Annotated in this window: 106 protein-coding genes, 1 tRNA gene and 2 pseudogenes (2 of these 109 only partly in view); 54 read left to right on the top strand and 55 right to left on the bottom strand. The window is 58.9% G+C overall.

Features of this window, described 5'->3' with window-relative positions:
* On the top strand, window positions 1–377 hold the final stretch of the coding sequence (lepA, locus tag Q0792_RS09995; RefSeq protein ID WP_298839700.1) for a translation elongation factor 4. 1423 nt of this gene lie to the left of the window's left edge; the window shows 377 of its 1800 coding nt (coding positions 1424–1800); the start codon falls outside the window, past its left edge; it ends in the stop codon at window positions 375–377.
* On the opposite strand, the gene Q0792_RS09990 is transcribed toward lepA, so the two are convergent.
* Entirely contained in the window at window positions 374–1672 is a 1299-nt protein-coding gene (locus Q0792_RS09990; RefSeq protein WP_298839697.1) for a hypothetical protein, read from the bottom strand. The genes lepA and Q0792_RS09990 overlap by 4 nt on opposite strands.
* Window positions 1673–2932: 1260 nt before the next feature.
* On the opposite strand from Q0792_RS09990, the gene Q0792_RS09985 reads away from it, so the two are divergent.
* Complete coding sequence (locus tag Q0792_RS09985; protein WP_298839695.1) at window positions 2933–3256, top strand: TraR/DksA family transcriptional regulator; 324 nt, start codon at window positions 2933–2935, stop codon at window positions 3254–3256.
* A gap of 21 nt (window positions 3257–3277) precedes the next feature.
* On the opposite strand, the gene Q0792_RS09980 is transcribed toward Q0792_RS09985, so the two are convergent.
* The 8 genes from Q0792_RS09980 to Q0792_RS09945 all read right to left on the bottom strand — a co-directional run bounded on the left by Q0792_RS09980 (window position 3278) and on the right by Q0792_RS09945 (window position 9899).
* Window positions 3278–3394 carry an entericidin A/B family lipoprotein gene (locus tag Q0792_RS09980; RefSeq protein WP_298839692.1) on the bottom strand — a complete coding sequence of 39 codons (117 nt, stop codon included), beginning with the start codon at window positions 3392–3394 and terminating at the stop codon, window positions 3278–3280.
* Window positions 3395–3490: 96 nt separating this feature from the next.
* Window positions 3491–3970, bottom strand: coding sequence for a class I SAM-dependent methyltransferase (locus Q0792_RS09975; RefSeq protein ID WP_298839689.1), 480 nt, complete (start codon window positions 3968–3970; stop codon window positions 3491–3493).
* Entirely contained in the window at window positions 3957–4724 is a 768-nt protein-coding gene (locus Q0792_RS09970) for a polysaccharide deacetylase family protein (RefSeq protein WP_298839686.1), read from the bottom strand. The genes Q0792_RS09975 and Q0792_RS09970 overlap by 14 nt, the downstream gene beginning before the upstream one ends.
* Complete coding sequence (locus tag Q0792_RS09965) at window positions 4714–5856, bottom strand: glycosyltransferase (RefSeq protein ID WP_298839680.1); 1143 nt, start codon at window positions 5854–5856, stop codon at window positions 4714–4716. Before Q0792_RS09965 ends, Q0792_RS09970 begins: the two co-directional genes overlap by 11 nt.
* The gene (locus Q0792_RS09960) at window positions 5853–6437 is read right to left on the bottom strand and encodes a histidine phosphatase family protein (protein ID WP_298839677.1); all 585 of its coding nucleotides are present in this window, start codon (window positions 6435–6437) and stop codon (window positions 5853–5855) included. The genes Q0792_RS09965 and Q0792_RS09960 overlap by 4 nt, the downstream gene beginning before the upstream one ends.
* Entirely contained in the window at window positions 6434–7507 is a 1074-nt protein-coding gene (locus tag Q0792_RS09955; RefSeq protein ID WP_298839674.1) for a glycosyltransferase family 4 protein, read from the bottom strand. Before Q0792_RS09955 ends, Q0792_RS09960 begins: the two co-directional genes overlap by 4 nt.
* Entirely contained in the window at window positions 7504–8754 is a 1251-nt protein-coding gene (locus Q0792_RS09950) for a glycosyltransferase (protein ID WP_298839672.1), read from the bottom strand. Before Q0792_RS09950 ends, Q0792_RS09955 begins: the two co-directional genes overlap by 4 nt.
* A complete protein-coding gene (locus Q0792_RS09945; RefSeq protein ID WP_298841824.1) occupies window positions 8751–9899 on the bottom strand; it encodes a hypothetical protein in 1149 nt (382 codons plus the stop codon). The genes Q0792_RS09950 and Q0792_RS09945 overlap by 4 nt, the downstream gene beginning before the upstream one ends.
* Before the next feature lie 316 nt (window positions 9900–10215).
* On the opposite strand from Q0792_RS09945, the gene Q0792_RS09940 reads away from it, so the two are divergent.
* Window positions 10216–12588, top strand: coding sequence for a mechanosensitive ion channel family protein (locus tag Q0792_RS09940; RefSeq protein WP_298839670.1), 2373 nt, complete (start codon window positions 10216–10218; stop codon window positions 12586–12588).
* A 133-nt stretch (window positions 12589–12721) separates the two neighbouring features.
* Here Q0792_RS09940 and Q0792_RS09935 read toward each other — a convergent pair whose 3' ends face one another.
* From Q0792_RS09935 to Q0792_RS09910, 6 genes are all read right to left on the bottom strand, one after another.
* Window positions 12722–13189, bottom strand: a complete 468-nt coding sequence (locus Q0792_RS09935; RefSeq protein ID WP_298839668.1) for a GNAT family N-acetyltransferase — start codon at window positions 13187–13189, stop codon at window positions 12722–12724.
* Window positions 13190–13199: 10 nt separating this feature from the next.
* Window positions 13200–13457 (bottom strand): YjhX family toxin, encoded by a 258-nt coding sequence (locus tag Q0792_RS09930; protein WP_298839666.1) that lies wholly within the window; start codon window positions 13455–13457, stop codon window positions 13200–13202.
* A gap of 202 nt (window positions 13458–13659) precedes the next feature.
* Entirely contained in the window at window positions 13660–14814 is a 1155-nt protein-coding gene (locus Q0792_RS09925; RefSeq protein ID WP_298839663.1) for an ABC transporter permease, read from the bottom strand.
* Entirely contained in the window at window positions 14811–15839 is a 1029-nt protein-coding gene (locus tag Q0792_RS09920) for an ABC transporter permease (RefSeq protein WP_298839660.1), read from the bottom strand. Before Q0792_RS09920 ends, Q0792_RS09925 begins: the two co-directional genes overlap by 4 nt.
* A complete protein-coding gene (locus Q0792_RS09915; protein WP_298839658.1) occupies window positions 15836–17800 on the bottom strand; it encodes an ABC transporter substrate-binding protein in 1965 nt (654 codons plus the stop codon). Before Q0792_RS09915 ends, Q0792_RS09920 begins: the two co-directional genes overlap by 4 nt.
* A complete protein-coding gene (locus Q0792_RS09910) occupies window positions 17793–19565 on the bottom strand; it encodes an ABC transporter ATP-binding protein (protein WP_298839655.1) in 1773 nt (590 codons plus the stop codon). Before Q0792_RS09910 ends, Q0792_RS09915 begins: the two co-directional genes overlap by 8 nt.
* A gap of 175 nt (window positions 19566–19740) precedes the next feature.
* Here Q0792_RS09910 and Q0792_RS09905 point away from each other — a divergent pair, with 175 nt between their 5' ends.
* The 3 genes from Q0792_RS09905 to Q0792_RS09895 all read left to right on the top strand — a co-directional run bounded on the left by Q0792_RS09905 (window position 19741) and on the right by Q0792_RS09895 (window position 23219).
* On the top strand, window positions 19741–20226 hold the full coding sequence (locus Q0792_RS09905) for a class I SAM-dependent methyltransferase (RefSeq protein ID WP_298839653.1): 486 nt from the start codon (window positions 19741–19743) through the stop codon (window positions 20224–20226).
* A 115-nt stretch (window positions 20227–20341) separates the two neighbouring features.
* Window positions 20342–21145: a helix-turn-helix domain-containing protein gene (locus Q0792_RS09900; RefSeq protein ID WP_298839650.1), complete on the top strand. Its 804-nt coding sequence runs from the start codon at window positions 20342–20344 to the stop codon at window positions 21143–21145.
* Window positions 21135–23219, top strand: coding sequence for a 3-hydroxyacyl-CoA dehydrogenase NAD-binding domain-containing protein (locus Q0792_RS09895; protein WP_298839647.1), 2085 nt, complete (start codon window positions 21135–21137; stop codon window positions 23217–23219). Before Q0792_RS09900 ends, Q0792_RS09895 begins: the two co-directional genes overlap by 11 nt.
* 30 nt (window positions 23220–23249) lie before the next feature.
* On the opposite strand, the gene rpe is transcribed toward Q0792_RS09895, so the two are convergent.
* Together rpe and Q0792_RS09885 are read right to left on the bottom strand one after the other, a co-directional pair.
* A complete protein-coding gene (gene rpe, locus Q0792_RS09890; protein WP_298839645.1) occupies window positions 23250–23942 on the bottom strand; it encodes a ribulose-phosphate 3-epimerase in 693 nt (230 codons plus the stop codon).
* Window positions 23943–24063: 121 nt separating this feature from the next.
* Window positions 24064–25416, bottom strand: coding sequence for an MmgE/PrpD family protein (locus Q0792_RS09885; protein WP_298839642.1), 1353 nt, complete (start codon window positions 25414–25416; stop codon window positions 24064–24066).
* Between the two features lie 180 nt (window positions 25417–25596).
* On the opposite strand from Q0792_RS09885, the gene Q0792_RS09880 reads away from it, so the two are divergent.
* Window positions 25597–26133: a peroxiredoxin-like family protein gene (locus tag Q0792_RS09880; RefSeq protein WP_298839640.1), complete on the top strand. Its 537-nt coding sequence runs from the start codon at window positions 25597–25599 to the stop codon at window positions 26131–26133.
* A gap of 96 nt (window positions 26134–26229) precedes the next feature.
* Here Q0792_RS09880 and Q0792_RS09875 read toward each other — a convergent pair whose 3' ends face one another.
* The 4 genes from Q0792_RS09875 to Q0792_RS09860 form a co-directional block, all read right to left on the bottom strand.
* On the bottom strand, window positions 26230–27927 hold the full coding sequence (locus Q0792_RS09875) for an AMP-binding protein (RefSeq protein ID WP_298839637.1): 1698 nt from the start codon (window positions 27925–27927) through the stop codon (window positions 26230–26232).
* Between the two features lie 105 nt (window positions 27928–28032).
* Entirely contained in the window at window positions 28033–28758 is a 726-nt protein-coding gene (locus tag Q0792_RS09870) for a sulfite exporter TauE/SafE family protein (RefSeq protein WP_298839635.1), read from the bottom strand.
* A 36-nt stretch (window positions 28759–28794) separates the two neighbouring features.
* On the bottom strand, window positions 28795–30195 hold the full coding sequence (gene gndA / locus Q0792_RS09865) for an NADP-dependent phosphogluconate dehydrogenase (protein WP_298839633.1): 1401 nt from the start codon (window positions 30193–30195) through the stop codon (window positions 28795–28797).
* A gap of 116 nt (window positions 30196–30311) precedes the next feature.
* Window positions 30312–31343: an L-idonate 5-dehydrogenase gene (locus tag Q0792_RS09860; protein ID WP_298839631.1), complete on the bottom strand. Its 1032-nt coding sequence runs from the start codon at window positions 31341–31343 to the stop codon at window positions 30312–30314.
* A gap of 107 nt (window positions 31344–31450) precedes the next feature.
* Between Q0792_RS09860 and Q0792_RS09855 the strand changes: the two genes are divergently transcribed.
* Window positions 31451–32209: an SDR family oxidoreductase gene (locus Q0792_RS09855; protein WP_298839629.1), complete on the top strand. Its 759-nt coding sequence runs from the start codon at window positions 31451–31453 to the stop codon at window positions 32207–32209.
* Entirely contained in the window at window positions 32206–32706 is a 501-nt protein-coding gene (locus Q0792_RS09850) for a gluconokinase (protein WP_298839626.1), read from the top strand. The genes Q0792_RS09855 and Q0792_RS09850 overlap by 4 nt, the downstream gene beginning before the upstream one ends.
* Before the next feature lie 20 nt (window positions 32707–32726).
* On the opposite strand, the gene Q0792_RS09845 is transcribed toward Q0792_RS09850, so the two are convergent.
* Window positions 32727–33491: an SDR family oxidoreductase gene (locus Q0792_RS09845; protein WP_298839623.1), complete on the bottom strand. Its 765-nt coding sequence runs from the start codon at window positions 33489–33491 to the stop codon at window positions 32727–32729.
* A gap of 96 nt (window positions 33492–33587) precedes the next feature.
* Here Q0792_RS09845 and Q0792_RS09840 point away from each other — a divergent pair, with 96 nt between their 5' ends.
* Complete coding sequence (locus Q0792_RS09840) at window positions 33588–34493, top strand: LysR family transcriptional regulator (protein WP_298839620.1); 906 nt, start codon at window positions 33588–33590, stop codon at window positions 34491–34493.
* A 73-nt stretch (window positions 34494–34566) separates the two neighbouring features.
* Here Q0792_RS09840 and Q0792_RS09835 read toward each other — a convergent pair whose 3' ends face one another.
* Entirely contained in the window at window positions 34567–36036 is a 1470-nt protein-coding gene (locus Q0792_RS09835; RefSeq protein ID WP_298839617.1) for a mannitol dehydrogenase family protein, read from the bottom strand.
* A gap of 179 nt (window positions 36037–36215) precedes the next feature.
* Between Q0792_RS09835 and Q0792_RS09830 the strand changes: the two genes are divergently transcribed.
* Window positions 36216–37088, top strand: coding sequence for an isocitrate lyase/PEP mutase family protein (locus tag Q0792_RS09830; RefSeq protein ID WP_298839614.1), 873 nt, complete (start codon window positions 36216–36218; stop codon window positions 37086–37088).
* On the opposite strand, the gene Q0792_RS09825 is transcribed toward Q0792_RS09830, so the two are convergent.
* Window positions 37076–38107, bottom strand: coding sequence for a LacI family DNA-binding transcriptional regulator (locus Q0792_RS09825; RefSeq protein ID WP_298839611.1), 1032 nt, complete (start codon window positions 38105–38107; stop codon window positions 37076–37078). The genes Q0792_RS09830 and Q0792_RS09825 overlap by 13 nt on opposite strands.
* Window positions 38108–38252: 145 nt before the next feature.
* On the opposite strand from Q0792_RS09825, the gene Q0792_RS09820 reads away from it, so the two are divergent.
* The 10 genes from Q0792_RS09820 (at window position 38253) to Q0792_RS09775 (ending at window position 48449) form a co-directional block, all read left to right on the top strand.
* A complete protein-coding gene (locus tag Q0792_RS09820; RefSeq protein WP_298839608.1) occupies window positions 38253–39782 on the top strand; it encodes a sugar ABC transporter ATP-binding protein in 1530 nt (509 codons plus the stop codon).
* Window positions 39769–40791 (top strand): ABC transporter permease, encoded by a 1023-nt coding sequence (locus Q0792_RS09815; protein ID WP_298839605.1) that lies wholly within the window; start codon window positions 39769–39771, stop codon window positions 40789–40791. Before Q0792_RS09820 ends, Q0792_RS09815 begins: the two co-directional genes overlap by 14 nt.
* 26 nt (window positions 40792–40817) lie before the next feature.
* On the top strand, window positions 40818–41867 hold the full coding sequence (locus Q0792_RS09810; protein WP_298839600.1) for a substrate-binding domain-containing protein: 1050 nt from the start codon (window positions 40818–40820) through the stop codon (window positions 41865–41867).
* A gap of 74 nt (window positions 41868–41941) precedes the next feature.
* Window positions 41942–42700, top strand: a complete 759-nt coding sequence (locus Q0792_RS09805; RefSeq protein WP_298839598.1) for an ATP-binding cassette domain-containing protein — start codon at window positions 41942–41944, stop codon at window positions 42698–42700.
* A complete protein-coding gene (locus Q0792_RS09800) occupies window positions 42700–43830 on the top strand; it encodes an ABC transporter permease (protein ID WP_298839595.1) in 1131 nt (376 codons plus the stop codon). The genes Q0792_RS09805 and Q0792_RS09800 overlap by 1 nt, the downstream gene beginning before the upstream one ends.
* A gap of 84 nt (window positions 43831–43914) precedes the next feature.
* Window positions 43915–45060 (top strand): substrate-binding domain-containing protein, encoded by a 1146-nt coding sequence (locus tag Q0792_RS09795; RefSeq protein ID WP_298839592.1) that lies wholly within the window; start codon window positions 43915–43917, stop codon window positions 45058–45060.
* Between the two features lie 95 nt (window positions 45061–45155).
* Window positions 45156–46076 (top strand): SMP-30/gluconolactonase/LRE family protein, encoded by a 921-nt coding sequence (locus tag Q0792_RS09790; protein ID WP_298839589.1) that lies wholly within the window; start codon window positions 45156–45158, stop codon window positions 46074–46076.
* Window positions 46076–46492, top strand: coding sequence for a heme-binding protein (locus tag Q0792_RS09785; protein ID WP_298839586.1), 417 nt, complete (start codon window positions 46076–46078; stop codon window positions 46490–46492). Before Q0792_RS09790 ends, Q0792_RS09785 begins: the two co-directional genes overlap by 1 nt.
* 30 nt (window positions 46493–46522) lie before the next feature.
* Window positions 46523–47410 (top strand): NAD(P)-dependent oxidoreductase, encoded by an 888-nt coding sequence (locus Q0792_RS09780; protein WP_298839584.1) that lies wholly within the window; start codon window positions 46523–46525, stop codon window positions 47408–47410.
* Window positions 47411–47441: 31 nt separating this feature from the next.
* A complete protein-coding gene (locus tag Q0792_RS09775) occupies window positions 47442–48449 on the top strand; it encodes a LacI family DNA-binding transcriptional regulator (protein WP_298839581.1) in 1008 nt (335 codons plus the stop codon).
* A 76-nt stretch (window positions 48450–48525) separates the two neighbouring features.
* Here the strand turns inward: Q0792_RS09775 and Q0792_RS09770 are convergent, their stop codons facing one another.
* Window positions 48526–50199: a BCCT family transporter gene (locus Q0792_RS09770; RefSeq protein WP_298839578.1), complete on the bottom strand. Its 1674-nt coding sequence runs from the start codon at window positions 50197–50199 to the stop codon at window positions 48526–48528.
* Window positions 50200–50381: 182 nt separating this feature from the next.
* On the opposite strand from Q0792_RS09770, the gene Q0792_RS09765 reads away from it, so the two are divergent.
* The 4 genes and pseudogenes from Q0792_RS09765 to Q0792_RS09750 all read left to right on the top strand — a co-directional run bounded on the left by Q0792_RS09765 (window position 50382) and on the right by Q0792_RS09750 (window position 55341).
* Window positions 50382–51311 carry a LysR family transcriptional regulator gene (locus tag Q0792_RS09765; RefSeq protein WP_298839575.1) on the top strand — a complete coding sequence of 310 codons (930 nt, stop codon included), beginning with the start codon at window positions 50382–50384 and terminating at the stop codon, window positions 51309–51311.
* Window positions 51312–51417: 106 nt separating this feature from the next.
* A pseudogene (gene dcm / locus Q0792_RS09760) lies at window positions 51418–52440 on the top strand (DNA (cytosine-5-)-methyltransferase); the annotation flags it as partial.
* Between the two features lie 5 nt (window positions 52441–52445).
* Window positions 52446–52901 carry a very short patch repair endonuclease gene (locus Q0792_RS09755; RefSeq protein ID WP_298839568.1) on the top strand — a complete coding sequence of 152 codons (456 nt, stop codon included), beginning with the start codon at window positions 52446–52448 and terminating at the stop codon, window positions 52899–52901.
* A 118-nt stretch (window positions 52902–53019) separates the two neighbouring features.
* Entirely contained in the window at window positions 53020–55341 is a 2322-nt protein-coding gene (locus Q0792_RS09750) for a DUF1989 domain-containing protein (protein WP_298839566.1), read from the top strand.
* A 50-nt stretch (window positions 55342–55391) separates the two neighbouring features.
* On the opposite strand, the gene Q0792_RS09745 is transcribed toward Q0792_RS09750, so the two are convergent.
* Genes Q0792_RS09745 through Q0792_RS09735 form a run of 3 tightly spaced genes read right to left on the bottom strand, consistent with a single transcriptional unit; the run spans window position 55392 to window position 58023 of the window.
* Complete coding sequence (locus tag Q0792_RS09745; protein WP_298839563.1) at window positions 55392–55994, bottom strand: TadE/TadG family type IV pilus assembly protein; 603 nt, start codon at window positions 55992–55994, stop codon at window positions 55392–55394.
* Entirely contained in the window at window positions 55991–56539 is a 549-nt protein-coding gene (locus tag Q0792_RS09740; RefSeq protein ID WP_298839560.1) for a TadE/TadG family type IV pilus assembly protein, read from the bottom strand. Before Q0792_RS09740 ends, Q0792_RS09745 begins: the two co-directional genes overlap by 4 nt.
* Window positions 56536–58023, bottom strand: coding sequence for a TadE/TadG family type IV pilus assembly protein (locus Q0792_RS09735; protein WP_298839557.1), 1488 nt, complete (start codon window positions 58021–58023; stop codon window positions 56536–56538). The genes Q0792_RS09740 and Q0792_RS09735 overlap by 4 nt, the downstream gene beginning before the upstream one ends.
* Window positions 58024–58479: 456 nt before the next feature.
* Between Q0792_RS09735 and Q0792_RS09730 the strand changes: the two genes are divergently transcribed.
* Together Q0792_RS09730 and Q0792_RS09725 are read left to right on the top strand one after the other, a co-directional pair.
* Window positions 58480–59115 (top strand): TetR/AcrR family transcriptional regulator, encoded by a 636-nt coding sequence (locus Q0792_RS09730; protein ID WP_298839554.1) that lies wholly within the window; start codon window positions 58480–58482, stop codon window positions 59113–59115.
* 274 nt (window positions 59116–59389) lie between these two features.
* A complete protein-coding gene (locus Q0792_RS09725; protein ID WP_298839551.1) occupies window positions 59390–60571 on the top strand; it encodes a phytanoyl-CoA dioxygenase family protein in 1182 nt (393 codons plus the stop codon).
* Between the two features lie 16 nt (window positions 60572–60587).
* Here Q0792_RS09725 and Q0792_RS09720 read toward each other — a convergent pair whose 3' ends face one another.
* From Q0792_RS09720 to Q0792_RS09710, 3 genes are all read right to left on the bottom strand, one after another.
* A complete protein-coding gene (locus Q0792_RS09720; protein WP_298839547.1) occupies window positions 60588–61367 on the bottom strand; it encodes an ATP-binding cassette domain-containing protein in 780 nt (259 codons plus the stop codon).
* Between the two features lies 1 nt (window position 61368).
* Window positions 61369–62481 (bottom strand): ABC transporter permease, encoded by a 1113-nt coding sequence (locus Q0792_RS09715; protein ID WP_298839545.1) that lies wholly within the window; start codon window positions 62479–62481, stop codon window positions 61369–61371.
* A gap of 78 nt (window positions 62482–62559) precedes the next feature.
* On the bottom strand, window positions 62560–63510 hold the full coding sequence (locus Q0792_RS09710; RefSeq protein WP_298839542.1) for a sugar ABC transporter substrate-binding protein: 951 nt from the start codon (window positions 63508–63510) through the stop codon (window positions 62560–62562).
* A 177-nt stretch (window positions 63511–63687) separates the two neighbouring features.
* Here Q0792_RS09710 and Q0792_RS09705 point away from each other — a divergent pair, with 177 nt between their 5' ends.
* Window positions 63688–64686 carry a LacI family DNA-binding transcriptional regulator gene (locus tag Q0792_RS09705; RefSeq protein ID WP_298839539.1) on the top strand — a complete coding sequence of 333 codons (999 nt, stop codon included), beginning with the start codon at window positions 63688–63690 and terminating at the stop codon, window positions 64684–64686.
* A 5-nt stretch (window positions 64687–64691) separates the two neighbouring features.
* Here the strand turns inward: Q0792_RS09705 and Q0792_RS09700 are convergent, their stop codons facing one another.
* Genes Q0792_RS09700 through Q0792_RS09690 form a run of 3 tightly spaced genes read right to left on the bottom strand, consistent with a single transcriptional unit; the run spans window position 64692 to window position 67867 of the window.
* The gene (locus Q0792_RS09700) at window positions 64692–65825 is read right to left on the bottom strand and encodes a Gfo/Idh/MocA family oxidoreductase (protein ID WP_298839533.1); all 1134 of its coding nucleotides are present in this window, start codon (window positions 65823–65825) and stop codon (window positions 64692–64694) included.
* Between the two features lie 12 nt (window positions 65826–65837).
* Window positions 65838–66731, bottom strand: a complete 894-nt coding sequence (locus Q0792_RS09695; protein WP_298839530.1) for a TIM barrel protein — start codon at window positions 66729–66731, stop codon at window positions 65838–65840.
* Window positions 66732–66763: 32 nt separating this feature from the next.
* Window positions 66764–67867, bottom strand: a complete 1104-nt coding sequence (locus Q0792_RS09690; protein WP_298839527.1) for a Gfo/Idh/MocA family oxidoreductase — start codon at window positions 67865–67867, stop codon at window positions 66764–66766.
* A gap of 120 nt (window positions 67868–67987) precedes the next feature.
* Here Q0792_RS09690 and iolD point away from each other — a divergent pair, with 120 nt between their 5' ends.
* From iolD to iolG, 5 genes are read left to right on the top strand one after another with little or no spacing between them, the layout of a single operon-like run.
* Window positions 67988–69859, top strand: coding sequence for a 3D-(3,5/4)-trihydroxycyclohexane-1,2-dione acylhydrolase (decyclizing) (gene iolD, locus Q0792_RS09685; protein WP_298839524.1), 1872 nt, complete (start codon window positions 67988–67990; stop codon window positions 69857–69859).
* Window positions 69856–70836: a 5-dehydro-2-deoxygluconokinase gene (gene iolC / locus Q0792_RS09680; RefSeq protein WP_298839521.1), complete on the top strand. Its 981-nt coding sequence runs from the start codon at window positions 69856–69858 to the stop codon at window positions 70834–70836. The genes iolD and iolC overlap by 4 nt, the downstream gene beginning before the upstream one ends.
* A 13-nt stretch (window positions 70837–70849) precedes the next feature.
* On the top strand, window positions 70850–71692 hold the full coding sequence (locus Q0792_RS09675) for a 5-deoxy-glucuronate isomerase (RefSeq protein WP_298839518.1): 843 nt from the start codon (window positions 70850–70852) through the stop codon (window positions 71690–71692).
* Window positions 71689–72528 carry a class II fructose-bisphosphate aldolase gene (locus Q0792_RS09670; protein WP_298839515.1) on the top strand — a complete coding sequence of 280 codons (840 nt, stop codon included), beginning with the start codon at window positions 71689–71691 and terminating at the stop codon, window positions 72526–72528. The genes Q0792_RS09675 and Q0792_RS09670 overlap by 4 nt, the downstream gene beginning before the upstream one ends.
* On the top strand, window positions 72522–73511 hold the full coding sequence (iolG, locus tag Q0792_RS09665; RefSeq protein WP_298839512.1) for an inositol 2-dehydrogenase: 990 nt from the start codon (window positions 72522–72524) through the stop codon (window positions 73509–73511). The genes Q0792_RS09670 and iolG overlap by 7 nt, the downstream gene beginning before the upstream one ends.
* A gap of 77 nt (window positions 73512–73588) precedes the next feature.
* On the opposite strand, the gene Q0792_RS09660 is transcribed toward iolG, so the two are convergent.
* From Q0792_RS09660 to Q0792_RS09630, 7 genes are all read right to left on the bottom strand, one after another.
* Window positions 73589–75739 carry an esterase-like activity of phytase family protein gene (locus Q0792_RS09660; protein ID WP_298839509.1) on the bottom strand — a complete coding sequence of 717 codons (2151 nt, stop codon included), beginning with the start codon at window positions 75737–75739 and terminating at the stop codon, window positions 73589–73591.
* Between the two features lie 109 nt (window positions 75740–75848).
* Complete coding sequence (locus Q0792_RS09655; RefSeq protein ID WP_298839506.1) at window positions 75849–76703, bottom strand: metal ABC transporter permease; 855 nt, start codon at window positions 76701–76703, stop codon at window positions 75849–75851.
* Window positions 76700–77581: a metal ABC transporter permease gene (locus tag Q0792_RS09650; protein WP_298841822.1), complete on the bottom strand. Its 882-nt coding sequence runs from the start codon at window positions 77579–77581 to the stop codon at window positions 76700–76702. The genes Q0792_RS09655 and Q0792_RS09650 overlap by 4 nt, the downstream gene beginning before the upstream one ends.
* Entirely contained in the window at window positions 77581–78480 is a 900-nt protein-coding gene (locus Q0792_RS09645) for a manganese/iron ABC transporter ATP-binding protein (RefSeq protein WP_298839503.1), read from the bottom strand. The genes Q0792_RS09650 and Q0792_RS09645 overlap by 1 nt, the downstream gene beginning before the upstream one ends.
* Window positions 78481–78577: 97 nt before the next feature.
* The gene (locus Q0792_RS09640) at window positions 78578–79480 is read right to left on the bottom strand and encodes a metal ABC transporter substrate-binding protein (RefSeq protein WP_298839500.1); all 903 of its coding nucleotides are present in this window, start codon (window positions 79478–79480) and stop codon (window positions 78578–78580) included.
* Window positions 79481–79601: 121 nt separating this feature from the next.
* Window positions 79602–80966 carry a sensor histidine kinase gene (locus Q0792_RS09635; protein WP_298839498.1) on the bottom strand — a complete coding sequence of 455 codons (1365 nt, stop codon included), beginning with the start codon at window positions 80964–80966 and terminating at the stop codon, window positions 79602–79604.
* Window positions 80963–81631, bottom strand: a complete 669-nt coding sequence (locus Q0792_RS09630) for a response regulator transcription factor (protein ID WP_298839496.1) — start codon at window positions 81629–81631, stop codon at window positions 80963–80965. Before Q0792_RS09630 ends, Q0792_RS09635 begins: the two co-directional genes overlap by 4 nt.
* A 130-nt stretch (window positions 81632–81761) precedes the next feature.
* Between Q0792_RS09630 and Q0792_RS09625 the strand changes: the two genes are divergently transcribed.
* The 5 genes from Q0792_RS09625 to Q0792_RS09605 all read left to right on the top strand — a co-directional run bounded on the left by Q0792_RS09625 (window position 81762) and on the right by Q0792_RS09605 (window position 87318).
* Window positions 81762–82874, top strand: coding sequence for a tricarboxylate transporter (locus Q0792_RS09625; protein ID WP_298839491.1), 1113 nt, complete (start codon window positions 81762–81764; stop codon window positions 82872–82874).
* Window positions 82875–82937: 63 nt separating this feature from the next.
* Window positions 82938–84959 carry a tripartite tricarboxylate transporter permease gene (locus tag Q0792_RS09620; protein WP_298839488.1) on the top strand — a complete coding sequence of 674 codons (2022 nt, stop codon included), beginning with the start codon at window positions 82938–82940 and terminating at the stop codon, window positions 84957–84959.
* Between the two features lie 19 nt (window positions 84960–84978).
* Window positions 84979–86061: a 4-oxalomesaconate tautomerase gene (locus Q0792_RS09615; protein ID WP_298839484.1), complete on the top strand. Its 1083-nt coding sequence runs from the start codon at window positions 84979–84981 to the stop codon at window positions 86059–86061.
* Between the two features lie 58 nt (window positions 86062–86119).
* Window positions 86120–86353 carry a hypothetical protein gene (locus Q0792_RS09610; protein ID WP_298839482.1) on the top strand — a complete coding sequence of 78 codons (234 nt, stop codon included), beginning with the start codon at window positions 86120–86122 and terminating at the stop codon, window positions 86351–86353.
* Window positions 86350–87318, top strand: a complete 969-nt coding sequence (locus Q0792_RS09605; RefSeq protein WP_298839479.1) for a D-2-hydroxyacid dehydrogenase family protein — start codon at window positions 86350–86352, stop codon at window positions 87316–87318. Before Q0792_RS09610 ends, Q0792_RS09605 begins: the two co-directional genes overlap by 4 nt.
* Here the strand turns inward: Q0792_RS09605 and Q0792_RS09600 are convergent.
* Complete coding sequence (locus Q0792_RS09600) at window positions 87296–88324, bottom strand: AbrB family transcriptional regulator (RefSeq protein WP_298839476.1); 1029 nt, start codon at window positions 88322–88324, stop codon at window positions 87296–87298. The genes Q0792_RS09605 and Q0792_RS09600 overlap by 23 nt on opposite strands.
* Entirely contained in the window at window positions 88321–88962 is a 642-nt protein-coding gene (locus tag Q0792_RS09595) for a GntR family transcriptional regulator (protein WP_298839473.1), read from the bottom strand. The genes Q0792_RS09600 and Q0792_RS09595 overlap by 4 nt, the downstream gene beginning before the upstream one ends.
* Window positions 88963–89019: 57 nt before the next feature.
* Here Q0792_RS09595 and tcuA point away from each other — a divergent pair, with 57 nt between their 5' ends.
* A complete protein-coding gene (tcuA, locus tag Q0792_RS09590; protein ID WP_298839469.1) occupies window positions 89020–90420 on the top strand; it encodes an FAD-dependent tricarballylate dehydrogenase TcuA in 1401 nt (466 codons plus the stop codon).
* Entirely contained in the window at window positions 90410–91471 is a 1062-nt protein-coding gene (gene tcuB, locus Q0792_RS09585; RefSeq protein ID WP_298839467.1) for a tricarballylate utilization 4Fe-4S protein TcuB, read from the top strand. The genes tcuA and tcuB overlap by 11 nt, the downstream gene beginning before the upstream one ends.
* Before the next feature lie 24 nt (window positions 91472–91495).
* Here tcuB and Q0792_RS09580 read toward each other — a convergent pair whose 3' ends face one another.
* Window positions 91496–93115: a zinc dependent phospholipase C family protein gene (locus Q0792_RS09580; protein WP_298839464.1), complete on the bottom strand. Its 1620-nt coding sequence runs from the start codon at window positions 93113–93115 to the stop codon at window positions 91496–91498.
* 463 nt (window positions 93116–93578) lie between these two features.
* Complete coding sequence (locus Q0792_RS09575; RefSeq protein ID WP_298839461.1) at window positions 93579–94121, bottom strand: hypothetical protein; 543 nt, start codon at window positions 94119–94121, stop codon at window positions 93579–93581.
* A gap of 194 nt (window positions 94122–94315) precedes the next feature.
* Between Q0792_RS09575 and Q0792_RS09570 the strand changes: the two genes are divergently transcribed.
* Window positions 94316–94774 carry a GAF domain-containing protein gene (locus tag Q0792_RS09570; RefSeq protein WP_298839459.1) on the top strand — a complete coding sequence of 153 codons (459 nt, stop codon included), beginning with the start codon at window positions 94316–94318 and terminating at the stop codon, window positions 94772–94774.
* Window positions 94775–94955: 181 nt separating this feature from the next.
* Here Q0792_RS09570 and Q0792_RS09565 read toward each other — a convergent pair whose 3' ends face one another.
* From Q0792_RS09565 to Q0792_RS09555, 3 genes are all read right to left on the bottom strand, one after another.
* Complete coding sequence (locus Q0792_RS09565; RefSeq protein ID WP_298839456.1) at window positions 94956–95936, bottom strand: haloalkane dehalogenase; 981 nt, start codon at window positions 95934–95936, stop codon at window positions 94956–94958.
* 32 nt (window positions 95937–95968) lie between these two features.
* Complete coding sequence (locus Q0792_RS09560; protein ID WP_298839453.1) at window positions 95969–96913, bottom strand: alpha/beta fold hydrolase; 945 nt, start codon at window positions 96911–96913, stop codon at window positions 95969–95971.
* A gap of 105 nt (window positions 96914–97018) precedes the next feature.
* Window positions 97019–97885, bottom strand: a complete 867-nt coding sequence (locus tag Q0792_RS09555; protein ID WP_298839450.1) for a LysR family transcriptional regulator — start codon at window positions 97883–97885, stop codon at window positions 97019–97021.
* 103 nt (window positions 97886–97988) lie between these two features.
* Here Q0792_RS09555 and Q0792_RS09550 point away from each other — a divergent pair, with 103 nt between their 5' ends.
* Window positions 97989–98312, top strand: coding sequence for an alcohol dehydrogenase catalytic domain-containing protein (locus Q0792_RS09550; RefSeq protein ID WP_298839448.1), 324 nt, complete (start codon window positions 97989–97991; stop codon window positions 98310–98312).
* Window positions 98313–98415: 103 nt separating this feature from the next.
* On the opposite strand, the gene Q0792_RS09545 is transcribed toward Q0792_RS09550, so the two are convergent.
* Genes Q0792_RS09545 through Q0792_RS09535 form a run of 3 tightly spaced genes read right to left on the bottom strand, consistent with a single transcriptional unit; the run spans window position 98416 to window position 99932 of the window.
* Entirely contained in the window at window positions 98416–98823 is a 408-nt protein-coding gene (locus Q0792_RS09545; RefSeq protein WP_298839445.1) for a hypothetical protein, read from the bottom strand.
* 49 nt (window positions 98824–98872) lie between these two features.
* Window positions 98873–99340: a nuclear transport factor 2 family protein gene (locus Q0792_RS09540; RefSeq protein ID WP_298839442.1), complete on the bottom strand. Its 468-nt coding sequence runs from the start codon at window positions 99338–99340 to the stop codon at window positions 98873–98875.
* Between the two features lie 49 nt (window positions 99341–99389).
* Window positions 99390–99932: a redoxin domain-containing protein gene (locus Q0792_RS09535; RefSeq protein WP_298839440.1), complete on the bottom strand. Its 543-nt coding sequence runs from the start codon at window positions 99930–99932 to the stop codon at window positions 99390–99392.
* Between the two features lie 70 nt (window positions 99933–100002).
* Here Q0792_RS09535 and Q0792_RS09530 point away from each other — a divergent pair, with 70 nt between their 5' ends.
* The 3 genes and pseudogenes from Q0792_RS09530 to Q0792_RS09520 all read left to right on the top strand — a co-directional run.
* Window positions 100003–100620 carry a TetR/AcrR family transcriptional regulator gene (locus tag Q0792_RS09530; RefSeq protein ID WP_298839438.1) on the top strand — a complete coding sequence of 206 codons (618 nt, stop codon included), beginning with the start codon at window positions 100003–100005 and terminating at the stop codon, window positions 100618–100620.
* Window positions 100621–101221: 601 nt separating this feature from the next.
* Window positions 101222–102226, top strand: a complete 1005-nt coding sequence (locus tag Q0792_RS09525; protein WP_298839435.1) for an ABC transporter substrate-binding protein — start codon at window positions 101222–101224, stop codon at window positions 102224–102226.
* 113 nt (window positions 102227–102339) lie between these two features.
* Window positions 102340–102628: pseudogene (locus Q0792_RS09520) on the top strand (ATP-binding cassette domain-containing protein); the annotation flags it as partial.
* Window positions 102629–102851: 223 nt separating this feature from the next.
* Here Q0792_RS09520 and Q0792_RS09515 read toward each other — a convergent pair.
* On the bottom strand, window positions 102852–103217 hold the full coding sequence (locus tag Q0792_RS09515; protein WP_298839432.1) for a hypothetical protein: 366 nt from the start codon (window positions 103215–103217) through the stop codon (window positions 102852–102854).
* A gap of 249 nt (window positions 103218–103466) precedes the next feature.
* On the opposite strand from Q0792_RS09515, the gene Q0792_RS09510 reads away from it, so the two are divergent.
* The 6 genes from Q0792_RS09510 (at window position 103467) to Q0792_RS09485 (ending at window position 108880) form a co-directional block, all read left to right on the top strand.
* Entirely contained in the window at window positions 103467–104237 is a 771-nt protein-coding gene (locus tag Q0792_RS09510; protein WP_298839428.1) for an IclR family transcriptional regulator, read from the top strand.
* Window positions 104238–104356: 119 nt separating this feature from the next.
* Window positions 104357–105673 (top strand): FAD-binding oxidoreductase, encoded by a 1317-nt coding sequence (locus Q0792_RS09505; protein WP_298839425.1) that lies wholly within the window; start codon window positions 104357–104359, stop codon window positions 105671–105673.
* Window positions 105673–106020 (top strand): cupin domain-containing protein, encoded by a 348-nt coding sequence (locus Q0792_RS09500; RefSeq protein ID WP_298839422.1) that lies wholly within the window; start codon window positions 105673–105675, stop codon window positions 106018–106020. The genes Q0792_RS09505 and Q0792_RS09500 overlap by 1 nt, the downstream gene beginning before the upstream one ends.
* 167 nt (window positions 106021–106187) lie before the next feature.
* Window positions 106188–107078: a sterol desaturase family protein gene (locus tag Q0792_RS09495; protein WP_298839419.1), complete on the top strand. Its 891-nt coding sequence runs from the start codon at window positions 106188–106190 to the stop codon at window positions 107076–107078.
* Window positions 107079–107164: 86 nt separating this feature from the next.
* Complete coding sequence (locus tag Q0792_RS09490) at window positions 107165–107914, top strand: 3-methyl-2-oxobutanoate hydroxymethyltransferase (RefSeq protein WP_298839416.1); 750 nt, start codon at window positions 107165–107167, stop codon at window positions 107912–107914.
* Window positions 107915–107920: 6 nt separating this feature from the next.
* A complete protein-coding gene (locus Q0792_RS09485; RefSeq protein ID WP_298839413.1) occupies window positions 107921–108880 on the top strand; it encodes a PDR/VanB family oxidoreductase in 960 nt (319 codons plus the stop codon).
* 495 nt (window positions 108881–109375) lie between these two features.
* On the opposite strand, the gene Q0792_RS09480 is transcribed toward Q0792_RS09485, so the two are convergent.
* The 3 genes from Q0792_RS09480 to Q0792_RS09470 all read right to left on the bottom strand — a co-directional run bounded on the left by Q0792_RS09480 (window position 109376) and on the right by Q0792_RS09470 (window position 111093).
* Window positions 109376–109450 (bottom strand) — tRNA-Gln (locus tag Q0792_RS09480).
* A 113-nt stretch (window positions 109451–109563) separates the two neighbouring features.
* Entirely contained in the window at window positions 109564–110556 is a 993-nt protein-coding gene (locus Q0792_RS09475) for an NADPH:quinone reductase (protein ID WP_298839410.1), read from the bottom strand.
* 81 nt (window positions 110557–110637) lie between these two features.
* The gene (locus Q0792_RS09470; protein WP_298841820.1) at window positions 110638–111093 is read right to left on the bottom strand and encodes an SH3 domain-containing protein; all 456 of its coding nucleotides are present in this window, start codon (window positions 111091–111093) and stop codon (window positions 110638–110640) included.
* Window positions 111094–111261: 168 nt separating this feature from the next.
* Here Q0792_RS09470 and Q0792_RS09465 point away from each other — a divergent pair, with 168 nt between their 5' ends.
* The 3 genes in view from Q0792_RS09465 to Q0792_RS09455 are tightly spaced (at most 25 nt apart) and all read left to right on the top strand, a layout consistent with a single transcriptional unit that may run on beyond the window.
* The gene (locus Q0792_RS09465) at window positions 111262–112248 is read left to right on the top strand and encodes a D-glycerate dehydrogenase (RefSeq protein WP_298839407.1); all 987 of its coding nucleotides are present in this window, start codon (window positions 111262–111264) and stop codon (window positions 112246–112248) included.
* Window positions 112249–112273: 25 nt separating this feature from the next.
* Window positions 112274–114052: a gamma-glutamyltransferase gene (gene ggt, locus Q0792_RS09460; protein ID WP_298839405.1), complete on the top strand. Its 1779-nt coding sequence runs from the start codon at window positions 112274–112276 to the stop codon at window positions 114050–114052.
* 25 nt (window positions 114053–114077) lie between these two features.
* Window positions 114078–115343 carry the 5' portion of an FAD-linked oxidase C-terminal domain-containing protein gene (locus tag Q0792_RS09455; RefSeq protein ID WP_298839402.1) on the top strand. The gene runs 144 nt beyond the window's last position, so only the first 1266 of its 1410 coding nucleotides appear in the window; it begins with the start codon at window positions 114078–114080; the stop codon falls past the right edge of the window.

Raw genomic sequence — 115343 nt, 5'->3', positions numbered from 1 at the left:
TGATCGGCTACCGCCAGGACCAGCTGGTCAAAATGTCGATCCTGGTCAATGACGAGCCGGTGGACGCGCTCTCCACCATGGTCCACCGCGACCGCGCCGAACAGCGGGGCCGCGCCATGGTCGAAAAACTCAAGGACCTGATCCCGCGCCACATGTTCAAAATCCCGATCCAGGCCGCGATTGGCGGCAAGGTCATCGCGCGGGAAACGCTCTCAGCCATGCGCAAGGACGTGACGGCCAAGTGTTATGGGGGGGATGCCACCCGGAAGCGCAAACTGCTGGATAAGCAGAAGGCTGGTAAGAAGAAGATGCGGCAGTTCGGGAAGGTGGATATTCCGCAAGAAGCGTTTATTTCGGCGCTCAAGATGGATGGTTAGGAGCCTGAACCGGTTGCTTTGCCTACCGTAGCTTCAAGTCGATCGATCAACTTCGCGTAGACACTTATTGATTGTTCCATCTCTTTTCTGGAAGCAGTTCTAATTTTGTCTGGGCTAATATTCGCGTCGAAAAACACAGAGGCCATATCCGCTTTGATCGCGGTACGTTCTTTATCATCAAAGTTTGCAAGATAGGCATCGAACGTAGCAACCCTTACTCCAAGAGATCTGAGAGCTGTTGCAACGCGGCGGTGCCGTTGAGCTGTGGACGCAAAATATGCGGCGGGGATTAAAAACACCGCTGACCCGGTTATCTTAGACAAAATGCCTGCGTAGTCTTGTTTGGTTAAATCCAGTGATGCCCATTGATATGCAAAGAATACGGGTGCAATTATAAAGAAAATCGTTGCTGCAAGGGAAAACCACCAAGCATTGCTCGCTTCTTCCTTTGCCGCTTTTTCAAAGTCCCCGGCCATTGCAGTTTGGCCAACAACCTCATAAATATTTCTAATCTTTCCAAGAGTTTCCTCGGCACTGGCTAGCTCTTTCTGCCGCCAAGTTGCTAAATCCGACTCAATTCCATGCATTGTCTTTCGGGCTTCGATATGAGACGCTTGAGCCTCAGATCGAACTTTGTCCAAAAGCTCTGAAATCCGTTCAACTTGCTTGTCATTCTCAGTTCGTCGTCTTGTCTGGGACTCTTCAAATTCAGTGTTCAGTTCACCTAGACGCTCCGCAATTTCAGCTTTTTGTTCATTTTCCCAAACTTCGGTTTGGCTTTGAACCTGTGCTTTCATTGATTGCAGATCTGAGGATAGCTGTTCAATCCCCTGAGTCGCTCCTTCAAGCTTCTTGTTTATCAAGTCCACTTGATTTTGGGCTTGTTCGATACTGGCTCTAAATCCGCTTTCTACGGTCGCTATCATTGACCGAAATTCGTCAATTGCTTCGGAAGTTTCAGATCTGAAGATCTTGCGCACCCTTGGATACGGAATTTGCTGCATAATTGACGTGAAATGAGGGTCAAGCTGACTTAAGTTTTGAGGCGACGATATATTCGCATTCAATACATTCACAATGTTCTGCAAACCACCTGAGCTTATTTGGTCGAGCTCTTTTGAAGCAAAAAGTGAAGGGTCTGACTGCTCTAGCAGCCAACGAACGTATCCAATTTTGGATTTAGCTTCTTGGTATTTTGGTAGCAGAAGCGAATCTTTCGTGTAACCCTTAAGACTTTGTTCTGCTTGATCCAAAAGCGCCCAAGCTGAGTGTTTTTTGAATTGATCACTTTGCAATTATTCGGACTTTCTTAAAAGCTGGCGAAAATACTTCTGAGATGGGCAACCGATACTCAACCAAATGTCAATACAAATCCTTCAGATTTGAAGCGCCCGAACCGCCCCCACGGGGCGGGCGCTTCGCTTCCCGCCCCTCGGTTCTGGCGCTGGCGATTCAAATTCTAAGTGTCCGCTTGATTTCCGTCCGGCCCGATCCTTGCGGATCGTGCGTTCGGCCTTTCAAATGATCCCCCGGATCATTTAATCTGGCTGCGCCTGACTAGGCCTCACCCACCCCCACGGGGCGGGCACGTGGGTGCGCAGCTCCTGCGGGGGAGACAGAGCGATGGCGCAGCCATTGCGGAGTCGACCGGGGCTCACAAGACACCGCCAGCTTCCAGGTGCCTCTCCCCCGGGGCTCCACCCGTTGGCGCTGCAAAAGGTCCCCCGGACCTTTTGTCAGGCTGCGCCTGAACCAGCGCCGACCCCACCGACACCTCTGAATGGTCCCTTGGCACAGTCTCTACCCGGGGCCCCGTCGCGGTGATTCTGCCTCTCCGGCACCTCTCGGGACCTGCGGGTCATCGAAAAACGACCCTCGCGAAGACGCCACTTTCCACAGCTTTTCCGCGCTGCGGCAAGTGCGCCGGAAAGCAGGCAAAAACCGGGTTATCCCCCGTTTATCCACAGGTTGAAACCCCATAGTTTTCAACAGCTTATCCACAATAAATTTGGCCTCAACGTCATTTTTTCATTGCCAGAACGGGTCCCTCTGACGCATCGTTATCTCACCGCTTCAGAGGTCTTCGGAACAAAGAGGCGGACGCAGAGGCCCCGGTGGCCGCGAGCGTTCAGAGACGGATCAATGATGCAGCTCTGGGCAGGAACGGTGATCGGAAGCAGGTCGGATCGTGTGGACCCGAAAGGGTCGTGACGAACGGGCAGCGGGTGCCGGAGCAGGTCGAAAAACTGCGATCCCGCAAGGGATCAGGTTGGAAGGCAGCGACGGCAGGGGTGATGCGGGGAACAGTCGGCAGCAATGCAGACGGTTCCGGCGACGGGCGGTGACGCTTTTCGCAAGCTGGGCCTGCTGTCGCCCTCTGGGGGGATGATAAGGTTCAAGAAGGCGTCAGGTTGTGCCGCAGGGCACGGGTCTGGATTTCGGTCCGATCCCCTGGCGCCTTTCGCCTTTCCAACCCTTCTTCTTCTGCTGATCCAGATCAATGCGCCGCACGTTCTGTTGCGCCATGCTTTCCCCATTCAACGAGGAGACACGCGATGGATATGGAGAAGCAGAAAGGCATTCTTCTGTCCCGCCGGCGTGAGCTGGTCGGACATCTTATTGAGGTAGAACAGGCCCTGGACGAAACTCCCACCCGCGACTACGAGGATTTTGCAACGGAACGGCAGGGTGATGAGGTGCTGGAGGCTCTGGGGCAGGCAGAGCTTGATGAAGTCGCCCGCATTGATGCCGCACTGGCCCGGCTGCGGGACGGCACTTATGGCAGCTGTCTCAGCTGTGGGAACGAAATTTCCGCCGCCCGCATGGACGTCCTGCCGGAAACCGCGCTTTGCCGGAACTGTGCGGCGCTGAACGGCTGAGCCTTCTGCGCCGGGTCAGCTTCAGAACTGTTCGTCGAGCGCTTCGCCCGCGTTCTGGACGTCGCGGCCAATGCCTTTGGTTGTTTCACAGGCGGTAAGGCTCAGTACAACGGTCAGAAGAAGTGCGGCTCTCAGCATCTGAAGGGTCCTTTCAAAGTGCGCTTTCACAGGCGATTCTACACCGATGCTGCGTGTGGTTCACGCAAAAAATTCAGGCCGTTTACCTGGATCAGTTCAGGGCGCCCGGAAGAAGAGATAGCGCTCGGGATCGATGGTGTCGGGGCCCCGTATCTGCTCGAAACCGACCAGGGGCTGCTGGCTGACAACAAGGCCGCCGGATAACATCAGCGGCGCAATCAGCGGCGACAGGCGTGCGCCTTCCTCGACATCCCGGGCCTTGTCACCAAACCCGAAATCATAATGCGCCAGTGCCATCTGTGCGCCGCGGGTGGCCAGTTCGGCCAGCATTTCCTCCGCTTCGCCCAGCAGGAAATCTTCTCCGGGCGGCACACAGGAAGGATGTGGCTTGAGCACACGATCAATCACCCAGATACGGCGACCCGGGAGGTTCTCGCGCAGGTGGTCATATGTGCGGCCATTGCCCAGCCCCAGCTCAAGGACATCCCCCGACAGGCCCGCAATCTGCTCTGCCGCCCAGTTAATACCATCAATCTGCGCGGTCAGCCTGCGCCGCATGGATTCAAGCCTGCTCATCGGGGGACTCCTGTTGCAGTGGTGAGGACGGTTCCGCGCCGCCATCCAGCATTTCGCGCACCCAGCGTCCGGAGAACTGCCAGACCTCTTCGTCGTGCACAAGGTGGTGCGTTAACAGCCCCAGAGGTTCTGCCGGATCGGTTTTACCGGCACGTCGGTCTGTCAGTGTCTGCACGGTCAGCTTAACCAGCGTTTCCGGCAGGACAAGACCCCGCCCTCCGTGCCAGCTGATCGGATCGATATGTGTGTTGACCTGCATCAGGCCAGGTGCCGCGCAGCGCGAGACCCGCGGCAGGAACGTCGACACGCCTGCATACCCAAGGTGCGCCAGGTCGTTGCAGAACCCGGGGTCCAGACGATTCCAGGGCGGAACAAACACCGGTAGCAGGCGCGAACCGAACAGATGTTTCAGGCGTTTCAGACCGGCGTCCAGTTCTCCGGCGGCACTGGCCCGAACCCGTCCGAATTCGGCTTTCTTCTGACCTTCGCAGCTGTGGTTGATGTGCTGCCACCCATGCACCAGGGGCACCAGACAGCTGTGCGCACTCACAGCTGCTGCCAGCGTCTGGTCGGCGGGCTCAGGGATCACCGCGATATGAACTGCAAGACCGAGGTCTTCTGAAAGCCCACAAAGTCGATCAAGCGCCGGCGTATGCGTAACGGCGTCATCATCCCGCCACCAGACCGGCAGTGGCACACCGGCGGCACGGCATCTTGCGAGTTCCTGACGCAGCGGTGTCCAGTCAGTCTGCATACTTACCTTTCCAGAGGGCTTCGGCGATACTGACGCTCTCAGACGCGCCGTCAAAAATGCCCGCCGGGGCGGATCGGGCCGGGGCGGTGATCACGGACTGAATTGCAGATTTCAGAGTATCGGGGGCCAGCGCGCTGTTCGGCAGCAGGCTTATTCCTGCCTGTCTGGCGAGCGCCCGGGCGCGCAGGGTCTGCTCTGTTTCACCGTCTGCGTCAAATGGTACGAAAACGGCCGGTACATCCGTCTGCAGCACATCCAGTGCCGTGTTGTAGCCGCAAAGCGATACAGAAGCTGCCGCGCGGCGCAGCAATTCGGCAAAAGCATTGCTGGCAGGCGTGACCTCAACACCTGGCCCCGCGCTTCTCTGAAACCGCGCGATCCGTTCGGCGGCATTCTCTCCTGTGACCAGCAGGTGCCATTGCTGCCGGGGCATATCACGCGCGCAGGCGATACTGATGTCAAAGAGGTGATCTGCAACAGCACCGCCGCCGGTACTGACCACAATACCGGTGCGATCGGTGTGTGGCTTTCCGGCCGCGGCCGGTCTGGCGACATACCCTGTGTATCGCAGTTTCTGTCTGATTTCAGGGGTTACCGGCCAGCTGTCCTCCAGTGGCGAGATGGAAGCGTCGGCATGTACCAGAACGGCATCGTAAAACCGGTCCAGAACATCAGCTGTTGCGCTGACCCGCGCGGGTTTGGAAGGGGGAGCGAGAATGTCTCGCACGGATGACAGGATAAGAGGGGCGGGGTTCAGTGCTGCCGCGGTTTCCAGCGCGACGAGGAATTCGTCTTTCAGGACTCTTCTGCCGAAGGGGAACAATTCGGTAATCAGGACGTCAGGTTCACATGCCGTTATCGCCGATGTCAGCGCAGTGCTGCGCGCGGTCATTATTTCTGCGCCGGCAGGTGTGCCTGTCTCATCCAGAAGGCGCGCGAAGGATGTGCCATCGGAGCGCAGTGGAGGTAACTGGATCAGTTCAGTCTCGCCGGTGGTCAGGTGTGGAACGGGCATACCGCCTGAAACGACGCAGGATGTGTGACCGGCCGCATCAAAGGCCCGCGCGAGCGTGAGGGCACGGGCCAGGTGGCCGGTTCCCAGCAGATGCGTGACGACGATCATGACCCTCATGCATCCCGCTCCGCCAGACGCACAGGGTCCTGTTCGCTGCGCCAGCCATCCGGGTCCGGGCTGATGATATACAATCGGTCCCGCTTGATGCGAAACGGGGCAGGACCGCTGAAATCCCATCCTGCAGCGATGGCCAGAAGTACCCGCATAACCCCGATATGACAGACGGCTACGGTGTCCTGGCGGAGGCTTTCGGCCCATGGCACCAGACGCGCGCGCAGATCCTCAGGGCTTTCACCACCAGGAGGGCGATAGTCCCAGCCCCAGTTCTCGATATCGCGGAAACCGCTGGCCGGGTCGTCGCGGAGGTTCTGGCCTTCCATGCCCTCCCACGCTCCCCAGTTCATCTCGATAAGGGCATCATCAGCACGTGGCGTTCTGCCGCTGATCAGCTCGGCGGTCTGCTGTGCCCGCATCAGTGGGCTGGCACAGAGATCGGCGGTGTCCCATGGCTCAGGCAGACAGCGTCTGGCCAGGGCGGCTGTGGCATCTGTATCAAGAGGGATATCACTGCGACCCTGGATGCGGCCGCTGCGGTTCCAGGCCGTGTGCCCGTGCCGTATGATTGCAAGCCGTATCACGCTGCGGCGCTTCCTATCAGCGATCCCAGAGTGCGCGCAGCACCGGCCAGCATATGATTCTCCGCAACATAGGCCCGGGCATCAGCGCCGCGCCGTTGTCGTTCGGGTCTGTCGCGCAAAAGGGCGCTGACAGCTGACGCAAGAGCGCTGGCGCCGGAAGCCGGATCAGGCCGGTGTCCCGGAGCCAGTACGTCCCGGACACCGGGTCTGTCCTGTGCAACAACCGGCAGGCCGGCGGCCTGCGCCTCCAGATATACCATCCCGAATGCCTCATTTACGCCGGGCCAGAGCAACAGGCTTGACGTTGAAAGGGCTGCATCAAGCGCCGCGGCGTCGAGTTCCCCTGCAAAACCCACCCTTTCCCCAAAGGGTGCCATCAGGTCGCGCACCTGTTCACGAGCGGGACCGTCGCCCACAATCTTCAGGCGCCATTCGGGGATTTCGAGCTGTCCGAGTGTTTCGGCAATGAGCCTGTACGAGGCAAGCTTGTCGCCGGCGCGGAACATGCCCACGCTTATCATCGGTCCGTCAAGAGATGACGCCGCTGGCAGCCTGTCGCTGCCAAGGAACGGATGCAGGTGTACCAGCTTCTGTCCAGCGGGTGCATCACGGCGCAGTGCGTCCGCATCCCTTTCAGTCAGATAACAGATGGTTGCCGCAGCGTCACAGGCGGCTTCAGCGGCCCGGGCAAAACCGTCCCAGGCGCCGCCGAGCCGTTTGCGGGCCCGCGTTGCCTCGACGAGGATGTAGGGGATGTCCAGAGCCGCAGCAACGTCAGGACCCAGCAGGTCCGGTGCCTTGTAGTAGTTGTGATAGGTGACCCAGGCCTGCCAGTCTGCCTTGCGCCCGGTGGCGATAACGCGACCGGTCTCGGCAGCTGCGGCTGTGGTTATCGCCTCCTGGGTTTTCTGCTCACCCCGGCCATCGCGCGTCTGGAGATCGGAGGCCAGATCCGGCTGATATCCTGCGCAGCTGAGCGCCTGCATCAGGGCACGGGCCATCGCCCGGTCTCCGGACGGCACTGGATGGGTCGGCGGCTTCATCGGCGCATAAAAGGCCACGCGTTTCATGCAGCGTTGTCCATGGTTTCGCGCAGACGACGGACCAGCCTGGCAATGCCCGGTTCCATACCGAAATCGCTGACCAGGCGGTCATAGGCGGCGGCGGCAAGCGCGGGGCCGCGGGCCGGGTCAGATGCAAATTCTTTAATGGCTGTTGCGATGCTTTCGGGTGCGTCGTCTGTGAGAATGCCATGTACGCCTGTATCGATGAACTCGGGTATGGCGGACACCGGTGTCGAAAGGATCGGCAGTTTCTGGCTGGCGGCTTCCATCAGCACGTTGGGCAGCCCGTCGCGGTCTCCGTCGTCGGCAACCCGGCTGGGCAGCACAAAAAGATCCGCAGCACGCATGGCTGCAATGACTTCGGGCTGATCCTGTGCGCCTTTCCAGATGATACGACCAGCCACACCGCGCGCTGCGGCGCGGCTTTGCATCTCGTCTTTCAGAGCGCCGCCGCCGATATGCGTCCAGTGCCAGTTGAGGTCTTCAGGCAGCAGCGCAAGGGCATCAATCAGCCGGTCAAAGCCCTTCTTTTCCACGAGCCTGCCTACAGACATCAGAGCAAGCGGCGCATCCGGCGCCCTCATGAGGCGCTCGGGCGGCTTGGGGAACCGCGCCAGATCGAGACCATGGTACACCAGATCAACACGATCAGGCGAATCCGCAAGGTTCTGCAGATGCTCGGCGCCAAACCCGGTGCAGGTCGCGCCAAAGGCGGCACCGAAACTGTCAGCGGACAGTTTTTCACGCAGTTCCCATTCCGGTGACGTCCAGATGTCCTTGGCATGCGCTGAAAAGGACCAGGGCAGTCCGCGCAGAATCGCAGCATAGCGGGCCACCGACGAAGGTGTATGCAGAAAGTGCGCATAGAGCGCGCGCGTATCTCCGGGCAGTTCGCGCGCCATAACACAGGCCTGGCCGAACCGCCGCAGTCGGTTCGGTGTCCGGTCCCGGGCATAGTCAGCGCGGATCATCCGCCAGGCGGCCGTAAATCCGGGGCGCCGCAGAGCACTGAGAAACCCCAGCAAGACGCGCAGGGGAGCATCGCGCAGGTATTCCGGCAGATAGCGCACCGGGGCCTGCAGCCGGTCATGCAGCGGGTGCGTTTTTTTGTCTGTCGGGTGGCGCAGGGACCAGATTTCAAAGGCCAGCCCTGCCTCTTCCAGAGCAACAAGTTCCTGTGCGATGAATGTCTCTGACAGCCTCGGCCAGCCCTTCACCACCACCGCCAGTGGTGCGCAGTCTGGTCGGGTCATCTTTTTGCCACCAGGGCCCCGGCCCGGCGGACCACCACGTCCAGCCCGTCGAGCAGGCCGTCGGCGCCGGCCTCTGATGGCTTTGACTGTGCCGGCAGACCGCGGATGGCACGGACCATAGAGGCCGGCGTCATACCATCACGTTTTTCGTCCAGCATGCGCACCAGCCCGAGCTCTTCAGCGCGCGATGCGCGGATCCACTGCTCAAGGCGTGGTACGGTACGCGGTACGATAACTGCGCGCTGATCAAAGGACAGCACCTCGCAGAACGTGTTGTAACCACCCATGCAGACCACGCCCTGCGCGCCTGCGAAAAGTGTTTCGATCCGGGCGTCAAATCCGACGGCGGTGACCCGCCCGTTAAGCGCCGCAACACGCGCGTCAAATGCGTCGCGCACATCTCCGGACAGGAACGGACCATAAACCAGAATGGCATCCGGTTTCAGTGTCGGGTCGGATTCATAGGCAGACAGGACCAGACTGACCATGGCCTGACCATCGCCGCCACCGCCGGGGGTGATCAGCACATAGGGATTTTCGGGTGTTTCGGCGGCATCCGTCACTTCGCGGCGCAGATAGCCTGTCCAGTACATCCGGTCCCGGGTTGCCTGTGACAGGCCCAGCCCCTCGGTCGGATCATAGACGGATCTGGGACCATAGACCCAGATCTCGTCATAAAACTGTTCAGCCGCTTCGATAGCCCCCTTGCGCTCCCATTCCGCGCGCAGAACACTGGCTTCGTCGAGAACATCGCGCAGGCCCAGCACACAGCGTGTTGTGCCGCGTGACGCCAGCCATTCAAGTGTCGGCAGCAGTTCACCGCGAAACCCTGTGGGCTCTTTGTCGACGATCAGCAGGTCCGGATCATATTGCTCTATCGCGGTCTGTATCAGCCCGGACCGCAGTGCTGTTGTCTCATCGATATTCAGGCCCAGCGTCTGACTGACATAGGAGCCGTCCGGCAGTTTGGAGACGCCGGGCAGGCGCACGTGGTCAACCCGCTCGGGAAAGGTAAAGCGCCCGGCAATCGGCGAGCCCGTAAGGATGATGGCCGATGTGCCCGGATCAGAGGCCGTCAGCGCGGAGGCCAGCGCACGCGAGCGGCGAAGATGCCCCAGACCAAAGGTGTCGTGGCTGTAGAACATCGTGCGAGATGCGCGCACGCTGCTCTGCCCGTCGCAGGTCTCCGCAGGCTTGCCTGCCCGATCCTGCACGTTCATCCTGAGCACCGGCTGGCAGGGGCTGCGCACCGGTCAGCGATTTTTCTGTTTTTCAGGCGCATGGGCCGTTCCCCGGGTCGTTCGTTCACGGACTGCGCCGTGCTCCCAAGGCTTCCTGGCATAAATCCGGCGCGGGTGCAAAACACGACTGAGATCGGGCGCGTGAACTGATGTCCAATTGCAATGCCCTGCTGCCTCCCCTACGGTCCGGACCGTTAACAGTTTCCGGAAAGTGCTCTTTATGCGCCTGATCCTGCTCGCTCTGTCTATGATGATACTGCTGACCGCAGGTGCCCCCGGATCCGGTGCGGCAGACGCACAGGGTCTTGGTTCACTCTTCTCGGCGGCCAGCGGTGACAGCGCTGCAGACGTCGAAAACGCCCGTGTATCCGAAATTATGCGTCAGGCTGCAGAGGCCGGAGTCGGGGTGGTGGTCATCGGACCGGACGGTGAGATCGTTCTGACCTCAGCGCCGGAGGCACCTGCGGAAGACATTGAAAGCACTGAAGGTTCCGGCCTTATGAAGGCGCAGGACACGGTTGTGCGGTTCCGGACTGCACTGGTCGAACGGATTCTCGATCTGCCCAACGCCTTCAACGAGGTGGTGTATATCCTGCGCGCCACCAGCCCCACCGGCGAAATCCGTGTTTTCGCAGAGGTAGTGATGTATTCGCTTCTGCTCTTCGGCGTGGGTGTTCTTGTGGAGCGGTACATCTACGGTCCGAAAATTGCCAAGAGCTGGGTGGTTGCCCGGACGCGGGAAAATCCACATGGGTACTCTGAAAAGATGCCCTGGCTCGTTTTCCGGTTTGTCCTGGGCGTGGTCGGCATTGTCGTCTCGATGGTGGTGGCCTATGTGCTCGGAGCATTGCTGTGGGGGCCGATCAAAGACCCGGCGATCCAGTTTACTGCCAGCATCGTGAATGTGGCCTATTTTCTGAGCCGGTTTGCCGCAGTTCTGTGGCGCATGATTCTGTCACCCTATATGGAGCAGTACCGGATTCCGGTGCTTACCACCCGCGATGCAAGACATCTGCACCGCTGGCTGTATATCGTTGCTGCCTTTGATATCTGTACGATCCTTTTTGGCGTATGGATCGGTGAACTGGGCCTCAATTACGACGTTTATGCCTTCTTGTCCTCTTTGCTGTCCGCGGCTGTGGTGCTGCTGAATATCCTGATGGTGCTGGTAAACCGTCGTGCTATTTCCTACGCGATCCGGCAGGGGAAACCGGTAGGCGAGGTCAGCTGGCTTGTGCGTATGCTCTCGGCTGTCTGGGCACCAGCGGTCATCCTGTACGTGCTCTTTGCCTGGGCAGAGCTGACGTATGATCTTGTCCTCGGGAACGCTTCCTCAATACCTCTGATCGGCGGCGCATACATGATCCTGCTGTCGATCATTGTGGTCTATGGTGTGATCAATTTTGCCATCGAGCGCAGCTTTGCCCGCGCCCGGGCCCTGCGTGCGCTCAATGAGGCAGAAACGGTCGGCACAGAGGAGCCCGACGAAGAGACGATGGCCGACATCGCCGAAATGCATGATATCCGTCCACGCGCGGAGCTGACGACCTTTGAAGGTCTGGCGCGGCGTGTTGCGGGTATTCTGGCCTTTGTTGCTGGCGTTTACGCGTTCTTTTACATCTGGGACAACGACTCTGCCCAGATGGTTGAATCGGCCGCGACGCAGTTGCTGGACATCATGGTCATCCTGTTTCTGGGCTACATTGTCTATCACGTTTTCCGCATCTGGATCGACAACAAGATCCGCGAAGAGCAGGGCGACATGGAAGAAGGCGAACTGGGCGACGAGGGCGGTGGCAGCAGCGCCAGCCGTCTCGCAACACTCCTGCCGCTCTTCCGGAATTTCATCCTGATTGTTCTGCTGGTCACGATCGTGCTCATTGTCCTGCTCGAACTGGGCGTAAATGTTGGACCGCTTTTTGCCGGTGCCGGTGTGGTCGGTGTTGCGGTTGGCTTTGGCAGCCAGGCGCTGGTGCGCGACATTTTCTCGGGCGGTTTCTTTTTGTTCGATGACGCGTTCCGCAAGGGCGAATACCTTGATATCGGCGGGGTCAAGGGGACCGTGGAAAAGATCTCGGTCCGGTCTTTCCAGCTGCGTCACCATCTGGGTGCGCTGCATACAATTCCCTTTGGCGAAATACAGGTCATGACCAATTATTCGCGCGACTGGGTGATCATGAAGCTGCCGCTGCGGGTGACGTACGACACGGACGTCGAAAAAGTGCGCAAACTGATCAAGAAACTGGGTGTTGAACTGCTGGACGATCCCGTGATCGGAGATAACTTTATCCAGCCGCTCAAATCGCAGGGCGTCATCGAAATGCAGGATTCTGCAATGATCATCCGGGTCAAATTCATGACCAAACCAGGCGACCAGTGGCTGGTGCGTAAAAAGGTTTACGAGGAGATCAGAGCGCTGTTCGAACGCGAGGGTATCCGTTTTGCACACCGCGAAGTGACGGTCAGGCTGGCCGGGGACAAAGACCCTGAGGAGCTGACGGACGAGGACCGCAAAGCAGTCAGTGCAGCTGCTCAGGCCGCCATTGAAGAAGAGCTGCTCGACGGCGAGGAAGCTGGCGGCGACGACCGCTGATACCTTCTGCGGTTGCCGGGTGGCCGGGCCAGAACCATCGTGTCCGCGCTGTGAAAGGGCGGTTTTCAGGTATCACGCCTGGTGTCGCACTGTCGGAGACCCGCACCGGATGCGACGCGGGTCCCTGTATGTTTTATTGCAGCATTTTGCAGAAGGTCACTTTGTCATCACCCGCCGCCCAGTAGTCAGGGATAACCGCGACCTGTTTATAGTTGCAGGCGCGGTAAAAGGTGCGGGCACCTTCGAAATCGCTGCTGCCCGAGGTATCGACGATGAGCATGCGTTGCCCTGTCTCGCGCAGTCGCGTTTCGGCACTGGCTGCCAGAGCCGCTCCGAGACCCTGTCCGTGACGCGCCGGCAGGACCCCAAGCGCCAGCATATTCCATGTGCCGTCCGTCAGCGGCTCAGGTCTGCACCAGCACAGTCCTGCTGCAGTTCCGTCTGTCGTGACCGTCAGCCAGAAGTCCTCATCGGTACCGCTCAGAAACGGCTCCATAAGGTCTTGCAGCATCTCGGGCGGGAAAAGGTCTGTGCCTTCGAGTACTGCCCTGAGATCAGGGATATCGGCGCGGGTTGCAGCCCGCAGAACTGGTTTTGTCATTTTATGCTCCTCAGCGATTGTTCTGTTGCGCGTTGACAGCCAGAAGCCCGACGCGTGTCGCGCGGTATGGCCGTCCGTTTTCTGATTTGATAAAGCGCCGTTTCCTCAGGCGTTCGAAGGTTTTCAGTGTGCAGTCTGACAGCACGTGCCCGTTCCGCGTGAAACAGATCACGCTGCTGACTTTGCCGTTCGGCAGACGTTTGAAATGAACGGCGCCACCCTGCGCCAGCACGTGCAGCACACGCTGTTCCTGTTTTGATATATTCAATGGAGTTGTCCCGGAGTCTGGGTCAGCACGAAAGCCGCCCTGCATCACGCGAGGACGTCTTCTGGCTCAGTTCGGTCCGGTCAGGCGGACCTCAGCGGCGTGCCGCAATCTCCAACATAAAATCTCCGTCGTCCGGCATCGTAGCAGGACCGGGTTCAGGCATAGCGCCCCTCAGGTTCTGTTTCAAGAGTGAAGCAGGGGGTCAGGTTTTGTAAGGATCGAGTGATGCGCGCAGACCATCACCCAGAAAATTGAAGGCGAGTACCACAAAGATGATGGGCAGCATCGGAATCGCGGTCCATGGGTATATCTCGATCGAGGCAAGGTTCTGCGCATCATTGAGCATCACACCCCAGCTGACGGCGGGGGCGCGCAGGCCCAGACCCAGAAAGCTCAGAGCCGTTTCGCCAAGGATCATCGCGGGAATTGAAAGTGTTGCCGAGGCGATCAGGTGCGACATGAAATTGGGTAACAGGTGCCGCCGGATCACCCGACCCGGTTTGGCCCCCATCATCTCGGCGGCGCGCACGTATTCCTCTTCGCGAAGGCTCAGGAACTTACTGCGCACGGCCCGCGCCAGCCCCGGCCAGTCGAGAATGCCCAGAATGATGGAAATGATAAAGAATACCGCGACAGGCCCCCAGTTGGACGGGACCGCTGCCGACAGTGCCAGCCACAATGGCAGCTCGGGCAGGGACCGCAGGATCTCAATGACCCGGTTTATCGCCCAGTCTGTCCGCCCGCCAAAGTAACCTGCAACAGATCCGAAGAAGATGCCGAGTGCGAAGGAAACGGTAATGCCGATCAGGCCCACCGTCAGCGAAAGCTGAGCGCCATAGAGAATGCGGCTGAACACATCGCGTCCCAGCCGGTCTGAGCCCCACAGAAAGACAGTGGCACCCTCTGGTGCGCAAAAGAGATGCGTATCTGACGGAATAAAACCAAAGAGATTATAGCGCTCACCCTCGCAGAAGAACAGCAGGGGCATAGGCCGGCTGGTATCTGTCTCGTAGGTCCATCGGTAGTTGACCAGATCAGCGGTTGCCGTGGTCGGATAGACAAATGGCCCGACAAACTCGCCTTCGTGCCACAGATTGATCGACTGCGGCGGTGCATAGAGGTAATCCGCACTGCGCTCGTTTGGTGTGTAGGGCGCAATAAAGCCCGCCACAGGCAGCATCAGATAGCTGAGCAGAAGAAAAATGCCCGAAATCAGCCCCAGCTTATGGCGTTTGAACTTGCGCCAGACCAGCACCCAGTTCGGTGCATCCATGTCCGATCGTTCCAGTGCCGACAGATTTGCATCATCGGACCAGGGGGCTTCGTCAATCCAGCGACCGTCGGGCAGTTTCTTCATGAGCCGCGCGCCCCGTAGCGTATGCGCGGATCGAGAAGCACCAGAAGCAGATCAGAGATCATCGTGCCGATCAGCGTCAGCAGCGCAACGAACATCAGCACGAAACCCGCCAGGAACTGATCCTGGGACTTGAGGGCCGTCAGCAGGGAGGGGCCGATGGTTTGCAGCCCCAGAACTACCGAGACCAGAACCGAGCCGGACACCATGGCCGGCAGCAGGTTCCCGATATCCGCGACAAACGGGTTGAACGCCATGCGCAGCGGATACTTTGCCAGAAGTTTCGCGGGGCCAAGCCCTTTGGCCCTGGCCGTCTCGACATAGGGCTTGCTCAGTTCGTCCAGCATGTTTGCGCGCAGCCGCTGCATCATGGCAGCGGCACCGGAGGTGCCGATGACAAATGTCGGCACGATGAGATGCACAAGGATAGACTTCACTTTGTCCCATGACATCGGTTCTCCCTCATACTCCGGCGACATCAACCCGCCGATCGGCAGATCGAAGTATTTGTTGCCATAGTAAAAGAGGATCAGCGCAAGCAGGAAATTTGGCGTCGCCAGCCCGAGATACCCCACAAACGCGGCGGTATAATCTACCCATGTCTCGGACCTGGCGGCAGCAATCACACCAAGGGGCAGCGCCACAAGATACACAAACAGAACCGCCGCAAGGTTCACCAGAACGGTGAGCCAGAGCGCATCTCCCACCACTTCGCTGACGGGGCGGTCAAATTCAAAAGACCAGCCAAAATTGCCCTGGATCAGCCCGTACCAGCCCTGAGGGCCGGGGGCCATGCCGACCCAGATCAGATATTGCTCCCAGATCGGCCGGTCCAGGGCATATTCGGTGCGCAGGAATTCTGCCTTGGCGACACCCTCGGCCTGCCCGGTGGCGCGCAGTTCTGCAATCTGGTTGGACAGATAGTCGCCGGGCGGCAGGTTTATGATCACGAAAATCAGGATCGAGACGACCCACAGCGTGAGCAGCATCGTAATGAACCGATAGATGGCGTAGCGCAGGAACATCATTGTGTGAGCTGTTGGAACGGATCTTCGTAGTAGAATTCATCAACGCGGTGAATTCCGAAATGGGCGCCCGGGTCCCAGGCCCATTTGGCCACTTCCGGCACGTTGCGCAGGTTTTGAGATACGACAACCGGTTGCGGTGCTTCGGCGAGAATCCCGATACCGTATTGCTGGTCAGCATGGATCGCCAGCATCTCGCGCCAGATCGCTTCGCGACGCGCGTTGTCCTCGGTGTGATCCCACTCCCAGCTCAGCAGCATCAGTCGTTTCGCTTCCGGCATATCCGGCGCCTCGCCCAGCTCGCCGCCGGTCTGGTAATGCTGTCCCCACTTTGGCCAGGCAAAGAACTCCTGGTGTGTCGGTGCAAGGTATTCAGGGGGCGTGTAGGGCTGTGGCAGCCCGTTGTCCCACCCATACCAGACCGCGGCCATGCTCAGGCCGGAATAAACACGGTTGCGCAGGATGTCCCGGTCCAGAGGACGCATAATCAGCTTGATGCCGATCTCGCGCCAGGTGTCGGTTACGATGGCCAGTGCGTTTTCAACTTCCTGGCGCTCACCTGCGGTTTCTATCACAAACTCCATCGGGCGACCGTCGGGCAGTTGCCGGATGCCGGTGGGTGTACGACCGGTCAGCCCCATCTCATCAAGGAGCACGTTGGCCTTCTCCACATCAAAGATGGCCCAGTTCGTCAGGTTTGCGGGGTCAAAGAAAGGGCTTTTTGCAAGAGCGGTCATGCCGCCTTCTTTTGCCAGACCAAAATACAGGGCACGGTTGATCATGCGTCTGTCGATGCCAAGGCTGAGCGCGCGGCGGAAGCGCACGTCCCGGATGACTTCGCGCCATGCAGGATCGGCAAAGTTCAGATTAGGGTAAATCGTAATCTGATTGGCTGCGCCGTTTGCCCACAGAAGCGTGCGATACCCGGCCCCGTCAACCTCTCCCTTTTTTAGAATTGAGATGTCCGGAAAATCGAGGCCGCGGGCCTGCAGGTCAACCTCACCCGCGTTTGCCTTTGCGGCGATCAGGCCACCGCCCACCACTGTCATTTCGACCACGTCAATGTAGGGCAGTTGAAGACCCTGCGTGTCGATACGGTGATAGTATGGGTTGCGGACAAACAGGTGGCGGCTGGATTTGGCGTTCGATGCATTCATCCAGGGCTGCAGGGTTGGCAACGCCGGATTGTCGAATTTGTACATATTGTCTTTGGCGTTGTGCAGCGCCGCCCAGCCGCGCACCCGTGCTTTTTTGATGGCTTTTTTCAGAGTTTTCGCATCAGTGAATTCGGCATGGAACTGCTTGAGGTAATGCGCCGGGCGATAGATGATAAACGGGCTGGCCTGGGCGAGCAGCTGCAGAAACTGGGCATTGGGTGTGGGCCATTCGATGACAACCGTATGCGCATCGGGGAAGCTGACATCAGCCAGTACACCGTCAACAATCAGGTTCTGCGAAGGGCCTGAGGGGCTGAGCTCTTCGTTGAGCGCGACATGTTCCCAGTAATACCGGAAGTCTTCGGAGGTGAACGGGTGCCCGTCCGACCAGCGGTGCCCGCGACGCAGATGCAGCGTAAACTTGCGGCCGTCCTCGACGGTAATGTCCCGCAGAATATCCGGATAGAGTTCATAGTTCTGGTCGTACCCGACCAGTCGGGCATACCCATAGACCACCATCTGTCGAACGTCTTTGGACCGGGAGACCAGTGTCCGCAGTGTGCCACCCTGCTTTCCGGGGCTGCGTCCCTTGGCCTCCAGATCCACCACCAGCGGGTCCAGCGGCAGCCGGTCTGCGACGGCCGGCAGGTTGCCGTTTGATACTTCCGAACTCCAGAAAGTGCTTTCGCTCACCTGCGGCACGAGGGCCGCGGGCGTCGCACTGACGACAGGTGGGGATGTCTGTGCCTGTGCCGGTATCGACCCCAGCACAAGCAAGCTCAGTATGATTACAAGTGTTCTATACATGACACCGTACCTTGTGGCCCGGTTCCAGTTCTGTCAACGCGGGAGCATCGACCCCCTCGAACCTGTAGGCCTCAGGCCAGGTGGAGGGTGAGCCGGCACCCCTGGCCACAAGGCTCAGATCAATAGGCCGGTTCAGGTCCGGCTCAGGTTGTGCCGCGATGAGCGCTCTGGTGTAGGGGTGGCGTGGATTGTAAAATAATGTGTCTGGCGGGGCCTGTTCAACGACCACGCCCTGACGCATCACGGCGACCTCATCCGCGATACGGGCCACGACTGCCAGGTCATGACTGATGAACAGATAGCTGAGCCCCATCCCGTCGCGGATATCTTCGAGCAGTGTCAGGATCTGTTCCTGAACGGATACATCCAGCGCAGAAGTCGGCTCGTCACAGACGAGCAGTACAGGATCCAGCGTCAGGGCCCGTGCAATAGACAGTCGCTGCCGCTGACCGCCGGAGAAAGCATGCGGGTAGCGGGACAGCATCGATGGGTCGAGGCCGACCCATCTCAGCATTTCGGCCGCTTTTTCACGACGGTCTTTCCGGGACCCGATGTTATGGATTTCCATCGGCTCGGTGAGCGCCTGCTGAATGCGCATTCTGGGTGAAAGCGAAGAATACGGATCCTGAAAAACCATCTGGGCCTGCCGCTGGAATGCGACCCGTTCGCTCTGGCTCATTGCATCCACGCGCAGTGGCTTGCTGTCGGCGGCAGCGCGGAACAGCACCTCGCTGCCGCGATCAGGCAGTTCTGCTCCCAGTGCGATCCGCGCGCAGGTGGTTTTGCCTGATCCGCTTTCTCCGACCACCGCCAGCGTTTTGCCCCGCTGCAGTTCAAGATCTACGCGGTGGCATGCGGTCACCACTTTGGGCGCGCTCCAGCCACCCGCGCGCATGGTGTATGTTTTTGTGACCTTGCGCATATCAAGGATCAGATCGTCATGAGGTGCAGCGCGCGCGGGCGCGGCGACCTCGGGGATCATGGGTGCTGCGGCAAAAAGCTTCTGGGTATAGCCATGTGCGGGCGCGCCCAGAACAACATCTGCAGGGCCACGTTCCATCACCCGGCCCTTGTTCATCACGACCACGCTTTCGGCCATATTGGCCACTACGCCCAGGTCGTGTGTGACGAGGATCACGGCCATGCCGGTATCCTTCTGCAGATCTTTGATCAGCCCGAGTACCTGCGCCTGCGTTGTCACGTCCAGCGCCGTGGTAGGCTCGTCGGCAATCAGCAGCTCAGGGCGGGCGACCATTGCCATGGCGATCATCGCGCGCTGGCGCATGCCACCTGACATCTCAAAGGGATAGGATTGCCAGACGCGTCCGGGGTCCGGGAACCCCACGCGTTCAAAGGTCTCGAGTACAGTTCTCCTGGCTTCCCGCATGGGCATGTCCCGATGCAGGCGCAGTACTTCGGAGACCTGATCGCCCAGACGGTGCAGCGGAGACAGAGAGCGCATCGGTTCCTGGAAAATCATGGCGATCTGGTTGCCGCGGATCCTGCGCATCCCGCGCTCGGGCAGCGTCAGCAGATCAATCTGCGTGCCTTTACAGTCGAAATTGATCTCGCCACCCGAGATCCGGGCCGCATCGGGCAGGATACGCAAGACGGACCGGCAGGTAATTGTCTTGCCCGAGCCGCTCTCGCCCACCAGCGCGAGCGTCTCACCGGGCATGACACTGAAGCTGACATCGCGCACGACAGGGTCCGCCGTTCCGAAGCCGATGCTCAGATTTCTGACATCAAGCAATGGGGTACTCACTGGCAGGCCACTTCCTAATCCTGTTACGCGCTGTCGGGGGCGTGGCCCCACCACAGACAGTCAACGCGATTCCGGCGCTCAGGTCCAGCACACAGAAGCGTGAGTGCCTTTGCACTGTCATTTTTGTTCCGGAAAGGGCATCTGATGAAGACGAATACCGTAAAAAGGACCCGAAATGAGCCGTCTTGACCTGTTTATCAACCGTATGGTGTCCCAGCGGGCCTGTCTCAACCATGCCGCGGCACTGACCGCAGACCTTCAGGGGCCGGTCTTTGAACTGGGTCTGGGTAACGGACGGACATATCACCATATGTGCCAGATCATGCCATCGCGTGATATCTGGGTTTTTGAACGCGCAATTGCTTCACACCCGGACAGTACACCACCCGATGAGCGTGTCATGCTGGGAGATGTTTTTGAAACACTGCCAGAGGCTGCGAACAGGTTCCCGGAGGGCGCGTCTCTTATCCATGCGGATCTGGGCGGGCACAATGCGCAGAAAAACGATGAGTTCGCGCGACGCGTGTCGCCGCTGATCGAACCGTTGCTGGCATCCGGAGGGCTGATGGTATCCAGCGACAGGATGTATTTCGACGGGCTGGCTGAGATTGATCTGCCCCCGGACGCCGTTCCTGGGCGGTGTTTCATTTACCAGCGCTGAGAATTGACGACGGGCTTGCGACACCCTGCAGTCTGTTTTACTCTGCGGAACATATGACGATCTTCAGATATTCTGCCAGCGACATGTCAGGTTTGCATACCACACGGCCCTGCCGGTGAGTGCGTCGCCGTCGGACCGCAAGTTCGCCAACACCCTGGCCCGCGGACTGGGTGTCCTGCAGGCGCTGGCTGTATCAGGTGAGCCGCTGACACACGCAGGTATTGCGCGGGCTACCGGACTGCCCAAGCCAACGGTCTCGCGCCTTACCTATACGCTGTGCACACTTGGCTACCTCAGTCACCCCGAGCGCAATGGTCCGTTCTATCCCGGACCCGCCGCCGTTATCCTCGGGGCCGCGTCGGGTCTTTCGGTCCCGTTCATTCCGCAGGTGTCAGGGCAGATGCAGAGACTGGCGGAAGAAACCGGCACGCTGTGTACGATTGCTCTGGCTCACGATCGTCAGATGGTTCTGACCCACACCTGGCAACCAGCCGGCGGGATGGTACTGCGTGTCCGTGACGGTCACCGGATTCCTTTGTTGGGCACGTCCTCCGGGCAGGCATGGGTGGCTGCTTTGTCCGCAGCAAAGTTCGAGGCGCTGGAGCCCGACCCGCCTCTGAGGGCTTTTCGGGAAAACGGTCATATGCAGCTGTTGCGACGCGGATTTACAATTGCCACCGGAGCCGATCGCGCGTCGGGGCAGGTAAATGCCGTGAGTGTCCCGTATTTTGTGCCGGCGTTCGGGGCGCCGGTGGTCTTTTCGTGCGGGGGACCGGCGCGTGTCATGACAGCCGCACATCTGGAAAACGAGACAGGACCGGCGCTGCGGGATGTTGTGCAGACGCTCGAACGTCAGACAGGCCAGCCGCCGGCACTCATCGCAGGCAGCCGGCAGGGGAGGATCGGGGATGACCGATAAGGTGAATTACAGACGTCTTGGTGACATAGCGGTCATCCGGATAGCCAATCCGCCGGTAAACGCGCTGGGCCAGGCCGTGCGTGCAGGTCTGCAGGACTGCATGGACCGGGCCGAGGCGGACGATGGTGTCCGGGCGGTCCTGCTGGTCGGCGACGGGCGGACGTTCATCGCGGGTGCCGATATCCGGGAGTTTGGCAAACCTCCTGCAGAGCCTCACCTGCCTGATCTGTGCAACCGGATTGAGGCCTCACCATTGCTCGTGGTTGCGTCAATGCACGGTGTCAGCCTTGGTGGCGGGTTGGAAGTGGCTCTCTCGGCGCATTACCGTGTGGCCCAGCCCAGCGCCAGAGTTGGTCTGCCCGAAGTGCACCTGGGCCTGATCCCGGGTGCCGGCGGGACGCAGCGCCTGCCCCGAGTGGTGGGGTCCGGGGCCGCGGTGGATATGATCACCTCGGGTCGTCATGTTGGCGCCGCTGAGGCGCTGGCGCTTGGGGTTGTGGACGAGATCCGCGAGGGCGACCCGGAGGAAGAGGGTCTGGTTGCAACCCGCGCTCTTTTGGACAAAGGAATGGAACGGCGGCCGGTCAGCGGGTTGCCGTCACCAGCGCCGCTCGACTGGGATGCAGTATACGCAGCAACCCTGAAAAAGGGTCGTGGACAGATTTCGCCGGCAGCCGCAGTCCGCGCGATCCAGGCCAGTACCGAACTGCCTTTTGCAGAAGGGCTTGCAGAGGAACGGCGCATCTTCCGCGAACTTATGGAAACCGACCAGCGTCAGGGAATGATCCATTCCTTTTTCTCAGAGCGGGCTGTGAGCAATCTGCCTGACCTCAGGGGAGTGGAGCCGCGGGCTGTCGGCCATGTGGGAGTGGTCGGCGGTGGCACAATGGGCGCTGGTATCGCCACAGCGGTACTGCTCGCAGGCCTGAATGTAGTACTGCTCGAAATGACGCCGGAGGCTGCGGATAAAGCGCGGAACCGAATTGCGGGAAATCTTGCCGGGGCCTTGCGGCGTGGAAAAATCAGTCAGGACAGGTACGACACCCTGCTGTCGGACGCTTTGCAGACGACCACAGAATACGCTGACCTTTCGCAGGCCGATCTGGTGATCGAAGCCGTTTTTGAGGATATGGCCGTAAAACGCGACGTGTTTTCAGAACTGGACAGAATATGCAGGCCCGGTGCGGTACTGGCAACGAATACGTCCTATCTGGACATCAATGAAATTGCCGCTGCCACCTCGCGTCCTGCGGATGTGATCGGTCTGCATTTCTTCTCTCCGGCGCATATTATGAAGCTGCTCGAGGTTGTTGTGGCAGAACACACCGCACCGGATGTGACCGCGACCGGTTTTGCACTGGGCAAAGCACTGGGCAAGATTTCCGTGCGCGCGGGTGTCTGTGACGGGTTCATCGGCAATCGTCTGCTGAATGCCTGCAGGACAGCTGCAGATCATATGGTGCTGGATGGTGCGAGCCCCTGGGCAATTGACAAAGCGTTGACAGAGTTTGGTTTTGCCATGGGGCCGTTTGCGGTTTCTGACCTTGCCGGTCTCGATATTGCCTGGGCCACGCGCAAACGGCTGGCACCGCACCGTGATCCGCGAGAACGGGTTGGTCGCTATCCGGACCGCCTTTGTGAAGCGGGCCATTTCGGGCAAAAGACGGGCCGTGGCTTTTACCTTTATGAGGACGGCATGCGTGCTGGCACACCCAATTCAGATGTCACAGGTTTTATCGAGGCAGAGCGTGCGGAACTTGGCATCGTGCCCCGTGACTTCAGCCCGGACCAGATTGTTGCACGCTATCTGCTGGCCATGGTCAACGAGGGGGCAAAGCTGCTGGAGGAAGGCATCGCGCGGAGGCCGCTCGACGTTGATGTTGTGCTGGTCGCGGGCTACGGGTTTCCCAGGTATCGGGGTGGACCGATGAAGTGGGCGGATATGACAGGCCTGTCGGATGTACTGTCTGATATCCGGAAGCTGGCAGAAGGGGACGCATGGTTCTGGAAACCGGCACCTTTACTCGAAGATCTGGTGCGTGAGGGCCGTTCGTTTGAGGCCCTTAACGGCTAGTGCCGAGCGGCCGCTGAAAGAGGCAGAGTATCAGGCCCAGACGCCCGAAGCGGCCTCGCGGATGGCGCGGATATTGTCACCATAGGGCGCAGGGTTGCTGACTGATCCGCCCCGGAAGACGGCAGAGCCTGCCACCAGCACATCAGCACCCGCACGCGCGACAAGCGGCGCCGTTTTCGGATCTACACCACCGTCAATCTCAATGTGAACTGGGCGATCACCGATGATGCTCCGTAGTGTCCGCACTTTGTCGACCTGAGAGGCAATGAATTTCTGTCCGCCAAATCCGGGGTTTACCGTCATGACACAGATCAGATCGACCATATCCAGAAGGCCTGAAACGGCCTCGGCGGGCGTGCCGGGGTTGAGTGCGACACCGGCCTTTGCGCCTGCCGCACGGATGGCCTGCAGCGTGCGATGGATATGCGGGCCGGCCTCGACATGCGCCGTAATGACGTCTGCACCGGCCTCGGCAAATGCAGTGATATAGGGATCAACCGGCGCGATCATCAGGTGGACGTCCATGACCCCCTTTATGTGGGGTCTGATCGCCGCACAGGTCGCCGGGCCGAAAGTGATATTCGGGACAAAATGGCCGTCCATCACGTCGACGTGGACCCAGTCGGCACCTTCGGCCTCGATGGCTTCGCACTCTGCGCCGAAGTTTGCGAAATCGGCAGACAGGATCGACGGAGCGATTTTTACAGAACGGTCAAAAGTCATCGGGCAGCACCTCCGGCAGAAACCTTCGGAAACCTTTAGCCACCCTTTTGCCCCGGGAGCAAGTCTGGTCACAGGTGTTTGCGATAACCGCCCGCCGCTGGTCTGATCGTCTGAACTGGCGCTAGTTGCGCGGGGGAACGGGTTGGGTGACCAGATCGACCAGGTCGCTGAAGAGCATATCGCCCTCGTCAACCATACGCATCCGCATATTCCATAGACGGGCGGCACGCGCATCCCCGGTGACCGGCGCGCAGAACTGCATGAATTTCTCTTCGTATTCGGCTTCCGGCAACCAGGTGTCCGGGCCACCGCGCGCATCCGTGACGCCTGAGCGCAGTGTCGTGCCGTCATTCAGGGTGACCACGACCTCTGCTGTGCGGCGCTGAGGAAAACGGGCATTGTGACCGGTGTCTTCGTGGACTGTAATCCGTCTGATCAGGGCTGCGACGTCCGGATCATGCAGACCCGGGCCTGAAATATGTTCAGGTCCGACCTGGCCATAGCACATCAGCACAGACAATGCGAAGTGCATCGAATACTGCGCCTGGCCGGTGGTTTCCGGCAGGCCCGGATAGAGCGCGGCTCCTTCTGCGAAAGTGTGCACGTCAATGGCGCTGATATCGGTATGAGCAAGGTCGTGCCGGTGCATCACAGCGCGCAACCCGTCCAGCGGAGCATGTGCCCAACGGCAGACGGGGTAGGGCTTGATGTAGTTTTCCTCAAGCGTCCAGCGTGTGCCCAGATCATCCCAGTATTCCCGGATGTCCGGCGCTTCAACGGTGATAGCGGGCGCCCCCTGAAATCCGTCCAGTGCGAGTAAGGCGGCCATTGCGCCCGTGAAAGCCCCCATGCCCGATCCATCGTGCAACATAGTCGGGGTTTCGATTTCACGCATCATCTGGCTGCGCGGTCCGTGGTATTCTGCAATGCCAAGTGCCTCGCGTGTCTGTGTCGCGTCAGCATCACGCAGCCTGCACCCGATCGCGGCCACACCCAGCGCGTTCCATGCGCCGGAGGTGTGATAGTCAGAAACGCTGGCATGCAGGGCCAGCCCGGCCCGCGCGCTGATTTCATAGGACATGGCCAGGATATCCAGCGCGTCCCGCGCGGTCAGGTTGGGGCGCGCTGCTGCAAAAGCGAATAATGCGGGTACCACCGCGCAACCGATGTGACCTTTGACGGGATTAAAACCATCATGTGCATCAAGATTGTCGATCTGCGTTGCTGCCGCATAGGCGGATGCCGGAACCGACACCATCCTGCCATCAAACAGCATGGGCGCGCTGTCTGCCGGATCAGCGGCCCTGTGAAACCGCACAGCATGCCGGCGCGCGATCTCTGACGGTTCAAGATGTGTGGCACCGGCGGCAACACCGATTGTATCTGTCAGCAGCAGAGAGACCCGGTCGCGGGCCGACGCGGGAACACCAGGACGGGCGATGAACTCTGCGATACGGGAGTACTGTTGTGACATCCGGGGCCCTTTCTCAAAGCGGTATCTGTTATCAGAAGAGCAGAACCATTCACGGGCATGTCTGTTCGCGACATTGGCTGCGTGTCACAAACCACAAGCGGAAGTGATTTTACGCTACTGGTTATACCGCACTTTCTGTGCAAGGACCCGTGCAGTCATAACACGAGAAAGGAATGCGCCATGCTGATGCCCCGCCAGAAAGTCCCTGATCTTCGACTGCCAACACTGGATCACGGTGATTTTGATCTGTCATCTGACGGATCCGAGCGCGGTACCGTTGTCTGCTTTTATCGCGGCCTGCACTGTCCGCTGTGCGCAACCTACCTGACCGAGCTGGAAAAACGCACCGCAGACTTTGCCGAGCGCGGCGTGAAGACAATCGCTGTCAGTTCAGACGGCGAAGAGCGCACACGTGCGATGGCGGAAAAAATCGGGGCTGCGACCCTGCGGTTTGGCTATGATCTGTCGCTGGCGAAGGCGCGCGAATTCGGCCTCTATATTTCTACAAGTCGCGGAAAGACATCGATCGGCATTGAGGAGCCGGCACTGTTTTCCGAGCCTGGCCTGTTCCTGATCACGCCTGAACAGACCCTTTATTACGGCTCTGTTCAGACCATGCCTTTTGTGCGCCCGCACTTTTCTGAGCTGGTTGGCGCCATGGATTTCGCAATTGCAAATTCATATCCGGCGCGTGGCGAGTACAGTGGCGCCGTCTGATCACTGATCCTGTCGCGCGGCTGCGCCGCACACTATGCCCGCCTCATATCCTCGCGGATCTGAGGCGGCTGACCCTGCTGCGCAGGGAGCGCCCGGCTAGCCTGCTGCGAGTTCCGCCAGCATCTGATCCCGCATGACGAACTTCTGAGGTTTGCCGGTCACCGTCATCGGCAGGGTGTCGCGAAGCGAGATATGCGCGGGCACTTTGAAGTGCGCGATGTGTTCACGGCACCATGTGCGGATAAGTTCGGGGGTCGCGTCGGCACCTTCTTGAAGTACCAGCCAGGCACAGACGATTTCTCCGTATTTCTCATCAGGGATACCAAAGACCTGAGCCTGCGCCACCTGGGGGTGGGTATAGAGGAATTCCTCGATCTCACGGGGGTAAATGTTTTCACCTCCGCGCAGGATCATGTCTTTGACCCGGCCCGTGATGGCGACGTAGCCATCGGCATCCATTGTTGCCAGATCGCCCGTGTGCATCCAGCCCTCCTTGTCTATACTGTCAGCGGTTTTTTCCGGATCACCCCAGTATCCTTTCATCACCGAATAACCGCGCGTGAGCAGTTCGCCCTGGGTGCCCGTCGGCACTGTTTGTCCTGCGTCGTCGACAATACGCACCTCGACATGCGGATGGATGCGCCCAACGGAGGAAACGCGTTGCCGGAGCGGGTCATCGGTGTTGCTCTGGAAAGAGACAGGGCTGGTCTCTGTCATACCGTAGGCGATGGTCACCCCGGTCATGTTCATGCGTGACTGAACCTTGCGCATCACCTCAATCGGGCAGGGTGCGCCGGCCATGATGCCTGTGCGCAGACTGCTCAGGTCATAGCTGTCAAAGTCCGGCAAAGCGAGCTGGTTCACGAACATGGTCGGAACACCATAAAGGGCTGTGCATCGCTCTTCTGAGACTGCCGCGAGCGTTGCGACCGGATCGAAAGCCTCCCCTGGAACAACAATCGCAGCCCCCTTGGTAACGCATCCAAGCGTACCCATTACCATGCCAAAGCAGTGATAGAACGGCACCGGAATGCAGAGTTTGTCCTCATGTGTCATGCCCAGGGTCTGCGTTACGAAATGCGCGTTATTGACGATATTGTGGTGCGTAAGGCATGCCCCCTTCGGGCTGCCGGTGGTGCCGGATGTGTACTGGATATTAATCGGGTCGGAGGGATCAAGCGTTGACGTGATCGCATCAAGTTCTGTTTCCGGTACGTCGTCGCCCGCACTGCAAAGGCTGTCAAAACCGAGCATACCGTCGGGGATGTCGTCGCCCATAACGACCACAGCACGCAGATCCGGCAACCTTGCGGACTGCAGAGCGCCAGGAGTGGCCGTCGCCAGTTCCGGGGCGAGGGTTTCAATCATACCTGTGTAGTCAGAGGAGCGAAACCGGCGGGCGGTTACCAGTGCCGCACAGCCGACCTTGTTCAGGGCGTATTCCAGCTCGCCCAGCCTGTATGCGGGGTTGATACAGACGAGAATGGCGCCGATCCGTGCAGTTGCGAACTGTGTGAGTAACCATTCTGCCCGGTTCTGAGACCAGATTCCGACCCGGTCACCCTTGCCGATGCCCAGGCGCAGCAGACCACCTGCCAGACGGTCTGTCTGTCTTGCGAATGCGCTGTAGCTCCAGCGAATATCCTGCTCCCTGAAAATCGCTGCGGGATGGTCAGGAAGTGCCCCGGCAGTCTGTTTCAGAAGAGCAGGCAGGGTAAGATCAAGCAACGGGGCATCGGTTCGTCCGTGAACGTGCGACAGGCCGTTATGCGGGCGTCGGTCGTGCTGGATCATCTCTCTGGCCTCCCCGGGGTTCTGCGCCGGCAAGTAAAGTTCATGTCACCGCCGGGGGCAATATTGCCCGGAGCCCGACGGCGGCAGAAAGGTCTCAAAAATCTGCTAGCCGTACCAGATTGCACGGCGCAGGAGGTTCAGGCCGAAGAACACAAAAACAATCAGGATTGCATTGCGAAACCCCTGGCCGGTCAGCCTGCGTCGCAGAATCTCGCCCAGGGAAAATCCGGCTATTGCTGGCAGAAGCATCGCAATCGAGACGCCGCTCAGAGGGCCGGTCAGAAAACCCAGCCTGGCGTAGGCATAGCAAAGCGGCAGGCTGCCTATGAAAATCATGAACCCGGTCGCCCGGATGAATTCGTCTTTTTCGACCTGCCGCGTGGCAAGATACATTGCCATTGGCGGCCCCCACGCAGCTGTCATACCCCCTATGACGCCCGAAAATAAACCAAACCCCACCTGAGCTGTGCTGTCCCATCGATCCGGCAGCGGCGGCACCAGATTGCGCCAGCTGACAGCGACAAAGATCAGAACCACGACACCAAGCGCGGCCAGCAGCAGCCGGTCACCTGCATTCTGCGTGAGAAAAGCGGTCAGGACGACACCCGTAAAGAGTACGACGGAGAACAGCCAGTAGCGCCGGGCTGTTCTGAGGATTTCCCCACCGCGCCAGAGCTGCCAGGCGTTTGAGCCGATCATCGGAAACATCACCAGCGCAATGGCGGTCCGCGGGTCGGTGAACAGCGTCATGATCGCTATGGCCGCTGTTGGCAGGCCTATTCCCGCGACGCCCTTGATCCAGCCCGCAATCAGAAAAGCGGCTGATGCCATTAACAGGAGAGGCCAGATTTCCACCAGCAGGTCCGGTCAGTCCTGTGCCCAGGGTCCGTGTTGTCCTGTGCTGCCATCATCCAGACGGGCAAAGCCATGCAGACCAAAATAGTCGCGCTGACCCTGGATCATGTTTGCGGTGCCGCGGTGCGTCCGCATTGCATCAAAGTACGTGAGGCCGGATCCGAGTGCGGGCGTGGGCAGACCATGCAGTGCAGACTGGGCTACCGTCTGGCGCAGCGCGTCATGGCTGGATTTCAGATGATCGGCAAAACCCGGTGCAAACATCAGGTTACGGCCCGGGTCTTCGGTCAGGGCCTGGGCCATGTCGTTGAGCATATCAGAGCGGATGATGCAGCCCTCGCGCCACACCCGTGCAATGCCAGGCAGCGCCAGTTCCCAGCCAAAGGCCTCGGATGCCGCAGAGATCATTGCAAAGCCCTGGGCATAACACAGGATCTTTCCGGCGATCATCGCCTTTTCGAGGACGCCCTCATCCAGTGCGTCGTGAGGCATGCGGCGCGGGGCGGACCCGAAAAGCGCCTCGCCTGCCGCGCGTGCCTCGCGCTGTGACGACAGATTGCGCGCCACGACGGCGGCCTCGATTGCAGGGATGGGTGCCGCGAGGTGCTGTGCTTCGATAACCGTCCAGCGCCCGGTGCCTTTCTGGCCGGCAGCGTCCACGATGACGTCAAGCAAAGGCCCGCCGGTAGCGATGTCCGTTGCGCCGGCGACTTTACCCGAAATCTCAATCAGATAAGAGCGCAGAACACCCTCGTTCCAGCGATCGAACACCGACCCGATGGCCGCAGCCCCGAGGCCTTTGCCGTCACGCAGGATGCCGTAGATTTCTGCGATCATCTGCATGTCAGCGTATTCAATGCCGTTGTGAACGGCCTTGACGAAATGGCCGGCCCCTTCCTCGCCCATCCAGGTGGCGCAGGGCGTGCCCTCGTACTTTGCACTGATCGCTTCCAGAATATGAGCCACGCGGTCCCAGTATTCGCGTTTGCCACCGCCCATGATCGCAGGGCCGTGCCGTGCGCCCTCTTCTCCGCCCGAAACACCCACGCCGAGGAAAGGACCGCTGGTTTCGCGGGCGCGCCTGTTGGTGTCGTGGAAGTTGGCGTTTCCGCAGTCAATGATCAGATCGTCCGGACCCAGCAATGGCCGCAGCGCGTCAATCTGAGCATCCACAGCCTCGCCCGCAGGGACCATGAGAATGATTGCACGTGGCGTGGCAATGGCCTGCACCAGATCCTCAAGGCTTTCAGTAGGTGTGATGCGTTCTGCCAGTTCACCCGCACCAGCGGCAAAATCACGTGTGACCTGTGTGGTGCGGTTCCAGACGGCAATATCAAAGCCTTTATCCGCGATGTTGAGTGCAAGTGCGGCACCCATTGTCCCGAGGCCGATCAGGCCGATTTCGCTTGGCATGGAAGGGTATCTCCTGTGTGACGGCCCGGCGCTGGTGTGCGCGATCCGTGTTGTTGGCGCGATCTTATCCGCGCGAAGATGCAAAGGGAAAGGGTGAACCGACAGGACACCCTCCGTCAGTCGAATGTGATCTGCGCTTTCATGGCCTGCGTGCGGTCACTGGCGACCTCAAAGGCTGCAACGGCGTCGTCAATTCCCATCGTCTGGGTTATGAGTGGCGCCACATCAAGCAGCCCCTTTCGCATCAGTTCAACGCCGGTAAAGAACTCTTCGTGGAACCGGAACGAACCACGCAGCTGCAGTTCTTTCGCTGTCAGCGCCTGGACCGGCAGAGTCATGTCACCACCCAGTCCGAGCTGCATAATCACCCCTTGTGGGCGCATTGCCGCGATTGCACCGGCAAGCGCCTGCGCGACTCCTGTGCATTCGAATAATACGTCGAAATGTCCTTTGCCGGCTTCGTAGCCACGAAGTGCCTCTGGTTCGGTGCCCGAGTTGATGACCCGGTCTGCACCGTTCTGTGCGGCCATCTGCAGCGTAAAGTCCGTCAGGTCAGTCGCAACGATTTCGGCTGCACCGGCACGTCGTGCAACCAGAATGCAAAGCAGGCCGATAGGGCCGCAACCGGTGACCAGAACCCGCTTTCCCAGCAGTCCGCCGGCCTGGCGTGCAGCATGCAGGCAGACGGCGAGCGGTTCGGCCATTGCCGCCTCTCCGGCAGTCAGATCGCCGGCCGGTGCGCACTGGCGCGGATCGACGACAAGCTGCTGACGAAAAGCGCCCTGAATGTGCGGGAACGGCATGGCAGAGCCGTAAAAGCGCATGTTCAGACAGTGGTTGTGCAGACCTTCATGACAATAGGCGCAGTCATAGCAGGGACGTGATGGCGAGACAGCAACCAGATCGCCGATCGTCAGTCCGGTAACACCGGCACCGAGTTCCGTGATCCGGCCGGACACTTCGTGCCCGAGAACCATAGGTTCGCGAATGCGGATCGTGCCAAAACCACCGTGATTGTAATAGTGCAGGTCCGACCCGCAGATACCGCCCGCGGCAACGGCGACTCCAACCTCTCCCGGACCGGGAGCCGGGGCGTCGTGCTCTTCGATGCGCAGATCTCTGGGGGCATGTATGACAACGGATTTCATGGGTTTCCCTTTGCGGCGGCAATCAGGCCGTCCGGTTACTTGACAAGTGTTGTTAACGGTAACATAAATTGAGAATATCCAGAAAGTCGAGCAGAAAGAGACGTAATATGAGCCTGAGCTTGTTTGATCTGACCGGGCGCCGTGCGCTCATTACCGGCTCTTCGCAGGGTATCGGTTTTGCCTTGGCCAAAGGATTGATGGCTGCGGGTGCAGAGATTGTGCTGAACGGTCGGGATGAGGGCAAGCTCGCGGCGGCTGCGGCGGAACTGGGCGAAGGCGTGCATCAGCTGCCTTTTGACGCGACAGTTCACGACGCCGTGCGTGCAGCGGTAGATGGCTTTGAGGCTGGCAACGGCGCAATCGATATTCTCGTGAATAATGCAGGGATGCAGCATCGGACACCCCTCGAAGACTTTCCTGCGGACGCGTTTGAGCGCCTGATGCAGACGAACATTGCCAGTGTGTTCCACGTAGGACAGGCCTGTGCCCGGCATATGATTGGCCGGGGCAGGGGCAAGATCATCAACATCGCCTCTGTGCAGACCGCTCTGGCCCGCCCGGGGATTGCGCCCTACACTATGACCAAAGGGGCTGTCGCGAACCTGACCAAGGGTATGGCAACGGACTGGGCTGGGTATGGTCTGCAGTGCAACGGTCTGGCGCCCGGATATTTTGACACGCCGCTCAACGCAGCCCTGGTTGCTGACCCGGAGTTTTCAGCCTGGTTGGAAAAACGCACGCCTGCAGGGCGCTGGGGCAACGTCGAAGAGCTGGTTGGCACCTGTATTTTCCTTGCGTCCGATGCTTCGTCTTTCGTGAACGGCACTACCGTTTTTGTTGACGGTGGCATTACGGCGTCACTGTGAACGCGCGCCACTATGTGGTGATGGGGGTTTCGGGCTGTGGCAAGACCTCTGTGGGACAGGGGCTTGCGGCGTCGATCGGAGCGGAATTCGTCGACGGTGATGATCTGCATCCGCCTGCGAATGTCGCCAAGATGGCCAGAGGCGAGCCGCTGGATGACGCGGACCGTGGGCCGTGGCTTGAAGCAGTCGCTGCCCGTATGAAAGCCGGAACGGGCAGCGTTGTGATGGGTTGTTCGGCCTTGAAACGGCGTTACCGCGATATCATCCGCGATGGTGCGGGCAGGCCGGTGATGTTCCTGCATCTTGCTGGCAGCCGTGATCTGATTGCGGCGCGCATGTCAGCGCGTGAGGGTCATTTCATGCCCCTGTCCCTGCTGGACAGCCAGTTTACTGCTCTTGAACCGCCGGCATCTGACGAGCTGGCCCTGACAGTTGATATCGACCGCAGCGAGGCTGAAATCGTTGCCTGGCTGGTCAGTGAGATCGCTGGTCGGTAGGTCACACCAGTCAGGTATGCCTACAGCGGCGGAAGACCGGCAATAGCGCGACCTTCGGCACTTTTGAGCGAAAAGTCCTGCCCCAGCCACGCATCCGCTGCAGGGTTTGCCGCCCATGCAACAGCCCGGGCGACGTCCTGTGGCGTGATGTGGGCGCTCCAGTCCAGCTTGCTGACCGGGTTGATCCCGGATGCACTGATTGTCTTCTGCATCGCAGTGGCAACCGTTCCCGGAGACAGTCCGATTACCCGGATGCCTTTGTCCCGATACTCGCGGTCCGCGACGCGGGTAAGGGACAGTACGGCTGCCTTTGTTGCGCAATAATGACTCCACCCTTCGAGAGCACTGGTCGCGGCGCCCGAACTGATATGCACAAAAGTGCCTCCGCCGGCGTTTATCATACCGGGCAGCGCCGCGCGCAGCCCAAAGTAGACACCCTTCAGATTTACATCTGCAACATATGACCATGCCGAAGGGTCGCTGTCCGCGATCCGTGCGATGGGGTCGATCAGTCCGGCATTGCTGATCCAGAGGTCTGTCCTTCCGTTCACGGACTGTGCATGCCGGGCAAGTGCAGCGACATCGTCATAGCGACTGACATCACAGGTCACGGCCTCAGCGACTCCACCTGCATCTTTGATCCGTTCGGCAAGTTGCGCTGTTTCGCGGGGTCTTCTGGCCGCCAGAACGACGTGGGCACCAGCGGCGGCAAAATGCTCAGCGGTGGCTGCACCTATCCCCCGGCTGGCACCGGTGATGACAACGGTTTTTTCGTAAAAGTTCATGCCCGGTTCTCCTTTGACTGAGAACAGGGAGATACATGCGTCTTTTCATGATAAAAACAGTTCAATTTTCATGATACTCATGTAAAAACCGCATGAATGGATACTGACGCTCTCAGAACAGTGGCTCTGGTCGCAAGGCTCGGCAGTTTCGCGGCGGCGGCAAGGGCGCAATCGCTTGATCCTTCCGCTGTGTCGCGGGTTGTGGCATCTGCAGAGGCACGCCTTGGCTTTCGTCTTTTCCAGCGGACCACCCGGCGGCTTGCGCTCACGGACGCCGGCGCTCTCTATCTGGAGCGCATCGTCCCACTGCTGGACGAACTGGACATGGCTGCAGAAGAGGTCGGTGCCGACAGTCGTGAGCCCAGTGGTTTGTTGCGGCTGACAGCCTCGGTAGCTTTCGCGCAGGTTTGCATCACGCCGTTGCTTGCCACGTTTCGGCAGCGGTTTCCCGGTATTACGCTGGAACTGATCGTCGAGGATGCGAATGCCGATCTGGTGGCGCAGGGCATCGATCTGGCGATCCGACTGGCCGAGGCCCCGCACGGTGACCTGATCAGTACGCGGCTGATGGATACACGTTACCTTGTCTGCGCATCGCCTGACTGGATTGCAAAGCACCGGTGCCCGGAAAAACCGGCTGAACTGGCTGCGACAGAGTGCCTGCGCTCGGCCCTGCCGGAGTTTCGCGATCGGTGGATATTCCGGGACCAGAGCGGCGAAGAAACACGGGTGCCGGTGACCGGATGGTTTCTCACACCCAGTGCGCTGGCGCTGAGGGCGGCGGCGCTTGACGGGCTTGGGCCTGCATTGCTTCCGGACTGGCTTGTCACACAGGATCTGGCGAAAGGACGACTTACAGAGCTTTTCCCGCAGTACCGCTGTGCAGCGACCGGGTTTTCCACCGGGGCCTGGGCGCTCTATCCCAGCCGGGCGTACCTGCCACACAAAGTCCGGGCCACGCTGGATTTTTTCCGTTCTGAGCTGGGGCGGGCGGTTTACTAGGCTGCCGGGTTCTGCCCGGAAATCGTTTGTCAGAAGCGTAACAGATACGCAGAACGACTGCTGGTGAGGGGCATCAGGCCTTATGGGCGAGCGCGTCGTAAAAAGCTGCAGAGGTTTTACAGTTCAGAAAGTCGGACAGGTGTTCCGTCACGGCTCGTCTCCACGCGGGCCTTTCACTCAGGCTTCGGGGCACGACGCCGGGCAGGATGGAAAACCCATCAAAGATACGGCCGGCACTTCCCTGCGCGCGGTCGAAAATGGAGCGGATATCGGTCTCCAGCGGGTCGCGCAGGGCGTATCGCGCGCCATTGATCTGACCGGCACAAAATCGCATCCAGGCTGCGGTTGCGACAGCGTATGTGCCGGGCGTTTCACCTGCATCCAGTGCTTCTGAAGCAGGCTGGAAAATCCGCTGCGTCATTTTCTGACTGCCATCCATCGCAATCTGCCGTGTTTCGTGCGCGATGGCCGGATTGGCAAAGCGTGCGGTCAGCGCGCGGGCGTATTCCCCGGTCTCCATCGCTGCAAGCCGGGGCAGCGTACGGGCAGCAGCGTCCATGTGCGACACCGCCAGGCGCCGCAGAACAGGATCCGCCATAACATCCCTGACAAAGGCCCGCCCTATCAGAACACCGGTGTAGGCGATGAGTGAATGAGCGCCGTTGAGCATCCTGAGCTTCATTTTTTCATAGGGCGCAACATCGGGCACAAATAATACGCCTGCGTCTTCCCAACGGGGGCGCCCGTTACAGAACTTGTCTTCTATTACCCACTGAGTGAAAGGTTCGGTTTCGACTGCTGCTTCATCTCTGACACCGAGTGCCGAGGCCACATCTGCACCGAGTTCCGGTGTCGCGGCCGGTGTGATGCGATCAACCATGGTAGATGGAAATCCCACGTTCTCTGCGATCCAGACAGCAAGATCCGGATCGGTTCGCTGTGCAAAGTCCAGAACGCCGGTGCGGAGCAGAGAGCCGTTGTCAGGAAGGTTGTCACAGCACAGAACAGTAAAGGGCGGCAGACCGGCAAGCCTGCGTTTTCCGAGGCCGGCGACGATGATGCCGACCACACCCGCAGGTTCCAGCGGGTTTGCAAGGTCCGCCGCGATTGCCGGGTGCGAAATATCCACCGCGCCGGTGTCGCGCCTGATGCCATAGGCTTTTTCGGTCACTGTCATACTGACGATACGTGTGGATTCAGCTGCCAGCAGATCGAGCACCGGCCCGATCCCGCGTGACGCGGCCAGCGCGCCGGAAATGCTGCCAATAATCCGCCGGTCTGGCCCGCTGTTTCCCGGAACAGTCAGGCAATAACGCCCGCCTTGCCGGTTCAGTGCGTCAGCACCAGAGGTGCTTTGCAGACTGACACCGCAGATCCGCCAGTCGCCGCCGTGACGGGACAGAACGTCATCTGTATAGACAGCCTGATGTGCGCGATGAAACGCGCCGGGTCCGAAGTGCACGATGCCCGTCCCATGTGCTTCGGGCATGTAGTGCGGTGCTGTAATCCCTTTTGGCAGGGGCGTGTCCGGTGAAAGATACATGCAGAAACCCGGTGCTGTTGCCGGTAAACTGTCGGCCAGAACCCCTCAGAATGTAAAGCGGGGATGCGGGCCATTTCGCCCGGCGCTGACAGGAGGCTAAAAAGCTGTCAGGATCTGCACGGTCACCTCGTCCGGTGGTATCGGAGAAGGTACCGGGCCAGAAAAATGGGAATAACACATTGACCGAACAGCTGCCGAACCGGCAGGCGGACCGCCTGCGCACATTGCTTGCACAGGATCGAATGATCATGATGCCCTGCTGCTTCGACGGGATATCCGCGCGTCTGATTGAACAGTGTGGTTTTGATCTGACGTTCCTGTCCGGGTTTTCAGCGTCTGTCAGCCGTATAGGTGCGCCGGATGTCGGGCTGATGAGTTACAGCGAAGTGCTGGATCAGGCGCGCAACGTGATGGAAGGCATATCCGTGCCGATGATGGTTGATGGCGACACAGGGTACGGCAACCCAATGAACGTTGAGCGAACCGTCGAGGGGTTCGCACGGGCAGGATGCGCCGGCGTGATGATCGAAGACCAGCTCTCCCCGAAGCGCTGCGGGCATACAGCCCGCAAAGCCGTAGTCGACCGGGAAGAAGCATCTGACCGTATCCGTGCGGCTGTAACCGCCCGCGGGCGCGCAGATATCCTGATCAAGGCACGCACCGATGCGCGCCGCGACCACGGTTTATCCGAAGCTATCGCAAGAGCGCAGATGTTCGCGGAACTGGGAGCGGATATCGTCTTTGTCGAAGAGCCTTTCAGCAAAGAGGAAATGCGGACGATCTGTGCCGAGGTGCCGGTTCCGGCTGTTGCCAACATGCTTGAAGGCGGTCAGACACCCATCCTGCCACCGGCCGAACTGGAGGACATGGGGTTTGCGATTGCGGCGTATCCGCTTGCCTGTCTTTCGGCGGCTATGCAGGCGATGTGTACCACTCTGGAACATCTGAAAGCAGGCAGGGACCACACAGGCGGCCTGATGCCCTTTGACGAACTGCGCCGGCGCGTCGGGTTCGAAGACTACTATCGGGCCGAGGACCGTTACCGGCGCTGAAGCACGGTTGAGCCGGGAATGAGCCGATAGCCGATATCGCGCGTGTTGGCGACAGGCTCGCCGGACAGGCGGGCTATCATCAGTTCTGCGGCGGCCTGCCCCAGCTTCAGATGTGGAACATGCATCGAAGTCAGCCGCTTTCTGAGTACTGAGGCGACAGGCAGATCTCCCCAGCCGGCGATTCCGATGTCCTCGGGCACGCGCATACCGCGCTGTTCGCAGTACTGAAGTCCACCGAAGGCCATTGAATCGTTCTGGTAAAAGATGCACTCGATATCGCGCTGTGCTGCCAGCAGCTGTTCGGTGCCGTAAAACCCGGGATAAAAGCCGGCGGTATCGTGCAGGCAAAGCTGGCGCACAACCTGTCCGCCACCATCCTCGACTGCCTTTGTAAACCCTTCCAGACGGGCTGTCGCAGCATTGGCAGTATCGTGGGAGGTGCCGACAAAGCCCAGCGACCGATACCCGCAACCGATCAGAAAACGCCCCATCTCAAAGCCGCAGTCAAAGTGATTGATCCCGACGCTCATGTCGAGCGGGCTGGAATTCAGGTCCCAGATCTCGACGATCGGGATACCGGCATTGCGCAGCATCTCAAGCGCGCGCACTGAATGGTAGCGGCCTGTGAGGATCAGTCCGGCTGGCTGCCAGGACAGAACTGTGCGGATCCAGTTCTCTTCTTCTTCGTGTGTGTGCTGGGTCAGGCCCAGCACAGTCTGGTGTCCGAAACTGCCCAGCTTGCGGTCGATCGCCTCCAGAACCTGAGCAAAGACCTCGTTGCCCAGATCGGGGATCGAAACGCCGATAAATGTCGATGACTGGTCACCTGCAAAAACGGTCGCAAGACGATTCGGCAGGTACCCGAGCTGGTCTACCTGGGTCATCACTCTGACCCGGGTCTTTTCAGAGTAACCGCCTTCACTTCGAAGCACACGACTTGCGGTCATCTTGGAAACGCCTGCTGCCCTGGCTACCTCTGCAAGGCTTACTTTATTGTTTTTGTTTGGTTTATCTGCCATCTGCCCTCTGGTTACGTTACCGGTAACTTTTTTCTTGACTTGCCCTGTGCTTCAGAACGACGATGGAGATACGTTACGGGTAACGCGGATTTTCATCAAGCCTCCTGTAGCGAAAGGTGCGGCGGTTGCCGCATGGGGAGGAAACATGGCAGAGCACCTGCAGCAGGGTCTGTTCTTTGACAGCATCGACAAGCATTTTGGCGGCACTTATGCGCTCCGCGATGTGTCATTGTCGGTGGGACGCGGCGAGATCGTGGCGCTGCTTGGCGAGAACGGCGCAGGCAAGTCCACGCTGATCAAGGTGCTGGGTGGTATCCATGCACCGGACGGTGGTCAGGTGCTGATCGATGGTTCGCCCTACATCCACAGACCTGCCGGTTTCGGAGAACGTCAGAAGGTTGCCTTCATTCACCAGGACCTGGGTCTGATCGAATGGATGACGGTTGCCGAGAACATTGCTCTTGCGCTTGGGTATGCCCGAAAGGGCGGTATGATCCGCTGGTCCGAAGTCGAGGTTTTTGCTGCGGATGCGCTGCGCAAAGTGGATTGCACATTTGACCCGACTACGCGGGTCGAGGATCTGACCCGCACCGAGAAATCGCTGGTCGCTATCGCGCGGGCGCTGGCCGTTGACAGCGAATTCCTGGTGCTTGACGAGCCGACTGCGTCTTTGCCGGCCGATGAGGTTGGCCGTCTTTTCGAAGCACTGCGCCCGTTGCGGGAACGCGGTGTTGGCATGATCTACGTCAGCCATCGGCTCGACGAGATTTTCCAGATCGCAGATCGGGTTGCCGTGCTTCGCGACGGTGCGATGGTCGGCGTGCGCAGCATCGCGCATACAACGCCCGAAGAGCTGGTTCAGAAGATTGTCGGTCGCAAAACGCGTGCGACGCTCAAATCAGAGGAAGCCCCCGGTCGCGCTGTTCTGGAGTTGCAGAATTTAGGCGTTGGTCCGGTAGGACCATTGTCCTTTACTCTTAAACGCAATGAGATTGTAGGTCTGGTCGGCCTCCGCGGGGCCGGTCACGAAGCCATCTCACGCGCCCTGTTCGGGTTGGAGCCTCACAGCGGCGATGTCCTGCTCAACGGTGATACGCCTGATCTCTCAAGCCCGCAGGCGGCACTGAAATCCGGCATCGGGCTTGTGGCGCGTGACCGCACCGAAGAATCGGTGGCGATGAATCTCACGATCCGGGAAAACACTTTTCTCAACCCGGCGGCGCTGGGTCGGGGCCTTCTGAGTGTGCTGATGCCTGCGCGCGAAGCAGAGCAGGCCTCCAGAATAGGAGACGATCTGGGGCTTTCGCCCAATGATCCGACGCTTGCTATCGAAGCCCTGTCGGGCGGAAACCAGCAGAAGGTCGTGATCGGCCGCTGGCTTGCGACGAAACGGCAGCTGCTGTTGTGCGAAGACCCCACCGCAGGTGTCGATGTCGGCGCCAAGGCAGAAATCTATGCACTGCTGAACCGTGCATTGTCCGAGGGCATCGGGATTCTCGTGGTCTCAACAGACTTTGAGGAGATCGCCACGATCTGCCATCGGGCGATCGTGTTCAGCCAGGGCACCATTGTAGACGAGCTGTCTGGCAGCCGTCTGACAACTGAAAATCTGATCCAGTCGGCTTCGGCCGGGAATATCGCCTCCGGGGAGGAGCAAACAAATGCAATCGCTTGAATCCGGTGCACTCGAGCCGACACGCGCGGAAATGAACGGGCTGAGTACCGGCAGACGTCTTATGCGCCTGTTGCCGGTCTATGGACTGGTCATTCTGACAGTGCTGCTGATCGTATTGTTTTCAGTGCTGCTGCCGAACACATTCCCGACAATGCTGAACCTCAGGGCGATCATATCGGACAAAGCGATCATCGCGCTGTTGTCACTTGGTGCTATGATCCCCATGGCGGCGGGGCGTATCGATCTGACTGTAGGATACGGTATCGTACTGTGGCACATCCTCGCTATCAGCCTGCAGACAATGCTGGGACTGCCCTGGCCAATCGCCGTGGCAATCGTTCTGATGCTCGGCGCGCTGTCTGGTTTTCTGAACGGACTGCTGGTCGAGGTCGCACGGATTGACAGTTTCATTGCAACACTGGGTACCGGCACGGTTCTTTATGCGCTCGCGTTGTGGCACACCGGTGGCCGGCAGATGGTCGGCGTGCTGCCGGATGGATTTTATGCCCTCAGCACCACGTTCGTTATGGGTATTCCGATCACCGGGTATTATCTGATCGCGATCACGCTGATCCTGTGGATCGTCCTCGAATATACACCCGTCGGGCGGTATCTGTATGCGATCGGTGCCAACCAGCGCGCGGCACAACTCAATGGCATCCCCACACGGAAGTACGTGATCGCAGCCTTCGCGACGTCCGGAACCATGACGGCACTGGCCGGTGTGCTGCTGGCGTCCAAGCTGCGGATTGGTCAGGCCTCTGTGGGTCTCGAATTTCTGCTGCCGGCACTGGTCGGAGCCTTTCTGGGGTCCACCACTATCAAACCGGGCCGGGTCAATGTCTGGGGCACTATCGTGGGTGTTGCGATCTTGGCGGTTGGTATCTCCGGTATCCAGCAATTTGGCGGATCATTCTGGGTCGAACCACTCTTCAACGGCGTGACCCTGCTCGTGGCAATCGGGATCGCGGGCTACGCACAGCGCCGGAAAGGCGCTGCCAAAAAATGAAACTACTCAGCTTCTGGGAGGAAACTATGCTGAAAAGAACATTCCTGAACACGATGGCGGCAACGGCTCTGATGGCGGGGCTTGGCATGCCGGTATCTGCCGAAACAGCCTTTGATGGCCCGACGTCCGGCCCGGCCGGTGCGCCAGACAAGACAATCGTCGTGCTTGCAGCAGACCTGAAAAACGGCGGTATTCTGGGCGTGACCAACGGTGTCGAGGAAGCGGCCGAAGCCATCGGGTGGGACGTTCGTGTCCTGGACGGAGCCGGCTCTGTGCAGGGCCGTACGGCCGCAATCGGGCAGGCGCTGGCGCTGCAGCCGGATGGGCTGATCATCAACGGATTTGACGCGGTCGAGCAGCAGGCGGCTCTGGAGGGCGTGGTTGCGGCAAGCATTCCGATGGTTGCATGGCATTCAGGGCCCAAAATCGGCTGTGACGCACCAGGTGGCATTTTCGCAAATGTTTCAACGGATGCGATGACGGTCTCGGAGGTTGCCGCAAAGTGGGCGATGGAAGATGGCGGCGACAAAGTGGGCGCGGTGATCTTTACCGACAGCACCTATCAGATCGCCATCGACAAGGCGGATCGCATCAAAGAGACCATTGAAGCGATGGGCGGTACGGTTCTGGAGTATGTGGACACGCCGATCGCGGATACATCCACACGTATGGGGCCACTTACCACCAGCCTGTTGCAGAAATACGGTGACAGCTGGACGCATGCGCTGGCCATCAATGATCTGTATTTTGACTTTATGGGTCCGGCGCTTGCCGCAGCCGGCATTCAGGGCGCGGGATCACCCAAGGCAGGCTCTGCCGGTGATGGTTCTGAGGCGGCGTTCCAGCGGATCCGCGGCGCGCAATACCAGGCGATAACAGTGGCCGAGCCGCTGAATCTGCAGGGCTGGCAGCTCGTGGACGAGCTGAACCGGGCAATTCAGGGCGAGCCCTGTTCCGGATACGTCACGGCGCCTGCGCTGGTGACACAGGAAGGTCTGGCCAAGCTGGGTGACAGCAATGCCTTTGACCCCGACAGCCCTTACCGCGAAGCCTATTCGGCTATCTGGGGCAAGTAATTCTCCCTGGGGCGGCGGGTCTCATTATTTGCCTGCCGCCTCCTTTTTCAATTTCTCATCATGCGGAGGCTGCAATGGCAGACACCCCCCTGGTCGAAATGCGCGGGATCACCAAAAGGTTTGGTGGCGTTACCGCGCTCTCTGAGGTCGACCTGACCGCCCGCTCTGGCGAGGTGCTTGCGATTGTGGGCGACAACGGCGCCGGAAAATCGACTCTGATCAAGATACTGACCGGTGTGTATCAACCCACCGAAGGCAGCATTTTTATCGACGGCAAGGAAGTCTCCTTTGCCAGTCATGCTGAATCCATCGAACAGGGTATCGACGCGGTTTACCAGACGCTGGCCCTTGCCGATCACCTGGACCCAGCCGCTAACATGTTCCTCGGCAACGAACTGACGAAAAAAGTATTCGGTATCACCATACTGGACAACAAACGCATGCGTACGGAAACCGAGCGTGTCCTGATGGAGCGCCTCGGCGTGCGGCTCAAATCGCTTGATGCAGCCACCGAGAGTCTTTCGGGCGGTCAGCGCCAGGCGGTTGCTATCGCCCGGGCCGTGTATTCCGAGGGTCTGCGGGTGCTTGTGATGGACGAACCCACAGCCGCTCTGGGGCCGCAGGAAACGGCGCGTACCCTGAAGCTGATTGAAACACTGAGAGATCAGGGCCTGGCGGTCATTCTGATCAGCCACTCGCTCGACGACGTCTTTCAGGTGTCTGACCGTATCCATGTACAGCGCAGGGGCCGACAGGTCGGCGTCGTGAAAACAGCCGACAGCAGCACTCAGGAAGTGCTCGGGCTGATCGTTGGCGCAGAGGAGGCCGCATAATGAGCATGTCTGAAACAGGCCCTGCGGCTTCGCGCAGCGTTGGCGAACGGCTGGAGCCCTACATCGCGATCATCGGACCGATGGTGATGATCCTCGCCATCCTTCTCTTTATGGGCGTGGCAGAACCAGCACGCTATTTCCGGCTGACGAACCTCAATCTCATTTTGCTGGATGCGGCACTCTATATGCCGATGGCCATGGCGATGACATTTGTCATTACCCAGCGTGGCATTGACCTTTCCATCGGGTCGATTGCCGCACTGTCGGGTATTCTGATGGCGTTTCTGATCAAGCAATACGACTTTCCGGCCTGGGTGGCGGTGCCGATCGCGCTGATGCTCGGTGCACTGATGGGGCTCATCAACGGGCTTGTCATTACCCGCCTGAAGGTACCGGATCTGATCGGCACGCTGGCTATGGACCTCGTATACCGCGGGCTTGCACTGGTAATTGCAAAAGGCCTCGTACTGGCCCGGTTCCCGGACCTGATCACGGACATCGGGCGCGGCCAGATCCCCGGATTTATCCCGATCCCGGTCATTATCGGGATCGCAACAATGGTTGCCGGATACTTTATCCTGACGCGCACCTTTTTCGGGCGCTACACAATTGCCATCGGTTCCAGCCCGGAATCGGCTGAACTGACGGGGATTTCTGTCAACCGTCACAAGGTCTATGCCTACGTACTGATGGGCGCGTCCGCGGCGCTCGCCGGTCTGATGCTGACGGGCAAGCTGAACGCAATCCAGGCAACATCCGCCCCGTACTTCAATCTGCATGTTATTGCGGCCGTTGTCGTTGGCGGTACCTCGCTCTTTGGCGGGCGTGCCTCGATGGTCGGCTCCTTTGCCGGTGTGCTGTTGCTGTCCATGATGATCAACGCGCTGGTGACGCTGCGCATCGAGTTTTTCTGGCAGTCCGTCGCCTCGGGCGTGGTGATTGTAAGCTCGGTCGCTCTCTACACCTGGATGCAGAAAAAGGACCGTGACGGTGCAAAAGGCCTGTTTGCAGGTCTCGCCACACCGGACGGACAGAAACTGCTGCGGTTTACCGCGGCCATTATTGGTGTGCTGATTGCCTTGCTTGCTCTTGGCGCACTTTTTGCCGGAGATCCCACACCCAGTGGCTGATCCGGTATCTGCGGGGTGGTGTAACCGGGCTGCAGACCCGGCCACACCGGTGGCCCCGCGCTTTTTTGAAAGGGAGGAACCACAATGAAACAATTACTGACAACAAGCCTCATCGCAACGCTGGCAGTTGCGGGCGCGGCATGGGCGGATGGCCATGCGACGCTGCCACTCAAGGAGCTGCCGGGCATCGCTGACCGTGACTACTGGGTCCCCGGTGAGGTTAATGCCGAGGGCAAACTCGAAGCATTGCAGGCCGTTGTGGGCGCGGAAGCCGTGCCCTACGCAGGCACACTGGATAACCCGGTGCAGATTGCGCTTATCTATCCGTCGGCTGATACATCCGATTTCTGGGCGCGTAACTACCTGGCGCTGACAAAACGGCTGGACCAGCTGGGCATCGCCTACGAGACAACTGAATTCGCCAGCCGTCAGATCGAGCACTCGTTGCAGTCGACCTATGCAAACCAGGTCGAACAGGACGCAGATCTTTATGACTATGTGATCTTCGGGCCGTCCGAACTGGCAATCCAGGCGGACAACATCGACAAACTGTCGGCCAATGATGACTTCGCGACCTACGTCTGGGCGTTCCACACGCCGCTGAAGGATCTCGAAAATCAGCCTGACGCGTGGTTTGATTTCTCGTCTGCCGCCGGTGCCCTGACCATGTGTGATTATATGCTCGGGCGTCTGGGCAATGACGTGACTATGGCGATGAACCGCGGCATTCCGGGCATCACGGACAATCAGCGTTCAGGTGATTTCAAAGCCTGTGTCGAGGAAAAGGGTGGCTGGACCACGGTCTATGAACACTATGGCGAGTACCAGCGCGAAGGTGGCTTTGAAGGCACATCGCTGATCCTGCAGGCCTATCCGGAAGCCAGGATCATTCACAACGCCAACACCGCAATGGCGATGGGCAGCGTTGAGGCACAGGTTTCCGTTGGCAAAGAGAAAGAAATCTTCTCCACCGGCTGGGGTGGCACGGGTCTTGAGCTGGACGCGATCCGTCGCGGCGAGCTGGATGCCACGCCAATGCGCATGGGCGATGATGTCGGTGCGGCGACGGCCGAGGCCATCAAGGCAGACCTTGAGGGACGTGCCGCTGAACTGCCTCTGGTATTCCTGGGGCGTATCACGGTGGCACATGACCAGATGAGTGCCGACGAGATCGACGCGCTGGAGCAGGAAGCTTTCCGCTTTTCGGGTGTCGGCGCACTTGAGCGGTAAAACACAATCAGGCGCCGGTCGCACCGGCGCCTTTTTTGCTGTATCGGTACCATGTGGGCGGACTTACTGCCCTGTGGTCAAAGGAGAATACGGGAATGTTCGGGGTGATTGAGGGGACTGGCTTTGAAGAGCTTATGCCGGAATTCGGCGGCTGTCTGATCGGGCATGCGCGGGTCGAGCGTCTCTGGACAGGGGCGCGCTGGTCCGAAGGACCGGTCTGGTTTGCCGCCGGGAGATACCTGGTCTGGTCTGACATTCCCAACAACCGAATGATGCGCTGGGATGAAACTGACGGGTCGGTGTCCGTTTTCCGCCAGCCCTCGAACAATTCAAACGGCAACACCATCGACGGGCAGGGGCGGATGGTCACCTGTGAGCATCTCGCGCGACGTGTCACGCGTACAGAGCATGATGGCAGTATCACAGTGATCGCCGACAGCTTTGAAGGCAAACGCCTGAATTCCCCGAATGACGTTGTGGTCAGATCAGATGGCACAATCTGGTTTACGGACCCGTCCTACGGCATCCTCATGGACTATGAAGGCGACCGCGCCGAGAGCGAAATCGGTGCCTGCCACGTCTATTGCGTGAACCCTGAAACCGGCGACATCCGCATTGTCGCTGACGACTATGTCAAACCGAACGGGCTGGCCTTTTCGCCGGATGAAACGTCGCTTTATATCGCCGACACCGGTATCACCCACGACGCAGATGGCCCCAAACACATTCGCCGGCATGCGGTGGCGGCTGACAACACGCTGTCGGGTGGCGAAATTATCGCTGATTGTACGGCGGGCGTGTTTGACGGTTTCCGCTTTGATCGTGACGGGCGTATCTGGACCTCGGCCGCTGACGGGGTGCACTGCCTCAACGCCGGCGGTGATCTGATCGGCAAGGTCCTCATCCCCGAGATGGTGGCAAACGTCTGCTTCGGTGGCCCCAAGCTCAACCGTCTGTTTATCTGTGGCACCACTTCGCTTTATTCGATCTACCTCAACGTAAATGGTGCGCGGTGATGGACTTCACTGCAGACAACACCATTCTGACCCATGCAGGTGTGCTTGCGATGCTTCAGGCAGGTGTCAGCAAGGCCGAAGAGATCGGACAGCCCCAGTGTATTGTCATCGTTGACGCAAGCGGTGAGGTGCTGGGCGAAATCCGGATGACCGGCGCCAAGTTTCTCAGCCGAAAAAGCGCACGTTCCAAAGCAAGAACCGCTGCCTCAATCGGCGCGCCCACCACGGGCATCCCCGAAGCCGTCAGGCCCGCGATTGCCGCGGCGACCCAGGGCGAGATGACCGGTCTTGGTGGCGGCCTTCCGATCCGCATCGGAGGCGCGCTGCTGGGAGGCATCGGAGTGGGCTCAGGTAGTCCTGATCAGGATGTGGTCGTTGCAGGTGCTGCTCTGGCAGCAATAGGCGCGGACGGCTGAACGCAGTATTCAAAGAACCGGAGAGCAAGCATGAGTGAACGGATTGCACTGATAGGTGCAGGCGCAATGGGTGGAGCCATAGGCACGCGCCTGCTGGAAACAGGCAATCATCTTGCTGTGTTTGACCTGGATGCGGAAAAGGTTGCTAAGCTTGTGGAAAAAGGCGCAGTTGCCGCTGCAAGCGCATCCGCCGCCGCTTCGGAGGCTGACTTCGTTATCACCAGCCTGAACGCTGTACATATCGTGGACCGGGCTGTCTTTGGTGCGGGCGGGGTCGCGGATGGCGCGCGGCCCGGGACCGTCATTATCGATATGTCATCCATCGCACCCGATGCGACGCGCGATCTTGCTGCGAAGGCAGCCGAAAAGGGCCTGATGTGGGTGGATAGCCCGCTCTCCGGCGGTGCACCCAAAGCGCTGACCGGAGAACTGACACTGATGGCGGGCGGTGAGGCTGATGCGGTTGAAAAGGCGTATCGTGCGCTGCGCCATGTCGCAGCGAATTACACGCATATGGGGCCACCCGGCGCGGGGCAGACAACCAAGCTGATCAACCAGGTGCTGTGCGGTCTTGGCTTTCTGGCAGTTGCCGAGGCCACGCAACTGGCACAGGATGCTGGTGTGGATGCCGAAAAAATTCCGCTCGCTCTCAAAGGGGGACGCGCGGACAGTGCGCTGCTGCAGGAATACCTGCCGCGCTTTGCCGCAAAGGATTACCGCCGTACCGGGCGCATCGACAATATGGTCAAGGACCTGAACGCCGTGCAGGATCTGGCGCGTTCGACGGGGACCCCTATGCCCATGACGGCACTTTGCGCAGAGATCCACAGGATGTTGACGGCAGCAGGTCTTGGAGGTGAGGATCAGGCCGCAGTGATGGAATTTTTCCACGGGGCCAGCGAGGAGATCAGCGTTTGAACTCACAAGTCCGTTCGGCAGGAGACGCCGGGTGAAGTCCCGCGTGACGATGCGCGATGTGGCGCGCGACGTCGGCGTTTCGCCGATGACTGTGTCACGGGCGCTGCGGGGCGACGGTACGGTCAGTCAGCGGACCCGGGACACAATACGTGCAGCTGCGAACCGGCTGGGATATGTCTATGACACTACGGCTCAGGCCTTTCGCGCGCAGAAAAGTGGTTTTGTGGCCGTCATTCTGCCCTCTCTGGATAATGCGAATTTTGCCGCGACGCATCGTGGACTGACCGAAGTCCTTGGCCAGACGGGTCTGCAGATACTCCTGGGGAGCACCAATTATTCGGTTGTGGAAGAAGAGCGGATCGTCCGCCAGCTGCTGGAGCGCAAGCCGGAAGCGATTATTCTGACGGGCGGGCATCATTCCCGGGACACGCGTGATCTTCTGGATGCGCGGGATATCCCTGTAGTTGAAATGTGGGACCTTCCCGCAGAACCGATCGGGCACACTGTGGGGTTCTCCAACTCTGATGCCATGGTCGGTGTGGTCGATCAGCTTGTCGCGTCGGGCCGCAAGCGTTTCGCATTTCTTGGTGCAGAAGGCGACAGTGACAGGCGTGGATCCGAACGTTGTCGCGGTGTCTGTCAGGCTGCTGAACGACATGGACTGAAGCCAGTGGACGTAATCGGCATAGGACCCGCACCTGTTTCGATGACCGAAGGAGCACGCGCGGTGGAAACACTCGGTGCGCGTCTGTCAGAATACGACGCGCTGATCTGCGTGTCCGATACGGTTGCTTTTGGCGCGCTTGCGGCCTGCCAGCGGCGCGGTATCTCTGTGCCGGAACATCTGGCGATTACCGGCTTCGGCGCTTTTGAAATTGCAGCGGTTGCCTGCCCCGCCCTGACGACTGTTGATGTCTTTGCGTTTGATATCGGTGTTGCCGCTGGCAACATGATTACCCGGATCCTTTCCGGGGACAGTTCCGGTACGCGACTGAGGGTCGAAACCGGGTACCAGCTCAGGCAGGGCGAAACGTCCTGAACGCTCTGACCTGACACGCACATTAAAAAGGCCCGGCGGATAACCCCGGGCCTTTTCAGTTGCATTTCCTGCAGTGCTATTCTGCGGGTGTTGCGACCTGATCGGAAAGCGTCTGAACACCAGCAGCCTCACGACGACCGTCGTTCCAGATTGCCTTGATCAGCGCAATGCACATCAGTGCCATCACGATGGAGAACGGCAGCGCGCCAATGACCATCGCTGTCTGGATGGCACCCGTCCCGCCGGAGATCAGCAAGCCTCCAACCACCAGGGCCAGGGCAGCACCCCAGAACAGGATGTGCGGGCGTGCCTTTGGACCTTCGTCGCCGGCCGCGTTGATTGTGTTAACGATCAGAACCGCAGAGTCAGCGGAAGTGACCAGGAACGTCATCAGCAGGACCACGATCACCACCGCCATGCCCCATGCCAGGATGTCAGCAATCGGCGACAGCATAAACTCTGTCATGGCAAAGATTTTGTCACCGTTGGCAGCATCCAGGATGACACCGTTGGCACCGCCGTTAAGTTCCAGATCGATCGCTGTACCACCGGCCCAGGCGAACCAGACGAAGCACATCAGCGACGGCACGATCATCGCGCCCAGAACGAACTCGCGGATGCTTCGGCCGCGTGAGATGCGTGCCAGGAACAGGCCGACAAAGGGTGCAAATGCGATCCACCATGCCCAGTAGAACACTGGCCACCAGCCCTGCCATTGAGTTAGCAGGAAGGCTTCGGAACCCTCAACGCCGTCAGAGCTGTAGACGTTGAAACTCAGCCACGGCAGAGCAAGCAGATAGTCCCAGATACCGACAAAGAACGCCGCCGCGCCAAAGAAAGTCGCCCCGAAGATGATGAAGAAGCTCAGCAGAAAGATCGACAGCACCATGTTGATGTTTGACAGCCATTTGATGCCTTTTCCGACGCCCGAAAGCGCTGACAGTGTCGATGCGCCCATGATGACCACAAGTGCAACAACGATGCCGAGTGTGGTTGCTGAACCATCTTCAAGTGCCAGGCCACCAAATCCGATCCGGGTGAGGCCCGCAACAAACTGTTCGACCCCGAACCCGAGCGTCTGCGCGACACCGAGAATGGTCGCAACGACGGCAACGATGTCAATGATGTGACCAAGTGGGCCCGAAAGAGACTTGCCAAACAGTGGTGTCAGCGACGAGCGGATCGTCAGCGGAAGCCCGCGTCGGTAGCTGAAAAAGGCCAGTGCAAGTCCCGCAATCGCATAGCAGGCCCAGGCGCCAAGACCCCAGTGCAGATAGGACCAGACATATGCGGTACGCACATTGTCCGCATCAAGCGCGGTTGTGAGCCCCTGAATGACCGAAGGGTTATTTTTGAAGTGGGCCACCGGCTCGGCCACGGCCCAGGTCAGCATGCCGACACCGATACCGGCGCCGAACATCATGGAAAACCATGAGAAATTTGAAAATTCGGGTTTTTCGCCATCGACGCCCAGGTTCAGGCGTCCGGCGGTCGGCCAGATTGCCAGACCGATACAGACGATCACAAAGGCTGTAACCACCCAGATATACCAGGCGGCGAACTGCGCAAGAATTGCGGTGTTCCAGTTGCCGAGAATTGTACCGGCCTGAGTTGGCCAGACAATACACCAGACCACCAGCATACTGATGATGACCTTACTCACGACCGTGACGTTAACGCTGAACCCCCGATAAAACCCCTTGTCGGCGGTTTTGATCGGCAGATCCATAAGAGGCGGTTCTATTGCCATTGTTGTCTCCTTGCTGGCTTCTCTGCTGTTTTTTTGGCTCATTTGCCGGTGCAGAGCTTCTTTTCTGAGCACGCCCCGGAGTGGCAGACCCCTGGAACTCCTCACCTGCAGCCTATACCTTTATTCTCGTTTGATAAGGGGAAACTTTACCCACTATAGTTGCAGAAAACGGAAACATTGGTTTGGCAAAACGTGCACTGCTGAAACGGCTGAGCGATGTCGACATCCGGCTGATCCGCATTTTTGTCGCTGTGACAGAGTGCGGTGGCTTTGCTGCGTCTGAGCTGGAGCTGAATATCGGCCGCTCGACAATTTCGCGGCACATCGCGGATCTGGAACACCGGCTCGGTCTGCGGCTGTGCAATCGTGGACCATCCGGGTTTTCGCTGACTGCTGAGGGCGAGAAGGTCCTCGCCTCTGCCCGTCGACTCCTGGGATCGCTCGACGGATTTCAGGCTGAGGTGGATGAGATTCACCAGACCCTCACGGGAACTCTGAGGATCGGGCTGTTTGATCAGTCCACAACCAATCCGGACGCGCATCTTGATGATACGATCCGGCGCTTTGACCTGTCGGCACCGGGTGTCACGCTGGAAATTGCACTGCATGCTCCGAATGTTCTGGAGGCCCAGGTGGTGGAGGGTTCGCTCGATGTGGCCGTGGTGCCGATTCACCGCCAGTCGGGATCACTCAGCTATGAACCGCTCTATGATGAGCATATGACGCTCTATTGTGGTCGCGGCCATCCGCTGTTTGAGAGCGCCGCAGATCCGGACGCGCTGCCGGATCTCAGTGGCTGGAAATACGCAGGCTTTGGTTTCAACTCTCCCAATATGATTGCCGGGCAGAAACTGGGGCTGCGACGGGCGGCAAGGGTTCAGGAGGAAGAGGCACTGGCTTTGCTGATCCAGTCGGGTTGCTATCTGGGGTACCTGGCCGATCATGTGGCCGCGACTTTTATGGCAAATAATAGCGTCCGGCCTATTGCTGCGCGGCATTCAGCCTACGTCAGCCGGTTTGCCGCCATTACGCGCCGGCAACCCGAACCTGACCGCAAAACGCAGGAGTTTCTGAGGTGTCTGCGCCGTGCACATGCAGGAAACCGGTTCTGATGAACGAACTTGCTGCTTGGCATGCGCGGGTCACCGGGCATAATGCGTTCAGTGCCGGGCCAGTTGCGAGCGGCAAAGGTGGGGCATTATGAGCGGTACTTTCAGATTTATTGACCTGTTCGCCGGTATCGGCGGTCTGCGTCGTGCGATGGAAACCGCCGGTGGCCGGTGCGTTTTCACATCCGAATGGGACCGGTTCGCACAGAAAACCTATGGGGCCAACTACCCCGACAACCGGCCGCTTGCCGGCGACATAACGACCGTGGCGGCCGCGGATATTCCGGGGCATGACGTTCTGGTTGCGGGCTTCCCCTGCCAGCCGTTTTCCATCGCAGGAGTGTCGAAAAAGAATGCTCTCGGGCGTGCACATGGATTTCAGGACGAAACGCAGGGGACGCTCTTTTTTGACGTGCTGCGCATCCTCAAACACCACCGGCCTGCTGCGTTTTTGCTGGAAAACGTCAAAAACCTGAAGAGCCACGACGGAGGCCGGACCTTTGATGTCATCCGGCGCAAACTGCAGGAGGATCTCGGGTATGCGCTGCACACGCGTGTCATTGACGCGGCGCACTACCTGCCTCAACACCGCGAACGGATCGTCATCGTCGGCTTTCGGGAAAGAACAGGCTTTGACTTTGATGCGCTGCAACTGCCAGAGCGGGGGACGCACCGGATGCGGAGCATCCTGCACCCGGAGGATGGCACCGAAGCACCCGAGCCTCCCTTTACAGATACCCCGATGGCTGTTGTTGCCGAAAAATACACACTGTCTGACAAGCTCTGGTCGTACCTGCAGGCCTATGCCGCCCGCCACAGGGCAGCGGGCAATGGTTTTGGCTTCGGGCTGGTCGGACCGGAGGATGTGGCACGTACCCTTTCGGCACGCTACTATAAGGATGGCTCCGAAATTCTGGTCAGCCGGGGGCAGGGGCAGAACCCGCGCAGGCTTACGCCTCGGGAATGTGCGCGGCTTATGGGGTACCCGGATGATTTCAGAATTGAGGTGTCGGATACCCAGGCTTATCGGCAGTTTGGCAATTCGGTGGCCGTGCCGGTGTTTGCGGACGTGGCCCGACTGATGCACCCGCATATCATGCACTGCATGATGAGTGACCTTGCGGAAAGCTGATCTGCGTGGCGGATGTACACAGCCGCGCCGTGCGCAGCAAAAACATGTCCCGCATCAGGGGGCAGAACACGCAACCCGAGATGATCGTGCGCCGTGGACTGCATGCGGCTGGTTTCCGGTTTCGTCTGCATGACCGGAAACTTCCTGGCCGCCCCGACATCGTATTGCGCCGGTACAATGCTGTAATCTTCGTGCACGGTTGTTTCTGGCATGGTCACGACTGTGCACTGTTCCGCTGGCCGGCGACGCGGCCCGATTTCTGGCGCGACAAAATTGGTGGAAACCGAGCACGGGATACGCGCCGGACTGCTGACCTTCTGAATGCGGGCTGGCGTGTTGCCACAGTCTGGGAATGCGCGCTGAAAGGCCGGGGCCGTCTGCCAGGCGAAGAAGTGACGGGGAAACTCGCGACCTGGTTGCACAGCACTTCTGACCGGCTGGATCTGCGCGGCACAGTCTGACGCGGGCGGTACAACCGGCAGAGCACGCCATCACATGTCGTTACGGCAGTTGACATGGGAATCCACTTGCACGAACGATTGAAGCAGCCGCTTTTGTCGGTTGATGGAGCGAGTGATCGTGAGCGGTCAGGACACAATTCATGCTTTTTCAAACATCGGCCATCTCAGTGGTGCGCGCCGTTTTCCCGGATTTCAGCCGGCCGGCAATCTGCTCACGGCACTGATCGGACCGCGCGGACTGAAAAAATTCGAGCTGGATCAGGGCGATCTGCTGAGTTTAACCGTGTCGGCAGGAAATGCGGTATCCATTGCTGTGTTTGACGGACAGGGGAACGATGCATCCGCAAGCCTGAACCTCTCCGGTGCTGACAGCGTCCGCTCTGGTGATTTTGCGTCGGCACCACTGGCGGGCTGGATCCGCTCGATGGGGGGCGAAGCGGCGGACTGTGTCGTCTGTACAAACCTGGACTGGTCTGCAGAACCCGTGGTTCTGAAGGCGCAGGAACCCTGCACCGCCTGGGTGATCCGGGGCGCATCCACGGGATGTCTGATCGAACATGGCAGCGGCGGAACAGTCAGCGTATCGCACCGTCGCGCCAGCGTATCCGGGCCGATACTGCCGGAACCTCTTGGTGACATCCGCGAAGAATTTACGGTGCCACGGGCAAGCGCAGTCAGCTATGAGCTGAAACGTGGCGAATTTCTGCAGATTATTGATGTCGAGGGGCAGCAGTGTTCTGACTTTCAGGCCTTTCGGGCGGCAGGGCTGGACCGCCAGCAGGAACTGATGATTGATGCCACTGCGACCCGCAGTATGGTGCGCCGCGCGTTTCCCGGCCCGGGGCTTTCCGATAAATTCTTTGATCAGGACATGGTTCCTGTGCTGCAGGTCATTCAGGATACCTGCGGACGCCATGATACTTTTGGCCTCGCCTGCACAGCGCGTGGGTATGAGGAACGCGGGTTCCCGGGGCACGTGAACTGTTCGGACAATATCTCCGAAGCGCTGGACAGTTTCGGCGTCGCGCGACGTTCCGCCTGGCCTGCGATCAACTTTTTCTGGAACACCTGGGTGGATCCGCACCACAACCTGATGACCGAGGAAAGCCATTCACGGCCCGGAGATTATGTCGCAATGGCAGCGCTCGATGATCTTGTCTGCGTGTCTACGGCATGCCCCGATGATATTGACCCGATCAATGGCTGGAACCCGACGGACGTGCATGTCCGGATCTACAAACCACAGACCCGCATTCAACGGGCGGTTGCCTATCGGCCAAAAGAGGATGCTCCTATGCTGATCAGTCACGAATCCGCGTTCCACCCCAGGCTGGCACCGCAGACGGATCACTTTGCCCCGGCCCGCGATCTGTGGACGCCGGTCAGCTTTCCCGCGCATGGCACAACCGGTGAATACTGGGCCTGTCGGGAGGCCGTGACCCTTCAGGACATGAGCGGTTTGCGGAAATTCGACATTATCGGACCGGATGCCGAACGCCTGTTGCAGCAGGCGATGACACGCGATGTCAATCGTCTGGCCGTCTGGCGTGGCACATACAGCCTGATGTGCGATGAAAGCGGAGAGGTCATCGACGACGGTACGCTGTTCCGTATGGCACCGCAGCTTTTCCGGTGGTGCTGCGGATCCGAAGAAAGCGGCCGCTGGCTGAGCCGTCTGGCCCGGGACAGCGGTCTTCAGGTACGCGTACATGATCTGCGCAATGCATTGCCAAATCTCGCGTTACAGGGTCCACGATCCCGCGATCTGCTCAGCAAACTGGTCTTTACACAGCCGCACGTTCCCGCATTGTCCCGGATCAACTGGTTCGGCGCGACAGTCGCCCGCCTGCGCGACCGCGATGGCGCACCGTTCATGCTCACGCGGACGGGATACACCGGCGAACTGGGATATGAGATTTTCTGCGCCGAAGCGGATGCTCTGGAGATCTGGGATGCTCTGACAGAAGCGGGCGATGCGTTTGGTCTGCGTCCTATGGGTTCGGCCGCGCTGGAAATCATCCGGATCGAAGCCGGCCTGGCTGCGGCTGGTGCTGAATTCGCGCCGGGTGTCGATGCCTTTGAGGCGGGGCTTGGCTTCGCCGTCGATATGCGCAAACCGGACTTTACCGGCCGTACGGCTCTCGCGCGGAATGCCAGGGACCCGCGCCGCCTGCTCAGAGGTCTTGTCTTTGATTGCGATGATGTACCCGCTCACGGCAGTCCGGTATTCAAAGGAGAACGCCAGGTCGGGGTGGTTACCTCTGCGACACGCTCACCAGTGCATCAGCGCGCCATTGCAATGGCCAGACTTGCTGTTGAACACGCTGATACAGACACGAAACTGCAGGTTGGGATGATGGACGGGCACATGAAGCGCCTTGAAGCCACGGTTGCTGACATTCCCTTTGTCGATCCACGCCGTGAAAAGGCGCGCGCCTGACAGAAAAACAGGGTGCAACCGGACAAAGGCCGCCCGTAGGCGACCTTCGGTCAGTCGATTTCTGTTGGCGTAAACACTGTCGGTGTGGTCAGCGCACAGGTCGTCGAGTAACACAGCTGGCTGGCGTAACGAGGCCGCGTAAAGACGAAATTGTCGATGTTGCGATTGGCCAGTCCCAGATCAAACAGGGGGTCAAATTCGGTACGGGTTTCGACCACAATGATCTGGTCGTCGTCCGGCATTACGGGAAGGCGGTCGTGCCAGGACGCCACATCGGTGCTGGTCAGGGCGACGAACATGCCGCGCACCTGCGACCATACAACTTCGTAGGTTCCGGCAGCCGTGTCGTACTGAACAACGGAAACTCGCATGTGGGATTCCGCAACAGCCCGGGTCAGTTCGTCAAACAGATCCTGCGCACCATCAATGAAGCTGTTGTCCAGCGGCGAGACCTGCCGCGAAATCATATCAGAGATCGTATATGTGGCCTTCTGATTGTTCGTATACTGGCGGTAGGCGTCAAAAATCGAGAACATCCCGAGGTAGGCCCAGAAAACCAGCGGCAGAATGATCATCGCTTCGATTGCAACGTTTCCGTCTTCGGACCGGCGAAAGCGGTCCAGCGTCAGTCGGAGGCTTGCGATACGGGTCATGAGTTTCCAGGCTCCTGTACGAAGGCCGAAGTCGCCGTCATGGACGCCTGCCCGGCGTTGTCCTTGACGTAGTGAAAGCCAAGGCCCGTGGTCGGGAAAATCGGATCGAATTTGACACAGGCGCGCAGCAGCATGAGGTCATGCTCTTCGCCGGTCTGATAGTTGGGTGGATCTGCACTTGTGATCGGCTCGGATTTGTCGATGCAGTCTACATCATTGTCCAGACCGACATAGGCGCGCGGGTCTACCACAATCATTTCGAGTTTCAGGCTCGCGGTACATTCCGGGATGAAACCTGCGTTGTTACAGATCACTTCCTTGAGCGCGTCGTGTGACGGAATGGCCTCTGTGTTCAGCCGCACCTGGCGAACGGCGATATCAAGGCCGCGGTCCAGCCACATCTGGCGCATCGAATAGATGCCCAGTTCAACAGATGACAGGAATGCCGTGAACAGGATCGGTACCAGAAGCACGAATTCGATTGCGACCTGGCCATCCTCTTTCTTACGGAACGACCTCAGAAAGTTCAGTGTTCTCATAATCATTGTGTCAGCCTCAGTTCATTGATCTGGCGCGCGATGGCTTTGAATACCGTTCTGATTTCCACACCCTGCGCCTTGTAGGCGTAAGAGGGCTCTGTCGCGCAGTTGCGCATCTGTGTCACGGCGGCATCGGGGGCTTCAAAGGCAATCGTGTAGATCACAATTCCCTCGGCCTTGGCCTTGTCGCACATTGAATAGAACCGGGTAATATTGGTGCTGGAAGTGGAAATCCTCTCACGGTCGGTTTTCCGCGCGTTCAGTTCCTTGGTTGGGTTCAGCTGGTGGTTGGCATCCTTGGGACGCACCTGTTCCGTGATTTTACCGTCAGTCATCAGCACGACAAACTTGCGCGTGTCCGTGTCTGTGAAAGGTGCCGGGCGATCTGCAAACTGTGGGGGAACAAGGCCAGCTGTTTCAAGAGCCCGGAACGTCGAGTTGGACGTCGGGTTCAGAAGGGCCACGCCGTACTTCATCCCATAGTGTGTGCCGGTACCATCGTGCAGGCGCATCGTGTTGATGAATGTTTTCAGGCTGTCGAGGTTGTTCTGCGCATACTGGATTGCGGTATTGTTCAGCGGACACCAGCCCCAGTCCATTGTAGGCGCGTCGATGGCCCAGTTCATGAAATGTGGTGTCTGGAAGTAGCCGCCGGACGGCAGATTGATGTTGTTGAAGTCGCTGCTGTCCATCTCCAGACAGGCCGAACGGTCGCGGTACGACACATAGTTTGTTTCGGTCTGTGTATTGCCGTCCTCATCGACATATTCGTTTTCGACGTCGCCGCCGTAAGGTTGTTCTTCACCATCTACCGTGATGGTTTCAGCAAACTGGATGCCACCCGCGCGGTTGAAAACAATCGGTCCGGGATTCGTCTGGCCCGCGTAGGGAACGATGTTGATGGAAGTTGTTGTACCGGCCTGACCGTCGAGTACGGATTCGAGGAACTCGTTGGCGGCAACGCGCAGCCGGCCGATACGGTCGTCAAAACGCATCGATCCAGAGATGTCGAGAACCAGAGAAATCTCTGTTTTTTCAATGATCTCTTCGGCCATACCTGATGTGTACACGGGCAGCGATTCAACGCCTGTCATTGCCATATAGATGGCAGGCGTCCGTGTTCGTGCCGTCGCCGCAACAATCCGGTAGTTCGTGACAGGCAGGTGTGCGCCGGGTGTGATCTGCACATCGTCCAGAAACTCTGTCATACCCGCTTTAGCAAAGTAGTCATCGACGACCTGGTCGGCCGGGAGGGGCTGGTCGAGGTCTGATGCCGCGAGAATAGCGCGATCAAGCGTGTTCTGTACACGCGTCCGCATCATTTCGTTCTGCATCAGGTCGACGGCGATGCCGCAGACCATGAGCATCATAATAATCATGAAGGTGGCGAAGATCGTCACCGTACCTTCTTCTTCTTTGCGGAAGGCGGAGACCTTTTCGACAGCTTTCTGCCGGTTTGATCTTATGTTGTCCAGGCAAGCACGCAGCATTACTCTAACTCACTTTCACTATCGCCCCCGCGATATTCCGATTGATGGGACGGTAAGCGGGAAACTTGTTGAAAGTGAGGCCGCTCTGGATTGCTACCAGAGCCTGATGCCTATGATTTTATGCACTTTTTACCTGAACTTGTTGCTGAATCGGGAGGATAACTGCGCAAACAGCAGGCATTGTTCGCCTTAAGGAAACGCGAATCCTGTCTTTCGCAAATCCGGCAACGTTGAATGCGGCAATTTTGGGGCGGGCTCTCTGTGCACGCCGAGAATCGCCTGCCAGCCTTAATTCGTGTGATCGTGGCAGGTCAGGCCGTTGTGTTTCAAGGTGTTTGCACTGACCAGAATACCTGTGCGCATTTTTTCCTGGCGCACTTCGAGCAGGATTGGCCAGAGTAGCGCATTAAGTGCATTGTAGACGTCAGTTCGGCAAATCAGCCGTCGGGAAAGAACATGGCAGAAAAAAACAGCGGCACGGGCGGGCGGAATGTCAGGCGGATTACCAAGGACGACTGGATCCGCATTGCCCTTGATACGTTGATTTCGGAAGGCGAAGAGAATGTCAAAGTTCTGTTGCTGTCCGCAAAAATGGATACATCGCGGTCGAGTTTTTACTGGCATTTCGACAGTCGCGCCGACTTGCTGGACGAATTGCTCGAACACTGGCGCAGTACCAACACCCGGGTAATTGTCGACGCGGCGGCGGCCCCGGCGGACACAATAAACGCGGCGATTGTGAATTTCTTTGCTTCGTGGATCAGCAAGGGGAGTTTTGACACCCGCCTCGATTTTGCTGTGCGTGACTGGGCGCGACGGTCCGGGTCGGTCCGGGCGCTGCTGGACAGGTCTGATAACCAGCGGCTGGCCGCACTGACGGCTATGTTTGCACGCTATGGCTATGCGCAGGGCGAAAGCGAAGTACGTGCGCGGATCCTGTATTTCACACAGATCGGATACGATGCGCTGGATCAGAAAGAAGACTGGGACACCCGGATCAGCCGGGCATGGCATTACCTGTTTTGCCTGTCCGGGCAGGAACCATCGGATGCGGATGTGTCGCGGCTGAATGCCGTGCGGGACGGGGCCTGATTTCTGCACGGGAAGGAACCTGTGCTTTTGTCGCTGACAGACGTTTACGCTCCAGGAGCACCCCGATGCTCGGTTAACAAACGCCAGAGGCATTCTGTACATCACGACCAGACCCTCCGGCGAGCGTCTGTCGGTAAAGGAAGGCATTTCGTAAGTTGCACCGGGGGCATATCCGTCCGCCGTGCAGTGCCTCTGCTCACCGGTTCACGGTCTGGCACTTAACATTTGCGCATGTGCATCCTCCTGATCCACACTCTTACAGGGAGGACATGCCATGAAAGACCAGCCCGAAAAAGCGCCCGGCTATTACTCGGATGCGGACTGCCGACCAGAGGACCTTGAGGCTCTGACATCGCAGGTGACCACCAGTGGTCATGCGCCGCATGCCGTGGATATCTGTCACAACATTCCCGTGTACGACGCGGCAGACATCACATCTGACCTCTCTGATCCGGCAAGGCGTGCCGAACTCATGGCTGAATGGGCGCGTCTCCTTTTATCCGGTCCGGGCGTTGTTGCGCTGCGTGGTGCCGTCCGCGATACCGATGCGCTCGATACCGCGACAGGTGTGTTCGAAGACATAATCGCCGGCGAAAAAAGCGCCGGGGGCGAAGGGGCCGACCATTTTGCGGCGTCTGGTGCCAATGACAGAATCTGGAATGCGTTGCAGAAACTGTGTCTGCGGGACCCGGATGCATTCATGCGCTCTTTTGCCAGTCCGTGTATTGATGCGGTCTGCGAAGCATGGCTGGGTCCGGGGTATCAGATGACAGCCCAGGTTAACCTGGTGCACCCCGGTGGTGCTGCGCAACAGGCGCATCGCGATTATCATCTGGGGTTTCAGACATCGCAGGCCAGTGCCTCTTTCCCCGCACACGTTCATGCTCTTTCCCCGGCCCTGACCCTGCAGGGTGCCGTGGCGCATACCGATATGCCTGTTGAAAGCGGTCCGACGAAACTGCTTCCCTATTCACAGGCCTACCTGCCGGGGTATGCTGCCTGGCGTCGTGATGATTTCCGCGCTTTTTTTGAAGAGAACTGTGTCCAGCTGCCCCTGACAAAGGGGGACGCGATATTTTTCAGTCCGGCGCTTTTTCATGCTGCCGGAGCCAACACAACGACAGATATTCACAGGCTGGCAAATCTGTTGCAGGTATCGTCACCTTTTGGCCGCGCGATGGAAACTGTTGACCGCACAGCGATGTGCAAAGCGCTATACCCTGTTGCGCTCGCCGCCCGGCAGGCGGGTACACTGAGCGACGCGGAACTGACATCTGTTGTTGCGGCAGTGGCCGAAGGGTATGCCTTCCCGACCAACCTTGACAGTGATCCGCCGACAGGCGGGCTCGCACCGCAGACACAGCAGGCCTATTTCAGAGAAGCTCTGGAAAAGGGTGTCGTGCCGGACGAATTTGACGCTCATCTGGACCGGATGGATGCCCGCCGCCGTGCGTGAGGCGGCGGACGGTTTTTCAGACGGTGCCGCCCAGGCTGCCTTCGAGGGTCGCCATTTCCTGCCCACCGGCCATCATGTCCTGAAGCTCTTCGGGTGTGATGTCTCCCCGGACTGCAGTCCCCAGGGTCTGCCCCCTGTTGAGCACCGTAAAGCGGTCACCGACGGCCATCGCGTGGCGCACGTTGTGGGTGATGAAAACAACCGCGATGCCCTGCTTGCGCACCTTGTCTATCGTGGCCAGCACGTTTGATGTCTGGCGCACACCAAGAGCAGACGTTGGTTCATCGAGGATCAGCACCTTTGCGCCGAAATGCACGGCACGCGCGATTGCAACCGTCTGTCGTTCACCGCCCGACAGGGTTCCGACGGCCTGGTCTGGTCCACGCAGGTTGATGCCCATCTTGCGCATCTCTTCCATGGTCACTCTGTTCGCGTAATCGTGGTCGAAAAAACTCAGACCCGCGACCTTTTTCAGAGGCTCGTTGCCCATGAAGAAGTTCCGGCTGACAGACATCAGCGGGATCATCGCGAGATGCTGGTGCACAGTGGCAATGCCCGCCGCGATGGCATCCCTTGGATCCGCAAAGTCGAGCGGCCGGCCCTCGAAAATAATCTCGCCGTGGGTTGGCTTGTGAACACCGGACATGGTTTTGATAAAGGTCGACTTGCCCGCGCCGTTGTCGCCCAGCAGACAGTGGCATTCTCCGGGGAACACGTCGACCGATACACCTGCCAGCGCGATAACGCTGCCAAAGTGCTTTTCGATGTTTTTCATCTGAATGATCGGGTCGGACATATCAGCGTTCTCCCGTGATAATGCGACGGATGTAGGTGTTCAGGATCACCGCAAAGAGAAGGATCACCCCTAGGAATACCCGGAACAGAGAGCTTTCCACACCAGCAAAGAACAGGCCCTGCTGGACCACACCAAAGATCAGCGCCCCCAGTGCAGCGCCGATCACAGACCCATAGCCCCCTGTCAGCAGCGCACCGCCGATAACAACCGCGATGATTGCCTCAAACTCCTTAAGCAGACCGCGGTCGGCGCCAGCGGATCCGAATTCCATCACCTGACACACGGCGAACACCGTCGCGCAGAATGCTGTGAAGGTGAACATCAGGATTTTGACCTTGTTGACCGGTACGCCTGAGTTGCGTGCGGCTTCTGCATCGCCGCCAGAGGCAAAGATCCAGTTGCCGAAGCGGGTCCGGGTCAGCAGTACATGGCCGAAGATGATCAGAACAAGTGCCCAGACGATCAGCATAGGGATACCATCGACAACCGGCTGCCCGGCGCGCGTGCCACGTTCGAAGACTCCGATGATGCCCATATCACCCAGCCACTGAAACAGCGGCTGACCAATTTTCCCCCCGAAAACCGGTGCAAGCCAGTCACCCTCTGCAGCATCGCGGATGCCGCCGATGATGGTTTTACGCTCGATCGTCTGAGGGATATAGATCGTAAACCCGCGCAGGATGAACAGAAATGCAAGTGTCACGATAAAGCTGGGCAGGCCGGTGCGAACGACAATAAATCCGTTCAGCGCACCAAGCGCGCAGCAGATAACAAATGTAATGATGATCGCGATCCACATAGGCCAGGCCAGTACGACGCCGAAAACGGCGATCATCATACCGGCGAAACCGATCATGGAGCCGACGCTGAGATCAAATTCGCCCGAGATCATCAGCAGGCAGGCGCCCACGGCGATGATCATGAACTGGGCGGAAACGATGGTCCAGTTCAGAACACCCTGACTGTTGAACATGCCGCTGTCGAACGCGAACAGAGCAAAAAGCGTGAAAACCGCGACAGTACCAACAATACCGCCCAGTTCGGGCCGTATCAGTGCCTGCCGGAAAGGAGATACTTCCTTTATTCGTTCGTCTGTGTCCGTTGATTCTGCCATTGCGTGTCCCCCGGCTTGCAGAAAAAGAAAAAAAGGGCGGCCCTCATGTTGAGAAGGCCGCCCGAAAAAGTCCGGTGATCAGCGGTATTCGCCGGCGAACTCTTCAACTTTGGTCAGGCCATCTTTGGTGACAAAGCCTGGGCCGGAGTTGATGTTGTTGCCCGGCAGAACGCCGTAGCGGTCCCAGTTGGCCAGGATCACAACCGGCATATAGGCCTGCAGGAAGGGCTGCTGGTCGATACCCCAATTGATTGTGCCGTCCTTGATGCCTTTGACGATTTCTTCGCCGAGGTCAAAAGTGCCGAAGTGGATGTCACCTGCCATACCGTTTTCCTGAAGCGCGGCGATGGTCGGGTCGGCGGAAACCGGGCCCAGTGTCAGGATGCCATCAACGTCAGGGTTGGCGGAGAGGTAGGCCAGAACCTTGTTTTTGATCTCTGACGGGTCGGTGCCGCTGTCCATCATTGCATCACCCAGATCGATGCCGAGGCCATCCGCGTAACCGCGGCAGCGTTCGCCAACTGTGGGCTGCTGGATCGCGTGGTTCACGCACAGGAAGTTTGTTACGCCTTCGCCTTTGGCACGCAGACCGGCGGCAAAGCCGGCGTCGTATTCGGGCTGACCGACATACATAAGCGCACCAACCTCGCGCGCCTGCTCAGGCGTGCCGGTGTTCATGATGATGACGTCGATGCCCTGATCCACAGCGTTCCGGATCGGGCCTTTGAGTACGTCAAAGTCAGCCAGTGTTGTGATGATACCATCAGGGCCCGAGGCCGCAGCCTGATCGATGATACGTGCCATGTCGGCAATGTCGCCTGTGGGCGGGTTGCGGTATTCAACATCGGCGCCAACCTGTTCACCTGCCAGCGCAATGCCGTTCTTGATGGTGTTCCACCATGTGTCGCTGTCAGGCGCGTGGCTGACAAGAATGTACTTTTCGCCTTCGGCAGCAGCGGTATGCGCTGTCATGAAGGGCGCGGCAACGATGGCTGTCGCAAGCACCAGCTTTTTCATCAGTGTTGTCATGTTTTTCCTCCCGGGGTTCACCGTTTTCATGGCAAAAGAGTGGCCTGTGCCACCTCTGTGAATCGACTTAAGCACAGTCGAATTTACTTTGCAACCGGTTGCAAAAATCTGCTGGTGATTTCATATTCACCTGAAACCACTCTCAATGCTGCCCTCAGGGGCCAGGAAAATCACTCTATGGCCATAACACTGAAAGAAGTTGCAGAACGCGCGGGCGTGTCCCGCTCTGCGGTTTCCCGCACTTTTACAGACGGAGCTTCGGTGTCGGAAAAAATGCGGCGCAAGGTCGAAAAGGCAGCCCGCGATCTGGGATACAGCCCCAATGCTCTTGCGTCCTCGCTGACAACCGGGCGGACCAAACTCATCGGCCTGGTGTCGAACAACTTCCACAACCCGATCTTTCTGCAGGTTTTTGATCTTTTCACCCGGGGCTTGCAGGACCGCGGTCTGCGTCCTTTGCTCGTCAACCTGTCCGATGAAACCGACCCGGAAGCCTCGGTGCGTATGTTGCGTCAGTATTCGGTGGATGGTGCCGTGGTCGCATCGTCCACGCTGTCTCCGGAATTTGCCAAAGCCTTCCGGGATGCCGGTGTTCCGGTCGTGCACAGTTTTGGTCGTCATTCCAGCACGCCCCAGGTGCATGTGGTGGGAATCGACAACGTGGCATGCGGCCGTATGGCTGCCCGCAGCCTGGTTGCGCGCGGGTACCGCCGTATCGGTTTTCTGGGCGGACCCCAGAATGCGACGTCAACCCAGGACCGGTTTGCCGGCTTTATGAGTGAACTCGAAGGGCATCCGGGCCTTGATCTGTCGCACAGTTTCGCCGCGGCATACTCGTTTAACGCCGGGCGTGCAGAAATGATGCGGCTTCTTCGGTCTGAGCCTGCGGAGGCCTATTTCTGCGGTGATGACGTTCTGTCGATCGGTGTCCTGTCTGCCATTACCGAAAGCGGTCTTTCAGTTCCGCATGACATTGGTCTGATCGGTCTGAATGATATGGAAATGGCGGGCTGGCAGAACATCAACCTTACGACGATCCACCAGCCGATCCGGCAGATTGTAAATTCGTCCATTGAGCTGATGGTTGCCATGCTGGATGAGCCTGACCGTTATCCCGAAGCGCGGATTTTCCCCTGTTCAATCGTCGAACGGGGCACGCTGCGCCCCGTTACCTGACGCCTTCAGCGGAACATCGGCGGCCGGGCATCAACCCATGCACCACTGGCCGCGGCCGACTCCACAGCGGCATAGACTGCCGCCATTGACCGCAGTCCGTCCTCTGCCGTTGGCAGGGCAGGGCGGTGTTCACCCCGGATTGCAGCGGCGAGGTCGACGTAGATGTTTGCCACTGCCAGCGGGAAACCTTCCGGATGCGCGATCGCGACGCGCGACAGCCTGCCCGCTTCATCAGACAGTCCGTTTTCGCCCTTTTCCATAATCTGCGTACGTCCGCCGACCGGGGTGTAGAAGACCTGATTGGGTTGTTCGGATGCCCAGCGCAGACCGCCGGTTTCCCCAAAGACCTGAATGTCAAAGCCATGCTGGCGTCCGATGGCAACCGATGAAGTCCACAGGCGCCCGACAGTGCCACCTGTTGTCCGGAAATTCACCAGCGCATCGTCTTCCAGCGTGCGTGACGGGATCGTCGACGCGAAATCTGCCGACAGTGTTGCCACATCGTCACCCGCAATAAAGCCCGCCATATGCAGCGCATGAATGCCGCAGTCCGCGAACTGACCGGACACGCCCGCCATAGCCGGGTCATAGCGCCAGCGCACCCGCGGATTGTCTGCATCGGTTGCATCCCCGTGGTGCCCGTGACTGAAGTTCGTGACAATCAGCCTGACCTTGCCAATATCGCCGCTGGCCACCATCTGGCGCATTTCGCGGACCATCGGATAGGCAGAATAGCAGTAATTGACAGCGCAGATTTTCCCGGAAGCGGCTGCGACGCGAACGATCTCTTCGCCTTCTTCCACGGTCATGGTCATGGGCTTTTCGCACAGGACGTTGAACCCGGCCTTGAGGAACGCGCGTGTGATTTCAAAATGGGTGGAGTTCGGCGTGGCAACCGTCACCAGATCGACACGGTCCGGCCGGTCCTTTTCGCCCGCCAGCATCTCCTGCCAGTTCGCATAGGCGCGGTCCGGCGAAACACCAAGACTTTGCGCATATGCGCGGCCTTTTTCTGCATCGACATCAAGTGCACCGGCCGCGAGGACAAAGTTTCCGTCGGCCTGTGCGCCGAGGCGGTGAGCCGGGCCGATCTGGCTTCCTTCTCCGCCGCCGATCATGCCCCAGTTGAGTTTTGCCATAGGAGCTGTCCTTCAGTTAAAGCCAATAGATTCAAGGTATTCCCTGTTTGCACGCGCGTCGCCCAGCGGGTCGGGGTCGAGGGTTGGATCACAGTCCTGCTCGACCGTGCACCAGCCTTCGAAACCGGCATCCAGCAGTACCTGACGCACAGCAGGGAAATCGACGTCTCCCTGTCCGAGGTTGCAGAAGATACCCTGACCGCAGGCATCGTAAAACCCGGTCCGTTTCGCGATGACATCAGCTTTGACCACGGGGTCGATGTCTTTGAAGTGCATATATGAGATCCGGTCGATGTGGCGCTTCATGAACGCCACAGGGTCAAAGCCGGCATAGGAATGGTGCCCGGTGTCAAAGCAGATTTTCAGGATGCTCTCATCGACTTCGCCGAGCAGCCTTTCCAGTTCCGGTTCAAAGTCCATAAACCCCGCGGCATGCGCGTGAATGCCGACAGTCAGGCCGTATTCTTCCGCTCCCATACGGGCGACAGTAGCGATCCGGTCGCGGTACGCTGCCCACTCTGCGGCATCCATCTGCTCTGCCTCGCCGGCGCGACCTGCCGTCGGGGCGCGACGTTCAGAAATGGAGTCAATCAGGACGAGGTGCCTGGCTCCATGCGCGACCAGCGCCTTGCAGGTGCGCACAGAGCCGTCCATGACGTCGTCCCATGCTGCCGGATCGTGAAATGGCCGGAACACGACGCCGCCGATCAGTTCGAGGTCATTCTCCGCCAGCGCATCGCGCAGCACGGCCGGATCCTCTGGCATGAAGCCAACCGGGCCCAGTTCAATTCCCCTGTAGCCGGCATCAGCGCAGTCTTTGAGTACTGAGCGCCACGTCGGGTTTCGAGGGTCTTCTGCAAATTCCACGCCCCATGAACAGGGTGCATTACCGATACGGATTGTCATATGGGGTGTACCTTTCCCAGGTCAGATTCAAGTCAGAAAGAGGATACATCCTGCCAGGTTTTTTGGCGGGAAGACGCCATCGCTGCAGCAACGATCCGGTTGACTTCCATCCCGTCCCGGAAGGTCGGCCAGACCGGATCACCGGTCGCGATCGCTTCGAGAAAGTCGCGGGCTTCGATGATGATCTGATCCTGATAACCCGTGCCATGCCCCGGCCCCTGGCAAAAAGGTACATAGTCAGGATGCGCAGGGCCAGTCAGGATCTTTGTAAACCCGCGCGTGGCTTCCGGGCCCTCGGCACGATAAAGCCACAGCGCATTCTGGTCCTCCTGATCAAACCGGATGGCGCCTTTTGTGCCGGTCACTTCATAGGCGTATCCCATTTTGCGACCGGTCGAGATACGGCTGAAATACATCTGTCCCATGGCGCCGCTGGCGAACCGGCACATCATCTGCCCGTGATCATCGTTGGTGACAGCGCCGCCGGGCCTCTGACTGTGAACGGTTTCCACTTCGGCGATCAGCCTGTCGACAGGGCCCAGCAGGGCGAGGGCAGCGTTGATCATATGCGGTGACAGATCGCCCATGGTCCCGTTGGCGTCGCCTGAAGTGCGCCAGCTGGCTGGTGTCTGCGGGTCTGACAGGAAATCCTCTGTGTGCTCGCCCCGGAACCAGGTGACGGTGCCAATGGTACCATCGGCAATCAGCTGGCGTGCATACTGGCTTGCCGGAGTCCTGATATAGTTGAACCCGGTCATATTCGGCACGGATGATGCTTCTGCGGCCTCAACCATCGCATGGCTGTCGTCCAGCGAAGCCCCCAGTGGTTTCTCGCAAAAGACCGGTTTACCCAGCGCAAAAGCAGCAAGCGCAATTTCGCGGTGCGTTTCCTGAGGTGTAGCGATGACAACAGCATCGACTGCAGGGTCATTGACGAGTATGCGCCAGTCGTGGGTGGCGCGCGCAAACCCATAGGCGGCCCTGTATTTTTCCGCGCTGTCGGGTGTGCTGGCGCAGATCATCTCAAGCCGGGGTCGCAGGGTGGTGTTGAAAACAGCGCCCACAGCGGCCATAGCAACGGAATGGGCTTTGCCCATGTATCCGCCGCCCAGAATACCAATGCCAATATCTGTCACGCCAGGCACCTTCATGAAAATCAGTTTGCAACCGGTTGCAAAATTAGTATCGTGGGATTCTGAACAGCGCAAGACGCGAAATGGGGTGCCCCGTAAATCGTCCGAAGGATCGCACTGAGAATGACCAGCAGCAATACCATAACCCTTACCACAGCACAGGCGATCATAAGGTGGCTTGAAAACCAGTACATTGTGATTGACGGCGAGGAAATGCGCGTCTGTGGTGGCGGGTTTGGCATCTTTGGTCATGGCAATGTTACCTGCCTGGGTGAGGCCTTGTATGAGGCGCGGGATACACTGCCACTCTACCGCGGCCAGAACGAGCAGAGCATGGGGTTCGCCGCCGCGGGGTATACCAAGCAATGGCTGCGGCAACGGTTTATGTTCTGCACCGCTTCGGCAGGTCCTGGCACGTCAAATCTTGTGACCTCGGCGGCGCTTGCGCATGCCAACAGACTGCCTGTGCTGCTTTTGTGTGGCGACACATACGCCACGCGGCTTCCGGATCCGGTTCTGCAGCAGATGGAGAATTTCAACGACCCGACTTTCGGGGTTAACGATGCATTCAAACCGGTCAGCCGTTACTGGGACCGCATCATGCATCCCGCACAGGTGATCCAGTCTTTGCCGGCAGCTCTGGCGACAATGCTTGATCCTGGCGATTGTGGCCCGGCCTTTATCGGCCTGCCTCAGGATGTGCAGGGCTGGACCTGTGACTACCCGGCTGAATTCTTTGAAAAACGGGTGCACCGCATCCGCCGCCAGCACCCGGATGCAGACGAGATTGCAGATGCGGTTGCGTTGTTGCGGACTGCAGAGCGCCCGATGATTATTGCCGGTGGCGGCGTCCAGTATTCCCGGGCCGCGGACGAGATGCGCAGCTTTGCCGAGGCGCACCGGATCCCGGTTGTCGAAACCATCGCCGGGCGCGCCAATCTGGTTGCAACGCATCCGCTGAATATCGGCCCCATCGGCGTGACAGGTTCTGACAGCGCAAACTCGATCGCAGAGGAGGCCGACGTTATCCTTGCTGTTGGTACGCGGCTGCAGGACTTTACAACCGGATCGTGGACAGCCTTCAGTAAGGACGCAAAGTTCATCTCGCTGAACGCCGCCCGACACGATGCAGGCAAGCACCTGTCGCTGCCTGTCGTTGGCGACGCGAGAGAAGGTATTGGTGCGCTCGCAGAAGGTCTTGAGGGATACGGGGCACCAGACAGCTGGGTGAGCAAGGCCCGTGATCACCGGGCCAGGTGGGATGCCTATGTGGCTGAAAATGTGGCTCATGGGAACAACCGCCCGAATTCCTATGCGCAGGCCATCGGCGTCGTGAATGCGCTGTGTGACAAGCGGGACAGGGTCGTGGCCGCAGCGGGCGGACTGCCGGCCGAAGTCACGGCAAACTGGCGCACGCTGGATACGGGTACGGTCGACGTGGAATTCGGGTTTTCCTGCATGGGATACGAGATTTCCGGAGCCTGGGGCGCGCGGATTGCCCAGGCCGAGCGCGAGCCGGCGCGCGATACGATCGTCTTTGTGGGTGACGGGTCGTACCTGATGATGAACTCGGATATTTACTCGTCGGTTCTGACGCGCAAGAAACTGATCATTCTGGTGCTCGACAACGGCGGGTTCGCGGTCATTAACAAGCTGCAGAACAACACAGGCAATGAAAGCTTTAACAATCTGATTGCGGATGCGCCCACTGTGCCCGAGGCCTTTGCGGTTGATTTTGAAGCGCATGCAGCGGCTATGGGGGCGCTTGCGGAAACCGTCGCAAACCCCGCGGAACTGGGCGAGGCGTTCCGGCGCGCGCAGGCGGCGGACAAAACGTCGGTCATTGTCATGAAGGTGGATGCCTATGAGGGCTGGACCGCGCAGGGCCATACATGGTGGGAATGCGGTACGCCCCACACGTCCGCGTCTGAACAGGTGCGCGTCGCGCACGCAGACTGGGAAAGTGGCCGGGCGCGCCAGCGGAAGGGCGTATGATGCTCCGGGACGCGCTTGCAAAACGCAACTTTGTGGTTGTGGGCCGGGTCGGCATGGATTTCTTTCCGGACCCGCCTGGCACGCGCGTTCGTGACGCCACTGAAGTGCGCGTCGGTATGGGCGGGTCCTCGGCGAACATTGCCGCCGGTCTGTGCAAGTTTGGCTGCAGCGCGGCTCTTGTCACGTCGGTTTCCGACGACGCGGTGGGCTGGTACTGCGAAGGACAGCTTGACCACTATGGTGTCGACAGACGTCACGTAAAAAGGGTGACCGGCGAATTCCGGACTTCGCTGGCTGTCTACGAGACAAGGATCGAGGACCACCAGTCGGTCATCTATCGCAACAATGCCGCCGACTTTCAGATGACCTCTCAGGATGTCTCGGAGGTGGATTATGCGTCATATGGCGCTCTGATCACGGCAGGAACCGTTTTTGCGGCAGAGCCATCCAGAACTGCAGCTTTCCGCGCCTTTGAACTGGCCCGCGCGGCGGGATTGCCGATCATCTTTGATGTTGATTACCGCCCCTACAGCTGGCCGTCGCCACAGGTCGCCGAAGAGGTGCTGAGCAGGGCGGGCGCGATGGCGGACGTTATTGTCGGCAATGACGAAGAATTCGGTTTCATGGCCGGTCACATCGACAAAGGCCTCGACAAGGCGCGCGCGCTGGCAGGTCAGTCGGCGCAGATCGTGATCTACAAGAAGGGCCCCGAGGGCGCCGTCACCTTCGCAGAGGGGCAGGAAATCAGTACCGGAATTTATCCTGTCGAGGCCGTAAAACCCACCGGTGCAGGCGACAGTTTTATGGCAGGCTTTCTTGCATCCCTTTCCGAAGGCCGGTCGGTGAAAGAGGCAGTGCTGCGTGGTTCTGCCTGTGCTTCCATCGTCGTCGCCCGCCCTGGCTGCGCGCCGGCTATGCCCTATCCGGACGAACTGGAAGACTTTCTGAAATCGCATCCCGGCCCGACAGAGCCCTGAGGAGGAAACCCCAATGCACATCGCCCCCCACGACAACCAGAACAAACCCATTGTTGATGCTGAGGATCCGACGGTTCCGCTGAACTATTTCAACATCGTCAAGCTCACGAAGGGTCAGAGCTTTGAGTATCAGGTTCCGGGGTACGAGACATGTATCGTACCGGCAACCGGCACCGTTGACGTGGAGGTAGAAGGTGTCAGCTTCACGGCGCTGGGCAATCGCGGCGGCGATGTCTGGGACGGTGAGCCCGAAGGCGTTTACATACCGGTTGGCGCAAAAGTGCGGATGACCTGTGTTTCTGAGGGCACCGAAACCTTTATTGCCGGCGCGAAGTACGACAAGGTGCTGGAGCCGTTCGACGTCCGGGTCGCAGAGCTGGACAAGGTGCAGTACGGGTCCGATGACACCAAGACCCACCGGAAGATCAAACACATCCTTGGACAGAAGCAACACGACAAGGTGGGCCGGTTGCTTGTGTCCGAACTCTTTACGGTCGGGCAGGGTGGCTGGTCCGGGTTCCCGGCGCATAAGCATGACACCGACAACCTGCCGCATGAGACGCGCCATGATGAGACCTATAACTTCCGCTTTCGTCCCAACCACGGCTCCGGCGTGCAGATCCTGCAGCGCGAAGAGGGCAAACCCGGCGATGCCTATCAGCTGATGGACGGATCAACGATCTGTATCGATAAAGGCTATCACCCCTGTGCGGTGATGCCGGGCTATGAAATGTACTATTTCACCATTCTGGGTGGTCTGTCGCAGCGCAGCCTCGTTCAGTTTTTCCAGCCGACACACGCCTATCAGGTGGAAACCATTCCGGGCATCAAGGACATGGTGGCCAAGTTCAAATGACGCTGGCGACACTTGCAGACGTTCTGCAGCCGGCGTTGCGGGAAGGTTATGCCGTTGCGGGCCTTGTGACCCTCGGCTGGGAAGACATGCGCGCCTATGTGGCTGCGGCGGAGGCAGAAGGCGTGCCGGTTATCCTCCAGGCCGGCCCGTCGTGCCGCGCGCACACGCCGCTGCCTGTTCTTGGTGCCATGTTCCGGCATCTGGCCGATCAGGCCTCTGTGCCGGTGGTTGCCCATCTTGACCACGGCTATACCTTTGACGAGTGCCGCGAGGCGCTGGACAGCGGTTTCACCTCTTTGATGTTCGATGGTTCACGGTTGCCGCTGGATGAAAACATCGCAAAGACGAAAGAAATCGCGGATATGGCGCATGCGGCGGGCATTTCCTGTGAGGGAGAGATCGGATTTGTCGGCTATTCAGGTGGCGAGGACTCTGCCGGAACAGATCCGGAGGAAGCACGCAGGTTTGCTGCCGAAACCGGCGTGGACGCAATGGCGATTTCAGCAGGCAATGTACACCTGCAGGAAAATAAAGAGGGCGGTCTTGATGAGCCACGCATTCGCGCCATCGAAGCCGCAACGAACGTGCCGCTGGTAATCCACGGCGGTTCTGGTGTGCCTGTGGCACAACGCGGGCTGCTGTCACGGGGATCGGCGATATGCAAATTCAATGTGGGTACAGAACTGCGCATGGCGTTTGGCGAAGCGCTGCGCGCTGCCGTCAACAGCGACCCGGCGCGGTTTGACCGTGTGACGATCCTGAAAGATACGCATGAACCGCTTGTCGCTGCCACACGCCGCGTGCTTGAGGGTTTTAAGGGAGAGAGCCAGTGCTGAACATCGGACTGCTGGGGTGTGGGCGGATCGGACAGGTGCATGCCCGTACCCTTTCACGCATGAATGGCGCGCGGGTCACCGTGGTTTCTGACGCATTGCCGGAAGCCGCCGGGGCAGCGGCCTCATGGTCCGCTGCGGCCGTTCTGGACAGTGATGCTCTGATCAACAGCCCGGATACGGACGCTGTTGTGATCGGCACGCCGACGGACACGCACTACGACCTGATCCATGCCGCAGCACAGGCTGGCAAGGCAATCTTCTGCGAGAAGCCCGTCGATATGTCTGCCGACCGGATCCGCGAATGCATCCGCGTCGTGGAGGCGGCGGGCGTTCCGTTTATGACAGCTTTCAACCGGCGTTTCGATCCCGGGTTCGCCGGCTTGCAGGCCCGGTTGGCACATGGTGAGATCGGCGATCCTGAACTGATCACCATTCTCTCGCGCGATCCCGCACCGCCGCCGATCGGGTACATAAAAAGCTCGGGCGGCATCTTTCGCGACATGATGATCCATGACTTTGACATGGCGAGGTTTCTGCTGAGTGAAGAGCCGGTTTCGGTCTTTGCAGTCGGGAGTGCGCTGGTTGATCCGGAAATCGGTGCCGCCGGAGATGTCGACACTGCGGCGGTGACGCTGACCACGACCTCAGGCAAAATCTGCCAGATCAGCAACTCTCGCCGCGCAGTCTATGGCTATGACCAGCGGGTCGAGGTGCATGGATCGGCAGGGTTACTGCGCGCTGCGAACATCCGTGAAAACAACGTTGAGTCAGCAACTGAAGCAGGGTTTCTCTCAGCACCCACAAAGCATTTTTTCCTCGAGCGATATGAGGCGGCATATGCAGCGGAGATGGTTGCTTTTGTCGAAGCTGTAGCGTCGGGCACCGCGATCTCACCTGACATTCACGATGGCCTGCGGGCTCAGATCCTGGCTGATGCCGCGACACAGTCCTGGCAGGGTGGCGCCCCGGTAGCGGTCGGCTGATCCCGACAGGCTCGCCAGGCCAGTACCCGGCGGGTCTGTGAAGGCCCGCCGGGTATGTGTCTTGAACTTGTCGTTGTTCAGAACCTGCCGGGAGACCAGAAAAATGTCTCTCCCGAACTGTCGTCAACGCCATCATTATCCGTGCTGATCCAGGCCTGTCCGTCGCCAAGGATCGCAAGACCCTCCACTTTGTCGACCACAAAGCCACCGTGATCCCGAAGATCGGGGATCATGTCGTAAACAAGTTCCCGGCCGACAACCGGCAGCGTGCTTCCCAGGCTTGCGGGAACCATATCGTCCGCCGGTATCCGGTAGATGCGTTTGACTGTGGCGTCGGGTCCGATCTGGTTGTCCCGTTCAATGACATAGAAAAAGTCGCCGGCGAAGCTAATCTCTGACAGCCCGACCCAGCCCTTTTCGACAGCTGCCTTTGGATGGTGTACTGCGCCCCATGCACCTGTCTGTGTGTTGTAGGAGACAAGTTTGACTCTGTTTTCGGGGTCATCCGCCCATTCACGCTGAACGGCCATCCAGAGAGTTTCACCGGCACGCGTGATTCCCTCGAAGCCAAACCGTTTCTCTGCGGCGAGAAGCTCGGCAGGCAGGCTGATTTCCTCACGGATTTCACCTGTGGTATCAACGCGGTACAGCGCATGAGGAATAAGTCGGTCTGTGCGGCCTTCAGATGCAAGCCAGAAACCACCATCGCTGTCCAGCGTGATGCCCTCGAGGTCAAGTTTCTGCGCGGGTCTGCCTGCTCGTGTGACGGGCAGGGCGTTTATGATACGCGCAGGAAATACTCTGGTGTCGATCGTAAATATGGTGGGCTGATAGCCGTAAAAGCTGTCATTGACCGCGTAGATCAGGCCATCCTCACCAGCGACCATACCGGAAATAGCGCCCCATCCAATCAGATGGTCCGCACCGGCAGATGTGAGTTGCGGATACCTGGCCGGTCCATCCTGCAACGCATAGATCATGACGTGACTGCGGATGCCGCCAGATCCGGTCAGGTCTGTTTCATTGGCTGTGACAAAGAGATTGCGCGCAGGAATGGCAACCGCGCCCTCCGGGCCGATGCCTGACGGCAGCAGCTGGCGCAAAACAGGTGCTGAGGGATCCGAAACGTCATACACTCCTACGATGGATGCGTGTTCGGCCAGAACAAAAAGGTAGGGTATGCCGCCGATTACAGCGAATTCCATACCCTCGGGCTCCACGCCCTTGCTGTCTGATCGTTTGTCCGGATAGTGCCCGGCCCGGATGATGGCGTGCTCAAAGCTGTTGCCGGATTCGTAGACAACCGTGCCGTCCTTGTGAAAAATCGTCCAGCCGCGCGCGCCACCATCCATGTCACCTTCATTGGCAGTTGCGAAATGGGCATCATCAATCCACTGAACGCCGTCAGGTTCGCGCAGCCGCCCCGTCTGGCTTTGCGTGAAAATCAGTGCGCCGCGTTCGTCGGTTGTATCGATGTCTTCCAGATCGACTGACCCGGCGGAGAAATGGCTCAGGATGTCGCCTGCCGCGGACGCAACGACGATGTGGTTGTTTTCCTGCAGCGTCACAACGATTTCACCCAAAGCATTGATATCGACAAACTCCGGCTCGGGATCTTCGGGTGATATCCCGGCAAGGCCGGTGACATCGATCTTCACCATGCTGTCGCAATCCGCACCATCCTTGTCGATATCAAACGTAACAATGAACCCGCCGGGCGCCTGTCCGGTGCGGCCGTCGCCGGCGTCTTCATTGCGCTCGTTTTCGATCGCGACCGCGATGAAGGTGCCATCAGGCGAGACTGCTGTGCTGTCCGGCTGTCCGCCCAGATTGCAGGTGGCCGTTCTGACGCGTGTCCGGATGTCGTATGACACAAGAATGCCCGATGGCGCCGTATAGCTTTCTGATGTGTTTATCGCGACCAGAGCTGTGTTGCCTGTCAGGGAAACGGCTGTTGGCTCCCCATCCAGCAGAATACGCCCTGCGGGGGCCGGAGCGACCGGGTCAGTGATGTCGATGAAGCCAACAGCACCAAGCGGGCTGTCGGAATAGGCAAGGGTCATGCCATCGCCCGAGACGCCGACAATCTCTGCCGAGGATTCTGCAGTGACGTCTTCGTTGTTTCCGGTTGTTGGAAAGCTGCTGATGCGATTGAAATTCATCTCTGCGGCAACAGCTGACGACATCAGTGCAACCGTGGATGCCATGCTGATGACTCTGTAGAGCATTGGGGCGTCTCCCGTGGTTTTTGACTGCTCTGGTGTAAATGTCTGCCCGTGACCGGTCCGTAACAGTGCTACAAAAGTTTTGTGACACCGTTGTTTTATCCCGCCGGGGCTAGTGCGTATCTGTGGCGGCGCTGAGCTTTGCAGAGTTGCGTCGTGTGATGCGCAGGCGGCGCACGAAAGCCACGATAAATGCCGCCGTCAGGATCAGTACAATTGTTGGAGCAGGCGCGCTGTCGATAAAAAAACTCAGGTACGTGCCAAGGAACATGGAACCGGCACAGACCACGACCGAAACCCAGAGCATTGCTGCGAAACTGCGGACCAGCAGGAACGCAATTGCGCCCGGCGCGATCAGCAACCCGATTGCCAGAATGAGTCCGGTGGCAGACAGGGTTGCGACCACGGTCAGCGAAAGCGCTGCAAGCAGACCATAGTGCAGCCAGAACACAGGCAGGCCGGACGCCTGGGCCTGCGCGGGATCAAAGCTGTGCAAGAGCAGGTCTTTCCACTTGAGCACCAGCAGCCCGGTGACAATTGCGGAGATAACGGCCGCAGTCCGGATCTCGTGAGCCTCGATGCCCAGCACATTGCCAAACAGAATATGATCCAGGTGTGCGTTGGTCTCGACGGCGACATAAAGCACAATGCCGATGCCAAACATGCCGGAAAAGACGACACCCATCACTGTGTCCTGTTTGACGCGGCTGTTGCTGGCGAGGTAACCGCTGGCCACGGCGCAGACCATCCCCGCTGCGAAGGCACCCAGAATGAGCGGCAGACCAAAGATATAGGCCAGCACGATGCCCGGCAGGACTGCGTGGCTGACCGCGTCGCCCATCAGCGCCCAGCCTTTGAGCACCAGAAAGCACGAGAGCAGCGCTGTTGGCACAGAGACAATGGCCGCGATGAGAAATGCGTTCTGCATGAACGCAAATCCAAACGGCTGTATAAGGACCTCAGTCATACGCGCATTGTTCTTTCGGGCCGGTCCTGGCGGTTGGCTGGCGTCCGTGCACGTCGTCTGCTGGCTAGCAGGCCGTGGGTCGGCGCAAACACAAAGGCGAGCAGGAAAATGAGCGTCTGAAGTGTCACGATTATACCGCCGGTCGCACCATCCAGAAAGTAACTGATATAAGCACCGCTGAAAGCTGTTCCTGCGCCGATTGCTATCGACGTGGCAATGAGACGGGGAAAGCGGTCGCAGAGCAGGTAAGCTGTGGCACCCGGTGTCACGACCATTGCAATAACGAGAAAGGCGCCAACGGTCTGCATTGCCGCAACGACACTGGCCGACAGCAGGGTAAAAAAGATGACCTTCAGGAGGCCGGGATTCAGGCCGATCGTCCGTGCATGGTTCTCGTCAAAAAAAGTAACCATCAGGTCTTTCCATCTGGCGAGGAGGACAACCAGCGAAATGAAACCGATCAGAGCCAGTTGCAAAGTGTCACCGGGTGTGATCGCGAGGATGTTGCCCATGGTTATGGTCTGTACCGATACGGACATCGGGTTGATCGACACAATAAAAAGCCCAAGGCCGAAAAAGGATGTGAAGATGAGCCCGATAATCACATCAGGTTTCAGCCCGGAGCGTTCAGAGAGGAACAGCATTGCTCCTGCTGCCAGACCGCCTGCGATGAAGGCACCAAGGGCAAAGGGAAGACCCAGGATGTATGCACCGGCAACACCGGGCACGACCGAGTGCGACAGCGCATCACCGATCAGAGACCAGCCCTTGAGCATCAGGTAAGACGACAGGAATGCGCAGACCGCACCGACCAGCGCGGAAACCCACATGGCATTGGTCATGTAGCTGTAGGAAAAGGGTTCGAGCAGCGTCCCGATCATGACTGATCCTCGGTGCGCTGGGTCTTTTCACCGTATTGCACAAAGGGGCGTTCATCGTCAGTGAGGATGGTAACTTCGCGTCCATCTTCGTCATCATGCAGTGTATTGCCACCCAGGGTGAAGTGACGCAGCACACCGCCAAAAGCCAGCTCCAGGTTTTCGCGTGTGAATGTTGTTTCTGTCGGACCATGCCCCAGCACCGTTCCTTTGACGAGGATGGTACGATCGCAGAATTCAGGTACCGAGCCGAGGTTGTGCGTTGAGACCAGCATCACCCGGCCTTCGTCGCGCAGCTCGCGTAGCAAGCCGATGATCTGTTCTTCGGTTTTCACGTCGACACCAGTGAAGGGCTCATCCAGAAGAATAACCTGTCCGTCCTGCGCCAGGGATCTCGCCAGAAAAACCCGCTTGCGCTGCCCGCCCGAGAGCTCACCGATCTGCCGGTGGCGGAAATCCTGCATACTGACGCGGCGCAGGGCTTCGTCCACTGCCGCGTGATCCCCGGCGCCGGGGCGCCGCAGAAAACCCATATGTCCGTAACGACCCATCATCACGACGTCTTCGACCAGAACTGGAAAGGCCCAGTCCACGTCTTCGGATTGCGGTACATAGGCGACGAGGTTTTTGCGCAATGCGTCCCGCACGGTCATGCCGAGAATTTCGATCTGTCCTTTTGCCGCCGGAACGAAGCCCATAACGGCTTTGAACAGGGTGGACTTTCCGGCGCCGTTGACGCCGACAAGCGCAGTGACTGACCCGCGGGGGATATCAAAACTTGCATCCCAGAGCGCGGTATGGCCGTTGCGGTAGGTGACAGTCACATCTCGTGCGCACAGACCGGGACCGTCCGGCGTTGTTGTCTGCACTTCTGCAGTGTTTTTCTCAACCGGTTGCATCATTTGTTTCCCGGGCCGTAAGCCCTCTTTCTTTGCACGCATCAGACCCGCAGTCTGCAAACTGCGGGTCCGTCAGTTTCATTTCCGGCCGTACCTCTCAGTTGGTAGCGGCTGTCAGGCCTTCAGCGACTGTGCGCGCAGTGACAGTCAGCAGATCAAGATAGGTCGGTACGGGTCCGTCGCTCTCGCTCAGGCTGTCAACGTAAAGCACGCCTCCGTATTCAGCGCCGGTTTCGCGCGCCACCTGCTCGGCAGGAGCCGTGTTGACCGTACTCTCGCAGAACACCACCGGGATGTCATTTTCGCGCACACCGTCAATCACCGAACGGACCTGCTGTGGTGTGCCTGTGCGATCTGCGTTCATAGGCCAGAGGTAAAGCTCCTGCAGACCAAAGTCCCGCGCAAGGTAACTGAAGGCACCTTCGCAGGTAACCAGCCAGCGCCGGTTTGCCGGAATATCTGCTATCGCGGCACGCAGTGGCTCTATTGTTTCGCGCAGCCGGTCTTTGTATCGGGCCGCATTCATCGCGTAGATTTCGGCATTTTCCGGATCATGCTCCGAAAATGCAGCTGTGATGTTGTCGATATAAACCAGCGCGTTATCCAGACCCATCCAGGCGTGAGGGTTGGGTTTGCCCTCGTAACTGCCTGACGCGATGGAGATGGGATCAATGCCGTCCGTCAGGGTTACAGAGGGTACATCTTCCATGTTGGACAGGAACTGTTCGAACCAGAGTTCCAGGTTCATACCGTTCCACAGAATAAGATCGGCATCCGAGGCACGGACAATATCCTGCGGTGTTGGCTCATACCCGTGAATTTCGGCACCTGGCTTTGTGACAGAAACAACCTCTGCAGCCTCTCCCGCAACGTTCGAGGCCATGTCGGCCAGAACAGTAAACGTCGTTACGACTTTCATCCTGTCTTTGGCAACGGCTCCGCTGGCCAGTGCTCCGGCCAGAAGTGTTGCGGCACTCAGTCCCAGAAACTTTTTCAGCATCCTTTTCTCCTTTGAGGAAGATATGGGGCTGAAACTTGTAAATGCAAATCACTCGCAACTGTCAACTGAAGGATTTCAGACAGATGATGCACTAATACCCGCCAGAATGCGCCGGAGATCTTCAGGCAGCACCCGGCAGGAACATGCAGGCCGACAGCCCCTTGCCCTCAGAGTCCAGTGTGAACGTACCACCGTGGCCCTTTGCAACAGCCTCTGCGATAGGCAGGCCAAGCCCGTTTTCGGAGCTTTCAGACACCTGCACAAAACGCTGCATTGCACGCAAAAGATCCTGTTTTGAAAGCCCGCGACCGTTGTCGTCCACAGACAGGCTGATCTGTGGGCCGGTTCGTCTCGCACGTACAGTTATTTCTGAAAGGTCCGGCCCACCATGGCGCAGGGCGTTGTCGATCAGGTTGGTGACCGCTTCGCGGAGCATTGTGAAGTCTCCTGTGACGGTCAGGTTTTCATCGGGGACATCAGCCCGCAGCCGGACCCCGGAGGGCACTGTGCCCTGCGCGGCATCAACCCACCCCGGGATTTCCAGTCCCAGATCCACCCTGGCAAAGGTTTCCTGTGGTGTCAGCGACTCCGCGCGCTCCAGCATCAGAAGCTTCTGGCTGAGGTCGGCCAGATGCTGTGCAGCCTCCAGCAGATCACCCGCGCGGGCGGCGCTCTGTTTCTGGCTGCCGGCAGATACAACCGCTTCGGCCAGGGCAAGAACGCCTGCGATCGGGTTGCGCAGCTGGTGCGCGGCATTGCCGATGAACTCAGATTGCGCGGAGAGCGTCTGCGACACCTGACCAAGCAGGCGGTTCAGCGTTGCAACGATACCTCCTACTTCATCCGGCACCGCCCGCCGGATCGGCGACAGGTCACTTCCCGATCGCGCGCCGATCGCGTTCTCCAGATCCAGCAGCGGGCGCAATCCTACCCGTACGCCAAACCATACGATCAGGGCCAGTGAGAGAATGAGTGTGGAAATGGCGATGAAGGAGCGCATCACCAGATCTCGTACGAATGCCTGACGCAGCGCGGTATCCTGCCAGACGGTGGTTGTGAAAATACCGGAAAACCCGTCGATTTCGGTCAGGTTATGTACGCGGACACCGCTGACCGGCTGTCCCTGGTAAACTGCGGTGAAATAGGTCGGCTGAGCGATTTCGGTGCGTCGGGCCGGAATGCCAACCGGCGGAGTTGCATAGCCCGCGACAATAACCCCGTCAGGCGCATAGACGTGATAGAAAACCGGCCCGCCCGACGTACTCTCCAGAATGTCGCGCGTTTGCGGGGACAGAGCATCGCCATCGGAATAGGCAATGTCGTTTGCCACTGCCAGGGCGGCCGACAAAAGGCTGCGGTCGAAAACTCCTGCAGCGGTCTGACGTGCATTGCCAAGCTGCCAGAGCCCGGCGAGGATCGCGAGGGTCATCAGCGGCAGCAGAATAATTGCTGTCAGCCTGACGCGCAGAGAGACGCTGCGTTTCATTCAGGCAGTTCGAGTGCATAGCCGATCCCGCGTCGGACCGTAATGCGCAGATCAAACCGCGCCAGACGTTTGCGCAGACGCGACACATATACCTCGATGACCTTTTCGTCGGTCTCACTGCCAGCACCATAGACCCGGTCCAGCAACTGTTCCTTGCTGACCGCACTTCCCTGCGCCTCTGCCAGGGTCTGCAGAACGCCGAGTTCCCGGCGTGGGACATCGATCATGCCGTCCTGTGACAGGAGTTGCAGCGGTTCCAGATCAAGCGACAGACTGCCGAGTGTAATGCTCCGTCTGGGCGCGGTGTCCCGGCGTCTTGCGAGTGCCCGTATCCTTGCGGCAAGCTCTTCCATGGCAAAGGGTTTCACCAGGTAGTCGTCGGCGCCTGCATCCAGACCGCGGACACGGTCGCTGGTGCCGGAGCGGGCAGTCAGGAGGATGACGGGCCTCGGGTCGTTGCGCTGCCGCATGTCGCTGAGCACATCAAGACCGCTCTGGCCGGGCAGGTTTATGTCCAGGATGACCAGGTCGCTGTCTTCCTGCCGCAGAAAATCTGCCGCCTGAAGGCCGTCGGCAAGAGCGTCGACGGAATACCCCTCGTCCTCCAGTCGGTAGGTGATGCCCTTGCGCAGGCTGGTGTTGTCTTCGACGAGGGTAATGCGCATCCCTGCATTTTTCAGGGGATGAAGGCTTAATGCAAGCTTCCTGCGTCAGACTATTCTTACGGAGGCGGGAATCACCCGTCCGGAATTCTGAGTGCGGACGGCAGTCGTCCGTGCGATCTGGGAGGAAAACATGGAAATTTCGAAAACCACGCGTCGCGTGGCGCTTGGGCTTGTGGCTGCGGCTGCGGCATCAGTAGCGACCGGTGCAGCTGCGGGCGGTCACGGGATCGATCTGTCGGGTAAGACAGTGGAATGGGTGATCCCGTTCTCTGAAACCGGCGGTTCTGCCAAATGGGCAAACTTTTACGCACCCCTTCTGAGCGAAGCACTGCCCGGTAACCCAACGGTTGTGGTCAAGTTCATGCCGGGAGCAGGCTCGACAAAAGGGGCGAACTGGTTTCAGGAGCAGAAGTACGAAGACAGCGAAGGAACGCTGATTTTCGGCTCTTCGGGTTCCACACAGTTCCCCTATCTGCTGGGCGACCCGCGGGTACGTTATGAGTACAATGACTGGGAGGTCGTTCTGGCGTCTGGGACAGGAGGCGTTGCTTACCTGCCCCCGGATCTTTCAGAAAAGATGGATGGTATGGATGCGTCGGGTCTGCGGGACACCGATTTCATCTATGGCAGCCAGGGCGCGACACGCCTTGACCTTGTGCCCCTGCTGGCCTGGGAAATGCTTGGTCTGAACGTTGAGCCTGTCTTTGGTATCAAAGGCCGCGGCGACGGTCGCCTGATGTTCGAGCGCGGCGAGGCCAACATCGATTATCAGACATCTTCGTCCTACCTCAAAGGGGTAACGCCACTGGTTGAAGAAGGAACGGCGGTGCCGATGATGTCCTGGGGCGCATTGGATGCAGACGGCAACATCGTCCGCGATCCGACTTTCCCGGACATGCCGACGTTCAAGGAAATCTGTGAAGCCACAGATGGCTGCGAGACGAGCGGAGAGCAGTGGGACGCATGGAAAGCATTCTTTATCGCCGGGTTCCCCGCGCAGAAGATGGTGTTCCTGCCCGCCGGTGCATCCGAAGATGCAAAAGTAACATACACGGCAGCATTCGAGGCGGTGAAAGCACGCGCAGATTTTGCTGAGATTTCCGCTGGCCGACTTGGCAAATACCCGCAGATGACCGGCGAGGAAGCTGCCGGTGCGCTGAAATCCGGCACCAATGTTCCGGATGCGGCGCGTGACTTTGTTACCAGCTGGCTCCAGGATCGCTATGGTGTGTCGCTGAAGTAAATGACCCAGCCCCGGCGTTCTTTTTTGGCGCCGGGGTGATTTTTTCTGCAGAAAGCTGAACCAATGGAAGTGATCTCGGTCGCATTGCCTGCGCTGTCCGATGCTGCGGGCCTGATCCTGCAGCCCGTTGTTCTGGGATATCTCGTACTGGGCGTCGTCATGGGCCTCTGTATCGGTGTTTTCCCGGGGCTTGGAGGTATTGCCGGCCTGTCGCTGCTGCTTCCGTTTATGTTTGGCATGGACCCGGTGCTGGGCCTTGCGCTCATGATCGGCATGGTGGCTGTGGTCCCGACATCAGACACTTTCGCATCCGTTCTGATGGGTATTCCGGGGTCATCTGCAAGCCAGGCAACTGTTCTGGATGGCTTCCCGATGGCAAAAAAAGGCGAGGCTGCGCGTGCCCTGTCTGCGGCCTTTGCCTCATCTCTCTTCGGCGGCCTCGTCGGTGCGATGTTCCTGACTGTCTTTATCCTGATCGCGCGTCCGATTGTTCTGGAGTTCCGTACGCCGGAACTGCTGATGATCACTATATTCGGTCTTTCGATGGTGGGTATCCTCGCCGGCCGTGTGGCGATCAAAGGGATAGCCGCTGCCGGTCTGGGGATGATGATCGGGACAATCGGGGAGGGCGACAGCGCGGGCGAGCTTCGTATGGCAACATACGATATGCCTTATCTTGTTGATGGTCTGAAGCTGGTCATTGTCGGTCTCGGTATCTTTGCCATTCCGGAAATCGTTGCTCTGCTGCGCAAGGACCGTGCGATTTCTGACCGCAAACCGCTCGGTGGCGGCTGGGCGGCCGGGGTGCGCGACTGGTTCGCCAATATCTGGCTGTCGGTGCGGTGCTCAATCATTGGCGTCGTCGTCGGCGTGATCCCCGGGCTTGGTGGTTCTGTGGTGGACTGGATTGCCTATGGTCACGCGGTGCAGACCACCCGGGACAAATCGAAATTCGGCAGCGGCGAAGTGCGCGGCGTGATCGGGCCTGAAAGCTCCAACAACGCCAAAGAAGGCGGTGGGCTTGTTCCGACGCTCCTGTTCGGCATTCCCGGGTCGGGATCCATGGCGATCTTTATCGGCGCGATCGCGCTTCTGGGATCCGGCAACATTGAGGTCGGCCCCTCAATGCTGAAGAACAACCTGGACATCACCTATGCTATCGTGTGGCTTCTGGCGCTGGCGAATGTCGTTGGCACGCTGATCTGTATCGCGGCCTCGGGCGGCATTGCCCGTCTGACCACAATACCGTTCTCGTTGCTGGCGCCGTTCCTGTTTATGATCATCGCCTTCGCGGCGTTTCAGTCCGGCCAGGACATCATGGACCTTGTGGCACTTTTTGGCATAGGTCTTCTGGGCATCATGATGCGCCGTTTTGACTGGTCGCGACCGGCTTTCCTGATCGGCTTTGTTTTGTCCAATCCGGCTGAAACCTATGCCAATCAGGCAGTGCAGATTGCCCAGTCCCGTTTTCGCAAGAGCTTTGAGGAAGGCATCGACTATATCTTTTCGCCCATCGTCATTGTGCTGTTGATCATCACTGTGATCTCTGTTGTCGTCGGGTTGCGTCAGGCGAAAACAATCATGGCCGAGGGATCTGTTGCCAGTGGCTCCAAACGCGCACCTCTGATCTTCCTGCTGGTGGTGCTGGGGTATCTGCTGGTGGCTTTCACGAATGCGTCGCTGATCCCCGACTACGCAGCCGCTGACCGCGTGTTCCCCCGGTTTGTGTCCGGCGTGGCAATTGTCGGATGCCTCATCCTGCTGGTTCAGATGATGATACGTCCCGAGACACATCCACTCTTTGCAGACCGGGAAACAGAAGAAGACAGCCGCCACGGTCTCTGGTCGACGCTGGCCTGGTTCGCGGCACTGCTGATCATGACCGCCCTGGTTGGATTTGTCCTTGCGCTCGCCGTGTTCCTGTTTGGGTTCATTCGCTTTCGCGCCGGACGCAGTTTGTCCTTTGCGGCTGCCTATACAGCAGCAGGGATTGCCTTTATCTGCCTGATGGCCGGATTGCTGAACCGTGACTTCCCGGCAGGCCTGCTGCAGGAGTTTGTGGATCTGCCATGGCCACTGACCTGATCACAGCCCGGAATACCAGATGACCCAGACAGGAATACCTTTTCTGCTTATGCGCGGCGGTACATCCCGCGGTCCTTACATGCGACGGGATGATCTGCCGCAGGATCGAGATGCTCTGGCGCGGGTTCTGGTGGAGATGCTCGGATCGGGTCACCCTCTCAATATCGATGGTATCGGTGGGGGCGCGGCGGTGACGACCAAAGTTGCCATGCTGTCGGTCTCCGACGACGATGATGCGGATATCGATTATTTCTTTGCGCAGGTCGGTGTTCTGGATCGCAAAGTAGATTTCAGACCTACCTGCGGGAACATCCTGGTCGGTGTCGGGCCTGCAGCCATCGAGATGGGGCTGATACCGGTCGCGGGCGACATAACGGATGTGCGCATCCGGGCAGTGAATACCGGTGCGCGGGTACAGTCGCGTGTCCGGACTTCGCCGGACGGCGTGATATATGAAGGACAAACAGCAATAGACGGTGTGCCGGGGACATCGGCTCCTGTCGAACTGATGTTCATGGACGTGACAGGTGGCGCCACAGGTGCGATGTTTCCGACAGGTAACCGCATTGATATCATCGACGGCACAGAAGTCACCTGCATGGATGTTGCCATGCCCATGGTTATTGCCCGGGCGGCAGACTTTGGTCTTACCGGAACCGAAACCGCCGCAGAACTGGACGAGAACCGCGCGTTTTATGAGCGTATGGAACCGATCCGTCGAAAGGCCGGAGAACTTATGGGGATGGGCGATGTCTCTTCGTCGGTCACGCCCAAATTCGGATTGCTGGCGCCACCTGTGGCCGGTGGTACGGCACTGACGCGCTATTTCATGCCGGCCAACTGCCACCCCAGCCTTGCCGTTACCGGGTCGCAGTGCCTGTCGGCATGTCTGATCTGTCCGGGAACAGTCGCCGGGGGGATCGCCACCTTTCCAGATGCCGGGCCGGTGCCTCTGCGGCTCGAGCACCCGATGGGTTTGCTGGATGTCATAATGGATTACCGGTGTCAGGGAGATGATTTTGAAGTTGTCTCTGCCGGGCTCACCCGCACGGCACGAAAGCTGGTATCCGGAACAGTTTTCGTCCCTGGTAACCCTGTCTGAAACAGGTTGGTAATTTTGGTATACTATGGTATACAGTTTGCGAAAACGGAGATTACCCATGACTGTTGAGACTTCTCTCTGCGCCGCCCGGCAGGCTCTGATCGGTGCACGTGCCGCCATTGCTGAAGAACTGCGCGACTACCCGACGCCGGTTTCGGGATGCGACGCGCAGTACAATTATCTGATCGGGCAGCGCGGTTCGGTGAACGAGGCGTTACGCGTGCTTGAAGCGCCCCGTTTCGTGGCCACACCGCGCAGTCCCGAGCCCGGTGCCGGGATCGAAAGCCGGTGAAAATTCATATCCTTGATGACTGGTTCGACACTCTGCGCGGGCTGCCCTGTTTCGATCTGCTTGCGGCGCATGATGTGACCGTCTGGACAGATCATGAACCTGATCCCGACCGCCTGGCCGACAGGATCAGAGAGGCCGAAGCACTGGTGCTTTTTCGCGAACGCACCAGAATTGGCGCCACTTTGCTGGATCAGCTGCCGGCGCTGAAACTGATTTCACAGCGCTCTGTCTACCCGCATGTTGACGTCGGTGCCTGCACACGAAACGGTGTCCTTCTGAGCTCCAACATGCATTCCGACACACCGTCTTACGCCGCCGCCGAAATGACCCTGGCGCTGATCCTTGCCAGTTACCGGCAGATCCCCGATCAGGTCGCGTCGATCCGGGCAGGCAACTGGCAGTCGGGTGTTGGACGTACCCTGCGTGGACGCACTCTGGGGCTTTACGGGTATGGTCGCATTGCCCGGGCGGTTGCGGAATACGCGCGCGCCATCGGCCTGAATGTTCAGTGGTGGGCGTCCGGGGAAGGCCGCAAACGGGCGCGGGCCGATGGCGAGACTGTCGCCTCAGACAAAGCAACCTTCTTTGCGACCTCAGATATTGTCAGTCTGCATGTTCGTCTGAAACCCGCCACAAGAGGCATTGTCACCGGCGATGATCTCGCGGCGATGAAGGACCGGGCACTTTTGGTCAATACCTCGCGGTCCGGGCTGGTTGAGACGGGCGCGCTGGAAAAAGAAGTCTTGCGCGGCCGGATTTTCGCTGCGGTTGATGTTTTTGAGACTGAGCCTCTCACAGATACCGCCAACCCGTTGCTGACCCACGCCAACGTGCTGCCGACCCCGCACATCGGCTATGTGACCGAAGATGAGTTCGATCTGCAGTTTTCCGATATCTTTGAACAGATCAATGCCTTCTCCGACGGCGCACCCATTCATATGATCAACCCGGAGGTGCTGGGCTGAAGACTTTTGCAGCAAGCGGCGCGCCCAGGATCACCGTGAAAATCCTCAGGATGTGATGTGCGACGACAAAGGCAACATCCGCGCCGACGATCAGTGCCAGCACTGTCAGCTCCGCCTGGCCACCGGGGGCAAATGACAGCAGAGCCTCCATGCCCGGAGCAAGCCCGAAGGCATAAATCACTTCCACAAAGGCGATGGTCAGAACAATAAGGATAACGCAGAAACCGAGGCCCGCAACGATGTCGCGTCGAACTTCCTGCATCGTGATACCGGCGTATTTCGTGCCAATCCCCATGCCTATGAAGAATTGCGCGGCCCAGATTGCTTCTGCGGGCGGACGGTTATGCAGCCCCCCCGCAAGGGTCACCGCTGCTGTCAGGATCAGCGGCCCCAGGATCGAGGCGCCGAACATGCCCAGCCTGCGGGCGATCTGCCAACCCGCAATGGCACAGAACACCATCAGGAAAAGCTCCGTCAGGGGAACGGTCGTCGCGGGAACGCCAGGTGGGTTTGACAGATCGGCCTCCCAGATCCCTCTCAGCAGGAAAGGCAGTGCAACCACGATCACGAGAACGCGGGTTGCGTGCACAAGGCTGAGCGTACGCACGTCTGCGCCGGCCTCCTCGCCAAAAACGAGCATATCCTGGAGACCGCCAGGCATGGTCGCGTAATAGGCTGTTGGAAAACTGTAACCGCACAGACGCTGAAAATACGGGACTCCGATAATCCCGATAGCCGCGATCATCAGCGGCACCATCAGCAGTGTTGGCCACATCGCCGGGAAACTGGCAAGCACAGGCGGCGTCAGCGTTGCGCCGACAGCAACACCAAGAACAGTGCGCATCGAGTCGTTGAGCAGCTTTATACCGCCCAGCGGTACGCCGATCAGCGCAGCCGCCAGGCAGCCAAAGATCGGGCCCAGAAGCCAGGGCAGAGGTACGTTAAGTGCCATAAAGACGGCAACACCCGCGCCGGCAGTCACAAAGGTTGTCGCGATACGGATCATGAAAGGCTGCTTTTCAGCCGGTGCTGGAGCGATGTTTTAAGGTGGGCCTCGGCAGCGGCACCCGCCGCCTCGGCATCCCCGTCGCGGAGGGCTGCAATGATGTCCCGGTGCTGGCGTACGACCACATCAATCCGGTCAGGGTCGGTATATGTCGTTGGCCCGAGCAGCAGCAGAGAATTGTTCAGTGCACGTGCTGCTTCGAGCAGAAAACGGTTGCGCGCCGCGAGGTAGAGACCCCGGTGAAAATCCTGGTTGATCGCCGCCCCTGTCGCAGGGGTGCTCCGATCCGCCTCGATCTGGTCGTTCATTGCATCCAGCGCGTCAAATTCCGCTTCGGCACCGTGTTTGGCGGCCATCTCGGCGGCGGTGCGTTCGAGCACCATGCGCATCTCGTAAAGCTCTACGATTTCTGTGTGCTCCAGTGATCGGATAACGGCCCCGATACGCGGGCGATGTTCGACAATGCCGTCACTTTCAAGACGCCGCAGAGCCTCGCGCACTGGTGTGCGGGACAGGCCCAGCTGCTCTCCGACCTCCTCTTCGCGCAGGCGCGCACCGGGTGAAAACGTACCTGCGCGCAGGGCTTTGAGCAGTTCCTCATAAGCTGCCTGGCCGCTGGATCTGGTTTGCTGAGACATGGTGGTTGCCTTTTGTATCCAATCGGATACAAAACAGCCTAGTGAGTTGGAAACTGAATGTCAAAGCCAGACACAGCATGGACGCGGCCGGATGTACTGGTTGTCGGTGGCGGAAACGCTGCCATGACGGCAGCGCTGACGGCACGCGAAGCCGGTGCAACAGTGACTGTGCTGGAGGCTGCTCCGCGCGCGTATCGTGGCGGCAATTCGCGCCATACGCGCAACTTCCGCTGTATGCACAGCGGCCCTCTCGGAGTGCTCACGGGCGAATATGGCGAAGATGAATACTTTGACGATCTGCTGCGCGTAACCGAGGGAAAGACGGACAGGGATCTCGCACGCCTGGCCATCCGCTCTTCTGAAGAATGCTATGACTGGATGCAGTCGCACGGGGTCCGGTTCCAGCCATCGCTTTCGGGTACCCTGTCCCTGTCGCGGACAAACGCGTTCTTTCTGGGCGGGGGCAAAGCTCTGGTCAACGCCTACTATGCACAGGCCGTGGCGGCCGGAGTGAGCGTTCACTACAATGCCGAAGTGACGCATCTTGCGGTGGAGGGCGACCGGGTTACACAGGTGCGCGCATCGGTGAATGGCGGCGAGTGCGTTCTGGAGCCGCGCAGTGTCGTGGTTGCATCGGGTGGGTTTCAGGCAGATGTTGACTGGCTTGCACGTGCCTGGGGGCCTGCTGCGCGCAACTTTCTGATCCGGGGGACGCCGTATAATTGCGGCGTTGTGCTGCGCAACCTGCTTGATCAGGGCATGGAAAGCGTCGGGGACCCGACGCAGTGTCACGCAGTTGCTATTGACGGCCGTGCCCCGAAATTCGACGGCGGCATCGTGACCCGCCTCGACTGTGTGCCGTTTTCTGTGGTCGTGAACAGGGACGCAGAACGCTTCTATGACGAGGGTGAGGACGTCTGGCCAAAACGCTATGCCATCTGGGGACGGCTGGTTGCGGCTCAGCCGGATCAGGTGGGATATGCGATTATTGATGCCAGATCGCGCGCGCTTTTCATGCCGTCGGTTTTCCCGCCGGCGAAGGCAGACACCATCGAAGGCCTTGCGGCGGAACTGGGCCTGCCTGCCGGAGCGCTGCGCCGGACCATTGAAGAATACAACGCGGCATGTCAGGCCGGCACATTCCACCCAACAGAACTCGACGGTCTTGGAACGAAGGGGCTGACGCCACCCAAAAGCAACTGGGCGCGTCCGATTTCCGAGCCGCCCTTCTTTGGCTATGCGCTGCGGCCCGGTGTGACGTTTACGTATCTCGGGCTCAGGGTTGATGAAACAGCTCGCGTCACCGGTGCAGGTGGCCGGATGCGCAACCTGTGGGCAGCCGGAGAAATCATGGCCGGTTCCATTCTGGGGCAGGGGTATCTGGCCGGTTTTGGCATGACAATCGGTACGGTTTTTGGCCGTATTGCAGGCAGGGAGGCCGCACGTAATGCAGGCTGAAACGTTGGACGAAACGCGCAGGCAACTCCAGATCTGCAATGCCTGCCGGTACTGTGAAGGCTATTGTTCGGCGTTTCCGGCCATCACGCGCCTGCGGGACTTCAGCGACGGCGACATCACACAGATTGCAAATCTCTGCCACAACTGCCGTGGTTGTTATTATGCGTGCCAATACACCGAACCTCATGAATTTGCGCTGAATCTGCCGCGTGCGCTGGCTGAAGTGCGCAGCGGGAACTGGGCGGATTATGCCTGGCCCGCGCCTCTCGCCAGGGTATTTCACAAGCACGCCGTGGCAACTGTGATTGCCGCGGTAACGGGCTTTGCGCTGATCTTATTTGTGATGCGCTTTCTGGGCGAGCAGTCCGGTCCGGGGTTTTACGCGCTGCTTTCACACACAGCGATGGTTGCCATTTTCGCACCGGCGTTTGTACTGCCGCTGGCTACCGTCTGTGTCGGGCTGCGGCGCTACTGGCATGACGTCGGCGGACAACCGATCCGGGCCGCCCATCTGCGGGATGCTCTGGCGCAGGCCGCACAGATGAAAAACCTGAAAGGCGGGCACGGGGACGGTTGCAATTTCGAGGAGGGCGAGCGCTTTACCCACAGCCGTCGGAGAGCTCATCACGCGGTGATGTACGGGTTTCTTCTTTGTTTTGCCTCAACAGCCTCCGGAACCGTCCTGCACTACGTATTTGCGATGCATGCCCCTTATGGTCTCATTTCTCTGCCAAAACTCTTTGGACTGCCCGGTGGTATCCTGCTGACACTGGGGTGCGTCTGGCTGCTGATGCTCCGGCGCCGCGCTGCGCACGATCTTTCGGACACACGTACGCATGGCTCCGACGTCGCGTTTCTCGCCTTGCTGGGCTTTGTTGCCGCAAGCGGTCTGGCGGTTTATGCGTCCGGCGGCACGGCCCTTTCGGGTCCGCTGCTCGCGCTGCATCTCGGAGCGGTTCTCAGTTTCTTTCTCCTCACCCCTTACACCAGAATGGCCCATGCGTTCTTCCGCATGGCGGCTCTGGTCCGGGACGCGCAGCAAAGACTCTGAGCCTGGTGGCGCGGACGCGTGGTGCTACCTGCCGCATTTATCACGTGGCAGCAGATGAAAAAGCCGGATGTAGGTGGTACAGTCATCACCGGTCACCATGCCGTCCAGCCACTGGCGTGAGCCATCCAGTGTGCCGACCCAGCCCAGCATGATATTGTCACGTCTGACCGTCCCTTCCCCACCGAGATCCGCAATCACCTGATTGACAACATCCGGTTCCAGCAGGAGCAGTTTGGTCAGGATCAGCGTGTTGTAGATCGCAGGAACGTCCCCGACACGGAAGTGCTCCCCCGGGTTGTTGTACGCGGTATCAGCGATCCTGAGGTATTCCGTGTTGAAACGCTCCAGTGTGACTTTCTCACCCTTTTTTCCGGACTGCATCGCAATATCGAAATAACGGTCAGGCCGCGTCAGGTAGCCTTTGAGCTCGTCCTTTGTCATACCGGTGGCACTCATCAGGACAGAGTTCAGCAGATTGTCCTTTAGTCTTCGGATCGGTGCCAGCAGGAACTCCGGTGTCACGGCGTCGATCAGTTTGCCGATGGCACGCGAGCTGAGACCAACAAAGTCCGGTGCGCCTGCCATCGAGAGCAGATGCAGCTGCACATATTCCGTCAGGATACGGTCAGCTTCTTCGGTATCTGCCTTGCGCTGCGGGTTGAAGAAAAGCGCGAGGGCTACCCGGTGGCTGACGCCGGGCCAGGCCTTCAGTCCGCTGTCAATGTCCCTTACCCAGTGCTCTTTGTACGTTGTGGGCAGGGCGTGCACCGTCACATGCGTTGTGAGCTGCCCGCCAAGGAAAGTCTTGGAGCAGGAAAAATCCAGCCAGTCACAATCCTTTATCGCCTTCTGCAGCTTCTTCTTTTTTCGGTAATACCACCGGATATCCTTATCCAGCTCTGTGCGCATTGTGGAGAAAATCCGCGGGACGGACAGCCGGGCGGCCGGACTTCTGGCGGGCAGAAGTTTCCTGTCGAGAGCGGTCCCGGGTCGTGCGTCTACCATGGTCCTGAATATTTTGTTTTCGAGGCCCCGGATCGACGTTTGGAATACCGAAGCACCGAACTGATCAGACGGAAACCTCTTGTCGATATAGCCCTCCAGGACAACATGACGGATCGCATTGTCTGACGGATCAAAGGTAAAAGGCGCGCCGGAAAAGTGATTGACGAAACTGTGGCCGTACACGTCGCCCGCCACGTGGGTAATGAACCCCAGACGGAAAGCATGTTCTCGGGCATCGCCGTCAAACGCATTCCAGATGTGGTCGATCCATTGCGATGAGCCCCGGTTGACCAGCGAAAGAGTCTGTTCGGGGTGTATGTACTGTTGCCCTGTGGCCATGTCGGGGTAGGCATCGGGGCCGAGAACGCCGGCGCGGAAGTATTTGCGCCCTTTGTCCAGCGCTTCGAGCGTCCGGGCGGACACCGGGTAGCGGCGGACCGTACCCGTCTCCAGATCAGGTATCTCAATATGGCCGTCGTCCAGCGCATCCATTGCCGCCATTTCGGCAATAAAGACGTGCGTGGTGGGTTTCCATGCAATGGCCGGTGATGCCGTGGCGAGGATCGATATAAATGCGATGATCCTGATCATGAGGACTTTAAAGAAACGTGTCGGCCCGGGGCCGGATTGCTGGGGCAAGGTTTTCTCCACTGAAAATCCGTAAATCTGAACACCGTAACGATAGCATTCCTGTTGATTCTGAACACAGATTTTCCGTCTTACGTGGACCGCGTCAGCCAGGACGTGCCGCTGGTCTGCCCGCGCGCGTCCGCCTCCACTCAGCACCGGAAAGGGTGCGGCGGCTTTCCTGATCAGGGAAGACCCTGAGGCACTCCTGGTCACCCGGACTGTCTGGCTGTTTCGGTGGGCGGCGAATGGCCTTTTTCCGGAACGCAGGGGCGCATTCCGACTGGTGCGACGATGCCGGGAGCGATCAGCAGACATGCAAGGTAGTCTGTAATGCGGTGTTGCGCAGGCTAAGGCGCGCAATACACGCTTTTCCTGTGCTGGCAGCTTGCGATCAGGCGACCGGAACCCGGCCAGTTCCCGGATCTGTTTGCGCGGTGTGCGACACAGGCGCGTACACCCAGCGCCTTTGGGATCAGTTTTCCCGGACCGTATCCGACACACTGCCGCGATCAGGCGGCACAATATGCAGCAGTTCTGCTGCTTCCTGCGGGTCTGCCTGTCTGGCTGTGATAACCGGTTTCGGACCATAAAGCGCTCGATTGAAGCGCCGGGATCCGCTTACAGCATACCGGTTGTCCGAAATTTTCCAGGCGCCGTCACATTTATTCAGCGTAGACAGAACCTTGAACGGCTCCTGAACCAGTTTCCCGTCGCGCAGCAACCGAGCCTCGTGAACAGAAAGTATCACATCGTCTCCAAAAAACTGCGCCGTCAGCAGGTCACGCCGAAGCTCTGTGACGCTCAGGGCCCGATAGTGCCAGCGCACGCGCTCAAATATTTCCCGGTTTTGCCGGTGGGACAGAACTCTGGTTTCACCAATATCCGTGAACAGCGTGAAGGGTATACAAAAACACTCTCCAAACGCGTCGTAATCACCGCTCGTCAATGCGTTCCGTGTGCGGATCAGCAGATCGCCGGCAATCTTCCGTGCTTCGTTTTCCATCGTCTTCGTCATTCTGCCGTATCGGCCTGCGCCGCTCCCTGACGGGTGTTTTGTCGCCCGGTCGCCGGCATACGTTTTCCCTTCGGACCCTCTGAGCCGCATCTTTTGCCCAGGGTTGCAAGGGTGCGACAGAAATCATCGTAGCGTTGTTTGGCCTGATATTGTATGATCTCGGTCATTCGGGGGTGCATTTTCAGCAGGTTTATATGGAAGACAGATTTGATATTCTGCGGCGTATTCGTCTGGAGTTTGGCAGCGAAATCACGTCTGTGACAAGGATTGATATCAGCGAAGGCAAGTTTTCGCACATAGTATCAACTGTCTTCTCGGATTGCCTCGAAGCCTTTGAAACTCCGCGGCTTTCCACCACCTGTTGTGCGAGGGTTATCGAAACCGGCCGTCCGTTTATGATTGCGGACATGAGCAGGACAAATGGTGACGTGTGTTGCCCGATGATGACCGCAGAAGGTATTGCGGCCTATATGGGTGTCCCGCTTTTTACAGGTGGTTATGCCGCTGGTGCGCTGGAGGTTTTTGCCCGAAAGCCCAGAGAGTGGCGCGACGATGAGGTCGATACACTGGAGCGGTATGCCCGGATTTTCGAAACTCTGCTGGATGATCAGCGTGTTGGCAAAAAGGTGTCCCTACTTCGTCAGGTAAGGTGACAGATGATTTCTCCGGGCCGGGAAGGCAACTCAGGCGCAGTCAACTGAGGGGTGGCGGCAATTGCTTCGACACTATGTCTGTCGTTGATGGCTTTAATCGGGTGACATAGCCAGCCTGAAAGCTGGTCATGACTTCGACGCGACAAGGGAAACGGGGCTTGCGTGCTCATTATTTCGCACTTCAACCCGGCAACCGGTGGGCCCAATCGCGCAGGGCGCGACCGATGGCTGCGGGGTGATCTTCCTGCACGAAATGAACGCCGGGGCCGAGGAACACATCTTCCAGATTGGACGCGTTGGCTTTCACGTATTCGACGACCGGCGGCGGCATCAGCGCACCAGGTGCGACATGAAACATCAGCTTGGGCATGTCGGTCGAGTACAGCCAGTCTCCGTTGGCCGTGATCACTTCCGCGGTGTCCGCCGGCTCGCCAGCGATGGGAACCTGCCGCGGCCATACAAGGGTGGGTTTGCGGCTTTCAGGCGTTGGGAAAGGTGCGCGGTAGTTGTCCAGTACCTCTTGCGAAAGCGGTGTTGCGACGGCCATTTTGCCCAGGACTTCTTCGACAAAGAAATTGCCCTGCAAAACGGCTTCTTCACTGGCGGACGAACGCAACATCGCGAAGAGTTGCGCACTTGGCTCACCCATTGCTTCAAGGCTGGGCGCGGGGAGCGCGGGCGGTATGCCTGCTTCCATGAACGCGACGGCCTTCACATTGCCTTCGTTCAGACGCGCATATCGCATCCCGAGGACCGAGCCCCAGTCATGGACCACCAGAGTGATGTCCTGCAATCCAAGAGCTCCGATGAAGCCACCAAGGTACCCCGCGTGATCAGCGAAGGTGTAGTCGATGTCGGGCTTGTCACTGTCACCCATCCCAATGAGATCGGGTGCAATAGCGCGGTGTGTATCGCTTACGAATGGAATGATGTTGCGCCAAAGGTAGGATGACGTGGGATTTCCGTGCAGAAAGAGAATAACCGGTCCATCCCCTTCATCGACATAGGCCATCTGCGAGCCGTTCACTTCGACGAATTTTTTCTCGAATGGCATGTCTGCAGAAGGAATAAACCTTTCTGCGAGCGCGGGAAGCGCCGACACGAAAGCGATCGTTGCAACGGTTCCCTGCAGCACGGAACGTCTGGATATTCTGAGGGTCATACGTCGTCTCCTTGTGAGGTGTGACTGGTGGATCAATCGGCACTTTTGGCCAAAAATGTGCGCAGCTCACGCACGAGAGCCGCAGGTTCGTCGTCCTGCAGGTAGTGACGCGCCTTTTCGAACTCGGTGACGCCAGCCTGGGGCAAACGCTTCTTCCAGGCGGCCAATGCGCCTGTTGGGATCAGCGGGTCTTTCAGCCCCCAGAAGATATGTGCCGGGCCATCAAACTGTTCGACATAGGGGCCTGTTTCTTCGAGCAGGATTTTGGCCGCTGGATGGGCCGTTTTGGTCGGGATCATGCGCGGAAATGCCATGACACCGGCGCGTTCCGAACTGTTCCGTAAAATGTCGCGATAAGCCCGCCTGGCGGCGCCCCTGCGCTTGGTCGCGGTGGCCATGGGCATAACCTGCCGCTCAAAGAACCCCAGGCGGCGCACCATAAAGTCGCCCAGACCTCTGGACCGCATCATGAGGAGCGGCGGGGGCAGTTTGAGGTGTTCCGGGTTCATCCCGTCGACCGGTGGATAAAACCCGAATGTGTTCATCACCACCAGCGCCTTGATGCGCTCAGGATGACGGGCCGCGACGCCGAGGCCAATCGGGCCGCCCCAGTCCTGCATCACAAGGGTGATGTTGTTCAGCTCAAGCCGGAGCACCAGTGCCTCAAGATGATCGATATGGGCCTTCAGCGTATAAGCGGCTTCGTCATCAGGTTTGTCAGACAGACCGAAGCCAATATGATCCGGCACGACGATGCGACGCTCTGTTGAGAGGCCCTTTACCAGCGCGCGATACAGGAATGACCATGATGGATTGCCGTGCACCGCAAGCACCGTTGAGCGCTCATTCCCGGTGCCCTCGTCGAGGTAGTGCATCTGACCCATTGGCGTCTGAATGAACTGCGATGCGAACGGATACTCGCCCTGAAGTCCCAGCTCCTTAATGCGTGGATGCACGCCTTTTGATGTGTCGAGCATGGGAGTTTCCAAACCAAAACCGTTGTGTGGCTCAGAAATAGCATCGCAATTTCGCAGCATCACGGAGTAAGTTTGCAGCTATCTGGTGCGAATTTGCAAAGTTGCTTATGCCTCGCCAATCAGACGTTTTTTATGTTTGCGTAAAACGGTTTCTGCAAAGCTCATGAATGCCTGAACACGTGCTGTCTGGCGCAGATCATTATGTGTCAGTAACCAGATGTCCCGGCTGCTTACCGGAGCCCTTTTGCCTGCGCGTTGCAGATCCTGATCCGCGTCGCCAAACAGGCAAGGCAGGATCGCGAGACCCAGTCCTTGCCGTGCCGCCGCGTGTTGCGCCGGGATGGTCGGGAAGACGCCCCAGACGGGGTTGTCCGGAAACTCAGATGTCCGCACCCATTCCGGCGCGCCTTGCGTCGCTTTCCCCCAGCCGAGCCAGCGATAAGACTTCGGATCACGAGACAGATAATCGGGCGTAGCGTATGCAGCCTCTGTATATGCATAGAGGCGTTTTCCCACCAGAGTGTCCGGTGGATTATTGTCCAGCCGGACGGCAAAATCTGCTTCGCGCCGCGCAACGTCCCGGATCGACAGTGACGTATCAAAGCGCAACTCGATCGATGGGTGTTGCGCGATAAAACCTGGCAACTCCGGCATGAAGAGCACATTGAGCAACGGCTCGGGCATCGTGACGGTCAAGGGACCGGCCAGTTCATCGTCCAGGCCCGCGATGCTGCGCTCCGCGTCAATCAGTGCTTCGCCAAAGGTCTGCGCAACCCGGTACAGGGTCTCTCCGGCAGAGGTCAGAAGCAACCCGTCAGGCGTGCGGCTGAACAGGCTGGTGCCGAGGCTTTCTTCCAGCGAGTCGATCCTTCGCCCGACTGTTGTGTGGTGCACGCCAAGCGCTTCTCCTGCAGCACGAACCGTCTTGTGCTGAACGACGGCGCGGAGTGTTTTGATGTCTTCCCAGTTCATACCGACCTCGCATTTTTGCACCATCAAGATGCCAATACGCTACGTGATCTTGCGAAAAGGCACCAGTAGTCTTGCGGGGACACTCGCTTCGAAAGGATAAGTTATGCCCACCATCGCACAATTTGACACGCCTGGAGGACCCGAGAAAATCGAGCTGGTCGAACGGCCCGTTCAGCCGCTGGCGGCCGATGAAGTGCAAGTCCGCATGCGCGCGGCAGGCCTTAATCGGGCAGAGTTGCTTTATGTCGCTGGTCTCTATCTCGTCGAGCCACCTGTCCCACATGCACCCCTGGGTGCAGCAGGCGCAGGAGAAATCATCAGCGTTGATTCTGGTGTAACTGAATTCGGTGAAAGTGACAGGGTCTGTGCGGACCGTCGTCGCGGTATTTCCAACCCGATTGCGGCCAGGTCAGAGCCAAAATCGTAGATTCCAGTTAACAGAACAAGAATCCCATGAGCAGTCACGGTCTGTTCCCCTGGTTTTTGCAGCACAGTTGTGCGGAGCCAGGAGACACATCGCGACGCATTGCTCAGCCGTCTGTCGCATCGCTGCGCGTCATGATGATCTCGCGGACGATCTGCCAACGGCCGTCTTCGAACACGAAGTCTATGCTGAGCGAGATGAGTTGATATCGCCCGGTCGCGTTATTCTTTCGGCTGACGACAATGTGCCCGTGCGTGTCATCGGCCTCGACCAGATGGTATTTTACCCACGGATCGTCGTCCTTCAGCGCCCCCATGTTGTCTCTGATAAAGGCCATGAATCCTGCCTTGTCGTTGCGCATCAGGGTGCCGTCATTCAGTAAAAGACAGGTCTGCATGTCGCGGTGATACAGGTTATCCAACACTTCAAACGAGTGCCCGGAGACACCATAGATCAATCCGTTCAATGCCTCTTTGACGGCGGTCGCGTTCGGGTGGTTTTCTGTCATTGCCATTGTCTTTTTCCTTCGAAAATTTCGGATATCGGGGGCATTGGCGCGTTGGCTACTCAGCTGCATAGTTGCTGAACATATCCAGCACGATCCGCCACGGCTCACTCTCGCCTGCCCGCTCAAGGACATAGATGTAAGAACCTTCAAGCTGGAAGCCGTGGCTTTCGACTGAGGCCCGCGTCACGCCTTTCATGACGGCCAGTCTGCCGTCGTCAGAGATGAAAAGGTCTTCTACGGTGTGAGATAACCTGCCATTGTTTTCGCTCATGAAGGTGATGGTCTGGCGAGGAACTCCGTCTCGCCCCTGGCTCGGTCGCGTTGCTGGTGCGATCCAGAACGCGTCTTCGTCATAGAGAGCGATCAGGCCGGCCGCGTCATGTGATGCTGCAAGCTGGTTGAAGCGGTCGTTAAAGGCAATCAGGCTTTCGCGTGTTTCGTCCCGGGCCGTCGTTTCGGCAATAACAGGCAGCGCCAGGGAGAAAATGACGGCAATAGCGGAGAGGGCGGATATCAAGCGCATGAGCTTGTCCTTTCAGATCAGTACAGTGATTTCGGTCAGTTGTGAGGTTTTATCCAGGTGCGGCGCGTGTTCCCCGAATGGGATAGTTGTTTTCGGGATTGCGGATGAAGCGAAGACCGCCGAGCAGAGTTTTCAGGTCTGGCCGTGCAAACGGCGCGTTTGAAATGTCGGTCACCTGGATCTGGCCATGTGCATTGACGACGAAGATACCTGGCTCAGCAAAGGGACGATCCGTTTCCTTCGGAGACCTTGGGTCGGACACGTAGAGCCCGAGCTTGTACATCTGGTCGACGCTCAGACCATAACTAACAGGGTAGTCTGGCTGCACAGAACTGATCTGGTCTTTTGCTTTGTCTTCCGGGTCGGCAGAGATGGCTACGACATCCAATCCAAGCGCGTGAAATTCTGGCAGGAGTGCCTGAAGCTCCTTCAGATAGCTTGTGCACATCGGGCAGTGTTTGCCGCGATATACGACCACCACCTGCCAGTCGCGACCTTCCTGTGGAACACCTGGCGTCAGTTTGCCCCCACCCAGTCTGGCTACGGACATTACCGGAAACGGCGATCCGGCAGGCAATTTTTGTGACGGCATGATCTGGTCCTTGTATTTTGTGATGATCGTTATAAAATATAGATACGCCAAAACGTCAAGGGATTTTGTAATGAGCGTTACAAAAAAAGTTGGAAGACCTAAAGCCTTCGATCGCGACAATGCCCTGGCCAAAGCAACCGGCGTGTTCTGGAAGCAGGGATATGAAGGCGCGTCGATGAAGCTGCTCACAGATGCGATGGGGATAAACAGCCCGAGCCTTTATGCCGAGTTCGGTGATAAGCACGGCCTCTATCTGGAAGCCATCAACAGCTATGCGACAAACGATGCATGCACACCTCTTGTCGCACTGGAAACCGAGCCAGACATAACTCAGGCAGTCCGGGCATTTTTCGAGGCGGTGATTGACTACTCAACACATCATGCGAGCGGGGCAAAAGGCTGCTTCCTCGTATCCTGTGTTGCGACAAGTGCTGGACATGTCGAGGGAACGGCAGAGTTGTTGCGTGATGCGATTACATCGACAGACAGTCGTATCAAAGCCCGTTTTGACCATGAAATTGAACTCGGCAACCTGCCCCGAGAATTCCCGAGCGCTGATCGCGCAAAGCTTATGTTCGATCTCAGGCAGGGGATGGTGTTCCGCGCGCGGGCCGGGTTCGATGACAGTGATCTCACTGGCGATACAGAGAAATACGTCAGCTCGGTTCTGGCAAAGCCCGAAAACTGATATGAGTGCCAGACACAGCGCGTGGACGCACTGCAACTGCCAAAGCGTCGTGGCCTGGGCCATTAAATCGCGCATCAGTCAGCGGCCCCGTTGACCTAAGGCGGCGCCGCGCGATGCTGACGTCGCGCGCCTCTCCTCGATCGTTTTCCGCATTGTTGAACGGAGCGGACCTTGTGATATCTGACCCCGGGCTCCGGGCGCGCTCCATCCGGGAACGTCGTGAATGCTGGCCGGTTTTCGTTCGGCCACGCAGGCGTCCTGGATTCAGCAAGGGCAGGATCCGGGTATCCGGGTCATTGCCCTGTTTCCCTGCGGTGCGCGTGCCGAAAGACTGCAACCAGCGCCAGTTTTGCCGGGTAGCCCGTCACCGCGCCAAAGATCAGCTGCATCCTGAACAGCCCTGCAACCACTCGTGCAATCAGCAGAGCGCAATCAGAACCCACAGAGCCGGGATGTCGTGTGAGAGGCAATTGTTCTGATGTCGGTGCAATTTCAGCCGTTTTGGAGCTGGCTCTGACGGCAAGAAGAATTTTCTTGAAATTTCATTTTGTGAAATTTAGGTTTGATATTGCGAAACAAAACTGCTCAGGGAGAGTATACGATGATCAGAACGACAACGATCGGCTTTGCTGCAGGGGTTGCGATGACCCTGTCGGGCCAGGCGGCCATTGCTGACGGCCACGAAGAAATCACGGTCGCCTATTTCCTGGAATGGCCGATGCCTTTCCTTGCGGCCAAAGCATCCGGAGCCTTTGATGAGGCACTTGGAAAGAAAGTAAACTGGGTCAGCTTCGAGACCGGAACGGCAATGTCTGCAGCGATGGCTTCGGGCGACGTTCAGATTGCCGTATCTCAGGGTGTTCCGCCTTTCGTGGTGGCAACCTCTGGTGGGCAGGACCTGCAGATCATCGACGTTGCAGTGAGCTATTCAGAGAATGACAACTGCGTGGTGCATGCCGATCTTGAGATCGACAAGGCCTCTGCGGGCGAGCTGGCAGGTAAGAAGGTTGCCGTCCCTCTCGGGACCGCGGCCCACTATGGCTTCCTGCGCCAGATGGCCCATTTCGGTGTCCCCCTGGAGAGCCTGCAGGTTGTTGACATGGCGCCGCCTGAAGGGGCCGCTGCACTGAGCCAGAAGGCGGTTGATTTCGCTTGCGGTTACGGCGGTGGCCTGACCCGTATGAAAGAATACGGTAACGTGCTGCTGACGGGTGCGGAAAAGGAAGAAGTCGGCATTCTGGTGTTTGATGTCATCTCCGCGCCGGCTTCCTATATTGCCGAGAACGGCGATGAAGTGGCCAGGTTCCTGTCGGTCGTAACCAGGGAGAATGAGCGCTACAACTCCGGTGCTGGTGGCGAGGAAATGATCGAAGTGGTCGCCAAAGAAGCGGGTATGGATGTGCCTGCGGCCAAGGATGCGCTCTCCGGGATGAAGATGCTGCCTGCGGATGTCGCACTGTCCGATGCCTGGCTGGGCGGCAATGCCGCTTCCTTTATGAAGGGTGTGGCAGACGTCTTCGTTGAGGCAGGATCCATAGACTCGGCGCTCGACAGTTATGAAGGCACGATCAACACCGGCCCGCTCGAAGCCGCCCGGGGTATGTAAACCGGTGGGTAATGCGGCCCCGAGGGGCCGCATTTTTCTGTGCTTCACAGCGATGAAAGAGGTGGGGTAACCCATCCGCTGCGTCATCAGACGAACTCGGAAAGCCAAAGACAGTGACCGGACTGAAAACAGATACACTATCCATTCACTCTGATCTTCCGAAGGGAGATCATGTTCAGGCGCTGCAGGATGAATCTCCGGATCTCAGGGCGGACGAGCTGCCGAGCGTTGCGGGGCCGTCCGGATGCGGCAAGACCACGTCTGAACATCGTGGCAGGTTTTCTGGCGCCGACTGCGAGGGAACGGATCCCGAACTGGCACAGGGTCACCGGGCCGGACACCGAGCGCGTCATTGCGTTCCAGCAGGGCGCACCATTTGAGTGGATGCCTGTGCGAGAGAACTTCTGTTCTGGTCCACGACATGCTGATGTCCAGAACCGGGCGCATGAACTTTCCCCGGAAGAGCAGAGGCCGAGCCTTTCCCTCCCGGGTTCTCCCTGAGACACGTAACCGTGTTTCAGATCATAACTGGCCGCGCTTCGTGCGCGGCCTTTTTTCTGACTGTTTGGATGTCGCACCGGAGAGTATGTTCACGCCGGGCCGCCAGGTTGCGATCGCGTGACGGTTACTGTGGCTTCCAAAATCCATCTGACAGGTCTGTAGCTGTTATCGGCGAGGCACTTGCCACGATGCCGGGATCTCCCGGTCCAGTCGACTTTCCAACTAAAACCCGGGCACGCCCCGCCGTGTTGGGTTTGCCACGAAACGCCTCAACTGGCGCGGGGGATGCCGCCCGGGCGGTCGCCGGCATCTCAACCGGGCCGTCCTTGCCTGACAGCGCTTCGATCAGGTTGCTAACCACGTCCGGCAGGCCGTCACCTACCTGGCCTGCAAAGACGGGAATGCGGCCAGCACCGCCACCGGGAACAACACCAACCTTGCCTGCACCCAGTGCCGGACGATGCATCATGCGCGCCGTGACGCCGCCCATCTGCAAGATATCCGGGTGTGCGGCCTGTGTGCCATCCGGTCCCCCGGTGCACACAGCTCTCCGGATTACTGACCGGCCTCTGAATTCATCTGTTCCTGCCAGGCTTCGCGGCAATATCAATAAGCCATATTGAGAAACATACACTTTGTGATGCGACCCTTATGAGTACTGGAGATGGGGCAACATTGTGGTTGCCGCGCAACCGGAAAGTCTGCCAGATAAGGCCCGGAGCCGAGGGGGATCACAGACATGTCGCGTGAAGTACAAAGCTCGATCATTCAGAAAAGTGTTGCTGTGATAAACCTGCTGGCCCAGCACAGGGGCCGGCTGTCGCAGACCGAGATTGCGCAGGAGACGGGCTTCAACAAAAGCTCGACCCACCGCATCCTTGCGATCCTCATGGGGCAGGGGCTGGTCGAGTTTGACGAAAGGGACAAGACCTATACCACCGGGCCATTGCTGATCAGCTGGGCGCGCGCGGCGTGGGAAAAGATGGACCTGAGCCTCGTGGACGATCAGGACCTGCGCGATCTGATGACAGAGACGGGCATGAATGTCGCCCTTGGGGTTCGCATCGAACACACCGCAACATTCATTCGTACCAATATTCCTCATCCTTACCGGCTCGCTGTAAAGGCAGGGGGGCAGTCGGAACTGCACAATACGGCGGTTGGAAAAGTGTTCCTGGCACATATGACCGCGGAGGAACGCGACGCCTACTTTAAAGTCGCCGACCTTGACAAGTTCACCGAGACCACGCTGACAACCCGCCGCGATATTGAGGCAGGTCTGCCGGGTATCCGCAGCAAAGGATATGCGGTGTCGGACCGCGAGGAGTTCTATCAGGTGGTAGGCATTGCAGCACCGATCTTTGACCATGACGGGCGTGTTCTGGCCGCAATCAGTCTGTGGATCCCGCTGCGGATTGCCTCTTTGGACCAGCTTTTGGCCTGTGTTCCGAGTCTGCTTGCCAGGACAAAGGAGATATCGGCTAGATTTGGCCTTTTGACAGGGGACTAGGCCGCCGGGAGACGGCCACAGGCGCCTGATGCAAAGTTGTGTATTGCGAAACTGAATTTTTGCATTACAAATGTTGGTGCGCAAGCATGCGTGTTGAATCTCTTTGCTAGGACCTGCAATTGATACCGGAAGACATTCACTGGAACCGAACTGCGCCGCCACCTCCGACCTGCGAAAAGCTCGGCGGGAACCATAAATCGGATGTTGTTATCATTGGCGCGGGCCTCACCGGTCTGCGCACCGCAATCTCGCTGGCCGAAGCTGGTGTCGATACCGCGGTGCTGGATGCCGAAAAGATCGGTTTCGGCTCCTCAGGGCGCAGCGGAGGGCAGTGCAACCCGATCTGGCGGGCGACGCCGGCTCAGCTGCACAAAAAATTTGGCAGTCAACAGGCAGAGAGGCTGATCAGCACGACACTTTCCTGTGCAGATGATCTTTTCGACGACATCCGGCGTTATGAAATTGACTGCGGGGCCGAACAGAACGGCTGGATACAGGCCGCGCATACGTGCAAGGCCGCAGATGGACTGAAAGAGCTATATGCTTCCTGGCTGGACGTCGGCGCGAGAATTTCGGTGCAGACGACCTCCCAGACACATGCTTCTGTGGGTTCGGATGCCTATAATTTTTCGCTCCATCACGAAAAGGGCGGGTTTGTTCAGCCACTCGCGCTGACGCGTGGTTTTGCCTGGGCCGCGCAGAAGGCCGGTGCCCGGCTGTATGAGCAGACACCGGCCGGGAAAGCCGATCGCAAGGGGCAGAAATGGTGCATCACCACTTCCCATGGCAGCATTACTGCCGACACTGTGATCCTGACCACCAATGCGTATACGGATGATCTGTGGCCGGGGCTGCGTCAGACCATGCTGCCGATGTACTCGATTTCCCTGGCGACGGCGCCGCTCTCGCCGGATCAGCAGGCACAGGTGCTGCCAGGGCGCAGAACCATCTCTGACACCCGGCTGGCAATTTTTTACGCACGCTATGACGCGGGTAATCGCCTGATATTTGGCTGTGTCGGAAGCAACGACAGTGCGCGAACGCTGGGCGGCGTGGGCCGGTTGCTGAGTGGTATGCATACAGTTTTCCCGGCACTCAAAGACATAGACATAGAATGCACCTGGGCTGGTCGCATAGGCGTAACACAGGACATGATGCCGCGTATGCACGCGCCTGCGCCCGGCGTGCTGGCCGGTGTCGGTTTCAGTGGTCGGGGGATCGCGATGACATCGGTTATGGGGCGCAGCCTGGCCCGTAAGGTGCTTGGCGGACACAATGACGATCTGCCGTTCCCTGTCTCGGAAATTTCGCCGATTCCGTTCCATGCACTCTCGCGCCGGCTTGTGCCACTGATGGCCCCCTCCATGTCCATGAAGGATCGCGCAAGTGTAGCCTGGGACCGCCTTATGCCATCGACATCGAAGGAAGACAGCTGATGCAATTCGTGAAATTTGCCGAACAGGATATCGAGCCGTTCAAAAAGGAATTTGCGGAGGACATCGTCGAAGGCACTCCGGAGCAGAACGTGTGGAACTATTTCACGGGGGCAGACGGCACGGTTAAATCCGGCATGTGGGACAGCACTGCAGGTGTGTTCAGAGGGCCCATGAACAATCAGATCGAATTCTGCCAGATCCTCGAAGGGGACGCCCGGATCGAGACGGCGGATGGCGCATCGCACACGGTGAAGGCCGGTGATGCCTTTATAATGGACAACGGCCTGCAACCTGTCTGGCATGTCGGGAAATACATCCGGAAATACTACGTCATCGTGTCTGTCTGATCTGAACAGCGAAGAGAACGAGGCTCACGATGGCAAAGACGAACACAAACCGAACTGTCAGAGTTCCCCCGGGTCCGTCGCAGGCGTGGAATTTTCATCCTTCATTGCCGATCTCTGTGTCGCCGCTTTTCGATCTGCCGCCAAAACCCAGGGCGGCCATTGCCTGGGTGATCGGCACCTGGTTCAAAATGGCCCCGCCGGTAAGCCACGTCCTGCTCGCTTTGATCACGGTCGCGTTCCTTCTCCCGGCAGCGCCCACCATGCAGAAAACTGACGCTGGCTGGATGCTGCAAGTGGCGGCAATCAACTTTGGCTGGTCAGTTTTGCTTGGCGGAGCACTTCACCTCTATCTCTATGTTTTTGCGGCCCAGGAGACGCGGCTCAAGTTCGACATTCGCCCGATGGAGAAATCCAGCCGCTTCACTTTTGGAAATCAGGTGTGGGACAATATTTTCTGGAGCCTCGGGTCGTCCGTGGTGCTCTGGACGCTCTGGACCATCCTGTATTTTCATGCGGCAGCAAATGGCTGGGTGCCAACGCTCACCGGCATTGGCCAGTCACCCGTATGGTTCGTGCTGTTCTTCTTCGTGATCCGCTTCTGGCAGTCGTTCCATTTCTACTGGATCCACCGGCTGATTCATATGCCGCTGCTGTTCAGGCATGTGCACTCGCTTCACCACCGAAACGTCAACGTGGGTCCGTGGTCAGGCCTTGCCATGCACCCTGTTGAAGGGTTTCTCTATTTCTCAGGCATCCTGATCCACTTCGTTCTGCCGTCTCATCCGATCCATGTGATTTTTCACATGTTCTCTCTGGGCCTCGGCGCGCTTTATTCCCACTCAGGCTTCGAAAAAATTCTGTTCGGCAACACTGCGGACATGAAAGCCGGATCATTCCACCACCAACTGCATCACAGGTACTTTGAGTGTAACTATGGCTCAGAAGAAATGCCCCTGGATCGCTGGTTCGGCAGTTTTCACGATGGAACAGAAGCGGCCACCAGACGCATCCGCGCCCGCAAGAAACTCATATTCGCACCGAGACAGAAACATCCGTGAAACACATATTTACATACGGCGGGCACCCCGCACAGCGGCATCTGACAATCGGCTGCATCCTCGGGAACAAGGCGGCAGGCAGACGCATGACGCAAGTGACCGCCTTTGATGCCGGGGAAGCTGCCGCTGCTGCCGATGCGGGCATCGATACTGTGACGGTGGGGTGTGAGACAGTTGAAGAGATCCGTGCGGCAGCACCTCATATATTCATAACTGCTGCTCAGGCAACGAGAGAGCATGTGACCGAGGATCAGGCGCTGGGCGGCGCGATTGACGCGATGGTAAAGGGGGCGGATGCGGTCTATACGCCCAGATCGCTCAGCCATATCGAGCGTATTGCCCGCGAGGGCATCAGCGTGCAGGGCCATGCAGGCCTGTTCCCGGCGCGCTCCACGCAGGTTGGTGGTCTTCGTACAGTGGGCAAAACGGCGGACGAGGCGCTCGATCTGCTTTGCCGTTTCCGCCGGCTTGAGGATGCAGGCGCCTATTCGGTCGAGGTGGAATGCGTGGCCGGGGACGCATTGGCCGAGATCGGCAGGTATTCAAGACTGGTCACAGTGACGATTGGCGCCGGATCATCCGGCGACATCATTCTGTCCTATATGTCCGATCTCAGCGGCGACACGCCGGCACCACCCCGTCACGCCCGGGCCTTTGGCGATGTGGGCAAAATTCGCCGGCAACTCCGCGCCGAGCGGGCAAAAGCGCTGCAGGGGTACCGCGCAGCGGTGATGGACGGTTCTTTTCCGGATGCTGAGACGACGATATTCATGTCGGGGCACGAGCTGGACAAGCTCAGGGAAGGGCTCGACAAATTTCAACCAGTCCACAGGTGACCTGCCATGGTTCTGATTAATGTCGAGGTCCGGAAGATCACCCGGGAGGCCGAGGGTGTCCGGTCCTTCGTGCTGGCGAGGAGGAGCCGTCTTAATTTTCCCCGATATACTCCCGGATCTCACATCGACGTGCATTGTGGAGAGGGGATCATCCGACAGTATTCTCTCTGTGGTGATCCGGCAGATCGCCGACATCTGATGATTGCCGTCAGGCAGGTGTATCCGTCGCGCGGCGGCTCAGACCTGATGCATAAGGTCGTGGAAGAAGGCGACCGGTTGGAAATCGGTGCTCCCCGCAACAATTTTCCGCTTGTCGAAGATGCCCCTCACAGCGTTCTGCTGGCTGCGGGCATCGGGATCACGCCGATCATCGCGATGGCAGACAGGCTGCATGCTCTTGGCAGTTCGTTTGAGATGCACTATTTCTCCCGCGCGCCCGGGCACACCGCTTTCCGCAGGCGCCTGACGCACGGCGACTTTGGCGACAGGGTCTCCTTTCACGAAGGGCTGGACCCTGCCCGGACGGGCGAGGTTCTTGATGGTGTTCTGGGGTACCGGGTGGACGCGGCACGGGTCTACATCTGCGGTCCTGGCCCGTTTATGGACCGCGCCAGAGAGGCGGCACAGGGCGCCTGGCCGGAAGACAGTATCCATCTGGAACGGTTCGCTGCCAAAACCGCACTGGCCGGTGCTCCGGCGCATCCTTTCTCCGTAACTCTTGCCCGAAGAAACCTGACCCTGGAGGTCGGGCGGGATCAGACCATTCTGGAAGTGCTGGAGGAAAACGGGATCGACACAGCATTTTCCTGCGAGCAGGGCGTCTGTGGAACCTGTGTTACAGACGTGTTGAGCGGTACTCCGGAACACCGGGACAGTTTCCTGTCAAGAGGCCAGCGCGAAAGCGGTCAGGTGATCTGCCTTTGCGTTTCCCGCGCAGTCGGTGACAGGATTGTGCTGGACCTCTGACAACAGGCTGCCTGTGCCTGCCCTCCTGAATTAAGGTAACGGGTTCGTTTTCGCAAACCGGCTGCAGATGTCGCAGTTACGACGTTTGGAGAAAACAGTCAGTGTATGGCCTGCGTCCTCAGACCCGGCGGCAGTCTGAAGAGCAAAAATACCTGCCGTGCAGAAAGCCGAAACAGGTGCCATCTGTTGGCCGATTAAGTGCGTCGAACCACACCCCTGGTGTTCGCCCGGGTGCAGGGAGATCAGATACGATGCACCTGTACCGGGCCTGCGCGATCCGCTCTGACGATGAGAGTTTTTTGCAGGTTGCGGGGGTAGGGGACCTTCCGTCCAGACCAATAGGCTCCTGTATCCGAAGCAATTGGCCATCGCCTTGCCCGCCTCTGACCATTGCCAGGAGGCCCGTCCGGTTCAGATACGATGTGCAATCCCGGAAGGCATGCGTTGTTACCCGAGAAAGTCCTGGGTTTCAGCGGATGTCACATCAGGTGTGAGTGGCTGGGATGGTAGGATTCGAACCTACGGTACACTGTACCAAAAACAGTTGCCTTACCACTTGGCTACATCCCAACGTGGTGCGGTAATTAAGCCCATGACGCGCGACGCGCAAGACCCGTTTTCCAGAAAAACGCATTAACCTGAGTGCCGGTCGGGACGATGGCCGAACCGTCCGATTGATGGCCTCAGGCCCGGACGTCGATCAGGACGGCCCCCGTGCGACTGCCTCTTTCAACCAGTTCATGCGCCCGGGCAGTTTCTGCCAGAGGAACCTTTTCTGCGACCGGGCAGTGCAGCGCGCCGGCGGTGACCGCATCATGCAGCCTGTCAATACAGGCGTGTCGCTGTGGATCGGGCAGAATGTAGATGAGGCTGATATCAATACTGACCGCCTTGAACAGCAAGGATCCGAACGGGATTTCCGGCGTCATGTTCAGGGCCGACCCATAAACAGCAACCGTTCCACATGGGGCGATGACTTCGGCTGTTACGCCGATATTTGCGCCGAATTCAACTTCGATGATCCGGTCCACTTCGCGCCCCGCGTTTGCCTGCAGGATCTGAGCGGCACAGTCGCGAGCGGCGTAATCGATCACTGCATCCGCTCCCGCGTCGCGGCAACGCCCGATGCCGGCGCCACGCGCAGTAGCAATCACATGTGCACCGCCCCGTTTGGCCAGCTGTACAGCAAGATAGCCAACAGTGCCGGCACCACCCTGTACCAGCAGCGTCTTGCCGGCGACGTCACCACCACCGAAAACCACCTGCGCCGCGGTCAGGCCGGGAATGCCCATAACGGCACCCTGTTCATCGCTCATGGCATCGGGCATCGGCACGGCCTGCGCCTCCGGAAGTGTTATGGTTTCTGCCGCAGTGCCGAACGGCCGTTGCCATTGCCCGTTCCAGATCCAGACGCGCTGACCGATGCGCGCGGGATCTACGCCCGGTCCCGCTTTGGTGATGACCCCTGCGCCGTCGCTGTGGGGGATGATCGTCGGAAAAGGCGGATGGGTCACACCGGGCCGCGCTCCGCTGCGTGCTTTGACGTCTGACGGGTTTACAGCTGAGTAAACGAGCGAAACAGCGACCTCGCCCTGACCGGGCGCGGTACTGTCCTGTTCCGCGAGGGTCAGAACGTCAGCTGCCGGGCCAAAACGGTCGTAGGTTATTGCGCGCATGTCGGTTCCTTTGTGGGTCGGTTTCAGAAAACCGGATGACGTACACGCCTGGAAAGGCGCATGTTATCTGTGTTCGCCCGGTCAGTCCCGGATTTCGTCTGCGGCCACGCCCCACAGGTGGTCTTTGCGCGCCCAGCCCCGGTAGCCTCCTGACCTGAGCTGACACCAGCTCTCTTCACATTTGCCGAGCCGCGCAATAACGCCCAGTTCCAGCGCTGCGGCAACCGGCGCATCGGTGTCCGGTCGCTGGTGAAGGGTCAGCATATCGTGTTCGACGATGACCGTCCGGACACCTGACAGAAGGGAATAATGGACCCATCCGCCCTGGCCTTCGCGGTCTTCGACCCTGCGCCAGTGTCCGTGTTCTGCGGTAATCTGAAGTGGCATGTCCCGGCGGGTGAACACCCAGTCGATTCTGTGTGTCAGCGACGGTCCGCGACGCACATTCCCTTCAGAAGCCTTCATCGACACATAGCGCGGCAAAGGCAGATTGGTCACAGGACCTGTCTGTGATGCCGTTGCAGATACGAACGTCATTGCCGACAGGATCAGACCGGCCAAAATCCGGCGGAATACTCTGGTCATCAAACACAGCCTGTAATTCTTATTTTGCTCATAACTTGGTGCGGGGTTCTTGTGCCTCGTCACCAGTTCCGTCACCATGCCATGAAAACAGAACGTTCGCCAAGTCCCGGGAGGCCCAGAATGTCAAAGCCGCGGTTGAGTGTTGTTGTGACGCGACGGTTGCCCGAAGCGGTCGAAACCAGACTTTGTGAGCTGTTCGATGTCACGCTGCGCGACAGTGATGAGCCTATGACCCGCGAAGAGCTGGCTGCGGCGGTGCGCGAGGCAGATGTTCTTGTGCCGACTGTGACCGATACAATCGACGCGCCGCTGATCGGCCAGGCGGGGGACCGCCTGAAACTGATTGCGAACTATGGTGCTGGTGTGGACCACATTGATGTCGCAACAGCCCGCCAGCGGGGCGTGCTGGTGTCCAACACACCTGGCGTTCTGACGGATGACACGGCTGATATGACCATGGCGCTGATCCTGGCCGTGCTGCGCCGCATGTCCGAGGGCCTGGCGGTGATGCAGGCGGACGAATGGAACGGTTGGGCGCCGAATGCTTTTCTGGGCGGGCGGGTCGGCGGGCGCAGGCTGGGCATACTGGGTATGGGCCGGATCGGACAAGCCGTTGCCCGGCGGGCCACCGCGTTCGGCATGCAGGTGCACTATCATAACCGCCGCCGCCTGCGTCCCGAGCAGGAGGCCGCACTCGATGCCACATGGTGGGAAAGCCTGGATCAGATGGTCGCGCGGATGGATGTCATTTCGATCAACTGTCCGGCGACACCGTCGACGTTCCATCTTATGAATGCGCGCCGTCTTAAGCTGCTGAAACCAGAGGCTGTGATCGTAAATACCTCGCGTGGCGAGGTGATCGACGAAAATGCGCTGACCCGGATGCTGCGCGCGGGTGAAATCGCAGGCGCAGGACTCGATGTCTACGAACATGGCACCCAGGCGAATCCACGCCTGCGTGAGCTGCGCAATGTGGTACTCTTGCCGCACATGGGTTCGGCCACCCGCGAAGGACGGATGGAGATGGGTGAAAAAGTCATCATCAACATCAAGACCTTCGATGACGGCCACCGGCCACCGGATCAGGTGGTTCCGTCCATGCTGTAATCAATGTCACCCGAAAGGACCGATCATGCGATTTTCTGCTGCTCTTCTTGCTCTTTCAGTTGCCACAGCCGCACAGGCCCAGCAGGCCGCCGATGCGGTGCAGCCCGAAGCGGCCACACAAGGCGCTTTTGAGGCGCTTTCCCCGGAGATTTCGGCGGCATTCGCGGCCAAGGCCGCCCGCCAGCCTGTTGAGGCATCTCAGTGGATGGTCGCCGCGGCCAACCCCCTCGCGGTCCAGGCCGGTGCTGACATTCTGGCACAGGGTGGCACGGCTGCGGATGCTCTGGTTGCCGTGCAGGCGATGCTCGGTCTGGTCGAGCCGCAGTCATCTGGTCTCGGTGGCGGTGCGTTTCTTGTCTATTACGATGCGGCAACAGAGACCCTGACCACACTCGATGGGCGGGAAACCGCGCCTTTGGATGCGACCCCCCGATTGTTTCAGGATTCTGCGGGCGAGCCGCTGAAATTCTTCGACGCGGTTGTCGGTGGGCTGTCCGTCGGGACGCCCGGCACACCCGCGCTTATGGGTGAGGTACATGCCAGGTGGGGCGCTCTGGAATGGCAGAACCTCCTGACCCCTGCCATCGAAACCGCCGAGCAGGGTTTTGCGGTTTCGCCACGTCTTGCAGCTCTTGTGGAATCGGACGCGGAGCGGCTGGGGCGTTTCCCGGAGACTGCGGCATATTTCCTGCCCGAAGGGGTGCCGCTCGCGGTCGGAGACACGCTTGAGAACCCTCAGTACGCTGAAACCCTGCGCCTGATGGCACGAGGCGGCGCTGACGCCTTTTACACCGGCGACATCGCGCGGGATATCGTGGCAACCGTGCAGTCCGCTCCGGGCAATCCTGGTGTGTTGTCTGAAACGGATCTGAGTATCTATGAGGTCAAAGAACGCGCACCGGTCTGTGTGACCTACCGTGCCCATGACGTCTGTGGCATGGGCCCGCCATCATCGGGTGCACTGACGGTCGGTCAGATCCTGGGCATGCTTGAAGGCTATGATCTCTCAGCGGGCCCCGGTGATGCACAGGTGCGCAGACTGATCGGGGATGCGTCGCGCCTCGCGTTCGCCGACAGGGGCCGTTACATGGCGGACAGCGATTTTGTCCCGGTGCCTGCGGTGGGTCTTGTTGATCCCGCATATCTTGCAGAACGCGCAGCACAGCTGGGTGGGCAAAGCGCTCTGACAGAGGTTGCCCCGGGCAATCCTGCGTTCGATCATGCCCTGAACTATGCTGATGACGCGTCGATCGAGCTTCCGTCCACCTCGCATATTTCGATTGTGGATGCGGCCGGAAATGTGGCGTCGATGACAACAACCATCGAAAACGGCTTCGGCAGCCGGCTGATGGTGCGCGGTTTCCTCCTGAACAACGAACTGACGGACTTCTCATTCCGCTCACACAGCGAGGGTGTGCCGATTGCCAACAGGGTAGAACCCGGCAAGCGCCCGAGATCTTCTATGGCGCCGACCATTGTGATGAAAGATGACGCCCCGGTTCTTGCCATTGGCAGCCCGGGCGGCAGCCGGATCATCGGATATGTGGCCGAGAGCATTATCGCGCATCTCGACTGGGGAATGAATATTCAGGAAGCCGTGTCCGTTCCGCACGCTGTAAACCGCTTCGGCACATATGATGTAGAGGCCGGTACCGGTGCCGAAAGTCTGACTGGGCCGCTCACGGATCTGGGGTTTGAAGTGAACGCCCGCGCGCTGACCTCGGGTTTACATGCGATTGCCATCGGTGAAACACTGCAGGGCGGTGCCGACCCGCGACGCGAAGGCATTGCGCTCGGGCGCTGATGGCAAAGCACTGAAGGAGACAGCATTGGCAGGCATCGTATCGCTTCCACGCAATGAGACGGGTATCGAAACCGTCACCGGCATTCTGAAACAGAGCTTTGGCGAACGGCTTCAGACCGGCCAGTCCATCCGTGAGCAGCATGGGCACACGACCACCTGGATAGAAAACCAGGCGCCTGATGCCGTTGTCTTCCCACACAGCACCGTCGAAGTGTCGGACATCGTCAAGGTCTGCGCCACGCATGATGTACCGGTCATTCCTTATGGCACGGGTACGTCGCTTGAGGGGCATGTGAACGCTCCCGCAGGCGGGATCTGTATTGATCTCAGCCAGATGAACGCAGTTCTGGAGGTCAATGCCGACGATCTGGATTGTCGTGTTCAGCCCGGCGTCACGCGCGAGGATCTTAACACGTGGTTGCGCGATAAAGGACTGTTCTTTCCGATTGATCCCGGAGCCAATGCGTCGCTTGGCGGTATGGCGTCTACGCGCGCCTCGGGCACCAATGCGGTGCGCTATGGTACGATGAAAGACAATGTGCTTGCGGTCGAGGCCGTAATGGCGGACGGGCGGGTGATCCGGACCGGCACCCGGGCGCGAAAATCTTCGGCCGGGTACGACCTGACCCGCCTGCTGGTCGGCAGCGAGGGAACGCTGGGCATCATCACCGAGATCACACTGCGCCTGCAGGGCATCCCGGAGGCCATCAGCTCTGCCCGGTGTTCGTTTCCGACAGTGGATGCGGCCTGCCGGGCCGTCACCGCTGTAATCCAGTACGGCGTCCCGGTCGCACGTATCGAACTGCTGGACACGACGATGGTGCAGGCGGTGAATGGGTATTCAGCGCTGGGGCTGCCTGAAACACCACTGCTGCTGCTGGAATTCCATGGCACCAAAACCGGCGTGGAGGAGCAGGCAGCCATCTTTGGCGCGATTGCCGCTGATCAGGGAGGTTCCGGCTTTGAGGCGACGTCCACGCCCGAGGAGCGCAACCGCCTGTGGAAAGCACGGCACGATGCCTATTGGGCAATGCTGCAATACCGGCCGGGTGCCAAAGGTGTGGCGACCGATGCCTGCGTGCCCATTTCCAAACTGGCTGACTGCGTTAACGCGGCACAGGAGCGTGCCGCAGAGCTGGGTCTTGTTGCGCCGATTGTGGGGCACGCGGGTGACGGCAATTTTCACGTCACGCCTCTGGTCTTTATGGATGACCCCGAAGAGGTCGCGAAGGCACAGGATTTTGTCAGCTGGCTGAGTGATCTTGCGATTTCTGTGGGCGGGACATGTACC

Origin of the sequence: uncultured Roseobacter sp. (assembly GCF_947495025.1) — a bacterium.
Classification (GTDB): Bacteria; Pseudomonadota; Alphaproteobacteria; order Rhodobacterales; family Rhodobacteraceae; genus Roseobacter.
This window is presented reverse-complemented; position numbering and strand designations above follow the sequence as displayed.

Bases quoted from the DNA above. Each gene is read 5' to 3' on its own strand.
- Q0792_RS09700 (WP_298839533.1), bottom strand. From the start codon at position 65,825: ATGGCAAAACTCAACTGGGGCATGATCGGCGGCGGAGAAGGAAGCCAG.
- Q0792_RS09500 (WP_298839422.1), top strand. From the start codon at position 105,673: ATGCAATTCGTGAAATTTGCCGAACAGGATATCGAGCCGTTCAAAAAG.
- Q0792_RS09980 (WP_298839692.1), bottom strand. From the start codon at position 3,394: ATGCTGAGAGCCGCACTTCTTCTGACCGTTGTACTGAGCCTTACCGCC.
- Q0792_RS09880 (WP_298839640.1), top strand. From the start codon at position 25,597: ATGCTGATGCCCCGCCAGAAAGTCCCTGATCTTCGACTGCCAACACTG.
- Q0792_RS09790 (WP_298839589.1), top strand. From the start codon at position 45,156: ATGTTCGGGGTGATTGAGGGGACTGGCTTTGAAGAGCTTATGCCGGAA.
- Q0792_RS09615 (WP_298839484.1), top strand. From the start codon at position 84,979: ATGACCCAGACAGGAATACCTTTTCTGCTTATGCGCGGCGGTACATCC.
- Q0792_RS09915 (WP_298839658.1), bottom strand. From the start codon at position 17,800: ATGTATAGAACACTTGTAATCATACTGAGCTTGCTTGTGCTGGGGTCG.
- Q0792_RS09655 (WP_298839506.1), bottom strand. From the start codon at position 76,703: ATGACTGAGGTCCTTATACAGCCGTTTGGATTTGCGTTCATGCAGAAC.
- Q0792_RS09810 (WP_298839600.1), top strand. From the start codon at position 40,818: ATGCTGAAAAGAACATTCCTGAACACGATGGCGGCAACGGCTCTGATG.
- Q0792_RS09670 (WP_298839515.1), top strand. From the start codon at position 71,689: ATGACGCTGGCGACACTTGCAGACGTTCTGCAGCCGGCGTTGCGGGAA.
- Q0792_RS09885 (WP_298839642.1), bottom strand. From the start codon at position 25,416: ATGTCACAACAGTACTCCCGTATCGCAGAGTTCATCGCCCGTCCTGGT.
- Q0792_RS09565 (WP_298839456.1), bottom strand. From the start codon at position 95,936: ATGACCCTCAGAATATCCAGACGTTCCGTGCTGCAGGGAACCGTTGCA.
- Q0792_RS09740 (WP_298839560.1), bottom strand. From the start codon at position 56,539: ATGATTATGAGAACACTGAACTTTCTGAGGTCGTTCCGTAAGAAAGAG.
- Q0792_RS09610 (WP_298839482.1), top strand. From the start codon at position 86,120: ATGACTGTTGAGACTTCTCTCTGCGCCGCCCGGCAGGCTCTGATCGGT.
- ggt (WP_298839405.1), top strand. From the start codon at position 112,274: ATGCGATTTTCTGCTGCTCTTCTTGCTCTTTCAGTTGCCACAGCCGCA.
- Q0792_RS09490 (WP_298839416.1), top strand. From the start codon at position 107,165: ATGACGCAAGTGACCGCCTTTGATGCCGGGGAAGCTGCCGCTGCTGCC.
- Q0792_RS09735 (WP_298839557.1), bottom strand. From the start codon at position 58,023: ATGCTGCGTGCTTGCCTGGACAACATAAGATCAAACCGGCAGAAAGCT.
- gndA (WP_298839633.1), bottom strand. From the start codon at position 30,195: ATGCCAAGCGAAATCGGCCTGATCGGCCTCGGGACAATGGGTGCCGCA.
- Q0792_RS09620 (WP_298839488.1), top strand. From the start codon at position 82,938: ATGGAAGTGATCTCGGTCGCATTGCCTGCGCTGTCCGATGCTGCGGGC.
- Q0792_RS09975 (WP_298839689.1), bottom strand. From the start codon at position 3,970: ATGAGCAGGCTTGAATCCATGCGGCGCAGGCTGACCGCGCAGATTGAT.
- Q0792_RS09535 (WP_298839440.1), bottom strand. From the start codon at position 99,932: ATGCCGTCACAAAAATTGCCTGCCGGATCGCCGTTTCCGGTAATGTCC.
- Q0792_RS09820 (WP_298839608.1), top strand. From the start codon at position 38,253: ATGGCAGAGCACCTGCAGCAGGGTCTGTTCTTTGACAGCATCGACAAG.
- Q0792_RS09555 (WP_298839450.1), bottom strand. From the start codon at position 97,885: ATGAACTGGGAAGACATCAAAACACTCCGCGCCGTCGTTCAGCACAAG.
- Q0792_RS09560 (WP_298839453.1), bottom strand. From the start codon at position 96,913: ATGCTCGACACATCAAAAGGCGTGCATCCACGCATTAAGGAGCTGGGA.
- Q0792_RS09780 (WP_298839584.1), top strand. From the start codon at position 46,523: ATGAGTGAACGGATTGCACTGATAGGTGCAGGCGCAATGGGTGGAGCC.
- Q0792_RS09675 (WP_298839518.1), top strand. From the start codon at position 70,850: ATGCACATCGCCCCCCACGACAACCAGAACAAACCCATTGTTGATGCT.
- Q0792_RS09825 (WP_298839611.1), bottom strand. From the start codon at position 38,107: ATGGCAGATAAACCAAACAAAAACAATAAAGTAAGCCTTGCAGAGGTA.
- Q0792_RS09905 (WP_298839653.1), top strand. From the start codon at position 19,741: ATGAGCCGTCTTGACCTGTTTATCAACCGTATGGTGTCCCAGCGGGCC.
- Q0792_RS09625 (WP_298839491.1), top strand. From the start codon at position 81,762: ATGGAAATTTCGAAAACCACGCGTCGCGTGGCGCTTGGGCTTGTGGCT.
- Q0792_RS09875 (WP_298839637.1), bottom strand. From the start codon at position 27,927: ATGATCCAGCACGACCGACGCCCGCATAACGGCCTGTCGCACGTTCAC.
- Q0792_RS09660 (WP_298839509.1), bottom strand. From the start codon at position 75,739: ATGCTCTACAGAGTCATCAGCATGGCATCCACGGTTGCACTGATGTCG.
- Q0792_RS09925 (WP_298839663.1), bottom strand. From the start codon at position 14,814: ATGAAGAAACTGCCCGACGGTCGCTGGATTGACGAAGCCCCCTGGTCC.
- Q0792_RS09710 (WP_298839542.1), bottom strand. From the start codon at position 63,510: ATGACAACACTGATGAAAAAGCTGGTGCTTGCGACAGCCATCGTTGCC.
- tcuA (WP_298839469.1), top strand. From the start codon at position 89,020: ATGTCAAAGCCAGACACAGCATGGACGCGGCCGGATGTACTGGTTGTC.
- Q0792_RS09470 (WP_298841820.1), bottom strand. From the start codon at position 111,093: ATGACGTTCGTATCTGCAACGGCATCACAGACAGGTCCTGTGACCAAT.
- Q0792_RS09835 (WP_298839617.1), bottom strand. From the start codon at position 36,036: ATGTATCTTTCACCGGACACGCCCCTGCCAAAAGGGATTACAGCACCG.
- Q0792_RS09770 (WP_298839578.1), bottom strand. From the start codon at position 50,199: ATGGCAATAGAACCGCCTCTTATGGATCTGCCGATCAAAACCGCCGAC.
- Q0792_RS09475 (WP_298839410.1), bottom strand. From the start codon at position 110,556: ATGCGCGCAATAACCTACGACCGTTTTGGCCCGGCAGCTGACGTTCTG.
- Q0792_RS09595 (WP_298839473.1), bottom strand. From the start codon at position 88,962: ATGTCTCAGCAAACCAGATCCAGCGGCCAGGCAGCTTATGAGGAACTG.
- Q0792_RS09945 (WP_298841824.1), bottom strand. From the start codon at position 9,899: ATGTTCTACAGCCACGACACCTTTGGTCTGGGGCATCTTCGCCGCTCG.
- Q0792_RS09870 (WP_298839635.1), bottom strand. From the start codon at position 28,758: ATGGCATCAGCCGCTTTTCTGATTGCGGGCTGGATCAAGGGCGTCGCG.
- Q0792_RS09485 (WP_298839413.1), top strand. From the start codon at position 107,921: ATGGTTCTGATTAATGTCGAGGTCCGGAAGATCACCCGGGAGGCCGAG.
- Q0792_RS09785 (WP_298839586.1), top strand. From the start codon at position 46,076: ATGGACTTCACTGCAGACAACACCATTCTGACCCATGCAGGTGTGCTT.
- Q0792_RS09860 (WP_298839631.1), bottom strand. From the start codon at position 31,343: ATGAAATCCGTTGTCATACATGCCCCCAGAGATCTGCGCATCGAAGAG.
- iolC (WP_298839521.1), top strand. From the start codon at position 69,856: ATGATGCTCCGGGACGCGCTTGCAAAACGCAACTTTGTGGTTGTGGGC.
- Q0792_RS09545 (WP_298839445.1), bottom strand. From the start codon at position 98,823: ATGGCAATGACAGAAAACCACCCGAACGCGACCGCCGTCAAAGAGGCA.
- Q0792_RS09550 (WP_298839448.1), top strand. From the start codon at position 97,989: ATGCCCACCATCGCACAATTTGACACGCCTGGAGGACCCGAGAAAATC.
- Q0792_RS09855 (WP_298839629.1), top strand. From the start codon at position 31,451: ATGAGCCTGAGCTTGTTTGATCTGACCGGGCGCCGTGCGCTCATTACC.
- Q0792_RS09895 (WP_298839647.1), top strand. From the start codon at position 21,135: ATGACCGATAAGGTGAATTACAGACGTCTTGGTGACATAGCGGTCATC.
- Q0792_RS09920 (WP_298839660.1), bottom strand. From the start codon at position 15,839: ATGATGTTCCTGCGCTACGCCATCTATCGGTTCATTACGATGCTGCTC.
- Q0792_RS09515 (WP_298839432.1), bottom strand. From the start codon at position 103,217: ATGGGCGGCGTCACGGCGCGCATGATGCATCGTCCGGCACTGGGTGCA.
- Q0792_RS09720 (WP_298839547.1), bottom strand. From the start codon at position 61,367: ATGTCCGACCCGATCATTCAGATGAAAAACATCGAAAAGCACTTTGGC.
- Q0792_RS09805 (WP_298839598.1), top strand. From the start codon at position 41,942: ATGGCAGACACCCCCCTGGTCGAAATGCGCGGGATCACCAAAAGGTTT.
- Q0792_RS09845 (WP_298839623.1), bottom strand. From the start codon at position 33,491: ATGAACTTTTACGAAAAAACCGTTGTCATCACCGGTGCCAGCCGGGGG.
- iolD (WP_298839524.1), top strand. From the start codon at position 67,988: ATGACCAGCAGCAATACCATAACCCTTACCACAGCACAGGCGATCATA.
- Q0792_RS09840 (WP_298839620.1), top strand. From the start codon at position 33,588: ATGGATACTGACGCTCTCAGAACAGTGGCTCTGGTCGCAAGGCTCGGC.
- Q0792_RS09575 (WP_298839461.1), bottom strand. From the start codon at position 94,121: ATGACGAAGACGATGGAAAACGAAGCACGGAAGATTGCCGGCGATCTG.
- Q0792_RS09465 (WP_298839407.1), top strand. From the start codon at position 111,262: ATGTCAAAGCCGCGGTTGAGTGTTGTTGTGACGCGACGGTTGCCCGAA.
- Q0792_RS09695 (WP_298839530.1), bottom strand. From the start codon at position 66,731: ATGACAATCCGTATCGGTAATGCACCCTGTTCATGGGGCGTGGAATTT.
- Q0792_RS09800 (WP_298839595.1), top strand. From the start codon at position 42,700: ATGAGCATGTCTGAAACAGGCCCTGCGGCTTCGCGCAGCGTTGGCGAA.
- Q0792_RS09705 (WP_298839539.1), top strand. From the start codon at position 63,688: ATGGCCATAACACTGAAAGAAGTTGCAGAACGCGCGGGCGTGTCCCGC.
- Q0792_RS09950 (WP_298839672.1), bottom strand. From the start codon at position 8,754: ATGACCCGACCAGACTGCGCACCACTGGCGGTGGTGGTGAAGGGCTGG.
- Q0792_RS09510 (WP_298839428.1), top strand. From the start codon at position 103,467: ATGTCGCGTGAAGTACAAAGCTCGATCATTCAGAAAAGTGTTGCTGTG.
- Q0792_RS09715 (WP_298839545.1), bottom strand. From the start codon at position 62,481: ATGGCAGAATCAACGGACACAGACGAACGAATAAAGGAAGTATCTCCT.
- Q0792_RS09955 (WP_298839674.1), bottom strand. From the start codon at position 7,507: ATGAAACGCGTGGCCTTTTATGCGCCGATGAAGCCGCCGACCCATCCA.
- rpe (WP_298839645.1), bottom strand. From the start codon at position 23,942: ATGACTTTTGACCGTTCTGTAAAAATCGCTCCGTCGATCCTGTCTGCC.
- Q0792_RS09745 (WP_298839563.1), bottom strand. From the start codon at position 55,994: ATGACCCGTATCGCAAGCCTCCGACTGACGCTGGACCGCTTTCGCCGG.
- Q0792_RS09815 (WP_298839605.1), top strand. From the start codon at position 39,769: ATGCAATCGCTTGAATCCGGTGCACTCGAGCCGACACGCGCGGAAATG.
- Q0792_RS09725 (WP_298839551.1), top strand. From the start codon at position 59,390: ATGAAAGACCAGCCCGAAAAAGCGCCCGGCTATTACTCGGATGCGGAC.
- Q0792_RS09600 (WP_298839476.1), bottom strand. From the start codon at position 88,324: ATGATCCGTATCGCGACAACCTTTGTGACTGCCGGCGCGGGTGTTGCC.
- Q0792_RS09970 (WP_298839686.1), bottom strand. From the start codon at position 4,724: ATGCAGACTGACTGGACACCGCTGCGTCAGGAACTCGCAAGATGCCGT.
- Q0792_RS09965 (WP_298839680.1), bottom strand. From the start codon at position 5,856: ATGAGGGTCATGATCGTCGTCACGCATCTGCTGGGAACCGGCCACCTG.
- Q0792_RS09525 (WP_298839435.1), top strand. From the start codon at position 101,222: ATGATCAGAACGACAACGATCGGCTTTGCTGCAGGGGTTGCGATGACC.
- Q0792_RS09530 (WP_298839438.1), top strand. From the start codon at position 100,003: ATGAGCGTTACAAAAAAAGTTGGAAGACCTAAAGCCTTCGATCGCGAC.
- Q0792_RS09940 (WP_298839670.1), top strand. From the start codon at position 10,216: ATGCGCCTGATCCTGCTCGCTCTGTCTATGATGATACTGCTGACCGCA.
- Q0792_RS09935 (WP_298839668.1), bottom strand. From the start codon at position 13,189: ATGACAAAACCAGTTCTGCGGGCTGCAACCCGCGCCGATATCCCTGAT.
- tcuB (WP_298839467.1), top strand. From the start codon at position 90,410: ATGCAGGCTGAAACGTTGGACGAAACGCGCAGGCAACTCCAGATCTGC.
- Q0792_RS09570 (WP_298839459.1), top strand. From the start codon at position 94,316: ATGGAAGACAGATTTGATATTCTGCGGCGTATTCGTCTGGAGTTTGGC.
- Q0792_RS09730 (WP_298839554.1), top strand. From the start codon at position 58,480: ATGGCAGAAAAAAACAGCGGCACGGGCGGGCGGAATGTCAGGCGGATT.
- Q0792_RS09985 (WP_298839695.1), top strand. From the start codon at position 2,933: ATGGATATGGAGAAGCAGAAAGGCATTCTTCTGTCCCGCCGGCGTGAG.
- Q0792_RS09540 (WP_298839442.1), bottom strand. From the start codon at position 99,340: ATGCGCTTGATATCCGCCCTCTCCGCTATTGCCGTCATTTTCTCCCTG.
- Q0792_RS09635 (WP_298839498.1), bottom strand. From the start codon at position 80,966: ATGAAACGCAGCGTCTCTCTGCGCGTCAGGCTGACAGCAATTATTCTG.
- Q0792_RS09645 (WP_298839503.1), bottom strand. From the start codon at position 78,480: ATGCAACCGGTTGAGAAAAACACTGCAGAAGTGCAGACAACAACGCCG.
- Q0792_RS09640 (WP_298839500.1), bottom strand. From the start codon at position 79,480: ATGCTGAAAAAGTTTCTGGGACTGAGTGCCGCAACACTTCTGGCCGGA.
- Q0792_RS09630 (WP_298839496.1), bottom strand. From the start codon at position 81,631: ATGCGCATTACCCTCGTCGAAGACAACACCAGCCTGCGCAAGGGCATC.
- Q0792_RS09795 (WP_298839592.1), top strand. From the start codon at position 43,915: ATGAAACAATTACTGACAACAAGCCTCATCGCAACGCTGGCAGTTGCG.